Source organism: Thermophilibacter provencensis, assembly GCF_900128445.1.
Classification (GTDB): Bacteria; Actinomycetota; Coriobacteriia; order Coriobacteriales; family Atopobiaceae; genus Thermophilibacter; species Thermophilibacter provencensis.
Window position 1 is genome coordinate 743155 of sequence record NZ_LT671417.1, and the last position, 113953, is coordinate 857107.

The following is a 113953-nucleotide window of genomic DNA, read 5'->3' on the forward strand; positions in this document are numbered from 1 at the left end:
GCGTAGGCTCGCGCGCATCTCAACCTTAGCTTCGAGGAGTTGCTCTTTTGCAGCGGCTCTGGGGGTCTGAGAGACCAGCCTCTTGAGGGCGTTTCCCTGGGCTCCGCGAGGAAGCGCGATGGGCGTCCCTTTCATGCCCCCGATCTTCATCTCCATGAGCGCTGCGAGGACCTGCCTCTTTTTCAGAAAGCCCTGAGATTTGTCCAGGATCCGCTGTTCTTCGATGAGGGCGCTGCGGTCGTCCATGCTGCCGTCGTAGTACATGCGCGTCATGGCGAGCGCCGACAGGGCCTGGAGGCACCCCCCCCTTCGAGGCCTTTTGTCTCCATTCTGGGAATATATCCTGCTCATTTAGGGTTATTCGCGCTGAAAGATTTTGACTAGCTTGGTGTCCTTTATTTCGTAAATAATGTCTGCGACGTTCTCGACCAGCCTCTTATCGTGGGAGACGAACACTATCGTTCCGGCATAGGCGCTCATCATCTGCTCGAGGGCTTCGGCGCTCTTGATGTCCAGGTAATTTCCAGGCTCGTCCATGAGCAAGATGTTGTATCTGCCCAGCAGCATCTTCGCGAGCAGCAGCTTGATGACTTCGCCTCCCGAGAGAACGCCAACGTCCTTTGCCAGGTCACGCGGTCCGATTCCCATAGAGGCGAGGACGCTTCGGATTTCGGTCATGCTGTACTCGCAACCATCCTGCATGAACGAGATCGCAGACTGACGGGCGTCGAACTTGTAGCCTGTTTGCTCGAAGTAACCGATCTCTGCCTTGGGAGAGATGTTGATACCGTCGGCGCGTCGAGCGATTGCCTTCAGCAAGCTGGTCTTTCCTGTACCGTTGCCACCGGTGATGGCCACTTTGGCACCGAGCGGTATCTCGAATTTCGCGTGGTCATAGAGCATGCAGTTGCCGAAGCTCAAGCTGAAATCGTCTGCCGAGATGGGAAATTTACTATGCAGTTCCAGGGCCTTGCTCTGGCGGAACCGCACGGTGCGAATGCTGTCGGGGGCCTCAATCCCTTCGAGCGCTTCGAGGCGCTTCTCCATGTCCTTAGCCGCCTGGTACATCCTCTTCTGTTTGGTGCCGGTTGCTTTCTGATGCCCCAATCGACCTGCATACTCGTTGCTTTTCTTTGCGCCCTTCTGCTTGGCGTCGACCTGCCGTGCTTTTTTCCGTTGTTTTTCGATGGCGGCTTCAAGGCGCTCGCGCTCGCGCATCGCCTCTTCGTATCGAGCCGCCTGAACTTTGCGCTCTTCTTCTTTCTGTCGCAGATAGTCGGTGTAGTCACCCCAGAATTCGGAAATACCGCCGTCTTTGAGCTCCCAGATCTTGTCCACTACCTGATCGAGAAAATAACGGTCATGGCTCACAATGAGAAGGGCTCCATCAAATGCCTTGAGTTGTCCGACGAGAAGGCTGATGCCGTCTTGGTCGAGGTGGCTCGTAGGCTCATCAGCAAAGATCGCGCTTGCATGCTGGGAGAGCGCAGAGGCAATCTTGGCGCGCGTCTCCTCTCCGCCGCTCATCGTCTCCTGCGCCACTCCGGCGACGTTGAGACGGGAGAGCATCTCACCACTGTCCTGAGCCGCATCAAGGTCGAGTTCATCGAGTTGGCCGATGAGGGCAATGCTGCCGAAGCGCCTGACGTCGGCGTCCGCAATGGTAAGATTGCCGCTCAGAATTTTAAGCAGGCTGGTTTTGCCTGCGCCATTGTCTCCCACCAAGCCGATGCGATCGTAGGAGTAGATTTCCAACTCTTCGATATCCAGGATATCGCGGCCGGCATATTCCAAAAAGATGTCTTTAGCTTTGACTATGAGTTCCATAGGTTGAACCGCCTTTTGTGTATTAGCCTTTTACTGGAAGCGCAGCCATGCCAAAAAAGATTGCTCACGTCGATTTTTCGCCTTTGCCCAATTGCCGGCGCGAGCGTTTTGACCTTGCGCAAGCCGGCAAATCCGAAAATGATAGTTGGCGACGAATAAGGAGCGCGATGTGGGATGTCGGTGCAATACCTCGTCGTCGCAAGGGCTTGAAGGCTGACGCGTGAACCGATGGCTGCTGCCTCTTTTTTTCGAATACTTGGGCTATTGAATCCGCCCGGTATCTCTTTTCCCCACGTTTCGGACGCTCGGAGCAAGCAGCATAGCCATCGCAAGCAGTACCATGGTCGCTCCAGAGCCGACGAACCATAACGGAGCTCCAAGCAGATCCGCAAAAACGGAGGGAGCTGCGAGGCCCATGGGCATGGCCCAAGCCATGATGGTTCCGTAGAGGCCGAAAACGCGGCCTAGGTACTCAGGAGGTATCTGCTCCTGCATAAGGGCAGTCTGGGTTCCCGCGTACAACGGGGAGCATGCGCCCATAAGAAAGCTCACCGGCAGGAAAGCAGCGAAGAATGACGGGCCGAGCGATCCGGATACGATTGCGGCAATGCCGAAGCCGGCAATCGCAGCGACCATGGTGAACGACCTATTGCGGAACCCTCCCGTAACCGCCAAGATACCGGACCCAGCCAGCATGCCTGCAGAAAAAAGGATTTCCACCAAAGCGGCATCCCCCGTGCTACCGCCAAAATGCCCCAAGGTCATTATTGGGAACAATGCCGCGAGCGGAGAGAACGCGAAAGCGAAGACGAACCCGCACCAAAGAAGGGCGAACAGCCCCCTGTACCCCCTAATCAGCTTGTAGCCGTCCGAAATCTCAGAGAAGAGCTCTCGAACCTTATTGGAAAAGGACAAGCTGCGGTCGGCTTCGTCGAGGCCCCCTGCGTCTATCTGTGCGGCGAGGACGGCTAAAGAAGCGAAAAGCGCTCCCAGCACGTCGAGGACAATCATAGCGGTAATGCCCGCCACGGGATAAATCACTGCTGCAAGCGCGGCGCCAAGAATGTATCCGCCGGACTGAATCGCCTGAGTCACCCCCGATAGGCGAACGAGATGCTCCGGTGGGGCGAGATGGGGCGTGAGAGATTGGGAGGCTGGCGTGTAGAACGAAGTACCAACTGCACGGAGAAACAAGGCGATGAGAATTAGCCATGCAGGTAAGCTGCCGGCCAACGAGGCAATCACCAAGGCGGCACCCACCGCGGCAATGAAGAGGTCGGCGCCGATGAGGACACGTTTCAAAGGCAGTCTGTCGACAAGGGCGCCCGCAAGGATTCCGAACAAAGCAATCGGCAGAAAGCCTGCCAGCGATGCTAAGGAGAGGAGAGAAGACGACCCTGTCGTGAGGGCGAGATGCCAAATAAGACCCATTTGGAGAATCGAACTCGTCAATGTCGAAACGAGCTCCCCGCCCCATACGAAACAAAGCTTGAATTGCCATGAATGGCACAGCAGAGCAGACCTGCCCCGAGAGGTTTCAAATATCATGGTTATGTCCAATCGTGAAATGGCGTGCAGAAAAACAGCGCGACGCCACAACAGCGCCGCTTTCTAGGCGCTCATCCACGTGCGGAAAAGACCAACCACGACACCCCTCCTTTGTTAATTCGGTCTGGCAAACCATGTAATATTAACGAGGCTTGAGTTTGCCTGTCAAGAATCGACCATCGGAAAGGGCAATCCTCTCTGGCCATTCGATTCCTTTTGTATCTATGGCTGCATTTACGTTATGTGGTTATTTATTTCGTTAGAATTCCCAAGCAAAACGCTTTTATGCACCATGTCTGCGCAAGCGAGAAAAGCCATTTCTAAGCCTCGGTCCACGAAAATGTCAACTTGGCTTTTCATTGAGCCGATACTTCCAACACCGCTGAAAACGAACCAAACGCGTAGCTCTTGCGTGTCCGCAACTCGCACCATCAAAGTATGCAAGCATCCTGATGAGCAGGATAGCCTCTGATCGTCTGTATCTCAATTCGGAACAAAGATCCTGGGAAAAAGGGGATGCGGCGCCGAACGCGAACAATGTGTGTACGCTGTCGAGAAATGAGGCGCGCGCCGAGAAACCGGTGGTCCATACTCCACGCCGCACCCCCAACTGAGCCTCGTAGGATTGGACCTCTTTAAGCAACGGTTCGAGGTCTTTTTCGCGCTCAGCGGCGTCCCTGGCCTTGTCTTCGATGCCGGCGAGTTGCTCGGTAATCCAATCGATTACCTGACCGACGTCGTTGTACCTGCCCTCGATCTCGTTTCTTGCCGCCTGTCGTGCCTCGGCGGGCTTTTGGAGGTAATCGTCATGAAGGGCTGCGTAGGTCCTAGCGATGTCCAGGGCGTTTTTGACCTTCGCCCTCTGGTCGCCGGCGATCATGGAGGCGATCGATTCCAGCTTGGCGTCGATGCACTGGAGGCTGTCGCTGATTTCGGTCATGTACGCCTGACCGACAACCATCGCCGCTGCGGCAAGGCCGACGCTGGCGATCTGTGCGGGGCTGACCCCAGCGGCTTTGAGGGAGACGTCGCCGCTCAGGCGACCTTTCGGGTCTCGGACGAGGGCCCTTACCGCTTCCGGATCCTTCTTCGAGGCGACGAGGTCCTTAAAGCTGTAGCCTTCGGGAACCTCGACTTTGTAGAGCTGTTTTCCTCGACGAGGTCTATGACGTCCGAGGCGAGGCCGAGAATGGCGTCCGCCCGCTCTCCGATGCCGACGTTGTTCTCTTTGCCCGCATCGGCGTTCGCGACGAGCCTGATGTTCTCCAAGTCCTCGACGGGAACGACCTCGACGCTGATTGGCGCAAGTTCTTTGTCGCTCATGCTCTTAGCGCCTATCTCGCCTCATCGGAACGCGCCAGGACGTCCCATTTGTTGTACGAGCCCTCGGCCTGAAGATCCCTGACGAGGGCCTCATAGCGGGTCTCGAGGTCTTTCTCCTCACACGGGAAGAGCAGAATCATCATTGGTCTTTTGAACTTGAAGTCAGCGTAGACGTCGATGTTGCCGAAACCGCAAAGCTGTGTGTATATGCTGAAGCCCATGGATTTGCCGCAACCGACATAGACGTCCTCGTAGGCGGAAGGGTCTTTCTCTCGTGCCGATTTCATCGTGACGACGGCGTAGCAGCCGGCGATCGCCATGTACCCATCGCTGAGGTCGGCTTCGCTGGAGACGTTGTTCTCGAAGTTCTCGAAGAAATCTTTTGCGGAGATCGGCGGAAGCGAGCTTGCCACGGCCTTCTTGCGGGATGCCTCGAGTGACTTTTGCTGCTCCTTCTTGTCTTTGATTGCCCGACCCTTTGAAAGGAATGAGTCCCTGGCTTCTCCCAGGCTATCTGCCGCCTGCTTCCCCCTTTGCTGCCCCCAGTCGATCAGAGCGGGCCCGTATTTGTTCACAGCGGGCTCAACGAAGGGCAGAACGTCTTTTCCGATGTCGATGGCCCTTTTGACGTCTTGCAGCTTAATCTTTCCCAATTGCGTACCTCTATTCATGGACAACCGGAAGCTTATCGAGAAGCAGCCGGCAGCGTCTTGTTTCTATCAAGTGCGTAAATTATCTCACCACATGCAAGACCCCTTGCCGAGATATAGCGGCAAGGGGTCGAAGGGCCATATTCGGTTGTAGTTTCGATCTGCAAGTCCTAGTCTCGGTCGTCGTCGCCGGTTGCGCAGCAGGCGTAGGCCGTGAGCGTGAGGAGCCCCATGAGGGGCCCTATTCCGAAGGGCGCGAATCCCATGTTTCCACCTCCTTCGCGTAGACCACGGTGCGGGAGTTGCTCGTCTGGTAGCTGCACGTCACGAAGGCCCAGGCATGCGCGATGTCCGCCGAATCTTCCAGGACGACCTCGCACTGGGACAATTTGTCCCCGAGGTAGGCGTCGAGCTCCGCAGCGCCGGCGAAGTCGGTCCGCTTGCCCTCTGAGCTCGCGTCGACCACGTCAGCCGCGAAGACCTCGAGCTCGATCGCATTCTCGCGGGTGTAGACCCGGATGGTGCGGTGCCCCTCGGCGAAACCGCGCGACGAGTATTGCGCGAGCGGCGCGAACATAGTGCCGTCGGACATGTGGTGCCCGTAGACGATGACGAGCGGGCTCTCGGCGCCCTGCGCGCACCCGGCGTCGATGTAGGGAGCGCCCCACGCTGATCTTTCGCCGCCGGCGTCGTGCGTGAGGTAGAAGTCGGGCGATTCGGGCCGGCCCTGGACGATCGGGTAGTCGACGGTCGTGCCCGGCACGTGCACCCAAGCGACGACGGAGGCGGGAAGGGCGTCCCAGTCGATGCCGCCTCCCGTCTCTTGAGCCTCCATTGCCGCATCCTTTTCCGCAGCAGGCGCCTCGTGCACCCCGTACGGGTTCCTCTCGGGCAGCGGCAGGACGGCGAGCGCCGCCAGCGCCAGCAACGCCACGGCAATGGCGAGTGCCGTGGCGGCTTTCCCTTTGTTCATGTCCTCCCCCGTTCGCAGGGGAGGCCCCGGGCGGGCGCCCAGGGCCTCCGGTTCGGTATCGATGCGGCGCCGCTACTCTTCCGGCTCTTCGGCAGGCTCTTCGGCTGCCGCGTCCTTGCTTGCGCCGGCCGTCTTGCGCTTGCGGTACGCGAGCACTCCGCCCGCGCCCGCCGCAGCTGCCAGAGCGATGCCTGCGGCCACGGCGTAGCCGGTGGCGTCGGGGGCGTCGGCCCCGGTCTTGGCGTAGGGCTCCTCGGGCACCTCGGGCGTGTCGGGGTTGTCCACGACGACGCTCTGCTCGGCGGAGTCGATGTCCTCGTGGGTCGCAACGACGTTGCCGGCGGAGTCCAGGACCTTCTCGAAGACGACGAGCTCGTCTCCCTCGGCCAGGCCCTCGGTGTCGAACTCGAAGGTCACCTCGACGGTGCCGGAGGGCGCCTCTGGCTCGAAGGGCGTGCGCGCGGTCACCTCGTTGCCGTCCTTGTCGAGGAACGGCTCTCCGGTGCCCTTGTCCATGAGCGTGCCCACGGCGATGTAGGTCTCGCCGGGGACGAGGCCCTTGTAGGCCACCGTGTCGACGACCTTTGCCTTGCCGGCCTCGATGACCTGGTCGCCGTCGGCGGCGTCGGCCGCCTGGGTGCCCACCTCGACGGCGACGTGGACGGTCTGGCCCTCGTCGGAGAGGTCCGCGTGCGACGCCACCTCGGCGCCGTCCTTGCGAAGGCTCTCGAACACGACCAGGTCGCGGCCGCCGAGCAGGCTCGCGTCGAAGGAGATCTCTACGTCCTGGCTGCCCGTCGAGAGCGCGGGCGCGAACTCGGCCTTGGCCCCCACGGGCTTGCCCGAGGCATCGGTCACGGGCTCGCCGGTCGCCTTGTCGACGAGGGTTGCCGAGAGCTCGTACTCCTCGCCGGCCTTCAGCCCCTCGTAGGCCACCGCGTCGACGACCTTGGCCTCGGCGTCGGCCGAGACGTCCTTGTCGCCGTCCGCCCCGTCCTTTGCTGTGGTGGAGATGCGCGGGCCCTCCTGGTCGTCAAGGCCCATCCACACGGCCTTGGCCACCGTCGAGTCGCGCTCGATCCAGAAGCTCCTGGTGATGAGCTCGAGGCCCTCGTTGGCCTCGCAGCGCAGCTCGGTCATGGTGTAGGCGCCGTACGGCAGTGCCGCCAGCGAGTCGTCGACCGGCGCCGAGGAGCCGTCCTCGCCGAGCGAGAACCAGATGCCGGCCTTCGGGTCCATGTCGGCGGCAGCAATCGGGCCCTCATGGCCGAGCAGGGCGTCGTTGGCGTTGGTGTCCCTCGAGTGCCTGTTCCAGCTGCTCGCGGTGGACGCGTCGCCGTTGCGGTCCGTCACCAGCACGTGCGTCTCGCCGGTGGCCGCGTTCTCGATGGCGAACGGGACCATGAGGCCGGCGTTGTCGGTCTCGCTCTTCTTGGAGAGCTCGAGGTCGTTGCGCACCACCTGGTCGCGGAACTCGAGCGCGGCGCCGTCCGCGGAGGCGCTCACGATCTCGCCGCCGGTGCGGACCTCGAAGGTGCGGGGCTCGCCGTCGGTCAGTAGGTAGCTCCCGTTCGTCGCCGTCTCCCGCACGTCGTAGGTTCCGTACGGCAGTGCGTCGGCCGCGGTCTGCGCGGTGTAGGCGCCGGCCTCGTCGTTCCATGCGGTGGTCAGCGTGGCCACGGCTTCGCCCGGCTCGTGCCATTCGCCGTCAACGAGGACCTTGTGCGCCGAGCGGTTCGTGACGGTGAACTCGATCCCGTCGAGGCCGGGGTGCTCGCCAGGCGCCTCCTTGTGGCCGCTGCCCGCGAGCGCCTCGGACGCCTGCAGCTCCTTGTCGGACTTGGTCACCTGCACGCCGCCGCGGAAGACCTCGTCGGTCACGGGGTCGCCCGTGAGGTCGCGCACCTCGCCGGCCTTCACGGTGAACGCGACGGAGGCGTCGCTGGCGTCGTAGCCCTCGGGCGCTCCGGACTCGACGATGCGATAATTGCCTGCGGGAAGTGCGTCGGCGCCGGTCGCGGCGACGTGCGATCCGTTCTCGGGCGCGGTCTTGATCGTGGCGCAGACCTCTCCGTCGGCGTAGTACTTGCCGCCGACCAGCACGTACCGGCCGGTCTCGTTAACGACGGAGAAGCTCGCGCCGTCGAGCGAGGCGTCGCCCTGGGGCTCTGCGCCCGCCTCGGAGTCCTCTTTGGCGACCTTGACGCCGCCTGCGGACCAGCTGAAGCTCACGAGCGTCTGTGAGCCGCCGCCGGTCCTGACGCAGAACGCCTCGAACCCGGCGGAGACCCTGCCGGCGCCCGCCTTCATCTTGGCGAAGGTCCCGCCGATCAGCTCGGATTTCGCCCAGGAGGCGAACTCGGCGCTCGTGCCGTGCGTGGCAGCCGACTCGGACCCAGAGTAGGCGTAGGCGATGAGCACGTGGCTCGCCGCGGCGTACTTCGCGTCGTCCCAGCCGCCGCCGTCGTACCAGCTGCCCGGGAACATCGACGCGTCGAAGCCGGGAGAGCCGAACGAGTACCAGATCGCCGCTGTCACGTCGCCGCTCGGCACGGGGCTCGTCGAGTAGGAGCCCGGCGCGGGCGTCGGGGACGAGGGCTCGGCGCAGTAGGCGATGTTCCCGTCGGCGCTCATCCACGTGGTGGCGAAGCCGCCGTAGGGGATCTTGCCGCCGATGGACACGTCTACCGTGCTCGGCGCGGCGTAGGCGGGCGAGGCCGCCACGGAGGCGAGCAGCGCCCCCGCCGCCAGGATGAGCGCCATGGCGCATCGGAGGAGCTTTTCCTGCAGGGTGCAGTCTTTCGCTGCGTTCATCTTTCCGCCTCCCTATCTCTCGACGCTTCGCTGTGCGCGGGGCGCCTCGTGCTCGGTAGCGCGGCTCGCCTGGCGGGCGTGCTCGGCGCGCTCCGCGAGGTAGCGCGAGCGCCCTGCGTCAACGGCCTCTTTGAGCTGCGCCGGCATGACCTTCACGGTGTCCTTGACCGCGCGTCCGCCCTCGTCGAGCTCGGGCTGGCCGTCCGGGCCCATCACCGTCTTCCTCAGCCACACCTCGCGGTTCGCGAGCAGCGGTATGTCCCGGAAGTCGGCCCCCTTGAAGCGGCTCTCGTTAACGAACATGGGGCTGAACTCGTAGCCTCCCACGTCCATGCCGTCGACGACGGTGCCCTTGGGAAGGGTCGCCGAGTTGAAGGTCCTGGCCTCGCCGGTCGCGCGGTCGGTGTACTCGATGCCCTCGCGCACGAAGCTCTTGTGCAGCGAGAGGTACACGTTCTTCCTCTCTTCCATGTCTTTCCTCCTTTTCGTTTTCAATCGGTCCTTGTCTTCATCCGCCGGGACGCGTGCCCCGGCGCGGCGCCCCTATCTCATGGCGACCGCCCCCTTCCTCGCTTTTCCGCTAGAAGCCGCTCACGATGTCGCGCGCCCAGGAGCCGCTTTTCACGAGGGCCAGGATGAGCAGCACGCACATGGCCAGGTACTGCAGCGCGTAGGTGAGCCCGTTCGCGACCGCGTCGGCCGGGGTGCCCGTCCCGGGGTTCGCCCCGGTGAGCCCGCCGAGCACGAGCGGGAACGATATGAGCAGCACGAGGATGATGACGCCGGCGATGCAGACCGCCCCGAAGCTCTTCAGGTAGCCAAGGCCTATCTGGCGCGTGGCGTCCATGCCGAGGAACGCCAGCGGGATCGGGGCGAACGCGGCCATGATGTAGAGCTGGAGCGCGCGGGCCCAGCAGACCACGAGGGCGACGACGTAGGCCGCCAGCACCACGACCCAGCTGATGAGGCTCACGACGAGCATGGCGATGAGCGACGGGATGTCGTCGTCGGTGGTGACGACTGACACCTCGGGCAGGTCGAGCGCGCCACCGGCGCCGAAGAGCGCCTCGACTCGGTCGATGGCGAGCCCGCAGACCTCGTAGATCGACGCCATCAGGTCGAAGCTGTTCTGTATGAGGAACAGGAACACGGCGAAGAACACGAGGAGGAACACGACCTCCTTGACGCCGGGAAGGCTCTGGCTGCCGTCCATGCGCTGGGATATCTCGATGAGCTTCAGGGTGAAGACCAGGCCGAGCACCCCGCACCCGATCGGCAGGATGGCAACCTGCCATACGCCCCGGGCGACGTCGTGCATGGTCAGGTCGCTCGAGCTCGTGAGCATGTGCGCGAAGTCGGCCGAGAGGATCCCGTTCGCGCCGATCGACCCGAGCACGCCCGTCTGCGCCTTGAACATCCAGTTGCAGCAGTCGCGCAGAAGGCCGCACAGCCAATCGTTGACGTCCCCGGCTATGTCGGCGTATGCCGGCTGCGCGGGGACGAGCAGGAGCGCGCAGAGGGCGAAGGCGGTCGCGGCGGAGACGGCGAAGACCCTTCGGCGTCGCGATTCAAGCGCCCGCACGGCTACATCGCCTCCAGCGAGCCGCTGCGCGAAACCACGGTGACCACCGTCGAGGCGGGGTCGTCGAGCGTGAAGGTCGTCGACGCGACGTTCCAGGCGTAGTCGAGCCACACCTCCTTGTCCCAGGTGGCTCCCGTCGCCTGCGGGGACACCTTCGCCGCCTTCCCGGCGACGGCCTCCTCGATGGCGGCGACGTCCGCGCCCAGCGCCTCGGAGAGGCGGTCGTCGGTGCCGGTCACGGAGAACGCTCCGTCTTGCGCCTTCTGGGGCACGTAGGCCTGCGTCAGGAGGTCGCAGGCCAGGGTGCGGGCGTCCCCGCCGCCCGAGACCTGGATGAGCGACAGGCCTCCCGCCTTGTCGCCGGTTCCCTTGACGTCGATGGGCACGCTGAGCACGCCGCCGGCCTCGGAGGGCTCCTCGGCCGAGAAGAACCAGGCGCGCTCGGTGCCGTCCGCGCTCTCCACCATGGCGCCCTCGACGATCCGCAGCGTGGCGGTCGGGTCGTCGGCGCCCGTCCACGCGGTGTTCCAGAGCGCCTCGGCGCCCGATGTCGCCTTTCCAGTCTCCGAGCCAGTGCCTTCAGGGGCGCCGGCCATCGCGGGCGGCGCCAGCTCCTGGGGGCTTTCCTGCGGGGCGATGGCGCAGCGCGCCGCGCCCGCGCCGAGCGCCACGGTGAGCGCGCCTGCCGCGACGGCGGCCATGACCCTTGACTTTCCCTGCATTGGTTTCTCCTATCTCGCGGTGAGCGCGCAGCTGAAGCTGCCGATGCCGCTCGCTATGCGGCACACGTCGCCCGTTCGCGGCTCGTGTATGTACCTGTCGTCGCCGATGTAGATGGCAACGTGGCCCGAGCGGTAGAGGATGTCGCCGGGCTTCGCCTCCGAGAGCGGTATGCGCCTGAGCTCCTCGTACTGGGAACCCGTGTAGTGGCTTATGCGGATGCCCGCCTGCGCGTAGCAGTACTGCGTGAGCCCGCTGCAGTCGAGCGCCTTGCCGGGGGTCGAGCCTCCCCACACGTAGGGCACGCCGAGCTGGCTGTACGCCGCCTCGACGATCGCGTTCCCGTTCGCGGCCGGGTCCTTCAGGTCCTCGACCGTCATGGAGTCGAGCCTGTAGAGGCCCCATTGCGCCATGATCGACTTCAGGGACTCGACGTAGGACGAGTCGGTCGCCCAGCCGGCGTCCTTGAGCCCCTCGGCCATCCTGTCCGAGTCGTGCCTCTCGATCGCCTCGCGGATGAGGGCGTTGCCCGAGTAGCGCTCCGCCTGCAGGAAGACCCTGCTGCGGAAGCGGATGCACTCGGCGTCGCCGGCGAAGCGGATGAAGCTCGCCGTGATCTGGGTGTGCTCGCCGGGCACGTACTCCTCGCTGGTGGCCCAGTTCGCCTTGCCGGCCACCTCGGGGCAGCCCGCGTAGCCCGACCACCACTTCATGCCGAAGAGGTTGTGGTCGCGCTCTGCGAGCTGGCTCATGCGGTCGCCCTGGCCGGACTCCTGGATGATCTGCGCGATGGTGCAGCCCGCCGGGTGCCCGTACTCCTCCTGGCACTCGAGCGCCGCCTCGACCATCTCGTAGGTGATGTAGGGCGGCAGCCCCTCGAGGCCCTGCTTGGAGGCTGCGTCGTCCCAGAAGCCGAACAGCGCGCTCAGCAGCTGCGCGACGGCGAGCGCGCAGGCGACGAAGGCCACGATACCGGCCACCGCCCCGAGCAGGGCGGGCGCCGCGCCCGAGACCGCGCCCGCGATCGCGGAGGCGGCGCCCTTCGACCCCGCGGCTCGGGCCGCCTCGCCCGACGCCTGCGCGGCCGCCTGGGCCGCCTGGTGCTTGGCCGGGGCGGTCGCGCCGGCTGCCTCGGGGCCGCGCGCGCCTCCCTTTGGGGCGCCGAGGGCGGTCGCCGCCTTGCGGCTGCCTTGGGCGGCTTTCTTCGCCTTCCTCTGCCGCAGCCTTCCCGCGGCCTTCTTGGCCGCATGCCCCGCGTCGTACATGCCCGAGGCGCCCTCGAGCTCCTCCGAGTCGTCGAGCTGGGAGACTGCCTCCCGGGCGATCGCCAGCTTCGCCGCCTCGACGCGCGAGCGCATCGCTGCCGCCGCGCGCCGGTCTCCGGCGGGTTGGGACAATTTGTCCCCGAGCCCGCCTTCCGGCGCGTCGGGCCTGGAAGGGCGCCCCTTCGCCGTTGCGGCGGAGCCTCCCGCCTGGTCGAGCGGGCCGGCTCCCTCCGAGACGTTTCCCAGGGCGTCGCGCTCGGTCTCCGCGACGTCGCCCGCGGTGAGCACGTCGCGGCGCCGCGCCCCGACCACCTCGAGCATCCCGCCGCCCTCGCTCGGGCCGGCCATTCCTATTCCTCCGCCTCTCGCGCCGCCCGGCGCATCTCGCGCTCGGCGACCTCTGCGGGCTTGGTGTTCCACAGGTCGTAGAGCGGGCCTTTCGGGAAGTCGTCGGTGATGGGCACGCGGATCCCGGCGCTGATGAGCAGGCCCTCGCCGGGCTTGACGGCGTCGCCGATGTAGCCGCGCTCCGTGGCGGAGAGCTGGAGCATCTCCGCCCATGCGTCGAGGTCGGCGGTGGACTGCTTGTGCAGCAGGAAGAACTCGGAGTTGAGCACCATGTCGCGGGCCTCGGCGTTGGCCAGCATGTGGCTCGTGTTCTGGCTGATGCCGGTGCAGATGAGGCCGAACTTGCGCCCCTCGCGCCACAGGCGGGCGAAGTACTCGACCACCGTCGGGTGCGCGAAGAGGCTCTGCACCTCGTCGATGTAGAGCCAGGTGTAGTTGGGGCGCGGCGGCGTTACCATCACGCGGTTGCGCACCATCTCGAGCGCCGTGATCATGCCGAACACGCGCATGTTCTGGCCGAGGCCGTGCATGTCGATGTTGGTGATGCGGTTGTCGAGCGCCACGTTGCTCTGGCCGTTGAAGAAGGAGAACGCGCCCTTCACGTAGCGCTCGTAGCGCAGCGCGATGTCGGCGGCCTCGGGCTCGGGCTGAGCGAGCAGCGCCGCGTGGAAGTCGCCGAGCGTGGGCAGGCGGCCGTCCCTCGCGCACTCCCGGTACGCCTCGCCGACGCAGCGGGCGATGATCGAGCGGTCGCGCTCCGGCAGGCCCTCGCGGCCCTCGGCCATGAGCGCGCTCGAGAGCGCGAGCACCGCGTCGGTCTTGTACGCGAGCTTGGCGGCGTCGGCGCGGTCCGCGACGTCGGCGGTGTCGAGGGGGTTGAGCACCGCCGAGCATCCCGGGGCGAGCTCGACGTTCGCGCCGCCGAGCGCGCCGACGAGGTTGCCGTACTCGCCGGCCGGGTCGAAGATCACGACCTCGTCCTCGGGGTGCGCGAGCACGGTGTTGGTTATCTCGCGCTTCACCGAGAAGCTCTTGCCCGATCCGGGCTTGCCGCACACGAAGCCCATGGGGCTCGCCAGGCGCTTGCGGTCGCACAGCACCAGGTTCCCGCTCTCCCTGGACTGCCCGTAGTAGCCTCCGCCCGCCTCGTCGAGGCTCTGGCTGGCGAAGGGCATCTGCATGGCCACCTGCCCCGTGGTGAGGTAGCGGCTCACGGTGACGTGGTTGTCCCCGAGCGGGAGCACCGAGTTGAGAGCCTGGCGCTGCCGGAAGTGGAGCGGCTCGAGGCCGATCGTGCAGCCCTGCGCGACGCTCGTCACCTGCTGGACGCGGCGGTCGAGCTCCTCGAGGCTGTCGGCCCAGGTGTAGACGAGGCCCGTGTAGACGAACAGGCGCTCGGACTTGTTGCGCAGGAAGTCGAGCAGCTCCTCGGCCTCCTCCTTCGAGAAGCGCAGCTCGGGCGGCAGGATCTGGTAGTCGTAGCCCTTCTTCACGGCGCTCATCTGCTCGTCGATGATCTCCTTGTCCATCCAGTCGATCTGGCGCTTCACGAGCGCGAGCGCCTCGCTCTGCGCGATGGGCTGCACGTGCAGCGTCACGTTGAGCGGCAGCGGCAGGTCGATGATGGAGGCGAGGTAGGTCTCCTCGATGACCGACCCGAAGCTGCGCACCGCGAGCACCGCGCCGTAGCGCCCGTCGCTGCGGAAGCAGTCGGACCTGCCCTCGGGCTTGAAGTCGAGCGTGGAGGGCATGACGAAGTCCTTCGTGCGCGCTCCCGACGTCGGGGACAATTTGTCCCAGGAGAACTCGAAGCGCGACCCCGGGCGCAGCTGCCCCTGCAAAAGCTCGAGCCTCTCGACGCCGTCGAGGGCGCGCGACGAGCAGCGTATGCGCGCGAGCGTCTGCTCCACGTCGCCCCGGATGCGCGCGAGCTTGGGCACCGCGGCGTCGACGTCGTCGGCGCCCACGGCGTAGGTCAGGTAGCGGTGGCGCACGAGGTTCGAGACGCCCTCGCGCATCTTGTCGTTGAGGATCCGGTTGTACTCTTCGGCGAGCCCGGCGGTGGCGCGCTCCCCGGGCTCGAAGAAGACCTTGCGGCCGACCTCGTCGGCGGGGATGGGCGCGTTCACTACCTGGAGCTGCACGTGGGAGTCCGCCGGGAAGTAGTTGAACAGCGAGCTCATCACGGTGAAGGCCGTCTCGCGCGCCTCCTTGCGCGCGGACTGGTAGCTGATGTCGGAGAACTCGACCGTCTGGCTGAACACCCCGGGCATCACCTGGGCGATGCCGTCCCTGTACATGGCGTCGTAGCCGACGTAGGCGGCCATCTCGCGCGAGCGGTCGCGCTCCCGGCGGCGCCTCTGCCGCTCGGCCTCCGCGCCCTTCGAGGCGTCCTTGCGCCCGCCCGTGCCGCCGAGGAGCAGCCCGAGGGTGCTCGGGCGCTTCGGCCTATTCTCCTTGTTGCTTCTTGCTCGGCTCATAGAGCTCGGCTCCTTTCTTCCTTGCCCTGCGCCTCGCGCGACGTCCCGGGCGGCCCGGGCGCGGCGAGCCCTCGGGGAGGCTCCCGGCGAGGCAGGGCTCGTACGCGAGCAGCTGCGGGGAGAGCTCGTGTGCCGCCAAAAGCGGCAGCAGCTCCTCGGCGCGCATGCCGAAGGGCCGCCAGAACCCGGCGAGCCAGAACGGCATGCTGCAGAGCATGATCGGGAAGGCCGCGTCCGCGACGTCGGCGTGCAGGCCCAGGTGGACGAAGGCCGCCGCCCCGACCGCGCTGCCGAAGCCGAGCGACACGCATGCGAGCGTGCGCAGGCTCATCTTCCCGACGATCTTCTCCTCGTACTCGCCGATGTCCTTCTGCACCGGTATCCGGAGCGCCATCCGCGACGCCCCCTATGCCGGCAGCCAGGACGTGTCCAGCTGCCCGAAGTAGACCGACGCGGCGATGATGATCGCGCCGCCGGCGATGGTGGAAATGGCGGTCGCGATCTGCGGGCCGCCCTGCTGCTCCCTGATGGCCAGGCCGAGCGAGACCGCTCCCCACACGACCAGGAAGCCGCCGAGGAAGGTCACGCAGCCCGACACGAGCTTGATGACGTTTGCGAGCATGCTGTTCTCCTTTGCTTTCGGTTGACGATGTTCCTTGCTGTTCCTCCCCCGCGGCGGGGGAGGCCCGCGCCGTCGCGGCCCCGTCACGAGGCGCCGTCCTTCCGCCTGCGGTACTCCGCGAAGTCAAACGGGCCGCGGCGCGCGGCCTCCTCGAGCAGGCTCGAGCGCGGGTGGCGCTCGAGCCGGTACTTCCGGTCCATGAGCGGCATGCACCCGTTCACGAGCACGAGCGCGTCCTCGCGCGGCATGCGCGCCACCTCGGCGGGCTGTATGAGGTCGCGCTCGGAGATGCCGCGGTTCACGGTCCGGGTCCAGCCGGCGCCCCGCGAGTCGCTCTGCGTCTCGCTCGCCACCGTCTGCTTGCCGGCCATCTTGCTGATCTCCTCGTTGGTCTCGTTCGCCTTGCCGCCCAGGTAGAGCAGCGTGTCGCAGGCGTTCACGATGGTCTCGGCGTTGTTGTCGCCGTAGGTCTCCTTCAGCTGCGAGAGCGACTGGACGATCATCGAGACGGCGATGTTCCTGCTGCGGGTGACGGCGATGGTCCGCTCGAAGTCTGGTATGCGCCCGATGTTGGCGAACTCGTCGAAGACGAAGTGCACCGTCGTGGGCAGCGAGCCGCCGTGCGCCTCGAGCGCCTCGGCGCAAAGCGCGCTCACGGCTGTGTCCATGAGCAGGGCGAACAGGAAGTCGAAGGTCGAGTCGGTGTCGCTCATAGACGCGAAGAGCGCGACCTTCGCGCCCTCGTCGCCCATGTGGGCGAGGTCGAGCTCGTCTTTGGAGGTGAGGTCGCGCACGGCGCGGATGGAAAGCGGCTTCAGGCGGACGTTGCAGCTCGAGAGCATCGACTTCATGGTGTCGCCGGCGGCCACGCGGAACTCGCGGTAGCTCGCGAGCGCGAAGTCGTCGGGGGGCGCGGGCTCGCGGACCTTGACCCACTCCCACGCGCCGTCCTCCTCGGCGAAGCCGCGCAGCGAACCGCCCTCCGCCGAGGCGCCGCCGCGCCTGACGTAGCGCTCGCCGGTCTCCAGCTCGCGGAACACCATGTCGAGCGGGCTCATGTAGCCCGGGTCGTCGCGGGCGTCGGCGAGCGAGAGCAGCGTGAGCAGCCCGTCGAGGTTCCGGTCGGCGGGCTCGCAGTGCATGACGAGGTAGGCCGTGAGCGCGGTGTAGACCAGGCGCTCGGCCTTCTCCCAGTAGGGGTCGCCCTTGTGGTCGGCCTCGCCCTCGGTGTTGGCGACGATGCCGCGGGCGAAGCGGATGACTCCCGCCTCGTCGCTTATGTAGGCTATGGGGTTGAAGCGCATGGAGCGCGTGAAGTCGATGGTGTCGAACGCGCGGATCTCGTAGCCGAGCTCCGCCAGCGCGCCGCCCATCTCGCGGATGAGCGTGCCCTTCGGGTCGGTCACGAAGAAGCTGGCGTTGGCCTGCAGGAGGTTCGGCTTGACGTAGTAGCGCGTCTTGCCGGTGCCGGGTCCTCCAACCACGAGCACGTTGTCGTTGGTGTCGGTGGAGAGGTCGAACCTGCGGCTCACGAGGCGGATGCGCGCGTTGTCGGTGAGGATGATGTTGTTGTCGGGGTCCTTGGGGTCGCCGAAGGGCGCGATGTCCTTGCGCGTGGCCCACCTGGAGCTACCGTGCTCCTCGCCGTCGCGCCGGGCCCCCTTGGTCCCCAGTGAGCGGGCCCAGGCGAAAAGTGCGCCGCACGCGCAGGCGGTCCCGGCGCACAGGGGAAGCGCCTCCGCGGAGAAGACGTGTCCCGCGCGGAGCGCTGCCGGGATCGCCGCCATGGCGGCCTCCGGGTCGAGGATCGGGTTCGCGCCCGACGCCGCTATTGCCGCGGCCGCTGCGTCTCCCATGGCGAACGCGGCTGCGGCCAGCGCGGCCGCCGCCTGCCACCTCATCTCTCGGGCCCCTCGATCTGGCGCGGGCCGCGGTCCCGGCCGATGTCCTGGCTGTGGGCCCTCGACGCCTCGCGCGCACGCTCCGCGCGCTCCGCCAGCCGCTCGGGCTCCTGGCGCCTCTCGGCGATCTCGGCTAGCCGCTCCCTCGCGCGGTCAGCGGCCTTGCCCGTCTCTTGCTCCAGCTGGCGGAAGGCCTCGTCGACCTCGGGGGCGTCCTCCACCTTGAAGAGCAGCCAGTCGCGGCCCTCGCCGGGGATGATGTGGTGCTCGACCGACGCGGCGCGCAGCTTGTCGGAGACGACCTCCTTGATCGTCGCGTACTCGGGAAGCCCAGAGAGCTCCTCGAGGCTGAGCTTCGCGTAGGTCGGCACGCCGTCGGCCGCGATGGCCTCGGCGCGCCCGCCGGCGATGGTCCCGCGGATTCCCGCGAGGCGCTCGGAGAGCTCCCTCGCGCTGCGCGCCATTGCCTCGGCGCCGGCCTCCTGGCCGATCCTCAGCATCCAGTCGAGCAGCTTGCCGCCCGCCTCGTCCCCGTAGTCGCTCGCCATCCCGCGCCTCCCTTCCAGTCGAGATGAAAAAGGGGCGCCTTCGCGCCCCGGTCGTCCCTATTCGGCCCCGACGGCCCTCTCGCGCGCCATTGGGGCGCGGGCTTCCTGCCCGGCGTGCGCGCGGCTCGCCTCGCGGGCGGACGCGGCGCGCTGCGCCAGCGGCTCGGGAGACTTCTCGTGCAGATGGGCCCACTCGCCGCTGCGGCACTGCTCCGGCGTCGCCTCGCACATGTCGCGCATGGCGCGCTCGAACCGCTCGGGCTCCTGGGCGATGGCGCCGAAGCTCCAGCTCTCGAAGCCGGTCCACGCGTCGCCGTCGCGCTTGAGCGTCCACCACTCGTCGCCGCCGTTCACCTGCTGGATGAACGCGAGGTCGCGGTAGCAGAACCCCTGGCGTATGGCCCAGTTGCCCGAGCCCAGCGCCTCGCGGAGCCTGTCGACGCTGTCCGTGCGGGAGAACTCGTAGGGGTACTCCTCGAGGAACGGGTCGTCCTGCCAGTCGAAGCCGCCGACCTTGAGCCAGCCGTTCTCCTGGCACTTCTCCACGAGCCCGTCGTGCTCGCGGCCGGTTATCCTCTCGAAGCCGTCCATGGGCCCTCCGCCTTTCGTTTGTTGCTTGGCGGGCGGCGTCCTCGCGATGGGGGCACGGTGCGAGTCGGAGCAGACGTGCGTGCTGGCGCGTCGGCGCCGCCCAAGACGTGTATAGCGATTTCAATTGCGTCGGAGGGCGGGGCCGCCCGCGATGGGTCGAGCTGGGTCGAGCCGTCCGCGCCTCCACGGGAAGCGCACAGGTCAGCCGCGCCGGCGCCTGTCCCTTCCGCCCAGGTAGACGGGCCTGCAGGTCTGGGAGATCCTGCTCGCGATGGCCTCTGCCGTGACGCGCTCGCCGCGCCTCGCGAGCCTGTCCGCCAGCGCGCCGGGCGCGTAGTTCGACGTGACGATGGTCGGGCGCATGTCCTCGTAGCGCGCATCGAGCACGCTGAACACGGTGCCGACGGACCATTCGGTCGCGTCCTCCTTGCCGAGGTCGTCGAGCACGAGGACGTCGCACTTGGCGTACCGCGCGACGGCGGCCTCGGTGCCGCCCTCGTCGAACGTCGCCTTCACGCGCTCGAGCATGCCCTTGGCGGTCGTGAAGGCGACCTCGTAGCCCGCCTCGGCGAACAGCCTGGCCATGGCGGAGGCGGCGTGCGTCTTGCCGGCACCGACGCCCCCGTGTATGTAGAGCCCGGCGCCACCGTTGCCCGCGAACGAGGCGATGTACTCGGCGAACTCGGGGCGGTCTGCCTCGGCGGCCCAGTAGCGCCTGGGGATGCCCGCGCGCGCGAGCACCTTCTCCCGGCGGGCCTCCTCCTCCTTGGCGGCGAGGTTGGCGCGCCTTCGCGCCTCGGCCTCCCGCTCGCTGACCGCGCCCTCGCACGGGCAGGGGGCGGCGGAGACCCAGGCGACCCTGCCTGCTAGCGCCGCGCCGAGCGGCTCGAGGGCGGCGCCGCAGTGCGGGCACGCCCTCGGCTCCGGCTCGTCGAAGGAGAGCCCGGCCGCACGGGCCTGCTCCAGGGTGATGAGTCCCGCTCGGTCCATCGGGCGCCCCTTCCTTATCTTCTGAAGTCCTTGTTGTCCCTTTTGCTTATTGGGTGGCATATCGTCAGGGGTTTCCCTGTCATCTCGTCAGGGGTTCGGGCTGCGAACCCTGACGGTTCGTCATCCTTGTTCGCGGTGAACCCTGTCATCTCGTCACCCTTTCGCGCCGGGAACCCTGACGAATCGTCAGGGGTTGCCAGCGCTCCGGGCGGCAGCCTCTCGCGCACGATGCGGTACCGCTTGGTTGCGTGCCCGCGCGCCGGGGCGTGCACGCCGCATTCCTCGATGAGGCCCTGCTCGAGCAGGTCGCGGATGGCGCGGTATGCGCTGCGCTCCTGCACGTTGAGGAACCGGGCCAGGCCGCCCTTGCTCTCGAAGTAGCCGCACCCGGCATCGCAGAAGCCGAAGATGCGCGCGTAGACGAGCAGGGGAAGGCCGGAGAGGCCCAGGTCCGCCATCATGAAGTGCCGTACCGTCGTGAACTCGCGCGGGGAGGGGCCGTCGCGCCCCCTCGGGCCTGCGGCCGCCATCGGCGCTAGCCCCTTCTGGGCGAGCCGACGACGCTGTTGCGCTCGACCCATGCGACGAGCTCGTCGTGCAGCACGATGCCGTCGCGCGTCTTGCCGCCGATGTAGCGGATTGGGAACGGGTCGTCGGGGTCTTTTGCGAGCCGGTACATGGCGTCGCGGCTGATGCGCAGCATCGCGCACGCCTCGTCGGCGCCGAATATCGCGTTGGTCGATGCGATGAGCCTCACCTGGCTCCTGCTAGTGCTCTTGGTCATGGTCGTCCTCGAGCTCCTTTCGTCTCGAGGCTCCCTCGCGTGCCCGGCCGCGGGCGGCTCCCGGGGCGGTCGCCGCCGTCATTTCCTGCCGCTCCTCGATTCGATGTAGGCGTCCACGGACGCCCTCGAAACCAGGAGCTTCCTTCCGAGCCTGTACGAGTCGATCTCTCCCGACCAGATGAGGTCGTACGCCTTGTTTCGGCTTGCCCTCATGTACTCCTGCATCTCGATCACCGTCATCCATTCGTCGCGATCTTGGTTGCCCTCGGGCGCGACGCATTCGGCTGTGTGTGCCATGGTTCCTCCAATCTTCCCGTGCGGCACCGCGCGAGCACACCGCACGGCACCGTGTCCCTTTTCGTCTGCGCGACGATTGAACCGCCTGATGTCGATTGGTGAGCACGGCAGGAGCTGAGACGGGTCGAGGTGGGTCAAGCTGGTCGTGTCTTCACGAAACGGCCATGAGCCGCGTGCCTTAGCTGGCAGCTAAGTCCCCGAAAAGTAAAAGGCGCCCATGCGGGCGCCTGCCTAGTAGCTGGAGTTGTTCGGTTGTGGTCGGAATGCTCGTCTTCCGCGGTGCTGTCGTCCGGGGTCCGGCATCTGTCGTTCGCCTCTTCTGTCGTGTTTGATGTTGCGTGTTCTGCGAGCGACCTTGCGCGGGCCTGCCGGCCCGTTGCCCCAGGTGCACCCGGATAAATGGTACCCATCCGTTGGAACATGGACATCGCGGGAGGGTTGTTTGGGCAAGCTAGGATGGATGAGCGGCGGGGTTCTAAATGCAATAATTCGAGCTAAAGGGCCTTGTACTCTCTTTTGTAAAACGCGAGGGTGCAATAAACTCGACGATCACCCTGAACCTTTTCTGAACGAATCAGCTCTTAGGCGGTATGACGCGACACGCATCGGTAGTGCTCGGACTGGGTTAGTCATCGAGTGGGTATAGAACATACGTTCTCGTTATAGCACCAGGTGGCAGGCGTAGTTTCAATCGAAGCTACGCCTGCTGCTATATATGGGTTGATGGCGGTATCAATGACCGCGATGCTTCTGTTTGCGCTTCAGTTTTCGCTGCTCGAAGCGCGCCTCCGCCTCATCCGCGCGACGCTGGCTTCTTGCTTGGGCCGACTCCCGCTTCATCGCTTCCCGCTGTGCCGCGAGCGCCTGCTGTGCCTTGGTGCTCACTGCGGGCCGCTTAAGGGCCTTCGCCGCCTCGCGGGCGCGCCGCTTGGGGTTCTTCGCGGGTTTGCTCGTCTCGACCAGGTCGTCACCGAAGAACGAGAGCTTCGCCCATTTGCCGACAACGAATCGCAGGATCTCCTCATCGGACGGCTCCGCGCCGAAAACGATGCGGGCGGCGCCGTACCTTCCGTCCTCGACGTGCTCCGCCAGCCCGACCCAGAATTGGCCGTCATGATATACGGTCAGGGCGGACGACACGCTGATCTGCATGGCTGGTTCCTCCTTTATGTAGATGACCACGCAGAGAAGGGACAACCAAGGAGGCAGGTTACTGATGCGGACTCCCGCACGCCCACGACTACCCGACGGGGACTGTGTTTTCATCTCTGGTGCCCGCATTGTAGCACGCGCGGATTCACGATGTTGATTGCCGGCGCCTAGACGGAGATGAAAGCGGTTCGATCTAGGTCAAGCCGGTCGCTCGTTCATGAAGCGGCCGATTCCCTGAAAATAAAAGGCGCCCACGAGGACACCTACAGGCTATCTTCGAACTACTTGGTTTGGGGCAGACGGAGGAAAAAAAATAGGGCAGAATCGCTCTCACGATCCCGCCCCGCAAACCCGAGGGTTTCTAACTGGCTTCATTATTCCGGGCTTCTCAGTTCTGTCATTGACCCAGGTATCACCCGTCTCCTATAGCGAGTGAATATAAAAATAGGGCAGAGTCGCTTGCGCAAGTCCGCCCCTAAAACCGTGAAGGTTTTGCTATCTGCAGGCTATTCTACCAACCCGAGCGATTCTGTCAACCTGCGAAGGAACTCGAGCGCGGAGCGAGCTGCGGCGTCGGGCCCCTTGTCGGGCAGCGCCTCGGTTCCGCCGTCGGCCCTGGCGAACATCTCGGCGAGCTCGGATGCGGCGCGCGAGCGCGAGGAGCCCTCGGGTACCAAGCCGGAGTGCGCCACGAGCACGGTCGCGACCTCCTGCATGGCCGTATTCCCCATCCACTTCCTCCTGGTCGCCTTGGGAATTCCCACGGCGGCGACCCTTCGGGAGACGCCGCTGGACGCCGAGCCCCGGGCGGCGCCCCTCTCGGCGAAGCAGTTGATCAGGCACGAGCCGTGCGCGGCGCAGTTGCGGACGGACTTCACGCGCTTGAGGTCGTAGTGGGAGGCCTCGAGGCGCCTGTCGCCCCATCGCCTGGCGCAGAAGCGCACGAAGTCGATGAGGGTGCTGAACGAGGTGAGCTCAAGGAAGGCCCAGGCAGGCATGTCGCCGGAGTACTTCGCGTAGAGGCTCGAGCTGTAGGGGCTGCGGCCGCTCATCTTGAGCTCGCGCAGGCGGTACTCCCTGTTTGCAGTGGTAAGCGATGCCATGTAGTCGGCCACGATGGCGTAGCCGTCCTCTCCACGGTCCTCCATCTCGCGAAGCAGTGTCACCTTCTGGAAATGCTCGATGTCGAGCGTCATGCCGAGCAGGGCGTGGCGCAGCTCCTGGTCGAGCGCCGCGAGCAGGCGCAGCTGGCCGAAGTCGAGGTCTACGTAGCGGCCGTCGCGCGGGCCTCCCTCGTATTTCGAGAAGAGTTTGCGGTAGGATGCGAGCTTGAAGAAGTTGCACTTGTCGCGCAGGTAGTCCGCGGCCTCTTCCTCGGAACACAGTTCGAAGGCTACGCCCTTCTGCTTGAGGTGCTCTATCTGCTGCTCGATCGTGAGGATCGGCTTCCTATCGTGGGGTTCGGCCATGCTCGGTCTCCTGCCATTGATTTGAGAATCCTATTCTACCAGCATGTTTGCCCTGAATCCTGAAGGCCCGTTCGCCAACTCATAAGCAAGCCACCTGAGACTACTCACTTTGTTCACGAATGACGAAGACCTGCGACCTGGGGTTTTGCAAATGGCGCGCAAGCCACCCGCGTTAATTCACTTGCGATTGCAGCTGGCGGCTTGCGGGCAAAAGGGCGGTTGAGTTTCAAAACGGGCGTTTTCGGCGCCATCGAGCCTCCAAAGGCGACCCGCCGCGCACTTTGGGACAAAAACAAAAACTCAAAGCCCTGAGTTTGAAAAAAGTTTTTGAGGTTGTCCCAGCTTTTGTCCCCGAAGCCGACGAAACGCGACATCGCGTCATTCGGCGGCACGCGTTCCGTGTCGATGCCGAAAATTGGGTGTAACTGGAGTGACGGGACGGCAGGACCGACGCCATCGAGTGGGAATAGAACAGACGTTCGATAAAATCATATAGTATCAGATAGCGGGCACGGTTTCAATCGAATCCGTGCCCGCTGCTGTATGCGTGTCTTTGCACGCCCAATATGTGCCGTAAAAGTCGTCTTCTTCAACGTCAAAGTGAATGCGCTTCATTTTTGCCTCTCAAAATCTTATTTTCACGATTTGCATTTTCATCCCGTTGTCACCGACCCTTGCGAGAAACCGGAAAAAGCCGCTGACAGAAGGGTCTCTCAAATCGTTGTAACCCAGCATATAGCCGCGACTTGTGACCTGCAGACGGCTGTTCCACGTGCCGATTTCCTTGGCGGCATCCGAAACCGCAAAATATGCCCCCACATCCTTGATTTTTGCAGTCTTAAGCCATGTTTTTGCGATCATCTTTACTGCCGTCCGATTGGCAGCATCAAAGACCAGCACACCGCCGGGGAAAGCGTCCGCCATCTCCCGCACCAGTTCCCGGACCTGCTGGGTCAGAAAGTAATAGAACACCCCGGAGGCAAAGAACACCGCCCCGCCGGAGGCATCGATTTTGCCGAACCATGCGGTGTCTTTCAGATCGCAGGGGATATTTTGTTCTCGATCCTCGGCGGGCAGCAGCTGCTGCCGCAAGGCAATCACATCCGGGAAGTCCAGATTGTAGATCTTGCATCTACCGTTGTCGCAGGTTCTGCCGGTGTTGTCCAGCCCACAGCCCAGATTGACCACCGCCGCACTGGGGTGGCCTTTCAGGTAATCCCGCACCTCGAAAGCAAGATCACCCTGCCGCATGGCCACCTCCAGCGCACCAAAGCGCTGCATCAGGCTGCGGGAGTTTTTCTCTGCCTCTGAAAAGTCGTAGTCGATCTGGTCGAGCAGACGAGCCGCTGTTTCATCCTTGTAAAGGTTCGGGTACAGCTCCGTACACAGCTTCCGGGAATACAGCGGGAGGATCAGCGTCTCCTGCACGGTGTTTTTCTCAATTTTGCATTTCATAGGTTTCTTCCTCAGTGAATAAAAATTGTCATGATTGCCGCCAACACAGCCGCTATGGCCGTCATGCCTATCGCCATGTGCAGGATGGATGCGAAAATGCCCGTGCTTGATACCCCTACTTCCGCGCCGTGACGCAGAGCCACCTTTTCTTTTTGCGTATCTGCACCTCGTGAAAACCCGCCTGCTCCAGACACGCCTTTAATTCAATGTCCTTGTAGATGGTCATGCCGCCGATGATCTGCGTCCACCTCTCGTCCTTGTCCGTATCGCCATTGCTCTCGTTGCAGATAAGAATTGTCCCGCCTGGCTTCAGCGTCCGCCGGACCTCACGGAAGCATCGGGGCAAATCAGGCCAGAAATAGACGGTCTCAAAGGCCGTGGCGGCATCGAAGTAGCTATCCTCAAACGCCATATCCGCCACGCTGCCCTGCAGAACGGCGCAACGCTTCTCCTGAATTGCAGTTCGGTTGAGCTTTCTAGCCTTCTCCACGCTGACGGGTGAATAGTCGATGCCCTTGACGACGCCATGCGGGCATTTTTTCAGCAGCCGTTTTATGTTCGCCCCGCCGCCGCAGCCGCAATCCAGCACCTTGGCGTTTGGCGCAAGCCGTAGAAATCGAAGTCCCCACCGCGCCACAGGGCTGTGGCCCAGATTCATCATGGCAACCATAAGTTTTCCGCCGAGGCCCACGGGCTTGCGGGTGTTTTCAAAGAACGACATCTGGCCCCTCCGATTTCGTGCATTCCGCATAGGTCAACGGGAACGAGGCCTTCAGCACCGCGCTTTTCTGCACCGCCCAGCCGTTTTGACGCAGGAAACGCAGGTATTCCTCGCTTGTCCACCTGCTGTGGAGGGGAAATCCCGCCATGCTCATGAAAAAGGCTTTTGCCTTGCCGGAAATCGAGTTCCCCGCGTGGGTGAAGGTTGGCGCGATGAGCACGCCGTCGTCCTTCAGTACCCGCCTTATTTCTTGCAGGGCCTTTTCCGGATGCGGCACTATGTGAAGCGCGTTGGACGCGATCACCACTTCGAAGGACTTCTGTGCATAGGGCAGGCGGAACATATCTTGTACGGAAAAGTGCAGCTTCGCGGATTGATTGCCCCGCTCTGCTTCAAGGATCATCTTTGCAGAAGCGTCCGTAGCCTCGATGTGCGCCGCCGCATTCACGATGCTCTTTGCGATAAGCCCCGTGCCGGTGGCAACCTCCAGTACGGTTTTTGCTTTCACTACCGGCCTGATCAGTCCATACATCTTCTCATACGCCGCCCGGTCGTTTCGCATGAAACGGTCGTATCGACCGGCATTCTTGTCCCAGAAGCCCTTGCGTTCGCGTATGGCTATCGCCCCCAAACAGTTAGAGCCATCTAACTATAACACACGAATCATGCAGTAAGATAAGGCTAACCTTATTTTCTTGGCTAAGACGCATCTCTTCGGTTTTCGCTTATAACGGCGCGAGTCAGATACTAGGCTGGAGCTGAAGATGGAGCTTGGCGGACAGGTAGGTCGATACTGGTTCCCGGAATGGTGATCCAGCCAATTACACCAGTGCTCTAGTCGTGCAGGTAAACCCAATCCATGACGGGAAATAGGTCCTTTTCTCTAGTTCGACGTCTTTCGCGGGCGACGGGTTAATGTGGCTGGCGGGATTCCCTGCACGAAGCCGCTGTCGCCACCGCCTCCAGGCGCGGTTCACTCGGCAAGATGGGCGACTACGAGGCCGTGCTCGGCGAGGTCAGAAGATCCGATATGATGCGGGGCATCTGGTCCTCTTGCGTCTCGGCATCACCCCATGCGGAAGGCGTCGATTTCGAAGAGGCGGTCGATTCGGCCATCGAGCTCGCAAGGCTTTCGGAGCTTGACGATTTGGACTGATGGAGGCGAGAAGTCCCCCCACCGCGCCAATACCAGACGATTGCGCTATAGGCATCTCTCCGACCCTTTGAATCACCCCTTTTCACGCAACCCGCTACGAACCCCGGCGGAAATCAGGGAGTGATTAAAGGAACGACCTGCGGTTTCGCGAATCAATCGAGTCATTCCCGAAATCGCGAATCAGCCCTTAGGCGGTACGACGCGACACACATCGACAACACTCGGACTGGATTAGTCACTGAGTGGGAATAGTAATAGAACATTTGTTCTTGTATTTCATGCGGTTTCGTATGGTTCCGATGGCGACCGATGGGGGCGTTTCGCAACCGCCGCACCTGCAAGCCACATGGTTTCACAATCGGGCAAAAACTCAGAAGGCTCCTCGAGAAAAACGAGGAGCCTTCCTGTTTCCTTCGGCGCGGGCGGATCGGGATCCACTGCCGATCTAGAGGCACTCGGTCAGAATCTGGAACACCTCGCTGCGCTCCAGTTTCTTGGCGCAGCCGCCGGTGAGCACGCAGGTGTCGGCTACCTTGCGGAGCGTCTCGTCGGACGCGTCGGAGCCCATCTCGGCGAAGCTCGTGGGCAGGCCCATCTCGCCGATGAACGTCTGCAGGCGGTCGATGCCCTCAAGCGCCACCGTAAGGTCGTCTTTGTCCTTGGCGTCGACGCCCCACACCTCGCGCGCCCAGCGGGCGAACTGCTCGGGCGCCTCGGGGGCAAGGTGGCGGTAGAGCGCCGGGTGGATGACCGCGAGGCCCATGCCGTGGTTGGTGTGGGTGTATGCGCCGTACTGGTGCTGGATCATGTGCGCCTGGAAGTCCGTGGCCTTGCCGATCTTGAGCACGCCGTTCTCGGCCATGGCGGAGTCGTAGACGAGCTCGCTGCGCGCCTCGAGGCTCTGGTCGTCCTCCGCGACGACCAGCATGTTGCGGATGACGTTCTTCTGAATGGCGAGGTTGATGTCGTCGGTGACGTTGCGCTCGCGCGGGGTGCCGAAGTAGCTCTCCATGCAGTGCGAGAGCGTGTCGAACGCGCCGCTCATGAACTGCGCGTGGGGGACGGTGAGCGTGAGCGCCGGATCGAGCGCCGCCCACGAGGGCAACGCGCCGACGAAGGCTCCCTTCACGTGCGTCTCCTCGTTGGTGATGACGGCGCCGTTGTTCTGCTCGGCGCCCGTGCCGGAGAGCGTCACGATGCAGCCCATGGGGATGAACGAACTCGGCATCTTGCCGTCGACGTGCTCGAATGTCTCGATGTCCTCGTCAAGCATCGCCTGCGCGGAGACCACCTTGCAGCAGTCGAAGACCGACCCGCCGCCGACGGCGAGGATGAAATCGACCTGCTCCTCGCGCGCGAGCGCAGCACCTTCCTGGCACTTCTCGTAGGTCGGGTTGGGCATGATGCCGCCGAAGTCCACCACGCGTTTGCCCGCGCCCGTGAGCTTATCGACCACGTGGCCGTAGACGCCGGTTCGTTTGACCGAGCCTCCGCCGTAGGCGAGCATCACCGTCTTGCCCATGGCACCCATCTCGGCGTCGAGCGCCTGGTCCACCGCGCCCTCGCCGAAGTAATTCTTGACCGGGTAGTCATAAGTAAATGCGTTCATCGTTGTTCCTCCTTGCCAAAGAAAGGGAGCGGGTCTTCTCTGCGCTAGACGTTGCGGGCGAGTCCGCAGATCATCTCGACGGTCTTGGGATCGTGATGGCTAAAGAATGTGCTCTCGTGCTCGTCAAGCGCAGCGATCCGAGCCATCTCGTCATCGCTCAGCACGAAGTCAAAGACGTCGAAGTTCTGCTCCATGCGCTCGCGCCGCACGCTCTTGGGGATGCACACGATTCCGCGCTGCAGCTGCCAGCGCAGCGCCACCTGCGCCACGCTCTTGCCGTGAGCCCCGCCGATGGCGGTGAGCACGGGGTTGTGGAAGAGGTCGTTGTGGCCCTCCGCAAACGGCGCCCAGCTCTCCATGGTTACGTCGCGGCTCTCAAGATAGGTCTGGTCCTCATGACGCTGGAAAAAGACGTTGCACTCGATCTGGTCCACGGCGGGCGTTACGTTGGTGAACGCCATGAGATTGGCCAGGTGGTCGGGGTAGAAGTTCGCCACGCCGATCGCGCGCACCACGCCCTGCTCGTAGAGCTCCTCCATGGCGCGCCACGCGCCAAAGATGTCACCAAAGGGCTGATGGAAGAGGAAGAGGTCCAGATAATCCAAGCCCAAGCGCTTGAGGGTGGCGTCAAAACCGCGCTTGGCGCCCTCGTAGCTCATGTCCGAGACCCAAAGCTTGCTGGTGACGAACACCTCGTCGCGCGGGATGCCGCTCGCGCGGACGGCGGCTCCCACAGCCTCCTCGTTGCCGTAGCTCGCCGCCGTATCGATGAGGCGGTATCCCACATCGAGGGCGTTCTCGACAGCAGCCTGGCATTCGGCTGCGTCCGGAATCTGGTACACGCCAAAGCCCAGTTGCGGCATCCGGGCGCCGTTGTTAAGGGTCACGTACTCCACGTTTGCCTCCTTCTTGGGGAAATCGGACAGCTCCACCCTACGGCTGCGCGCCCGATCGCAGAAGTCTCCCTTGGTGCGAGGCTTATAACGCTGGGGTACACATAGCCTCATAACGCTGAGGTTAGAACCATGTCACCAATGGAGACTTCTGCGAGACCGCCGCGCGGGTCTACGCTCCTTGACAAGGAGGGGTCAGCGTGAGTCGGAGAGAAAGCAGTGCGGCGACAGCCGAGAAAGGCGCCGGTATGGGCGGCATGCTCGCAGCCATCATCGTGGGCACGCTCATGCCGGGCTGCGACACCACGATCGTGGCCATTGGCATCTCGACGCTCATGGAGGCGTTTGGGGTGGACGAGGTCGTCGTCCAGTGGCTCTCCACGGGCTACCTGCTCGCCCTTGCCATCGGCATTCCCGTGGCGGGCTGGCTCGAGCGCCGTCGCGGCGGGCGCTTCTCGTGGATGCTCGGGCTCTGGGTCTTTCTCGCGGGTTCGGTGTGCTGCATCCTCTCGCCCAGCCTGCCCGTCCTCGTGGCCTCGCGCGTGGTCCAGGGCTTTGCCGCGGGCGTGATCATCACGCTCATGACCACGCTGCCCGTGGAGATGGCGCACGCGCGCGGCGTCATCAACGTGGGGTCCATCATGTCGACCATCATGCTGCCGCTCTCGTGCGGCCCGATCTTCGGGCCCGTCATCGGCGGCATCATCCTCAACTTCCTGAGCTGGCACTGGCTCTTCATCATCAACGTTCCCGTGGTCGTTGCGGCCATCGTGCTTGGCGAGAAGTACGTGGAGGGCGCACCGCGCCCCGCCTCTCTGACGCGGCCCTTTGACCCGGTTGGCTTTGTTCTTGTGGCGGCGGGCATCGCCCTTCTGCTCTTCGGCCTGACCGAGGTGAGCCGGGGCGGTGACCTCACGCGTCCGACGGTGGTGGCTCCGCTCGTGGGCGGCGTGGCGGCTCTCGCGCTCTTCGTAGCGTGGCCGCCCACGCGCGACCCGCGCCGCGCCTTCGTTAACGTGACGCTCATGAGGAGGCGCTCGGTTCCAACGGCGTCTGCCGCCATCTTCATGGCGGGCGTGGTGCTCTACTCCGCGCAGTTCCTGCTGCCCCTCTACTACCAGGACCTTTTGGGGGCGGACGCGCTCGGTGCCGCGCTGATGCTGCTGCCCCAGGGCGTGGGCGCGCTGCTCTCGCGCTCGCTTGCCGGCCGTCTGACGGACGCGTACGGGGGGCGCGTCGTCGCGGCGGGCGGCTTTGCGGCCACGGCGCTCACCACGGCGCCCTTCCTCCTGCTGGACCCGCATGCCCCGACCATGCTCATGGGGACCATCCTCTTTGTCCGAGGTCTGGCGGTGGGCATGCTCATCGTTCCCATCACCACCTGCTCCTACACCTCCGTCCCCGATGACGCCATTCCTGACACCGCTGTCATCGTGCGCATGTTCCAGCAGGTGGGAGGCTCGTTCGGCACGGCGGTCGTGGCCGCTACGCTCTCGGCGGCGGGCGGCTTTCCTGTGGCGTTTCTCGTCGTGGTGCTCGCCGCGGCGCTCGGCTCTGCCGCGGCGCTCACGATGCCGCGCAAGCGGGCGAGAAGGTCCTGACGCCAGATGCGGCACAGAACGTGCAGTTTTAGTTACGCAGCTAGGAGGCTTTCATGACTACGACAGACAGTCGCTTCAAGGTTATTCTCGTCAACGCCGGGCCGCACAAGAGCGGGTGCACGGACCGGGCGCTGCGCGAGGTGGCGGGCGCGCTCGAGGAGAACGGCGTCGGCGCCGACGTGTTCTGGGTGGGCACCAAGCCGCTCGCGAGCTGCGTGGCCTGCAAGCGGTGCACCGTGACCGGCAGGTGCGTCTTCGACGACCGCGTGAACGAGTTCACGAGCGTCGCCTGTGACTACGACGGCATCGTTCTCGGATCGCCCGTGCACTTCGGCGCCGCCACGGGAGCGGCCACCGCCTTCTTCGACCGCGCGTTCTACAGCTTGCGCCAGAGGGTGGGCGACGACGCCTTTCGCATGAAGGTCGGTGCGGCCGTGGCGAGCTGCCGACGGGCGGGGAACACGGCGACCATCGACCAGCTCAACCGATACTTCCAGCTGTTGCAGATGCCCATTGCCACCTCGCGCTACTGGAACATCGTGCACGGCGCCACGGCAGAGGAGGTGGAGCAGGACGTCGAGGGCCTGCAGGCCATGCGCTTCCTCGGCGGGAACATGGCGTTTCTCATCAAGGCCATCCGCGCGGCTCAGGATGCGGGCATCGAGCTGCCCGCTCAGGAGCCGACCACCTACACCAACTTCATCCACTGATGTGTCCCAGCAGGGTGGAAGGGTTTTCACATGGCAACCTGGCTCATAACGGGAGCGTCCAGCGGCCTCGGTCGTGGCATAGCCGAGGCGGCGCTGGCGCGCGGGGAGAACGTGGCGCTGGCGGCCCGCGACCTAGGACGCGTTGACGATTTGGTGAGCGACTACCCAAATCAGGCGCTTGCGGTCTACCTCGACCTCGGCGACCTCGCAAGCATAGAGTACGCCGTCATCGCCACGCGCGAGCGCTTTGGCGGCCTTGACGTGCTCGTGAACAACGCCGGGCATGGTTATCGCGCCACGGTGGAGGAGAGCGAGCGGGAGCGCATAGACGAGCTCTTCAACACCAATTTCTTTGCCGTGGGGCGCATCATCCGGCGCGTCCTGCCCACCATGCGCTCCCAGCGCTCCGGGCTCATCGTCAACGTGAGCTCGATTGGCGCGGTGCGCGGCGCGCTGGGCAACGGCTACTACTCAGCGTCCAAGGCGGCGCTTGAGCTGCTGACCGAGGCCTTGGAGAAAGAAGTTGCCCACCTGGGCATCGAGACCATGATCGTGGAGCCAGGGGCCATGCGCACGGGGTTCTTCGGGGACGCCCTCCTCGAGACCCGGCGCCACATCGCTGACTACGACGAGATTGCCGATAGGTATCGCAAGACCGAGGCGACCGACTCCCATGACCAGCCGATCGATCCCAAGGCGGCCGGGCGCGTGGTCGTCGAGGCAATCGTGGGCGGGAACCGTCCCCAGCGGCTCCTTCTGGGATCGGACTGCGTCGCGGCAGCTCGCGCTGCGCTGGAGGCACGTCTGGCGGAGCTGAATGAGTGGGCGGACGTAAGTGTCCGCGCAGATTTCGACAATGATGACGAGAGGTGTGAGTAACGTGGGAGCTATGACGAACGCACGCGTTCTGGGCAAGAGTGGCATCGAGGTGAGCTCGGTTGGCATGGGCTGCATGGGCATCACGCACGCGAGCGGGGACCCGATGCCGGACAACGATGCGGTGCAGGTCATCCGTGCGGCGCACGAGATGGGCTACACCTTCTTCGACACCGCAGAGTGCTACGTCGGCCGGCGCGCCGACGGCACCGAGGCGCACAACGAGGACGTGGTGGGGGAGGCGCTCGCGCCCGTGCGCGACGAGGTGGTCATCGCCACCAAGTTCGGCGTCACCCACGCGCCGGATAAGACCATTCTCGTTGACTCGCGTCCTGAGACCATCCGCGCCTCGGTGGAGGGCAGCCTCCGCCGCCTGCGCACGGACCACATCGACCTCTACTACCAGCACCGCATTGATCCCAAGGTGGAGCCGGAGGTCGTGGCGGGCGTCATGGCCGACCTCATCAAGGAGGGCAAGGTCCGCGCCTGGGGCATCTCCGAGACTACCGAGGACTACCTGCGCCGCGCCGACGCCGTCTGCCCTGTCTCCGCGATTCAGAACCGCTACTCGCTGATGGCGCACTGGAACGAGTCCCTCTTCCCGGTGCTCGAGGAGCTGAACGTGGCCTTCGTGGCCTTCTCGCCCATGGCGAACGGCTTTCTCACGGGCGCCTACAGCCATGCCACGCACTTCGAGGGGGCGCAGGACTACCGCGAGGGCATGCCCCAGTACACCGAGGAGGGCGAGAAGCGCGCCGAGCCGCTCATGAGGTTCCTGCACGAGCTCGCCGGCCTCCACTCCGCGACGCTCGCGCAGGTCTCGCTCGCGTGGATGCTCCGCAAGAAGCCCTACGTCGTCCCCATCCCCGGCAGCCGCAAGCCCGAGCGCCTGCGCGAGAACCTCGGTGCCGCCGAAGTTATGCTCACCGACGACGAGATCGCCAAGATCGACGAGCTTCTCGATGGCCTTGACCTTATGGTCTTCGGCGGACACGCGGTCAGGTAGGGGACGCGCATGAGCGACAAGATCAAGGCGACGGACAGGCCCTACGTCATCTGCCACGTCTTTGCCGGGCTCAACGGGCGCATCGACGGCGCCTACATGTTCGACCCCGCGGCGGCCGAGTCGCGCGCCGAGTACTCGCGCATGCAGCGGGAGCTCGGGGCGGACGCCGTTGCCTACGGCAGCGTCACCACCAGGGGCTTTGTGGGCGGGGGCGTGCCCGCGCTCGATGCGGGCGCGAGCGTGCCCGACGGGGACTTCGTGGCCCCGCATGCAGAGAGGAGCTTCTACGTCTCCATCGACCCTGCCGGCGAGATCACCTGGACGGGAGCCACCTATAGGCGCCCCGGCCGCGCCGACGCGCACGTGATCGAGGTCCTGACCAACGAGGCATCACCGGCGTACCGTGCCCACCTTCGCGAGCAGGGCGTGTCCTACGTCATCGCTGGCAGGCTCGCGCTCGACCTCCCGCTCGCCCTGCGCAAGCTCCGCGGCCTCTTTGGGATCGAGCGGGTGCTCGTGTGCGGCGGGGGCAAGACGGACATGGCGTTTCTCGCCGCGGGCGTGCTCGATGAGCTCAGCCTCGTTCTCTCGCCCACGGTCTCGGGGGAGCCGGGTACGGCCTCGGTCTTCGACGAGACGCCCCCTGTTGCGGAGGGCTCGTTTGCCTTTAGGCTCGCGGACGTGGAGCGTCTGCCCGGAGACGGCCTCCACCTTGTCTATCGGGTCGCGCGATGATGTCGAGACGCGACTTTTTGAGGGCCACGGGGCTTGCCGCAGCCACATGGGGGCTTGTCGGCTGCACACCTGCCGAGAAGGACGACGCGCCTACCGCTAACGATGCCGCGGCGGCGTCCACCGAGGCCACGGCCGACACCCGCATCTTCGACGTCATCGACGACCCGCGTCTTGCCGGCTTTGGCCGTCTCGTCTTTCCCACGGGGTTCGTTGCGCCCACGGAAGACATGACACTTGCCGACATGCCGGACATCCTGCCCTGGTACTCGGAGATCCACGCGGAGACCACCGTCGACGTGGTGAACTACCTGCTCACCCAATGCGCCGCGGGTCAGACGGTCTTCTACGACATCTACACGGACACCGAGAAGGACGCGGACCCCTCGCTCGCAGACACCGGGCTCTTCCGCTTTGCGGCCGAGGGCCTCTCGGAGGGCGAGCGCGCTCCCTTCGCCGTGGTGAGCGCCGGCGGTGGCTTCGCCTACGTCGCCGCCATGCACGACTCGTTCCCGCACTGCCTCCATCTGGCACGCGCGGGGCTCAACGGCTTCGCGGTCATCTACCGCCCGGAAGCGCAGCTCGCCTGCGAGGACCTCGCGCGCGCGGTCTCGTTCATCTTCGAGCATGCCGACGAGCTGGGCGTGGACACGGCAGGCTACTCGCTCTGGGGCGGCTCCGCGGGCGCGCGCATGGCGGCATGGGTCGGCGGCTACGGCCCGGCGGCGTTTGGCGCCCCGGCGGAGACGCCGCAGCCCACGGCGATCGTCATGCAGTACACCGGCATGCGGGAGCTGACGGGGGCGGACCCCGCCACATATGCCTGCGTGGGTGACCGCGACGGCATCGCCAGCTGGCGCACCATGCAGGCACGCCAGGACGCTCTCGCAGACCAAGGCGTGCCCACCGAGTTCCATGTGTACGAGGGCCTGCGCCACGGCTTTGGCCTGGGTGTCGACACGGCGGCAGAGGGCTGGATCGACGACGCGCTCGCGTTCTGGGAGGCGCAGCGATGAGGCTGACGAGAAGGGGCTTCCTGATGGCGGCTGCCGCGGGCGTTGCCGCCGCGGTCACCGGCTGCTCCCGGGGGAGTGATGAACGGCCTCATGACTCCCTGGTGGGCGTCGAGGCGGAGGGCTCTGCTCCCGAGGCCTCGATCGACGACCTCGGGGGCGTTCGCGAGCTGGTGGAGCTTGACGTTGACGAGGAGGGCCTCATGAGGCTGAGCGACGCACATGTGAGCCCCGACCCCGCAACGGCCACGGGCACGGTGCTCACGGCGGGGGTCACCCCGCGCGAGCAGCAGCGCCTCTTCCTCTGGGAGGAGGGCAACGTGCCGGCCGTCACCGAGGACCGGGGGAGCGGGATGGACCCGGTGGGCTTTCGACCCACGATTACGTCCGTTCCCGTGCCGAAGGGGACGGACGTCAAGGGCGCCGTCCTTCTCTGCGCGGGAGGCGCCTTCATCTTCCGCGGGGACGAGGCGGACTGCTATCCCACGGCGGAGGAGCTTGCCGTGCGAGGCTATCAGAGCTTTGTCGTGGACTACCGGCTCCGGCCGTACACACAGGCAGAGGGTGGCGTAGACCTGGCACGCGCCGTCCGCTTCGTGCGGGCCCACGCGGACGAGTTCGGGTTGCCCAGCGAGAGACACATCGCCGTGGGCGGCTACTCCGCGGGTGGGATTCTCTGCGGCGAGACGATCCTCAACTGGAGGGGCCACGTGACGCCTGACGCGCTGGATTCCTCCTACGAGCCCGACGACCTCGACGCGGTCTCGGCGGACGTCGCCGCGGACGCCATGATCTACTCGTTCTACGGGCGGCTCTCGGTGGCCTCCCTCGACGAGGAGGCTCTCGGCTCGGCGAACCTCCCGCCCACGTACTACTGCTACGGCACGCGCGACCCCTTCTACGACCAGTTCGAGGCGCAGGTGGAGCTCATGCGTCGACTGGGCTACACCGTACGTGCCCGTGTGCTCCAGGGCTGGCCGCACGGCTTCGGCGCGCTTGGCGACTGGATTCCCGAGTTCGACGCCTTCATGCAGGACGCGTTCTCGCGGGCCTAGCGCCGCCGCAAGGATAGCTTCTACGCGTACCAGAAGATCATCAAGAGCAACGGCTATGACGTCTGAGTCATAGCTGACGAAGCAACAATGACTTCTGAGTCCGGGGCGTCCTTCTCGGCAACCGACCTTATTCCCAGCGTTGGGTCGAACGTGTCCGCCGGTGCCCAAGTGCTAAAGATCACTCGATAGGAGATGACCGTGCATGTATGACAGGTTATTCGAGCGTGTTCGCATAGGTAACGTCGAGCTCAAGAACCGCATTGTGATGGGGCCGATGGACGAGTCGCTCGGGGATAACTCGGGCAACGTCTCGCCGCGGTGCATGGAGTACTTCTGCGCCCGCGCCGCAGGTGGCACCGGCGCCATCGTGACCTCGTATGTGGCCGCATGTCCGCCGGAGCTCGGGGGCATTGCCATGCCGGGGCAGCTGCGCCTGCTCTCCATCGGCAACCAGCTCTCCTTCGTGCACTTTGCAGAGCGCATCCACGCGTATGGCGCCAAGCTCTTCGTACAGCTCCACCACCCCGGGCGCAAGACCTGCGCCGAGTACAACGACGGCCACGAGCCGGTCTCGGCAAGCTCGATCACGCCGGGTCTTGCCGCGCGCGGGGAGGCACCGGTGCACGAGCTTACCGTGGACGAGATTCACAAGATCGAGGACTACTTCGCCCGTGCCGCCCAGTTCGCCGTGTGGGCGGGCGTCGACGGCATCCAGCTGCACTGCGCGCACGGCTACCTGCTCAACCAGTTCATCAACCCCGCCAAGAACGCGCGCACCGACGAGTACGGCGGCAGCCTCGAGAACCGCTGCCGCATCGTTGTCGAGATCATCGAGAAGATCCGCGAGGTCGCGGGTCCGCGCTTCCCGATCACGGTGCGCCTGAACGCCTTCGAGGGGGAGGGACTGCCCGGTGAGGCGGGCGCAGAGGAGATGCGGAGCGTTGGGGCCTATCTGGCGGCGCGCGGCGTGAACGGCTTCCACCTCACGCTCATGAGCATCGACCGCGTGGGCACGCCGGACATGAAAGCCGGCTGGCGCACGCAGATCTACGCGGACTTCAAGGCCGCCATGCCGGAGGGCGTGTTCGTCTACGGCCCCAACGAGATCAAGACGCCCGACGAGGCGGAGGCAGTGCTCGAGAGCGGCTGCCAGGACCTCATTACGCTCGCGCGCCAGCAGATTGCCGACCCGGCGTGGGCCAACAAGGCGCGCTCCGGCCATGCCGACGACATTCGCCCGTGCATCTCGTGCAACGCCTGCATGCAGCAGATCACGGTGGATCACCAGCCGCTGCGCTGCAGCGTGAACCCACTCGCAGGGCGCGAGCTGGACAACCTGGCCCTGCCGGCGGGCGAGGGGACGGTCGTGGTTATCGGCGGCGGCCCCGGTGGCATGCAGGCCGCGCTCACGGCGGCTGCGCGCGGCTTCGACGTCGTCCTCTACGAGGCGGCGGAGCGCCTGGGCGGCGCTCTCCAGCTGGCGAACAAAGCTCCCAACAAGTTCCGCATCGACAACCTCATTCGCTACTTCGAGCGTCAGATTCAGAAGAGCCCGCGCGTGAGGGTGTGCCTGAACGCGCCCGTCACCGCCGGGACGCTCGATGACATTGCTGCCCTCGACCCCGTGGCCGTCATCGATGCCACGGGCGGAAAGCAGGTCGTTCCGCGCATCCCCGGTGTCGAGCGTGCCGTCATGGCAAACGACGTTCTCTCGGGTGCGGTCGACCTCGCGGGAAAGAAGGTAGCCGTGGTGGGCGGCGGCATGACGGGCCTCGAGACCGCCGAGCTTCTCGCCTCCCGCGGCGCCGCCGCCGTCACAGTGCTCGAGATGCTGCCCGCCCCTGGGCGCGGAATCTTCTCGTTTAACGTCACCAAGACGGTGGGCGCGCTCGAACGGGCGGGTGTCTCGATCCGCTGCGGCGCTCGTGTGGATGTCCTCGAGGAGGGCGCCGTGGCCATCACGGATGTGGCGAGCGGCACAGCCGAGCGCATCCCGTGTGACGCTGCCGTGCTCGCGATCGGCGTGTATACGGACCATTCGATGCGCGACCTGCTTGAGGCGCGCTTCGACCGGGTGATCGAGGTCGGCGACGCCAACCATGCCGGCAAGATCATGACAGCCGTGCGCGACGGCTGGGATCGCGTGAAGACGATCTAGGCTCTGGAAGGGGAGTGCGGTGAAAGACTTCAGGTTAGGAAAGGAGCGGGTCATATGATTCTCTTCATCAACGGTAGCCCTAACAAGGACGGCAACACGGCGCGCCTGGCTCGCGAGCTCATCGGCGAGCGACCTTACGAGCAGCTAAACCTTGCCGAGCGCAAGGTCTACGGCTACGGCCAGAGATACGATGACGACGACTTCGATGACGTGCTCGGCCGCATCCAGGCGGCGGACACGCTGGTCGTGGGCTCTCCTGTCTACTGGCACAACCTCTCCGGCATGCTGCGCAACCTGCTCGACCGCTTCTACGGCCCGGTGCCTGCGGGCAGCATGTCTGGCAAGACGCTCTACTTCGTCTTCCAGGGCGGCGCACCCACCAAGGAGATGCTTGAGTGGGGAGAGTACACCATGAAGCGCTTTGCGGCGTTCTACGGCATGAGCTACGGCGGCATGGTCAACAACTTGTCTGATGCGGAGAGGCTGTCTGCACGGCTCTAGGGCGAGCAAACCGCTGGCCCTCGCCGGCGCGTCAGACGCGCCAGCACGGCACCAAGAAGGGCGCAGAGCGCCATGACTGAGAAGTGCTCGAGCAGGTAGAGGGGGAGCGGCACCTCCGCTGGGAGCACGAAGGGCATGCGAAGCGTCACGTAGTCCCAGACGTGCAGCGTCACGAACTCATAGACGCCCAGGCACGCGAGGGCGACCCAGGCTCCTAGGCCGAGAATCGCCGCGGGCCTGGGAGCCCTCGCCCCCTTTGCTCCGATGGCTGCGTCAAGGACGGGCGTAAGGTGGGTCCCCGCATGGAGGGGGAGGACGAGTAGGGCGAGGTACGAGGAGCTGAGGTGCGCCGCGCGGGCGGCCTCGTCAAGGGGGCGCAGCGCATCAACGAGCCCAGAGAGCACGAGGCCGCTCAGGGCGAGCGAGAGCATGAGCAGGAGGGAGGCGCCCGCCGCCACCGTCATGAGCGCTCGTGCGGCTCCCCAGCGGCCGCGCCCCATCGTGCGGACCCAGCCGGCGTTGAGCGCGAGGTGTGCCGTCGCGGCAAGGGTCATCCCAAGACCCAGGGCTGCGTGCAGGTCCTCGGGAAGGAGCTGATAGCCCATCTGCAGGAGCAACAGTGCGGCGAGCGCCATGTCGAGCGCTCGCCGCACCTGCTTGCGGGCCACTGCTTTCCGTGCGTGCGTCATCTGAACAGCCACCCCATAATCTGCTCGTCGTGCGCGAAGAGGTAGCCGCCCGCGCCGTGCTGGCTCGTGTCGGCGGCAAAGCCCCGGTCGGTGAAGTAGCTCGTGGGCTTCACGTCGAGCACGACGAGCTCGTCGATTCGGTCCTCGGAGAGCCCCCGCGCGCGGTACGCGTCGCAGATGCGGGCGTACGCCTCGCGGGCGGGCTCGGGCCCGTAGTAGTCGTCCTTCTCGCCAATGGCCATGTAGACGGGGACCTCTGCCTGCACGAGCGCCTCGACGTCGCCGTCCCAGCGCGAGATGGTGTGCAGCGCGCGCCGGTAGAGCTCGGGGCGCGTTCCTAAGACGATGGAGATGGTCTCGCCGCCGCCCGAGCATCCGCTCAGGTACACGTGGTCCGCATCGATGCTGTAGGCGCTGAGCAGCCATTCGGTGAGCTCCACCACGTCTGACGCCGATTGCTCGCCCCAGTCGTCGAGCTGGGGCGAGGCCACGACCATGTCGGCGATGTAGTCGTTCGCCACGAAGGGGTAGTCCTCCTGAAGATTCGCCCCCACGCCCTGGAAGTAGAGCCCCTCCCAGCCGGGGCAGGCCACGTAGAGCGCATAGGGCACGGACCCGTCGTAGGAGTCCGGCACATGGAGCGAGAAGTGCAGCGTTCTGCCTGATGGCGTCTGCAGGGCGTCGTCAACGACGAAGCCGCGGTCTGTCTGCGACCCCTCCGTGAGGACGTAGCCGTCAAGCTCACGGACATCCGCGGCCTCCCCGGGGCCTGAATCGCCACCTCTCGACGCCACCGAATCCTCCACTGCAGAGCATCCGGTAAGAGCAGGGGGCGCAGAGGTGGCGAGTGCAAGGAAAGTCCTTCTCGTGACATTCACGCCCCAACCTCCACGAGCCGGTAGGCGCGGCTGCCCAGCCCGATCTTCTCGGCGTGCTCGAGCACGTGCTCGCCGCCCAGGCTTTCGATGCGCTCGATGAGGTCGGCCGAGTCGTCGTCCGAGCTGTAGACGAGGTCCACGCACGCCTGGTCGAGCGCCACCGGGTCGGCGCTCGCCAGAATCCCGATGTCGGCCATCTTGGCGGGCGCCGGGTGAGAGTCGCAGTCGCAGTCAACGGAGAGGTGGTTCATCACGTTGACAAAGAGCATGTTGCCGCCCACGGCGTCCACCACGGACTTCGCCGCCTCGGCCATGCACTCCTGGAAGGCGCTGGTGTCGCCGCCCCAGGGGCTGTCGTGGCTCCGGCCGTCCGTGTGGATGAGGCACTTGCCCTCGCGCGACGCCATGCCGATGGAGATGTTCTTGAGCGCCCCGCCAAAGCCCGCCATCGCGTGCCCCTTGAAGTGCGAGAGGACGAGAAACCCGTCGTATTCGGGGAAGTGCGCGCCCACGAGGTTCTCCGTGAGGTGCTCGCCTCCCTCGACGGGGATGGAGGCGGAGCCGTCCTCGTCCATGATCTGGACCTCGGCGATGCCGGTGTAGCCGTGCTCGGCCGCCACCTCGTAGTGGCGCTGCGTCTCTCCGCGCTCGCCGCCATAGGCCGTGTTGCACTCCACGATGGTCCCGTCCACGGCGCGCACGAGGCCGGAGATGAGCTCCGGGTCGAGCGGGTTGCTCCCGGGCTCGCCCGTGGAGAGCTTCACGCCGATGCGCGGGCCGGTGAGGCTCCGTCCGATGGCGGCGTAGACCGCCTGGATGGCCTGCGCGTCGATGGCGCTCGTGAAGTACACGGCGGGAACCGCGGGTGCGCTCCCCGTCGAAGCCTCTTCGGACGTAGCGTGGTCCTCGTGCGCCGTGTCATCGACCGTGCCCTGCGGCATTGCGCCGCCCGCGCAGCCGACCAGGCCTCCCCCGAGTACCAGCCCGCCCGCAGCGAGCGCGGCAGCCTCGATAAAGGACCTGCGTGAAAGATGACTCACGTGCATAGTTCCTCCTTCTAAATGAAATCAAGTCGAAGCCGCAGGCTTTCGGCATAGCGAGAAGCGCATCAGCATCCGCCGTTGGCCTCTTGCAGCTCGGCAAGGGTCACGCGCTCGTTGCGGAAGCGCGGTGCCTCCGGGTTCTTGTCGCCCGCCGCGCAGGCGATGGCGCGCGCGGGGCAGGCGTGCATGCAGGCGAGGCAGGCGTTGCAGCCGAAGCCCGCCTGCGCGCTGCGGACGGCCTTGCCGCCCTCGAGCGCGACGCACCCGGCCGGGCACACCTTGGCGCATATCCTGCAGCCGATGCATCTCTCGGGGTCGATGGTGAGAAAGTCCCCCAGCGCCGAGGGCTCGAAGCGCAAGCCGAGGCTCATGAACTGCTCGTGGGCCGCGCGGTCCTCGTCGGTCACCGGCTCGATCCACTGGCGGCGCGCCGCAACGTCCGCGCGGATGCACGCAAGGTTCTCGCCGATCTTCTTCTCGGGGATGCGGGCGCGCTGCTCGTCCATGTCGAAGTTGGGCAGCCAGTTGTCAACCATGAGGAGCGTGGTCACGTAGGCGGGGTTGAGCCCCGCCGCCCGCGCGTTCTCCAGGCACAGCTCGGCGGCGTTGGCGTGCCGGTTTCCGTAGGTGCAGACGAAGTAGAGGTAGGGCGCGTCGAACGACGCACGGTTGATGAACTCCCGCACCATGTCGGGCATCATGTGACCGTAGGCGGGGTAGACGATGCCGATCGCGTCATCCGCGTAGACGAGCTCGCCCCCGCGGCGCATCTCCTGCGGGATGCTCAGGACCTTCTCGCCCTCTGCGGCCAGCTTACGCGCCGCGTAGAGGCAGTTGCCCGTCCCGGTGAAGTATAGAATCATTCGAAACTTCCTGATTATCAGCGGACTGTCGTTTCCGATGGCCTATGCCAGGCCGAGACCGGAGACCCAATCACGAATCTCGGACTCGTCCGCACTGGACGAGAAGCGCTGGCCCTCCTGCCAGTTCCCGCCGCCCGCGGCCTCGGCAAGCAGCTCGCCGCTCTGCCCCAGGCCAGAGGACGATGACGTGCAGAACGGGATGACCGTCTTGCCGTTCCAGTCGTTGCCGGAGATGAAGTTGTCGATCGGCCAGGCCGCGATGCCCCACCAGATGGGGTAGCCCACCAGCACGGTGTCGTAGTCCTCCCAGCCATCCGGTGTGACCTGCTCGAGCTCGACGTCGCGCAGGCTCTCATCCTCGTGCTCCTGGGTCACGCGGCTGTTGTCGTCGGTCCAGTTGAGGTCGTCGTCGGAGTAGGGCTCCGCGGGCGTCACCTCAAAGAGGTCGGCGCCCAGCTCGTCGGCGATGGTCTGCGCCACGGCCTCGGTGTGGCCCTGCGCCGAGTAGTAGGCCACGAGAACGTTGCCGCCTGCCGGAGCGGCGTCTGCGGCGGAGGAGTCGTCGGTTGCGGTCTCGGCCTGCTCGGGGGCGGCCTGCGCGGGGGCGGCCTCCTCCTCGTCATTGCTGCAGCCGGCGAGAAGGAGGCTCAGCGGTGCAATGGCGGCCGCGCCCATGAGGAAGCTGCGGCGTGACAGGGTTCGTGCGGTGTTCATGAGATTCTCCAATCCACGGCGGTTGCGGGGTGGGGCGCTTTTCGCGAGTTACTCCTGGGCGTCGAAGTCGGGTCTGATCTTGAGGTAGCTCGCGAGTGCCTCCTCGGTCTGCTGGTAGTAGGTCTTGGTGTTGTCGAGCTCGGCGATGCGGGCCATCTCGGCTTCGGTTAGGCGGAAGTCGAAGATGTCCGCGTTGTCGGCGATGTGCACGGGGTTCTTGGAGCCCGGGATGATAGAGGTGCCCATCTGCACATGCCAGCGCAGGATGATCTGGACGGGGCTCTTGTCGTACTTCTCGCCCAGCTCCTCGAACACGGGCTCGGCAAGGAGGCTCGCGTCGCCGTGGCCGAGCGGGTACCATGCCTCGATGATGGTGCCGTAGGGCCCGAGGTAGGCGCGCAGGTCGCGCTGCTGGTGGTAGGGGTGGCACTCCACGGTCACGAGCTGAGGCTTGACCTCTGACGCGGAGCTCATGACCTCGGCGATCTTGTTCTGGGGGAAGTTGGAGAGCCCGAGCGCGCGCACCTTGCCGGCGCTGTAGGCCTCCTCCATCGTGTGCCATGCGGTCAGGTAGTCGCCCACCGGCTGGTGCAGGATGAGCATGTCCACGTAGTCGAGGCCCAGGCGCGCGAGTGTGGCGTCGATTGCCGGCATGCCCGCGTCGTAGACGCTCGGCCAGAGCTTGGTGGAGACGAAGACCTTCTCGCGAGCGACGCCGCTTTTGGCGATGGCGCGGCCTACGGCGCGCTCGTTCATGTAGGCATTGGCGGTGTCGATGTGCTCGTAGCCGGTTGCGAGCGCCGCCGTCGCGGCCGCCTCGGCCTCTGCCGGGCTCATGAGGAAGGTGCCCAGTCCCATGGTGGGCATGCGGACGCCGTTGTTGAGCTTCAGATACTCCATGGTCTCCTCCTTAATGGCGACTTTTCGAATACAACGCTACGGCGTTTACTGACGTGCGAGAAGTTCACGTTGGAATGATGGATATAACCATGGGGTATATACGGCACATAATGCGTGACAGGAGGATCGATGTACAACCCACAGCTCGACACCTTCATCCGCGTGGCGGAGGCGGGAAGCTTCTCCAAGGCGGCACAAGAGTCCTTCATCACGCCGACGGCCGTCATCAAGCAGATGAACCTCTTGGAGTTGCGCCTGGGGCTCACCCTCTTCCATCGATCCCGTCAGGGGCTCTCGCTCACCAAGGCGGGCGAGAGCCTGCTCGCCGACGCGCGCCACGTCGTGCGGTACTCCCAGGAGTCCGTCGCCCGCGCACGCATGGCGGAGCACGCCGAGAAGCGCATCGTGCGCGTGGGCGTCTCGCTCATGACGCCGTCGACGTTCATCGCCCGGCTCTGGCCCAAGGTCAAGGAGCGCTGCCCGGGCATGAGCATGCAGGTGGTGACCTTCGAGAACGGGCCGGCGGCTGTGCGCGGGCTCGCGGACCTCGGGCGCGACATGGACGTCGTGGTGGGCGTCTTTGACGACAACTTTCTCGCGGAGCACGAGTGCGCGGGGCTCGAGCTTGCGCGCGAGCCCTTGTGGTGCGCGGTTCCCGAGGGCGACTTGCTTGCCGCGTGCGAGGTGGTGACGTTCGACGCTCTGCGCGGGCGCTCGCTCATGCTCATCCGGCGCGGATGGAACTCGGACATCGACGTGCTGCGAGACCGCATCCGCACCGACTATCCCGACGTGACGGTCGTCGACTTCCCGCAGTACCGCGCAGAGGTCTTTAACCAAGCGGCGAACGAGGAGCTCGCCCTGGCCACGCTGCCGGTCTGGCGCGATGTGCACCCGCTTCTGTACACGCTCCCCACGGACTGGGGCTGCGCGGTCTCGTATGGTCTGCTGCACGCGCCCGACCCTGCCGAGTACGTTGCGGATTTCCTGAAGGCGGTGCGCGAGGTGATTCAGGATGACGATTGGTCGGGGGCCGCCCAACCGATCAATCCCCACGGGCAGCCCCCTGTCAGCTAATCATACCGTGATAGCTTTGAGTTCACTACATCCAGCGGAGTACGGCGCGGACGAGCCAGCGTACCGCCCTAAGCAAGATCCTCATAGTCCTCCTCCCCGAGCGCCTCGGCGGCGAGCGCCGCGGCGTCCCTCATCTCGGGCGTCACCCCCATGGCGGCGCACCGCTCCTCCGGGGGCGCGGACGGGTTCGCCCGCTCGAGGAGCGCGTCGACCTTGAGGACCGACCGACCGGTTGTTTCGGGCGAGCTTCGCCGGCACCGCTCTGAGCGGGGCCGGCCGAGCCCGAGAGGAGCCGGAAGAGCATCGTGGCCCTTGCGGGGAAAGCGGGCCCCGTGACAGGCTGCGCGCACGAGGAATAACCGACATCCGCCGGCTTCGGCTCGTCGTTATTGGGTTGTCTCTGGTTTTTGTCTTATCGGATAGGCACCCGGCCGAGGGGAAGTCGGGCCCTGTTCTGACCACTCGGATTTACTCTTACCCGGGTTAGCCGCTTCATGTGGCGGCATGTCATGCGTCTGAGCTGCTGTTTTCATGCGGCGGGTAGCCGGGTTGCTGCTGGGCTACTCGGAACTACTCGGACTTACTCTTTCCCGCTCGGCCCTGCAGGGCCCTGGAATCTCGCCGGGCCCTGCAGGCGCCCAATTTCTCGGAAATCAGAACGGCGATTCATAGGGAATCCGAGGACATCGCCTCGGCTCCCGAGCGCATGACTTCGCTCAGCATCTTGATCCCCTGGCTTAGCTCCACCTGCTTCTTAAAGTAGTCGGCATGCTCAAGGAAGCGCTCGCGCAGAGCGCGCAGGCCTGCCGCCTTTTCTGACCTTGCGTCCGCATCGCTGACGATTCTATCGAAGCAGAGCACGAGTGCGGTGAAGTCGTGGATGACGGGGAAGCGCTTCGTAAGGGCGACGAGCTCCTGGTCGATTCCGAGCTCCTCCCGCGCTGCCGTCGCGATGGAACCGACGGGCTTCTGTAGGCGCTGACCGATCGTGTTCAGAACGTTGCCGTTATGAGCGGCCGCGTTGCGCAGGGCCTTCACGGGGAACAGGAGCTGCTTGACGGATTCGGCCTCCTTGCTGCGGCCTCCTCTGAGGTCGTAAAAGTAGAACTTGTAAAGCGCGATGATTCCTCCGAAGGAGACGAGCTCGAGGTAGTTCCAGACGTACATGTCCTCGCGTCTGCCGTACTTACTCGCGAGGCCCCGGGTGTAGTTCGAGTCTCCTAGGTACGAGACGCTGCGCTCGAGGTGCTCAGGGTCTATTCCCAAAGTCTGGTCCTCGGCGATGTGGAGCATCTCGAGGAAGAGCGTCGCCCGCTCGTTGCCGCCCACCCCATCTAGTCGGTCGGCGATGGCCTTCATCCTCTCGACGGCGGCTTCTGACCCGCTTGGATCGAACCGCTCCTCCAGCATCCTCTCCTTACGCACCCTCTCGTGGGCGAAGAGGAGGTCGAGAACCTCCTTCCCGTCGGCGCCGTCGTCCATCATCGTCCGGTTGAGATGGACCTTCATGTAATGCTCGATGTCGAGCGTCATCGAAAGGATGTGCTCGCGGAGGTGGTGGTCGAGTCTGGTGAGCTCGGCGAGGTAGGCGAAGTCTAGGTTGACGTAGCGTCCGTAGCCCTCCGACGCAGGGCTACGATACGTTGAGAAGCACTTCGCAAACGCCTTGACCTTTTAAGAAGAAGTTCTTGTCGCGGAGGGACGCGACCGCGGCCTCGGGGCTCACTATGTCGAAGCGGACGCCCCGCTCTGCGAGGTGGGCGACCTGTTGCTCTGCCGGGATGAGCGGGCGCTCCTTCATGATCGTGCCTACAGAACGAAAAATGCGGCTGTAGGTACAGGTACCCGCAGCCGCTAAAAGCCCGAAGGCTTTTCACACTGCGGACAGTATACCCCGCTTTGCCGAAGGGACAAAGGGTGCGGGGAATGCCCGCGCATCTGCGACACTTGCTGGCCCTGCGGGGCAGCGGGACATCCTCTCAATGCGTAGAAGCTTGGGTGATGCGGATTACCTCCACGACATGCCGAATATGAGGGCACTCTCGCGCTCGACGTCAGAGGGCTCCTCCTCGCCGCGCATGGCGGAGAACTCCCGCGCGAGGAAGTCGACGGTCCAGGCGAGCCCCTCGTCGACCTCGTCGGCGGAACGGATGTGCCTAAGCTCCCGGTACACGCGCGCCATCTCGTCGCGGAGCATCTTGTAGATGCGGGCCCTCTGCTAACTGCGCGACAATTATGGTATGAACAGCTCTATTGAGAAAAAATGCCGCATACGGCAAAAATGCTCAATCTTACGTGCGCTGGGTAAACGCGTATTACGAAGACGGCGCGTTTTACATCATCACGCATGCGCACTCAAATAAGGTGAGACAGGCGGAGCGTGGCCCTGTCGTCGGAATAGCCGGCGAGTGGTTCACGGCGCATGGAAGGGGCGTCAATCTGGGCTATTTCGGGAAGGAGGGCAATCGTCGAATTGCCGAGAGGCTGCGGAGAGCGTTTTCCGAGTGGATCGACAACGGCCACAATGACTTTGATGATGAAAACACGATAATCCTATGCGTGGAGCTGACAGACGGCGTGCTGTTATCGCATGGAACGAGGCATGAGTTCCAGCTCTCGGCATGATGGCATTGTCGAGTAAGAAATAATCAAAGTAGCTTGCTAGCGCCGGAGCCGCGGGTGTCTCGCGGCTCCGGTTTTGTAGAGAGAGGCATCGGCAAGCCGCGTGCTACGATTCCCTAAACCCTGCTCGACCAAGGAGTCCCCATGAAAGCGCTGGTGCATGACGGCTGCGGAAACATCGCCCTTCTCGACAGGCCGCGTCCGCGTCTTTTGGAGCCCGCGGACGCCATCGTTCGGGTGACGCGCTCAACCATCTGCACGAGCGATCTGCACATCATGCGCGGCGCCGTGCCGCGCGCAAAGCCGGACACGGTGCTCGGTCACGAGTTTGTGGGCGTGGTCGAGGAGGTGGGTGCGGGCGTGCGCTCCTTCTCGCCCGGCGACCGCGTGGCGGTGAACTGCGAGACCTTCTGCGGAGAGTGCTTCTTCTGCAAGCACGGCTGGGTCAACAACTGCGAGCGCGGCGGCTGGCTTCTGGGCTGCACCATCGATGGTTGCCAGGCGGAGTATGCGCGCGTGCCGTACGCGGACAATGCCCTTACGGGCATCCCGGACGATGTCTCGGACGAGGGAGCGCTGTTCCTGGGCGACATTCTGGCAACGGGCTGGTGGGGAGCGCGTCTGGCGGAGATGGGGCCCGGTTCAACCGTCGCGGTGATCGGGGCGGGGCCGGTTGGGCTCACCACCATGATGTGCGCACGGCTGGCCAATCCGGCGCAGGTCATTGCCCTCGACGTGGATGAGTCGCGCCTTGAGCTCGCGCGCGGGCATGGCCTTGCGGATGTCGTCATCAACCCTGCCGAGAAGAGCCTCAGCGACGTCGAGTCCCTCGTGCGCGCCGCGACGCACGGCCGCGGAGCAGATGCCGTGATTGAGGCGGCGGGCGGTGACGACACCTTCGAGATGGCCTGGCGCATCGCCCGTCCCAACGCCGTCGTGGTGATCTCTGCAATGTACGAGCGTGACCAGGTGCTGCCGCTGCCGAACATGTACGGCAAGAACCTCACGTTCAAGACCGGCGGAGTGGACGCGTGCGGACTCGACGAGGTGATGGCGCTCATCGCGGCCGGCAGGCTGGACACGAGCCTCCTCATCTCGCGTCGCTACCCGCTGAACGACATCCTGGAAGCATACCGAGCCTTTGAGCGGCGCGAGGACGGTTGCCTCAAGGTCGTTATCACTCCGTGGGAGGTGCGCGACTGACGTCCTTCTCGCCGTGCCCTGCGCGGCACCTGCGCCATGGAGGGGCCGGGTCGCCAGGAGAGAAGGGCGAGCGCCCTATGCCACGATGAACTTGCGCCGCAGCTCTTCGCGCGCGTCGTCGTCGACGCGGAGCGCTTCGGTGAGATATGCGTCGAGCGAGCCGTACGCCTCGTTGACCGCATCGAGCGCCGCGTGGAGATAGCGCGCGTCGACGCCGCCGACATCGAACATGTTCTGCGCGGAGCCCTTCGCCTCGATCAGCTCGTTCGTGGCGAGATAGTCCTTCTCGACAAGGTCCCAGGGGACGCCAAGCGCCGTCTCCACCAGCGCGGAGGCCATCCCGCAGCGGTCCTTGCCGGCGGAGCAGTGCCAGAGCACGGCGCCCTCCTCGAGGGAGAGGAGCTCCCGGAAGAGGCCGCGGTAGGCGGCAAGACCGTCCTCGCCGAGCACGAAGCGCGGGTAAAGGCCGGAGAACAGGTCGGCGATGTCCAGCTCGCCGCTCATGAGCTTCTCGCCCAGCGCCCTTATCGCCTCCTGTGCGTCCCCGCCGCTCGGCGCCCGGAACACGGGCAGGTGGACGAGGCGCGCCTCCGGCAGGGCCTCCATGGGGTCGGGCCAGCGCGCCGCCTCCTCGTCAGTTCGCAGGTCAACGACAAGGCGCACGTCGTAGGTGTCGCGCAGCGTCGCCAGGTCCCCGGCGGTCGCCGGGGCGAGCATCCCAGAGCGCAGGAGGCGTCGGGGCCTGACGTGCCCTCTGCCCGCGGGAAGCCCTCCCAGGTCGCGGGTGTTGTGCAGGCCCTCGAGGGCAATCTTTCCGTGGTTGATGGGGCTCGGCTCGATCGTGTCCGTCATGCGGCGCTCCCTGTCAGCGGCGTGCGTTGCCAAGGCTACTTATTCCCAAAAGTCGCGCCCCCCACGCGGTTCGGCTATGCTAGGTGGCTCTTGCACGCAACCGTTTGGAGTCATAGACACATGGACCTTATCGCCACGCTCGCAAGCGAGCTCGGCCTCAGGCCTGAGGCCGTCGACGCGGCAGTCAAGCTCATCGACGAGGGGAACACCATCCCCTTCATCGCGCGCTACCGCAAAGAGGCCACGGGCGGCATGGACGACGTTGCCCTGCGCGCCCTCGACGAGCGCCTTTCCTACCTCCGCAACCTCGAGAAGCGCAAGGAGGACGTCATTCTCCTCATTGACGCCCAGGGCAAGCTCACGCCCGAGCTCGAGGCGGAGATCCGGGCCGCCACGCAGCTCCAGCGCGTGGAGGACCTCTACAAGCCCTACCGCAAGAAGCGCATGACGCGCGCGCAGAAGGCGCGCGAGGCGGGCCTGGAGCCGCTTGCCAACATGATCTTCATGCAGGTGGCAACAAAGGGCTCCGCGATCGACGAGGCGGCGCGCTTTGTGACGCCGGAGGCCGCCGAGGCGGGCTTTGACACGCCGGAGAGGGCGCTCGCGGGCGCTGCCGACATTGTGGCGGAGGTGGTGGCGGAGGACGCCGAGAACGTCGCCGACCTACGCGCCTTCACCGAGGCCACGGCAGACATCGTCTCCGTGGCGGTGAACGCAAGCGAGAAGACCCCCTACGAGCCCTACTACGACTACGCCGAGCCCGCCGCCAAGATCCCCAACCACCGCGTGCTGGCCATCGACCGCGGAGAGCGAGAGGAGAAGCTCCGCGTGCGCGTCCGCGTGGACGAGGCGGCCGCGGTGGCGCGGCTCGGGGGGCGCTGGCCGCGCCGCCAGGGGGTCTTTGCCCCCGTCTTTGAGGCCGCCGTCGCGGATGGCTACAAGCGCCTGATGGCCCCCTCGCTCGAGCGCGAGATCCGCGCGCGCCTCACGGTGCGGGCCCAGACGGATGCCATCAAGGTCTTTGCCAAGAACCTCGAGGGCCTGCTCTCGGCCCGTCCCGTGCGCGGCGCCCGCATCATTTCGCTCGACCCGGGCTACCGCACCGGCTGCAAGGTCGCGGTGCTGGACGAGACGGGCAAGCTGCTCGACCACGGCGTGGTCTATCCCACCAAGCCGCGCCACGACGTCGCGGGCACCAAGCGCGAGCTCAAGCGCCTGGCCGACAAGTACGCGATCAATACCATCGTCATCGGCAACGGCACGGCAAGTCGAGAGACCGAGGAGGTCGTCTCCGAGTTCATCGCTGAGTCCGCGCCCGACCTTCGCTATACGATCGTCAACGAGGCGGGCGCCTCGGTCTACTCGGCATCCGAGCTCGCGAGCCAGGAGTACCCGGACCTCGACGTCACCACGCGTGGGGCCATGAGCCTGGGTCGGCGCCTGCAGGATCCGCTCGCCGAGCTCGTGAAGATCCCGCCCCAGTCCATCGGCGTGGGGCAGTACCAGCACGACCTCGACCAGGCGGAGCTCGCGCGCACGCTGGGCTACGTGGTGGAAGACGTGGTCAACCGCGTGGGCGTGGATGTGAACACTGCAAGCGCGAGCCTTTTGGGCTACGTCTCTGGCATCACCTCCGCCGTGGCCAAGAACATCGTGGCCTATCGAGAGGAGCACGGCGCCTTCACCGATCGCCGCGAGCTCAAGAAGGTCCCCCAGCTTGGGCCCAAGGCGTTCCAGAACGCAGCCGGCTTCCTGCGCATCGCGGGCGGCAAGAACCCGCTCGACGCCACGGCCGTGCACCCGGAGAGCTACGACGTGGCCACGGCGCTGCTCGAGCGCGCGGGCGTGGGCGCCGACGAGCTCACGCGCGGCGGCGTGCCGGACATCGAGGGGCGCGCGGGCAGCGTGGGCGCGCTCGCGGCCGAGCTGGACTGCGGCGTGCTCACGCTGATCGACATCGTGGCCGAGCTCAAGAAGCCGGGGCGCGACCCGCGCGACGACGCGCCCGAGGTCGTCTTCAGCCGCGCTGCGCTCTCGATTGACGACCTGCAGCCCGGCATGGAGCTCACGGGCACCGTGCGCAACGTCGTGGACTTTGGCGCCTTCGTCGACGTGGGCGTTCACCAGGACGGCCTTGTGCACATCTCCAAGCTGGCCAACCGCTTCGTCAAGCATCCGAGCGATGTCGTGACTGTGGGCGACACGGTGAGGGTCTGGGTTGAGCGTGTTGATCGTGACCGGGGCAAGATTTCGCTTACCATGGTGCCGGGCAAGAAGTAGGTGGCGCCCCAGCGTCGGGACGCTGGATTTCTTGGTACAATGCGCAGGCACAGGGGTATCGTCCAATGGTTAGGACAGTGGTTTTTGGTGCCATCAATGTGGGTTCGAATCCTACTACCCCTGCCAGACCACATGCGGCCCCGTCTCCCCATGGGAGGCGGGGCCGTCTCGTTGCGGGGGCGATTCCATGCGGGCGCGCCTCATGGCGAGTGACTGGTTTTGGACAGACGAGTACCTTCCGACGGCCTCATCCGTCCAAAACAAGTCACTCTCCGGGGGAGGATGCTGACAGATGACCCTGTCACCTTTGTCAGGTCAGGAGAGCTCCAGCCCGTCGAGGGCGGCGCAGATGGCGTCGAGGAGGATGACGGCGAAGGTCTGGGCGTCCCCGACGGTAAAGGCGGCGGTGCCCACGGGAAGCTCGATGCGCGTTGTGGGGGGCGTCGCGTGCGAGCTCTGGACTGCGGTGCGAAGGCGCGGCGGGAGGGTGTCGAAGTCGTCGAGCATGACGTTGCCGACGCCCGACGCTACGTTTTCGGGCAGCGCGGAGGCGGAGAGGACAAGAAGCGCCTGAATGTCGGGGCTCGCGCCCTCGGGTGAATCGAGGAGCTCGATTCCGCACGAGTCGATCGTGGCGTGCGCGAGGTTCCAGATGCGCCCGGCGACGTTGCGGGAGATCGGGTCCTCGGCGGTGATGGCGATGTGGACGTTCTCGAGCACGCTTGCCGCGCGCGCGAAGCCCATGCCGCCCATCGGATGGGGGCCGTCGGCGGGCTTTCCTGCCCAGACGTGCCGGAGCCGCTCGATGGCATCGAAGGTGTCGGGGAAGGCCATGCCGTCTGCGAGTACGCCGATGCTCTCTTGGAAGAGCTTCACCGCGGCCTCGGTGTGGACGCCGTAGGTCCCGTCCGGCTCGCCGCAGGAGAACCCGAGGATGTTGAGACGCTCCTGGAGCTGGCGGACGTCGTTGCCGTGAAAGTTGGGGAGGCGCAGGTAGAGGGTGCGGTCCCCGAGCTGGTAGCATTCGTCGACGAGCAGGGACCACGTCGCGGTGTCCACCTCGTCTCCGAGCGAGAGCCCGTGCTCGATGCGAAAGCGAGCGATGGCCGCGGAGGTCGAGGGCCCAAACGAGCTGTGCTCTCGCTCGACGGCGTCGATCACGTAGCCGAGCGACTCGAGCCGCTCCTGAATGTCCTCGACGGCGACACCCGCCGCACCTTGCCTAATAGCGTCCATCGCCTCTCCTCAAGCAAACACGGGATGGCGCGCGCCTAGCTCGCGCGCTCCACGAAAAAGTCTGACATAGAAAGTAGCAGGTCTCGAGCCTCAACCGTGATGTGACCCGCATCGGCGAGCCCTGTTGCGCCCTCCTTGGCACGCTCCGCCATCTGCCCTGCGAGCGTGCGGCAGTGCTCGATGCCGCCGCCCTGGCCAATGAGCTCAACGGCTCGGGCAAGCTCTGTGGGATCGGTGGCCGAGCTGCCGAGAAGCGCCACGAGCTCCTCTCGGCTTGCGGCGTCGAGATGCTCGAGCGCCCACACCACGGCGAGCGTCCGCTTGCCCTCGGTGATGTCCGAGCGGAAGTCCTTCCCCTGGGCCCTGGCGTCTCCCACGAGGTTGAGCAGGTCGTCGGCCAGCTGGAAGGCAACACCGGCGGTGAGCCCCACCTCGAGCAGGCCCTGCGCCGCCTCCTCCGATCCTCCGCCCACGAGCGCGCCCACGTAGAGCGGGATGGCCGCCGAGTACCAGGCCGTCTTGCTCGTGACCATGTAGAGGTAGTCCTCCGAGGTCACGTCCCAGCGGCCGTCGCGCACCCAGCCGAGGTCGAGCGCCTGGCCCTCGAGCGTGTGACGCTCCATGCGCACCAGCTCGGAGAGCGCCCGAAGCCTTCGGTCCGCGGGGAGCGTCTCGTCGCGCAGGATCACCTCGAAGACCTGGGTGAGCGCCAGGTCGCCGGCGTTTATCGCAAGGCCCTCGCCCTCCACGCGGTGGAGGCACGGCTCGCCGCGGCGCAGCTCTCCCTCGTCGGCGATGTCGTCGTGAATGAGGGCGGCGCTCTGGAAGAGCTCGACGGCAGCCGCGCATGAGAGCGCGTCCTCTGCCCGCCCGCCTACGGACTCGGCGCCGAGAAGCGCGAGCACGGGCCGCACGCGCTTGCCGCCGCTTGCGGTGAAGCGGCGGAGCGGCGCGTAGAGATAGCGCACGAGGTCATCGGAGACGGCCCCGTCTGCGAGGGGCTCGTCCGCGGCGTCCGCGAGCGCGCGCTCAATGAGGGGCAGGCGCTCCTTCAGGTAGGTGACGAAGAGCTCTTCCATGGTTCTTCTCGTCCTTCTCGCCTGCGCGCTAGCCCTCGTAGCCGTTGGGGTTGTGGGACTGCCAGTTCCAGGAGTCGCGGCACATGTCCTCGATGTTGAATTTGGCCTCCCAGCCCATGAGGTCTCGGGCCTTGGAGCAGTCGGCGTAGTTGGCCGTGACGTCGCCGGGGCGGCGCGGGTCAACAACGTAGGGGACCTCGTGACCGCAGGCCTTGGAGAACGCCTTGATGATCTCGAGGACCGAGGTGCCAGTGCCCGTGCCGAGGTTGAAGACCTCGACGCCGGTGCGGCCGTTCATCCAGGCGAGCGCCGCCGCGTGGCCGGAGGCGAGGTCGCAGACGTGGATGTAGTCGCGCACGCCGGTGCCGTCGGGCGTGTCGTAGTCATCGCCGAAGACGTGGACGGCGTCGCGCTTGCCGATGGCGGTTTGCGCGACGTAGGGCACGAGGTTGTTGGGGATGCCCTTGGGGTCCTCGCCCATGAGGCCCGAGGGGTGCGCGCCGATGGGGTTGAAGTAGCGCAGCAGCACGACGTTCCACTCGGGGTCGGCCGTGTGGAGGTCCGTGAGGATCTGCTCGATCATCCACTTGGTCCAGCCGTAGGGGTTGGTCGCGGGCTTCTTGGGGCTCTCCTCGGTGAGCGGCAGGCTGTCCGGGTCGCCGTAGACGGTGGCGGAGCTGGAGAAGATGATGGACTTGCAGCCGTGCTCGCGCATGACGTCGACGAGCGTGAGCGTGTTGCCGATGTTGTTGGCGTAGTACTCGATGGGCTTGGAGACGGACTCGCCCACGGCCTTGTAGCCGGCGAAGTGGATCACGCGGCTCGGGCGGTGCTCGTCGAAGACCTTGGCGAGTGCGGCGCGGTCGTTGACGTCCGCCTCGTAGAAGGTGAGGTTGGCGGCGGCGGGCTCGCCGACGATGGTCTTGATGCGGTCCACGACCTTGGCGGACGCGTTGGAGAGGTCGTCGACGATGACGACCTGGTAGCCGCCTTGGAGCAGCTCGACGACCGTGTGGCTGCCGATGAACCCGGCTCCGCCGGTGACGAGCACGCAGGTGTCGGCGGGTGCGATCTTCTCGCTCATGGGAGTCCTTTCGACGGAGCCCAGGTGTGTTGGGCTGCGTATTATCCAGATGACAGTATACGACCAGCGGGTGGACGCCGTGTGAGTCGTCCCGGCGGGCGGGGTGGCGGGGCGCCATGTTGTGGTGTGGCGTTGCGGCAAGACGTTGGGCGCTCCACGGGCTTCTCGCGTGTGGCACCGCGGTCTGCGGCTTTCTTGTCGAAAGCGGCGCGTGCCGGGCCTCTTGGCGCAAGGGCCCCTCCCTGCTGGTAGGCAGCGCCAGAAAAGGCGCAGTTGTGTGACTGTGTCTGCTTGTGCGCTGGCGCGTGTGTCTCTCATGTCAGCTTTTGTCGATTGTGTGGCAAATATTTTATGCTCTGATCCAGCAAAGAGGCTGGTTTTAGCTTAGTTTAGCTATTTTGGCTTGTTTCTTGATGTTGTGTGGTTGGCTTTAGACCGCTCACCCCTCTGTGCATCAAACATTTGTCACACAATCGCCCATCCTTGCCACGTGCCGTTAGATTGCGCGCACTCGTACGGTTCCAATGCGCCGCGGCAGAAAAAGTTTTCGGCGCGTGAATGGAATCGGCCGTCCCAAACGTATTAGAGGTAAGGAGCAAAACCGGATGATTGGAGGGGTCATGCTGGCCGGAAGGATGGTTGCTTGTCTGGCTGGGGCGGCGCTTGCGGCGTGCCTGGTGGTGGTGCTGATCCTTGCGGGCGGGTCCGATGAGGCGGGGGGCTGGTGTTGGCGCCGATGCTGGGCACGAGGGGCACCGCGGCGGACACTGATAGACTGAGGCAGATTGCGGCATCTGCTTGGGAGGCCTCGTGGGCGAGAATGACGACATACGCGGACGGCTGCTTGCGTCGCTCGCCGCGCGCGGGCTTCTCGCCGATGACGGCGTGACCACGGTGCACGGTGAGCCCGCCTGGCGAGAAGTGCCCGCGGGCCACGAGTCGCAGGCGCTCATGGACGCGAACGCGCTGCAGCGTCGCGTGGTGGAGTGTGCGCATGTGACGCCCGCGACCTACGCCGACCAGTGCGCCACCTGGGTGGAGAACGTCCTCGCAAGCGCGGGGGTTCCTTACGTGGTTGGCAGCGCTCGAGAGCTCTACGAGGACTTTTGCCGCAGTATCGACGCACGGGAGCTGCTTGTGGGGATGATCGTTGCCGTGGGGCGCCACCCCTACGACGCCGGCGGCTGGGCGCACGGGCACGTGGGCCTCTACGTGGGCGATCGTCGCGTGATGGACAGCGCCGACGGTCGCGTGCGCACGGTACCGCTGGAGCTGTGGGCCTCCGCATATGGCGTGATGTCCGAACCCCGCTGGGGCTGGCTCGGCGCCGTCGCGTTGGGGTAGGGATGGGAGTCCTATCGGGAGCGGCCGGTCGACCTCATGACGGCATGGCGGAATTCGTCAAAGCTCGTGGCTCGAGAAAGAAGGTCGGTTGCCTCTCCTTCCGAGAGAAGCCCGATCATCGCCTCATAGAGCGTCCGGAAGGCACCTTTATCAACGTCGCTGATGGCAAACAGGAGCACGAGCCTGACGGCCGCGCTGCCCCACGTTATCCCCTCTGTGCTCGTTGCAACTGAGATGCATGTCTTGTTTGCGCTCATTGAGGCGGCGTGTGGAATGGCAATGGCTCCAAATGCCGTGTTGCTGGCATGCTCGCGCTGAAGGACGTCCTTGTCAAAGAACTCGTCCACATATCCCAGCTCTTGCAGGCGGCTGCAGAGCAGCTTGATGATCTCCTCCCTCGACATACCCTCAACCTGCGGGAAGAAGAGAGTCTCAGAAAAGTAGTCGTCGAAGCGCGCCTCGAGCGCCTGAAGCTCCTTATCCTGTCGAACGGAGAGGATGGCATCCGAGATATCAGGGAAGCCGCCCCTGGAGAAGGGCGGGATGTTCACCACGCGAGGGTGGGAGGCCTCGTTGACGGGAACGGTTGTGATGAGCAGGTCATATGCCACCCCTGTCAGCCCGTTCTCGTCTGGGACGCACGCCACGATGTCAAGCGTGGCGGAGTGCGCTAGTTCAAGTTGCTCAAGGAGCGCTCGTGCCATTCCGTGATAGTCCGGGCACAGAAGAGCACCTTTGACCTTTGTGTCGTCCAAGCGCTGCCTTTCAAGTTCAGCGCCCACATGCAGGGCTACAAAGGCAATCTCGTCCTCGGAGAGGGTGAGGCCGTACTTGTTTGCTAACCTGATGGAGAGGCTGGTTCCGATGTCATAGGTGAGGGGGCACTCCTCGCGCACGGTTTTGGCGAGCGAGTTTCTCGCAAAGACTCCCTTTTGGTTGCGTTCGATTAGATTCTTGAGGTGCAGACAGAAAGGCATCAGGAAGCTCTGGGTTGCGAGGTTGACGTCGTACTGCTCGGAAATCGCTTCGGCAAGATCACGGGCATCTTGGACAAGCTCTTTTCCAACGATGCGCTCGAGCTGCGCATAGTCCGGGCTGGCAACGGCGTTCGTGTAGGCCATGAGGAGCATCTGAATGCCAAGGAGCTCGTCTAGGCCGAATTCGATTGAAAAGTCGCTCGAGAGCCGGCGACAGAGCTCTTCGGCAACGGGGTCCTTCTCGGCAAGGCGTTCGGGTGACTCAGAATCGTGCGGGAGCACGTCTCCGTTGCGCACGCGGTCAACGAGGATGAGCAGGTGCATGATGAGGTTGTTGCGTGATATTTCGTTGATGCGTCGGTTGCTGAGGCGCATCGTCTCGTCGAGGGCGTTCGTAACGGAGTCCACATCGAGTGCGGAATAGCTCTCCTTGAGGGCGGCTATACCGATTGCCCCCGTTCCGGCCTCTTCGAGGAGGCACTGTCCGATGAGGCGTCGCTTGCTCTTTTCCGGCCCCGCCATGCTCAGGCGATTGTTCTGGGTCTTGAAGGAGATTCCGAGCCGCTCGTAGGAGAGGTTCATCCTGCGAATGTCAGATCGAAGGGTGGAGAAGCTGACGTAGAGCTCCTCACAAAGGTCGAAGAGGTCGAGCGACTCCTCGTGGTCCACTATGAAGCGCTTGACAATGTAGCTTGACCTCTCGGAGGCGCTTTGGGGAACGGGCGAACCCTCCTGCTGGTCCAGCAGGGTGAGTGCGATCTTGCGGTTGAGGAGATAGCCGTCCTTGGACGAGAAGATGACAAGGTCTCCGGCGGACTCGTTTATCTGCTTGACATACGACTTGATGCTTCTGGGGGAGCGTCCAATTTCCTTTGCGAGGTCGGTGGACCTGGTTGCCGAGTCATGGCGTAGGAGTGCCCTCAGGAGCTCCTCGTGTCCCTGCTTCATGGGTATTCCTCCGGTCGACCATTTCCTTGTGGGCGGGCGTGCTCCGTATGAACAGTATTGTTGTTCGCGTAAGAGGCGCAAGGGGCGGGGGAGGTAGGAAATTGCACCCCCGAGGGCAAGCCGCTGCGTTTGCCCCTTGCACCGTGCGGTGAAGTGGTTGCGTGGAACGTCCCGCCTTCGAGCGACAGAATCCATGGCGTCGGAAAAAGCAGTGCAAGACATGCGAAGGGAGCACGTCATGTCCAAGGACCAGATCGGAATCTACCTGTGCTGCGGAGGGGGCCTCTCGTCTGGCTTTCTTGCGCAGCAGGGTCGCAAGGCCGCAAAGAAGCGTCAAATCAACGCACTCGTGGAGGCAAAGAGCGAGTCGGAGGTGACCCAGTATCTCCCGAAGATGGACGTGCTCTGCATTGGCCCCCACTACGCTTTCAGGCTCGACGCGTTTCGCAGGATGGCCGAGCCGTACAACGTTCCCGTGGTGGTGATTCCCGAGGATACCTACTCCATGCTCGATGGCAATGCCCTCATTGACCTTGCCCTGAGCACCATCGAGAAGAATGTGGGTTAGGCCGCTTCTCTGAGTCAGCACAGTCATCAACTGGGAAAGGAGTGCATCATGGATAAAGTGATGAGCTGGTTTACCGATAGCCTGGCCCCCGGAATGCAGAGGGTGTTTGGTAATCCTTGGGTCTCCGCGGTGGCCTCTGCCATGCAGAAGATTCTCCCTTTCATCCTCGTGGGTTCGGTCGTCTCGATCTATAACGTCTTCGTCAGGTACATTCCCTCGCTTCCCGACCTCAGCTTCGTCAACACGTTCTCGTTTGGAATGATGTCGCTGATCGTTGCGTTCATGGTTCCGTACTTTGGCATGACCGAGCTTGATCACCCCAAGTACGAGGTGACCGCGGGCCTTACGTCAGTTACCGTCTTCCTCATGGCTCTGTGTCCCACGGTTGCCTCGCTTGCCAAGAACGCCGAAAGCGGGCTTACCGAGTACCTCGTGACGGACATCAACTACCTTGGCGGATCGGGGCTGTTCGTGGCCATCGTCATGGCGCTTCTCGTCATGCTCATCTTCCACCTCTACTCGAAGTTGCACGTGCTCGAGGGGTCTGACGCGGTTCCCGACTTCGTCATCGAGTGGATTAACAACATCATCCCGATGACCTTTATCTACCTGCTGGTGGGTGCTGCCGTGTTTGTCCTTAGCGTCGATATCGTTGGCATCATCGATGTGATTTTCCAGCCGCTTAACGCAATCGGCCAGTCTCTGCCGGGTTTCCTCATCATTAACTTCCTCTACGTTCTCCTCTATTCTGTGGGCGTTTCCGCTTGGTCGCTTAACGCCATCGTCAAGCCCATCCTCGTCGCCGGTATCTCTGCAAACGCTGCGGCGGTTGCCGCGGGCGGCGCGCCCCTCTACATTGTGACCACCGAGACCATCTTCACCACGGCGCTTATCGCCATGGGTGGCCTGGGAGGCACGCTTCCCCTCAACGTGCTCATGTTCCGCTGCAAGTCGAAGAAGCTGCGCACCATGGGCAAGATCTGCATCGGCCCGTCCATCTTCAACATCAACGAGCCTCTGGTTTACGGTGCTCCAATCGTGTTCAACCCGCTGCTCATGATCCCCATGTGGATCAACTCCATCGTTGGCCCCCTCATCGTCTGGTTTGCCATGAGCTTTGGGATGCTCAACATTCCCGCGGGCGTCAACAACGTGTCCCGCATTCCCGCGCCCATCTGCACTTGGCTGACGACCGACGACTGGCGTGCCTTCATCTGGTTTGCTGTGCTGTTTGTGGTGTACCTGCTCATCTGGCTGCCCTTCGTCAAGAAGTACGACGCCCAGCTTGTTGAGCAGGAGGCCAAGCGAGAGGCGGAGCAGACGGCAGCGGAGGCCTCGCCGGCAACCGTGTAGAACGCACGATGACTAAAAGAAAGCGGTGAGAAAAAATGGATGAGATGAACCCGCTTGTTCCTGTTGCAATGCAGATTATCGTCCATGCGGGAGAGGCTCGCACCCGAGCGAACGAGGCGCTTGACGCGCTTTCCGAGAAGGACTTTGAGACTGCAAAGGCAAAGATGGAAGAGGCGCATCGAGAGATAACCCTCGCCCACCAGTCGCAGACGGAGGTCATTCAGCGAGAGGCGGCTGGAGAGAAGATCGACGGCGGTGTGCTCTTCTCGCACGCACAGGACACACTGATGACCGTTATGTCCGAGGTGAACTTGTCCGACCGTCTAGTTCAGCTGTTCGAGGCGTTCTTCGGCCAGGTCTAGGCAGCCTGGCGTACGAGACGGTGAGCTTTCGCGGCCGGGATCAAAGACGATCTCGGCCGCCCGATTGCAGAGGAGAACTAGAGATGGCGAATCTGCTCGACATCGAGAAGAGCCGTGCGCACGACGGCTTCCCCGAGGGCTTTCTTTGGGGAGCGGCGGTAAGCGCTAAGCAGGCGGAGGGGCAAGAGGGTAGAGGCCTTACTGTTGCCGATTTGCAGAACTTTGACCCCAACGACAAGACGAAGGTTAAGGGTGACTACTCCGCCCAAGAGATTGCCGATCGACTCGAGCATCCCGAGAAGTACTGGTTCCCCAAGAAGATGGGAATCGAGTTCTACCGGAGGTACCCCGAGGACATTGAGCTTCTGAGCGGTATGGGGCTGCGCTGTTTCAGGTTCTCGATAGCGTGGAGCCGCATCTTCCCCAACGGAGATGACGGGATGCCGAGCGAGGAGGGGCTGGCATACTACGATGCCCTGCTCGACTGCCTCGAGGCGCATGGCATGGTGCCGATAGTCACTCTGTACCACGACGACATGCCCGTTTCGCTTGCGACCAAGTACAACGGATTCCTCTCGAAGCACGTGCGCGAGGCCTATGTTCGCTATGCGGAAACCGTGATGCGGCGCTATGCTGGCAGGATTCGCTACTGGATCCCTGTCAACCAAATCAACCTGACAAGGGTCGGGCTGTCCTCGCTTGGCATCGTGCGAGATACCGTGGATGACCTTGACGCAAAGAAGCTGCAGGCGGTTCACAACAAGTTCGTTGTCTGCGCGCGCGTTGCGAGCCTGGGACACAAGATCGACCCCGAGGCTAAGTTTGGCGCGATGCTTGCCGACTTCCTGGTCAACCCGATGACCTGCAAGCCGGAGGACGTTATCTTGTCGACGCAGAAGAACCAGATGACCATGTACTTCTACGCGGACGTTCAGCTTCGGGGCCGCTATCCGGGATATGCCCTGCGATCTTTCGCCGATAATGGGGTGAAGATTGAGGTTGAGTCCGGTGAGCTCGAGCTCATAGCCAACAATACGATGGATTTTCTCGCCATCAGCTACTACAACTCAAATGTGGTCTCCGCCGAAAAGAACTCCATGGCAATCGGTGATTCCGTCGTCAATCCGTACCTCGAGGCGAATCCTTGGGGATGGACCGTCAACCCCACGGGACTTCTCGACGGGTTCCTGAGGTACTGGGACCGTTACGGCGTTCCCCTCATGATTGCTGAGAACGGGTTTGGCCAGGTGGAGGAGCTGGGATCTGACAATACCGTGCATGATGACTATCGCATCGCTTACCTCAGGGAGCACATAGCGGCGATTGGGGAGGCCATCAGGCAGGGAGTGGACGTCTTTGCCTATTGCGCGTGGTCTCCCATCGACATGGTTTCTTCGGGGACGAGTGAGATGCGCAAGCGCTATGGGCTGATTTACAACGACCAAGACGACTTTGGCAACGGTACGCACACGCGCTATCCCAAGGACTCCTACCGCTGGTACAAGCAGGTTATCGAGACTAACGGTCGCGAGCTTTAGGTTGCTGGGGTAGGGGCGCGGCTTCGGGTCCTTCTCGCAAGTGTATTCGGGCGGTTGGTGGAAGTGCGTTAAGTGCGTTCTGACGGCGAGAACAACGCGTTGAGTGCGTTGTGGGGGAATGCACTTGCGGGCGTGGAATGCACTTGCGGCTGGCGGCCCGCGCGCGGAGGACACTTGAGGTCAGCCGCAGCGCGTCGTCCTTCTCGCCGCACGAGCGCCAAACATCGAAAAAGACGCGCATTTGCCCGGCGACGTGGCTAGACTGGTGCTTGTCGTGAGTTCTGGCCGGCGGTGGCCGGCCCGTGAGATGGGAGTGAACCATGGCCGAGGACGCCAAGCAGTACGCGTTGGACAAGCACGAGGAGTGGGGCGGCAAGATCGAGGTGATCAGCCGTGCGCCAATCACCACGCCCGAGGAGCTGGCCGTGGCCTACACGCCGGGCGTCGCCGAGCCGTGCCTCAAGATCCGCGACAACGTGGAGGACTCCTACAAGTACACGCGCCGCGGCAACCTGGTGGCCGTGGTTACGGACGGCAGCGCGGTGCTGGGCCTGGGCAACATCGGCCCCGAGGCGGGCATGCCGGTCATGGAGGGCAAGTGCGCCCTGTTCAAGACTTTTGCGGACGTGGACGCCTTCCCTCTGTGCATCCGCTCCAACGACGTGGACGAGATCGTGCGCACCGTGGAGCTGCTGGCCGGCAGCTTTGGCGGCGTCAACCTCGAGGACATCTCCGCGCCGCGCTGCTTTGAGATCGAGCGCCGCCTCAAGGAGTCCTGCGACATCCCCGTCTTCCACGACGACCAGCACGGCACCGCCGTCGTGACCTGCGCCGCGCTCATCAACGCGTGCCGCCTCACCGGGCGCGAGCTCGCCGACGTACGCGTGGTCTTCTCCGGCGCGGGCGCCGCGGGCATCTCCATCGCCAAGCTCATGCAGCGCATGGGCGTGCGCGACGTCATCATCTGCGACCGCACGGGTGCCATCTACGAGGGTCGCGAGGGCCTCAACCCCGAGAAGGCCGAGATCGCCACGTGGACCAACCGCGAGGGCGTGAAGGGCACCCTGGCCGACGCCGTGGCCGGCGCCGACGTCTTTGTGGGTGTGTCCGCGCCGGGCGTGCTCACGCAGGACATGGTGCGCACGATGGCCGCCGACCCGATCATCTTTGCCTGCGCCAACCCCGTGCCGGAGATCATGCCGGACGAGGCGCTGGCCGCCGGCGCCGCCGTGGCCGCCACGGGCCGCTCCGACTTCCCCAACCAGATCAACAACGTGCTGGCCTTCCCGGGCATCTTCCGCGGTGCCCTGGACGTGCACGCCTCCGACATCAACGACGAGATGATGGAGGCCGCCGCCTACGCCATCGCCGGCCTGGTTGACGACGAGCACCGCTGCGCCGAGTACATCATCCCGGGCGCCTTTGACGAGCGCGTGGCGCCGGCCGTGGCCGCCGCCGTGGCCGATGCCGCCCGCAAGTCCGGAGTCGCCCGCCTCTAGGTGCAAAGGGTGCAAAAGGGACAGGCACTTTTGCACGCTCGGCGGCCCGTCGCAGGTGACGGGCCGCTTTTTTCTGCCTAATTATTGTCCGGTCATAGGCGTACATCTGTTCTATCGAGAGGTCCGGTGGAACGGAGGCGCGTATGAGCACGGAGAAGGGCATCGTCCTGTTTGAGTCGGCAGACGGAGAGGTTACACTACCGGTAAGGGTTGATCCCGAGGGCGAGGAGATTTGGCTTAACCGCAGCCAGCTGGCGGCACTCTACGGGCGTGACGTCAAGACGATTGGCAAGCACGTTGCCAACGCGCTGCGGGAGGAACTTGCGGGAAGCGAGAATCGAACTGTCGCAAAATTTGCGACAGTTCGACTCGAGGGCGACCGTGAGGTTGTTCGGCAGGTCGAACACTACAGCCTCGACATGATTCTTTCCGTCGGCTATCGCGTGAAGTCGCGGCGCGGCGTGGAGTTTCGCCGTTGGGCCACGGACGTGCTGCGCCGCTACGTCGTGGCCGGACATGTGGAAAACGAGCGCCGGCTCGAGCAGCTGGGCAAGGTCGCCAAGGTGATGGCGCGCATCCCGGACGATTTGGGTACGCGCCAGGTGCTCGACATCGTGCAGAGCTACACCGCCGCGCTCGACCTTCTCGACGACTACGACCACATGCGCGTCACGGCGCCCGAGGGCGTGCCGTCTGCGTACGTGCTCACCTACGGGGAGTGTCGCGATGTGATTGACTCCCTGCGCTTTGGTCAGGAGAGCTCTCTTTTTGGCGTCGAGAAGGACGAGTCATTCAAGGGCGCCATCGGCAATGTGTTCCAGAGCTTTGGCGGGCGCGACCTCTACCCCACGCTCGAGGAGAAGGCGGCCCACCTGCTCTACTTCATCGTGAAGGACCACAGCTTCCTAGACGGCAACAAGCGCATTGCGGCAACGATCTTCCTGTATTTCCTTGACCGCTGCGGCGCCCTCTTCATCCCGGCAGGCGAGAAGGCCATTGATGACAGCACGCTCGTTGCCGTTACCCTGCTCATCGCGGAGTCAAACCCTGAGGAGAAGGACGTGATGGTGGCTCTCATACGTCACTTCATTCAGCGCCCGTAGGAGACAAAGGGACAGTCCCGTCGTATCATTCGGCGGCCCGCCACAGGGGGCGGGCCGCCCCCCGGGCGCGTGGCCTACCCGTCCAGCTCCGTAACGAGGTAGAGGCTCGGCGGGTTGTCCATGAGCTCCTGGACCTACGCGCTCGTGTCGGTGCCCTCGACCTCGCGCTGGATCTCGAGGTCGGTAATCTGGCCGAGGTGGGCCGCGTAGCGTTCCCTCGCGTCCTCCACGGGGTCAAAGCGATAGCGCCGCGTCTGCGCGCTCCCGTCCGCGAGGCTCGCAGAGAGCGTGAGCTCAACGCCGGCCATCCGCTGCGCAAACTCCTCGGCGGCGCAGACCGTGACGAGGTCGAAGGCCCGCCAGATTTGCTCGTTGACCGCGCCCTGATCCGAGGGTGCCGCATAGGCGTCGTAGAGCGCGTCAAGCGCCTCTCGGAGCGCCCCCTCGGCCTGCAGCCTCATGGCCACGTTGTAGCCGACGCGCTCGAGGGGAACGGTGCAGTCAACCGTGAAGGCGCTCGTTGAGCCGCCTACGGCATCGCCGACCTCAATGTTGTCGCGGTCGAGCGCAAACCACTCAAAGCGGACGTCGCCGTCGGTCGCCCCGGTGCTGGCCAGCTCGTAAGTGATCGAGTCGACCCCCTCGCCCATGCAGCTGACGTCGAAGGACGTTCTCACGTCGAAGAGCCCGTCGTCCCCCTCGCTCCAGCTGTAGATGCCGCCAAAGCAGTCGTCTGCCGCAAGGAGGGGGCCGTCGTCCTGCTCGACGCCCTCGGCATAGGCGCGCAGGGCAAACCAGCAGTTCCCGGTTGCCTCCGCGGGGTCGCCCTCGGACGGCCTCGTCACGATCGAGGCGACGAGAAGCGCTGCGGCTGTGCCAACCGCCCCCAGCCCCACGCCCACCACGGCCCGTCTGGTGACGGAGCGCCTCTGCGGCGCGCGGTTCTTCTCGGCGCTCATTTCGGAAAGGAAGTTGTCGCGCACGTTGTCGGGGAGTCGGACGCCCCGCGCCCGTTCTCTAAACTGGTCGAACGTCTGCTTGTTCATGGTGTCCCTCCTCGTCCTCGAGGTCTGGTTCAAGGACCTGCCTCATCTGCTTGCGCGCCCGGTGCAGGCGCGTGCGCACCGTCGCGGGCGCGCAGGTGCTCGTCGCTGGTGAAGGAGGTCGCGTCGGTAAGCAGTCTGCAGAACACGTCCTGCGCAACGTCCTGCGCGTTGTGCTCCGAACGGGTCTGCGCGAGCGCCACGAGATACACCGAGCTGCCGTGCGCGCCCATCGCGTACCGCATGAACTTCTCGTCGCGTGTCCCGGCTTTGTCCACGCTCATCACCTCCTTGCCTATAAGATGCGCGAGGAGGGCGAATTGTTTCCCTCGTTCTGGCGTATCCTGAGGCGTGGCGTGCAAAAGGGACTGTCCCTTTTGCACGGGGAGGTGATGGGCGATGAGGGCGCGGCCAAGGGCCGGCGAGGACCCGGCGGAGTTCAGGGCGTGCGGGCGCAAGAGGCGCTACGAGACGCGCGTGGAGGCGGCGAAGGCTGCCGAGAAGAGCTCGCGCCGCAAGGACGCGCCGAAGATCTTTGTCTACGAGTGCCCGTACTGCGGCGGCTGGCACCTCACGCACCGACGGCCAAAGGGCTAGCCGATCGACCCGACCACTCCCATGAAGATGGGCGTCATGGTCTGCTGGTCCACGATCAGGTAGACGAACGGCCGGTCGAGGATGACCTCGTTGACCACGGGATTGTCAGGGGTGCCGGAGGCGCCGTCCATCCCGACCGAGGTGACCGCCGCGGCGCGCGTGCCCTCCTCGTTCACGTCGACGTAGGTCTTGTGAATCACCTGGCTCACGTAGGGCGGGCCGTCCTCCGACTCGCCCATGGGCGAGAAGTCCGCGGTCCGCTCCTCGAAGGCGTCCGTCACGCCGAGCGCGCGCAGGATGTCGGTGAGCTCGGCCTGGTAGGTGCTCGTGAACATGGGCAGCCCCGCGTCCACCGAGGCGTACTCGACGGGTGTGAGCAGCTCGCGCAGCGCCGTCCCGTCGAGGGACTCCAGAAGCTCGCCTACCGTGGCCCCCTCGTTGGGAAGGATCCCCACGAAGGCGTAGTTGTAGTTCTCGTACGGCTTGACAAAGCCCGTGGCCAGGTCGTTCTCCAGGTAGCCCTGCTCGCGCGAGCGCATCATCCGCACGTCCTGCTCGACGCCCTCCTCCGTGGTGAAGACGTCGGGCTCGATGCTGCCCTCCTCGTCGTAGGGCTCCTCCCAGGCCCCCTCGAAGGCGAGCGCGTTGATGAGGCAGAGCTGAGCGCTCGCGGGAATCTGGCTCAGCATTTCCGGGATCATCCCGTGCGTGCGGTCGCTCACCCATGCGTTGACGTCGTCGACCGTGGACTGGTCAAAGGCGGCGCGGTATGCCTGAGCGCCGAGCCGCTCCCCGCACGCCGCGAGGAACTCGTCGCCCACGACAAGGCCCTCGGAGTCGCGCAGCCAGACGGAGTTTGCCAGGGAGAGCTCGAGGGCGTCCCCGCTCACGCCCGCGTCGAGGGGGTCCTCTCCTCCCGCGCGGCGGGCGTAGGCGTTGAGATAGTCCGTGAGCTGCCCCATGCTCATCCCTGTGGCCGCCTCGAGCTGCGCGAGCGTCTGTCCCGCGGCGCCGTTCTCCGCGAGCGCGAGCGCGTAGAGCACCGAGAGCGGGGAGACGAACACGTTGTCTCCCGAGTCCTGCCGCACGCACTCCCGGAAGAGCCGCGCGGAGAAGTCGTAGACGGCGGCCTCCGCCGCGGGGTCGGCGAGCGTGTCGCAGATAGGGGAGTCGTCCGTCGCAAGGTCCCCGCGCGCGGTGAGCTCCGTCGCCGTGAGGCTGAGCGAGGATGGCGCGCACCCGGCGAGCGCGACGCACAGGGCGAGAAGAACCACGCGCGCGAGGGTCTTGGCGAGTCGTCCCATGGCTGCTCCCTCCGTTGCCGACGCCCCTATCGTAGGCGGGCCGGCGCTGGGGCCCGCGGGGTGTTCGGCAACGGGCGTCTCGGGGCAGCTGGGCGGACCGTCAGCGGTTTTGAGAGGGGGCCTAGGCGCTATCTCCTAAGTGCCCTTTTTTGAGCTTCGGCTTTGCGGGCCTGTTCGAGGAGCTGCTCGGACGACCGGGAAAAGCATTGACAGCCAAAGTCATGCCTCGCGGCGGGCGTTTCCGGCGGTCGCCTCGGGCCGGTTCACCACCACGATGCCCAGGCTCACCAGGGCGAGCGCGGCAACGGCGACCATCGGGCTCACCACGTTCGTCTCACCGAGAAGGACCGCGGAGAGCAGCACGCCGAAGACCGGGTTCATGAAGCCGAAGACCGCCACGCGCGAGACCGGGTTCGCGGCCAGCGCGAGCGACCACAGCGAGTAGGCGCCCGCGGAGATGAAGCCCAGGTAGGCGAGGAGCGCGAGCGCCGGAAGCGGATTTGCGGCGTCCGCCGGCGCCACGTGCCCGCCGAGCGCGAGCCCTGCCACGAGCAGCACCGCCCCTCCGATGACGAACTGCCAGCCGGAGAGAAGCACGGGGTCGTGCTCGCGCGAGAAGCGCTTGGCGAGGTTGCTCGATGTGGCGGCGGCGACGGTGGAAAGCAGCACCATCCCCTCGCCGGTGAGGGTGAAGCTGAGCCCGCCCGACTCTCCGGCGACGTTCACCAGCACCACGCCCGCAAAGCCCACAAGGCAGCCGAGTACCTTGCGGCCCGTGAGCCGCTCAGAGCGAAAGACGAGCGCCGCGAGAAGGACGCAGAGAAAGGAGTTGCTTGCCTCGAGGATGGAGCTCGTCACGCCCGCGCAGTTGGCGAGGCCGACGTAGAAGAGGATGTACTGCAGCACGGTCTGGAAGAGCGAGAGCACGCCTATCGCGGGGAGGTCGCGCCGCTCGGGAACGAAGGCGCGGCGGGCTGCCAGGCTCACGCCGGCCACCACCATGAGGCCCGCAATCACGAAGCGCGTTCCCGCAAATGCCAGGATCGACGGCACGTCCGAGGAGTCGACCCCGAACAGCTCGTAGCCGATCTTCACGCACGGGAATGCGGATCCCCACAGAAAGCACGCCGCCAGGCAGGTGAGGACCACGCCCGGCGTGGTGGCGAGAAACGGCTTCTTTGCAGGTGTGTTTTCCTCTTCAGCAATCACGTCTAGACCCTCCAGCGGCGTGTTGTGGCTCGACAGGTATTGGTGCAGCAAGAGGCCGCCCGCCCTTCTCGCCCAGCGACTTTTGGGCGAAGCCCAATGAGCTGGGGAGAAGGGCGGGCGGCCGGTCGTGCGCGCGAACCTACTCCGTGAAGTACGCGACCCCGCCCTCAATGAGCGGCTGGTACGCGTTGCCCGGCACGTTCTTGTAGAGCCCGGCGCCGGAGCGCTCGGTGTGGCCCATCTTGCCGAGGACGCGGCCGTCCGGCGAGGTGATGCCCTCGATGGCGAGGACGGAGCCGTTGGGGTTGACGTCGAGCGACATGCCCGGGACGCCGCCCTCGTCCACGTACTGCGTGGCCACCTGGCCGGCTGCCACGAGCTTCTCGAGGAGCTCGGGCGAGGCCACGAAGCGGCCCTCGCCGTGGGAGATCGCGATGTTGTGGACGTCACCAACCTCGCACTTGGAGAGCCACGGGGAGAGCGTCGAGGCAACGCGCGTGCGCACGAGGCGGCTCTGGTGGCGGCCGATGGTGTTGAAGGTGAGGGTGGGGCAGGCGTCGTCCATCGGGCGGATGTCGCCGTAGGGCACGAGACCCAGCTTCACGAGCGCCTGGAAGCCGTTGCAGATGCCGAGCATGAGGCCGTCGCGCTTCTGCAGCAGCTCGCGCACCGCCTCGGTGACCTCGGGCGCGCGGAAGAACGCCGTGATGAACTTGGCGGAGCCGTCGGGCTCGTCGCCGCCGGAGAAGCCGCCGGGGATCATGACGATCTGCGACTCGCGGATGCGGCGCGCGAGCTCGTGGCTGCTCTCGGCCACGGCGCCGGGCGTGAGGTTGTTGACCACGAAGACGTCGGCCACGGCGCCGGCGCGCTCGAAGGCGCGGGCGGTGTCGTACTCGCAGTTGGTGCCCGGGAAGACGGGAATGACCACGCGCGGGCGCGCGATCTTCTCGCCCGCGTAGACGTGGGGGGCACCGCAGGAGAAGGACACGGGCTCCACGGCGGGCAGGGACGCGGCCTCGTCGGCGGGCGTGCGATAGGGGAAGACGGACTCGATGCCGCCCTCCCAGGCCTCCTGGAGCGCGGAGAGGTCAATCTGCTCGCTGGCCGTCTCCAGGACGTAGCCCTCGACGGTGGTGCCGAGCGGCTCGACCACCACGTCGTCGGCCGCCTGCGCGAGGACGGCGTCGGCCTCCTCGGAGAGCTCAACGACGAAGCTGCCGTACATGGGCTCGAAGAGGGAGTCCACGTCGACGTCGTCCGCGAGCTCGAGTCCGATCTGGTTGCCCACGCACATCTTGAAGAGCGCCTCGGCGGTGCCGCCGTAGCCGGGCGTGTCGCACGCGAGCGCGGCGCCCGCGGCGGTGAGCGCCTCGACGAGCCCGAGGGCGTGCGTGAGCGGGGCGAGCGCGGGGCGGTGGTCGTCGCCGTAGGCGGCGGGCGCGATGCGGACGACGCGGTGGCCGGCCGCCTTGAACTCGGGCGAGGTCACGCGGTCGACCGAGCCCGTGGCCACGGCGAAGGAGACGAGGGTGGGCGGCACGTCGAGGTCCTCGAAGGAGCCCGACATGGAGTCCTTGCCGCCGATGGCGCCGATGCCGAGGTCGGCCTGGGCCATGAGGGCGCCGAGGACCGCGGCGAGCGGCTTGCCCCAGCGCTCCGGGACGTCGCGCAGGCGCTCGAAGTACTCCTGGAAGCTGAGGTAGGCGCGCTCGTGCTCGAAGCCGGTGGCCACGAGGCGGGAGACGCTCTCCACGACGGAGAGGTAGGCGCCCGCGAACTGGTCCGCGCTCATGAGGTAGGGGTTGAAGCCCCAGGCCATGCCGGAGACCGTGGTGGTCTCGCCCGCGACGGGGAACTTGGCGACCATGGCCTGCGCGGGCGTGAGCTGCGTCCTGCCGCCGAAGGGCATGAGCACGGTGCCGGCGCCGATGGTGGAGTCGAAGCGCTCGGAGAGGCCCTTGTTCGAGCAGACGTTGAGGTCGGTCAGGAGGGCGCGCAGGCGCTCCTCGAGGGTGGCGCCGCCCCAGGACGGCTGCCAGACGCTCGGCGTCTCGACATGCGCGGACTGGTGCTTGGGCGCGCCGTTGCTGGCGAGGAACTCGCGGGAGAGGTCAACGATGACGTCGCCCATCCAGGCCATGCGCACGCGCTTCTCGTGCGTGACCTCGGCGATGACGGTGGCCTCGAGGTTCTCCTCGCGGGCGTAGCCCATGAACTCGTCGACGTCGTCCTCCGCCACGGCCACGGCCATGCGCTCCTGGGACTCGGAGATGGCGAGCTCGGTGCCGTCGAGGCCCTCGTACTTCTTGGTGACCTGGTCGAGATCGATGTAGAGGCCGTCGGCCAGCTCGCCCACGGCCACGCTCACGCCGCCCGCGCCGAAGTCGTTGCAGCGCTTGATGAGGCGGCACGCGTCCCCGCGGCGGAAGAGGCGCTGAAGCTTGCGCTCCATGGGCGCGTTGCCCTTCTGGACCTCCGCCCCGTCCTTCTCGATGGACTCCACGTTGTGGGCCTTGGAGCTGCCGGTGGCACCGCCGATGCCGTCACGGCCGGTGCGCCCGCCCAGCAGGATGATCTTGTCTCCGGGCTGGGGCTCCTCGCGGCGCACGTGGGAGGCGGGGGTGGCGCCCACGACGGCGCCGACCTCCATGCGCTTGGCCACGTAGCCGGGGTGGTAGAGCTCGCTGACCTGCCCCGTGGCAAGGCCGATCTGGTTGCCGTAGGAGGAGTAGCCGGCGGCCGCGGTGGTGACGAGCTTGCGCTGCGGGAGCTTGCCCTCCATGGTCTGGGATACGGGGACCGTGGGGTCGGCGGCCCCCGTCACGCGCATGGCCTGGTAGACGTAGCTGCGTCCCGAGAGCGGGTCGCGGATGGCGCCGCCGATGCAGGTGGCCGCGCCGCCGAAGGGCTCAATCTCGGTGGGGTGGTTGTGAGTCTCGTTCTTGAAGAGGAAGAGCCAGTCCTGGTCCTCGCCGTCAACGTCCACGGTGACCTTGACGGTGCAGGCGTTGATCTCCTCGGACTCGTCGAGACCGGTGAGCTGGCCCGTGTGCGTGAGCCACTTGGCTCCAATCGTGCCCATGTCCATGAGGGTCACGGGACGCTCGTCGCGACCGAGCTCGTGGCGCATCGCCAGATAGCGGTCAAAGGCCTCCTGCACCGTGGCGTCGTCGATCGTGACGTCGGTGAGCACGGTGCCGAAGGTGGTGTGACGGCAGTGGTCGGACCAGTAGGTGTCGATGACGCGGATCTCCGTGATGGAGGGGTCGCGGCCCTCGCCGCGGAAGTACTCCTGGCAGAAGGCGATGTCCGCCGCGTCCATGGCCAGGCCCCGCTCGGCGATGAAGGCCGCGAGGCCCGCCTCGTCGAGCTCGCGGAAGCCGTCGAGCACCTCCACGGGCGCGGGCTCGGGAATCTCGGCGGCGAGCGTCGCGGGCTTGTCGAGAGAGGCGAGGCGGGCCTCGACGGGGTTCACCACGTAGCGCTTCACGGCGTCCACGTCCGCCTCGGAGAGCGCGCCCTCGAGGACGTAGACGGTCGCCGAGCGCACGAGCGGGCGCTCGCCCTGGCTGATGAGCTGGACGCACTCGCTCGCGGAGTCGGCGCGCTGGTCAAACTGGCCGGGGAGGAACTCCACGGCAAAAACTGAGGCGCCCTCCGCCACCTCGGGCATCTCCTCGGTGGCGACGTCGGTCTGGGGCTCCGAGAAGACCGTGGGCACGCAGGACGCAAAGAGCTCGGGCGTGATGCCCTCGACGTCGTAGCGGTTGATGAGCCTGAGGCCGGTGAGGGACTCGATGCCGAGAAGCGTCCTGAGCTCGCGCTCGAGCGACTTGGCCTCCCCGTCAAATCCCGGCTTCTTCTCCACGTAGATGCGAGAGACCATGCGCTGCTACCTCCTGCTGTCGAGGGCCCGTTCCCTAACGTCCCATTCTACGGCAAAGCGGCGTGGCAGTCGGGGCTGGGACGGGCGCGCGGGCCGTCCTTCTCGCCCTCGTGCGCGGGGGTGGATAGGCGCTAGGCGAGAAGGGCGAGCGCGGCGAGAAGCGCGGCGGTCAGCAGCGCGGCGGCGAGCTCCCCGCGGCTGAGGCGCTGCTCGTGGAGGTGCGTGCGGCCCTCGCCGCCCTCGTAGCAGCGGGCGTCGAGGGCGCGGGAGAGCCCGTCGGCATGGCGCAGGCCGCTCGCAAGCAGAGCCACGACCACGGGCACGATGGAGCGCACGCGCCGGATGGGCCCGCCCTCGTCGAAGGCGCCGCCGCGCAGCGACTGGGCATCGATGATGGCAGAGGCCTCGTCGGCGAGGGTGGGCACGAAGCGCATCATGAGCGAGAAGACCATGGCGATCTCGTGCCCGGGCAGGCCGACGCGCGAGAGCGGGGAGAGCATGCGGTCGAAGGCGTCGGAGAGCTGGGTGGGGGTCGTCGTGAGCATGACGAGCGAGCCCGTCACGAGCGCGAGCGCGAAGCGAGCGGTGTAGAGCGCTGCGGCGACGACGCCTCCCGAGGTGAGCGAGACGGGGCCGAGCGTGGCCACGACGTCGCCCGTCCTCACGAAGAACAGGTTGAAGAGCGAGAGGACGGCAAGAAACACCAGAAGGGGGCGCACCGAGGCGAGGACCCTGCCGACAGGCACGTGCGAGAGCGCCAGGGCCGCCGCGACAAAGGCTGCGGAGATGCCGAGCTGGGCTGCGTTCGACACGCAGAAGATGGCCACGAGAGCCGCGAGCGTGCAGACGAGCTTGACCCGCGCGTCGAGGGCATGGATGGGGGAGCGCGCGGCATAGTACTGCCCGATCGCTATCCTCAGCATCTTCCCTCCCGTGCAAAGGGGACAGTCACTTTTGCACGCTCCGCGCGGGCTCGAATCGCGGCGACGAGCTCGTCGGTGGTGAGGGGGTCGCCGAGCGGGGGCCAGCCGCGGTCCTCAAGCTCGCGGGCGACGCGCAGGGAGCGCGGGATGCCGAGGCCGCCCTCGCGGAGGCGGCGCTCGTTGTCGCGCGAGAAGACCTCGCGGGGGGTGCCGATGGCGACGAGGCGCGACTGGTCGAGCGCGATTACGCGCTCCGAGCGCGCCGCATCCTCCATTGAGTGCGTGACCTGCACGAGGGTGATGCCCTGCTCGGACAGGCGGGCGAGCACACGGCGCAGCATGGCGCGGCCGCGCGGGTCGAGCCCCGCTGTGGGCTCGTCAAGCACGAGGATGCGCGGCTCCATGGCGAGGATGCCGGCGAGCGCGCAAAGCCGCCGCTGCCCTCCGGAGAGCGTGAAGGGCGAGTCGTTGCGGCGTGCGGTGAGCCCTACGGTCTCGATGGCGCGCGAGACGCGTCGCTCGACCTCGGCCGCCGGGAGCTTGAGGTTTCGGGGCCCAAACGCCACGTCCTTCTCGACCGTCTCAGCGAAGAGCTGGCGCTCGGGGTGCTGCATCACGTAGCCGACGGCCCGCCGCGCCGCCTTGCTGCCGCGCCGGGAGGACGTGTCATGGCCGTCGACGACGACGCGCCCCTCGTCGGGGCGCTCCAGCCCGCAGAGCAGCCGGAGCAGCGTGGACTTGCCCGACCCGGTCTGTCCGATGATGGCGGTCGAGGAGCCTGCGGAGACCTCGAACGAGACGTCGTCAAGCGCCCGCTCCCCGCGTCCATACGAGAAGGTCACGTGCTCGACCTGCGAATTGGGGACAGTCCCCAATTTGCACACATGTTTGATATCCGGGTGCTCTTCCATCAAAGTTTTGTGCGAATTGGGGACTGTCCCCAATTCGCAGAGGAGCTGGCGCTCGTCGCAGGTCCAGGGGAGGTCGAGGCGCTCGGAGAGGCGGGCGGCGAACGGCACCTCGAGACCGAGCCCGGAGAGCTCGGGCCCGTGCGAGAAGACCTCGTCCGGCGTTCCCTCGAGCAGGATGCGGCCATGGCCCATGACCAGCACGCGGTCCGCATCGAGTGCCTCCTCCATGAAGTGCGTCACGTGGATGAGCGTGGTTCCCGCCGCGGCGAGGCGCCCCATCACGCGCATGATCGCCGCGCGCCCGCGGACGTCGAGGAGCGACCCGGGCTCGTCGAGGACAAGCACGGCCGGCTCCATCGCGAGCGCGCCTGCGATGCAGACGCGCTGTCGCTGACCGCCCGAGAGGCGGGACGGATCGGCCCCGGCATAGCCTTCCATTGCAACGCGGCGCAGCTCGCGGGCCACGCGCGCGGCAATCTCGTCACGCGGCAGGCCGAGGTTCTCGGGCCCGAATGCCACGTCGTCCTCGACGACGCTCGTGACGATCTGGTCGTCCGGGTTCTGGAAGACGAGCCCGAGGGAGCGCCGCGCGCGGCGATACGCCTCGAGGTCGGGTCTGCCGTCGGCGCAGACGCGCTCCCCCGCGAGCTCGACCGTCCCCCCGTCGGGGGCGAGCAGCCCGCAGACCACGGAGGCGAGCGTCGACTTTCCCGAGCCGTTGGCGCCGAGCACGCAGACCCGCTCGCCGCGCGACACCTCGAGGGAGACGTCGTCGAGCGCGCGCACGCCCCCGTCGTAGACGAGGGTCACGTGCGAGAGCCTCACGGGCGGATGCTCGGCGGGCGCCACGTCCTTCTCGCCGGCCTATCTGGAGACGATCTGCGAGATGGGCTTCTGGATGAGCGCCGTCACCACGCAGTTGATGACGATCTTGAGCGCGTTGAACGGCAGCAGGATCGGCACGATCATCGCGATGACGTCTGCCGTGGAGACCGCTGTGTAGAGCGGCGTCACGACGATGTTGCCCCCGATGCACGCGGCGAGCGCTATGACGGCGCCCACGACCATGCCGGCGATAAGCCCGCGCGTGCCGCCGACGCGGCGGGCGATGATCGCCGCGGGCACGCAGAGGGCCACACCGGCGACGATTGCCATGATGTGGCCCCACACGTTGAACGAGAAGAGCGTCTTGAGCACCCACGGGAGGATGACGACGATCGCGCCGGTGCTCGGCCCGAAGGCGAGCGCGGCGACAAACGCCACGATGCCCGAGGGGTCGTACATGAGCCATGGGGCAGGCGGGAAGATGGGGATCTCTACGAAGGTGAGAACGAACGCCAGCGCGCAGAAGAGCGCCGTCGTGGCAATGCGCCTCGTGGACCAGGCGCCGCCTGAGGTGGTGGAGTGGTTGTCGCTGGACACGTGCGTGGAAGCAGCCATGATGGCCTCCGTTTCTTCCATCCGGACTGTAACCGTTGGTCCCGGACTCTCACCGGGTCAGCCGCCTTTTTAGCGGGTCGCGGACTTCGGGGGCCGTGCCGCCCGTTACCGCCAGTGGGGAGTTTCGCCCCGCCCTGAAACTGTCAGCGGGAGTGTAGCACTTCTCGGCGTTTCGTGTGCCGTCTTGCGCGCTGCTATACTCAAGAAGTTGCATAATCCCCCCGCCGTCTTCACTGAAGGGAAGCGTGTGGTAGAGCATGTCTGAGAGCGATCAGCCCCTCGCATGGAGGCTCCGTTCCATCGTCGGCGAGGAGAACGTCTTCGCTGACGAGCCCATGAGCGAGCACACCACGTTCAAGGTTGGCGGCCCGGCCGACCTCTTCGTCACGCCCGAGGACCCCGACGAGGTGCGCGAGGTCCTTCTCGCCTGCGACGAGGCGGGTGTCTCGCGCTTTGTCATGGGTCGCGGCTCCGACCTTCTGGTCTCCGATGACGGCTATCGCGGCGTGATCGTTTCTCTGGTCGAGTGCCTCGTGGGCGTCTCCATGGATGGCACCGAGATGACCTGCCAGGCGGGCGTGGACCTGCGCGAGGCCTCGGAGATGGCCTGCGAGCTGGGGCTCTCCGGGCTTGAGTTTGCCTGCGGGATCCCCGGGTCCATCGGCGGAGCCTGCTTCATGAACGCGGGCGCCTATGGCGGGTGCGTGGCCGACGTGCTCAAGAGCGTGCGCGTCCTCTTACCGGATGGCTCACAGGAGACGATTGGCGTCGACGACCTGAACCTGGGCTACCGCCGCAGCCGCGTGGCGTCGGACGGCCTCGTGGTGCTCTCGGCGACGTTCGCCCTTGAGAAGGGCGATCCTGAGAAGATTCGCGCCACGATGGACGACCTCATGCGGCAACGCGAGGAGAAGCAGCCGCTGGAGATGGCGAGCGCGGGAAGCACGTTCAAGCGCCCCGAGGGCTACTTTGCCGGCAAGCTGATTATGGATGCCGGGCTGCAGGGCTATCGCGTGGGCGGTGCCGAGGTCTCTCGCAAGCACGCCGGCTTCGTGGTGAACGCCGGAGGCGCCACCGCGGCGGATGTCCACGCGGTGATCGAGCACGTGCAGGATGAGGTCGAGCGCCAGTTTGGCGTGCGCCTGGAGCCGGAGGTTCGCTTCCTGGGATAGGTCTGGGCTGCGCCGCGCGCCGCGCCGGGCCCTCTCGGTAATCTCGCACCTAGTCCGTCTTCTTATATTTACCTTTACGTAGATAAAACAATAAGATAATATCTTTTCAAGAAGAAAGACTAGGTGCGAGGTTTGGGCAGGGAGAGCCATGCATGCTTTTGTGAGCCACTGGTCCGCATCTGACGTACTGCGCCTGGTTGGCGAGGCTCCCCGCTGGCCGGAGAGCGCACGCCTACTGCCGCCTGCCAAGGATTGCGTGTCGGGGCAGCGGGACTTCAGGAAGTGCCGCATTGGCGAGCGCCTGGACTCGCTTGGGCTTGCCGCGCGTCCCGTTGACCTTATCGTTCCGGCCAAGAGCGCGCGCAGCAGCGGCGGCCTTGTTCGCGCCCACCTCTGGAGCGGAATCGTTCCGCAGCGCTCCATGCTTGATTTGGGCGGCGGGCTGCTGTCCTGTGGCGCGGAGCTCATCGTAATCCAGCTCTGCTCTGCTCAGAGCAAGCTCGATGCGTTGCTGGACGCCCACGCGAGCGCCGTTCGCGCCGAGGCCGAGCTTGCGGCGGGGCTGGGTCTTGAGGAGGGACCTACCATCGACCATCCCCTCAAGTGGGAGCGCATCCGCCGGCTCATCGCGGCTGCGGTGGTCGCATGTGAGTTTGCGGGCACATATCGGCTTCCTGCGGACGAGAAGAACGTCAGCTACCGGGCTTCGCGCCTCATGAGCTCGGCAAGCCTGGCATCGGCGATAGCCGAGATGGGGGAGACGTCGGGCACGAGGCGTGCAGCGCGCGTCTGCGATCTCACGCTTGAGGGCTCCGCCTCCCCTATGGAGACTGTCCTCGGCCTCATGCTTACGCTTCCGGTTGAGTACGGCGGCTTTGGGATTGAGAGACCGCAGCTCAACTGCCCGGTTGACGTGTCCTCGTGCCGAGAGGAGGGGTTGGCCGACCGCGATGTGGTGACGCCGGACTTTCTCTGGCCGGAGCAGCGCGTCGCCATCGAGTACGACAGCGACGAGTTCCATGCGGCTCGCGGGGCGGGCCAGTCCGCGCGCGACGCCACCAGGGCAAACATCCTGACGACGCTGGGGTATCGGGTGTTCCGCGCAACGTCGCGGACGGTGCGGGCGCCTGAGGGCGTGGCGCTTCTCGCCCGTCAGGTTTCCCATGCGCTGGGCATCAGCTTAGAGCCGACGACGCCCCTGCAGGAGCTCCGGAGAAGAAAGCTCTATCTGGAACTGATGCCTCGAACCAAGGCGTAGGGCTGTCTCGAGGTCCTTCTCGCCATCGGCAATCTCGTACCTAGTATATCTTATATAAAATATAAGATTGCTAACATAACGGTATAGAAACGAAAGAGAGACTAGGTGCGAGGTTTTGGGCGAGAAGGACCGCGCGGCAAGCAGGGTCGCGCGGTCCCGCCCGCTAGTTCTTGAGGCTGTTGAGCGGTGCCGGGAAGCGGCCCCCGCGGTGCGCGAAGACGCTGCCGGCAAAGCGGTTGACCGGCATGACCGGCGCGGAGCCGAAGAGGCCGCCAAACTCCAGCATGTCGCCCTCCTTGCGGCCGATGGCGGGAATGAGGCGCACCGCCGTGGTCTTGGTGTTGATGACGCCGATGGCCATCTCGTCGGCGATGATGCCGGCGATGGTCTCCACGGAGGTGTCTCCAGGCACGGCGATCATGTCAAGGCCCACGGAGCACACGCAGGTCATGGCCTCGAGTTTCTCCAGGCTGAGGGCGCCGTCCACGGCCGCGCGAATCATGCCCGCGTCCTCGGAGACGGGGATGAAGGCACCGGACAGGCCGCCCACGGAGGAGGATGCCATGACGCCGCCCTTCTTGACGGCGTCGTTGAGCAGCGCGAGCGCGCAGGTGGTGCCGGGGCCGCCGCACTCGCCTACGCCGATCGTCTCCAGAATCTGGGCAACGGAATCGCCGACGGCCGGTGTCGGCGCAAGGGACAGGTCCACGATACCCTTCTCCACGCCCAGGCGACGGCTCGCCTCGCGGCTCATGAGCTCGCCCGCGCGCGTGATCTTGAAGGCGGTCTGCTTGATTTTCTCCGCAACGTCCATGAGGCTCGCGGTCTCGGGAAGCTCTGCCAGGGCCGCGGCCATGACGCCGGGGCCGGAAACGCCCACGTTGATGACGGCGTCGGCCTCGCCGGAGCCGTGGACGGCGCCCGCCATGAAGGGGGAGTCCTCGACCATGTTGGCAAAGACGACAAACTTGGCCGCTCCGTAGCAGTCGATGTCGACGGTGCGGCGGGCGCACTCGAGGATCGTCTCGGCGGAGAGCAGTACGGCGTCCATGTTGATGCCGGCGCGCGTGGAGGCGATGTTGAGCGAGGAGCACACGCGCTCGGTGGTGGCCAGCGCCTCGGGGATACTCGCGATGAGGCGGCGGTCCGTCGCGCCCATGCCCTTCTGCACGAGCGCCGAGAAGCCGCCCATGAAGTCGATTCCCAGGGCCTCGGCCGCGCGGTCCATGGCGTGCGCGAGCGGGGAGAGGTCCTCGTCCGGGCAGCCGGCCGCGACCTGGGCGATCGGCGTCACCGAGACACGCTTGTTGGCGATGGGGATGCCGTACTCGTTCTGCAGGTCGTCGGCGGTCTCCACGAGGCGCTCGGCCGTGCGCGTGATGCGGTCGTAGACCTTGTCGCACATGCGGCTCATGTCCTCGTCGGCGCAGCCCGCAAGCGAGATGCCCATCGTGATGGTGCGAAGGTCGAGGTTCTGCTCGGAGACCATCGAGAGGGTCTCGGCAACTTCCTGCGGTGTGATGTCCATGGGCGCCTTTCTCGCGCGGGCTACTGCAAGGTTCGATTATATGTGAGCGAGCTGACCCTGCGGCCCCAACGTTGAGTGACTCGTTTCGGCCAGATGGGGCCTCCGAGAGGCTCTCATCCGTCCGGAACGAGTCACTCAGCAGAGGAGGGTCGAGGGTCGGACAGCGACCTGACAGTGGTGACGGGGTCGTTTGTCATGAAAAACATGACAAACGACCCCGTCACCACTGTCAGGTCGCCTTGGTCACACCTGCGGGCCGGCGAGAAGGACGTTGAGGTAGAACACCCCGTCCTGGATGCCGGCGTGGAGAGAGCCGCCGTAGCGCTCGGCGATCTGGCGCATGGAGCGCACTCCGAAGCCGTGGTTCATGCCGTCAGCCTTGGTGGTGAGGGGAAGGCCATCCGCCGAGAACCTGGGCTGCTCGGGACAGTAGTTCTCCACGCTCACGCCCACCATGGCGCCGCGGCGCTGGACGGAGAGCGTGATGGCGCGCCGCTCGGGGTCGGGGAGGTCGCGTACCGCCTCGATGGAGTTGTCGAGCGCGTTGCCAAAGAGGGAGTAGATGTCCGCCGGCGCCATGAAGTCGAGCGCGGCGCCCTCCGCCATCACGGTGAGCACGATTCCGCGGCTGGAGCACGCGAGGCTCTTCTCCGTGAGGATGGTGTCCAGGGCCTCGTTGCCCGTTTCCACCACCGAGTCGTAGACGTCGACCTCGCGGGCAATGTCGGCGAGCACGGCGCCGTCCACCACGGCGCCGCTGTCCGCGAGATGGCGGATCTGATGCTTGATGTCGTGGCACTTGATGTTGATGGCCTCGATGTTCTCGCGGCTGAGGCGGTACTGGCGCTCGCGCTCGGCGAGCAGCCTTTCGGTCTCGGCCCGCTCGATGTCCGCGCGCTTGGCGTAGAGCAGCTCGTACTCCGCCACGAGCACGAAGACGCAGACCATGGGATGCACAAAGCGCAGCATCACAAGAAGGCTGAAGAGCGCGCCCTTGAGCGCGAGCGCCTTGATGATGACGTCAAAGCCAATGACCACGATGACCACCACCGCGAGCATCGAGAGCATCATCCGGTTCTCCACCTCGATGAGCCCCTTGACGTTGACCCTCCTGACCAGGAGGTAGTAGCCCGCGGCGTAGACCACGGCGGGCACGCCAAGCGTGACCAGGACGTCGGGGAGCCCCTCCAAGGAAGCGTTGGCGTGGTGCGTGACGAGCATCTGGATCAAGATCTGCAGGCCGCTCGCAATGTTCTGCAGCGTGTAGCCCGCCGTGGCGCAGAACAGCGCGGTCCATGGTCGCACGTCAAAGACAAAGAGGATGAGCAGCACAAAGACGGCGAGCACAACGCTGAAGACCGTGAACGCCTGGGACGTGTCGAGCCCGGTCACGGCCCCCGTCGCCAGCGGCACGACCGCAATGGCGAGAAGAACGGCGAGCACGAGGGCGCCCCTGAGCACGTGGTGCGGACGGCGGGGGAGCCGGCAGCACAGCAGCGTCACGGGAACGAGCAGCTGGACGAGGGGCTCGAGGGACCACCAGGTGTCGAGGAACTCCCTCACCGGTGGCCGCCCAGGTAGTCCGTCACCGCGTCCATGACCTCACGCTTGCGCGTGCGCGAGACGTGCAGCTGCTCGCCGGTGACCATCTGGAGTGCCGAAGGGCGGATGAACGAGATCTTGTCCATGTTGGCGAGGCAGCTCTTTGCCACGCGGATCACCGGCGCGCCCGAGAGGTCCTCCTCGACCTGCCCGAGCGTTCCGCGCGTCTCAAGCTGCTCGCCGCTCTCCAGGTGGTAGGTGAGCTTGTGGCCGTTGACCTCTATGTAGACGATTGACGAGAAGGGCACCACGCGCACGCCCTCCTCGGTGGGCACCATGACGGAGCGCCCGGAGTTCTGCTTGATGACGCGCAGGGCACGGTCTAGGTTCATGGAGAGGTTGCCCCAGGTGACGGGCTTCACGATGAAGCCCATGGCGCCGACCTCGTAGCCCTTCACGGCGTACTTGGCGAGGTTGGTCACAAAGATGATGGGCGTGGTCTCGTCGTAGACGCGCATGAGCTGCGCCGCCTCCATGCCGCTGATGCCCGGAAGATCAATGTCCAGGAGAATGAGGTCGTAGCGGCCCTTGTCGGAGAGCATCTCCATGGCCGACTTGATCCACGTGATATGAAACGCCTCGCCATGGGCGTCCCCATAGCGCCGCAGATAGTCAGACAGGCGCTGAGCCTCGCTCGGCTCGTCTTCCACAACGAGTGCGCGATACATCTGTTTTCCCTCCCTGGGCCTGGTCGGAGCCAAACCCATCCCCGGTAAAAGGGTACAGCATGACGTTTACCGGCGGAACGGAACCGCTTACCGGCGTTAAATGCCTGACCGTGTCACCGTTTGGCGGATTTGCGTGACGGATGTGCCACGAAAAACGCACCTCAGGCCAAAACTGACGCTCGCGAGCAGCGCGGCGTTTGAATGGAGCCAACGCAACGGAAGGACCCTGCGAGGCCTGAGGAGTCCGGCGCGGGGAAGGGAAAGAGGAGGAACCCATGAAGAAGCAGCTTGTTCTTGCCGCGGCGTGCGCGCTCGCGATCTCGATGCCGCTCGTCGGCTGCGGCGGCAACGGTGGTGGCACCGCCAGCACCGGCGACGACGCCGCCCAGTCCCAGTCCGGCGGCGACTTCGATGCCGTCGAGGCCTACTACGGCCAGTGGCACGGCTACGTTGAGATTACCGGCGAGACCGTTTATGGCACTTCGGGCGGTGTTGAGGCAATGCTCGATGTCTATCTCGAGCAGGACGGCTCCTGCTCCGTGGAGCCCACCGAGGCTCACTCCGACCTGCTGACCGACGAGGGCACCTGGGAGGCCACTGAGGGCGAGATTACCCTGCACCTCACCGACGGAGACATCGTGATGACGGTCACGAGCGATGAGAAGGCTGAGGCCAATGCGGCCGACTTTGGTATTGCCGACTTCGACACCATCCTGTTCGACTTCTACGGCTAATCCGTAACGCATTGCTTTAGGGCGGCGGGGCCGGGACAGCCCGGCACCGCCGAGGGAAGAGATGGCTCCGACAAAAGGAGACAAGCATGAAGAGCATTTCGCGTAGAGGGTTCTTTGCCGGCACCGCGGTGACGGCCGGCCTGCTCGGCCTGGCGGCGTGCGAGGGCACGTCCCAGACCACCGAGGAGCAGCCCGCCTCCGGCAGCGGCTATACCGAGACGGAGACTGAGTTCGGCTACACGCTCGTCGACAACGGCGACGGCAAGCAGCTCGGTTACTCCAAGGACTCCGGTCTCAAGCTCATCGAGCAGGACGGCTACGCCTTCAAGGATTTCGAGGGCACGGGTGAGCTCGTCCCGTACGAGGACTGGCGCCTCTCTGCCGAGGAGCGCGCGGACGACCTTGCCAATCGCATGCCGCTTGACCGGATTTACGGCCTCATGTGCTTCTCCGCCCACCAGAGCTCTCTCGAGGAGGACAACTCTGTCACCGACGAGCAGAAGGAGTTCCTGGACGGCGGCGTCCGTGCTGTCCTGAACGCGGCGGCAAGCTATCCGGCGTTCCGTCAGGCGGAGTGGGCAAACGGCATGCAAGCCTACGCCGAGGGCTCCGAGAACAAGATTCCCATCAACTTCTCGTCCGACCCGCGCTGCGGCCGCAACTGCGCCGACTGGCCCGGCAACCTCGCGCTTGCCGCTACGTTCGATCCCGAGGTCGCCAAGCAGGCCGGCGCGGGTATCGCATCCGACCTGCGCAAGATGGGCATCGCGATGTTCCTCGGCCCGCAGTGCGACGTTGCCTCCGACCCGCGCTGGAGCCGCTTCAACGGAACCTTCGGCGAGGACCCCGCGCTCTCGCGTGACGTCACCCGTGCGTTCTGCGACGGCCTCCAGTCCACGGTGGACGAGAATGGCGAGGACCTGGGCTGGGGCACCGGCTCGCTCGTGGCAATGGTCAAGCACTGGCCGGCCGAGGGCGCGGGCGAGGGCGGCCGTGAGGCGCACATGGCGGGCGGCAAGTTCGCCGTCTACCCCGGCGACAACTTCAACGCGCTCATGATCCCGTTCGTCGACGGCGGCTTCAAGCTCGACGGCAAGACCGGCCAGGCCGGTGCCATCATGACGTCCTACACCGTGGCCTACGACGAGGACGAGAAGTACGGCGAGCTCGTGGGCTCCGGCTTCTCCAAGTACAAGGTCCAGGAGCTCCTGCGCGACAAGTACGGCTTCAAGGGCTCCGCATGCACCGACTGGGGCGTCCTCAACGATCCGCCCAACGGCAAGTGCTGGGGCCTCGAGGACACTGCCGAGTGGAACGTCGCCAAGCGCCTCTCGAAGGCCGTTGAGGTCGGCGTTGACCAGATGGGCGGCTGGAACGATCCCTCCTCCGTCCAGGAGGCCTATGACGACATGGTCGCCAGCCTCGGCGAGGAGCAGGCCGAGGCCAACTTCCGTGCGTCCGCCAAGCGCCTGCTGCTCGGCTACTTCAACACCGGCCTCTTCGAGAACCCGTACGTCGACGTTGACGTGGCACGCAAGGAGGTCGACGGAGCTCCCGACGACGTGACTGAGGCGGCGCTCGACGCTCAGGTCAAGGGCATCGTCATGCTCAAGAACCACGATGGTGTCATCAAGGCCGCCGAGGGCGACGCCAAGCCCAAGGTCTACGTGCCGATGCGCTTCACCCCGATCTCCAAGTCCGCCTCCGGCCAGGGTTCGGTGACCTGGAGGGAGTCCCCGGCCACCTGCGAGCTCCCGCTCCCGCTCGGCACGCTCGAGAAGTACTTCGAGGTCGTGACCGACATGCTGGCCGAGACCCTGACCGGTCCCGCCGACGAGGACGGCAACCCCACGCCCGCCGAGGCCGACCTCACCCGCCTCACTGCGGCCGATATCGCCGACTGCGACTACGTTGTCGTCTGCGCCGAGGCGCCGATTAACGGTAACCCGCGCGACGGCCGCGACGAGAACAACGAGTACATCCCGCTGTCCATCCAGTATCGCCCCTATACCGCGGATAACGAGTACGTCCGCCAGGTGTCCCTGGCCGGCGACACCCTGCCCGACGGCACCAAGGAGAACCGCTCCTACTACGGCAAGACCTCTGTTGTCACCAACGAGGCCCAGCTCGACCAGATTCTCAACGCCGCTGCGGTGGCGCACGAGGCGGGCAAGCCCTGCATCGTGATCCTCGACATCACGCAGCCGATGTGCGTCCACGAGTTCGAGTCCGAGGTCGACGCCATCCTCGTCTCCATGTCCGGCTCCACCGAGGCGGCCTGCCGCATCATCTGCGGCACCGACGAGCCCTCCGGCCTGCTGCCCATGCAGATGCCCAAGGACATGCTCGACGTCGAGAAGCAGCTCGAGGACGTCCCGAGGGACATGGAGTGCTACACCGACGCCGACGGCAACAAGTACGACTTCGGCTTCGGCCTCAACTACTCCGGCCCCATCAGCGACGACCGTACCGAGAAGTACTGCGTCGAGCCGCTGACCGAGCCCGAGGCGTAGACACGCGCTGAAGGACCCAAAGGGGCGCGCCGCTGCCATCCTCCCTGGCGCGGCGCGCCCTTTCTCTCCCGAGGTTCTTCTCACCACGTTTTTCTCGCCCGCCGCTCGAATGCGCGACGTGCGGTTTGCGCTGTCAAAACGACAGGTTGCGGGAAAGGCGAAACACGGCGTGGCCAAACCCGTTGAATGAAGATATCTGCAACAGAAGGGAAGGGGAGTACCCATGGCTGATGCCAAGAAGCCCAGGAAGAAGATGACCCGTCGCGGGTTCATCGCAAGCGGCGCCACGGCCGCCGGCCTTGTTGGCGTTACGGTTGCTGCCAACGTGGGCACCAACATGTTCAAGTCCGCCATCGACCACTACATCGGCGGCGGCGAGACCACCATCACCAACGCCCCCGGCTCCGAGGACTGGGACACCGCGTACTACGACCAGCAGTACCGCGGCCGCGGCCGTGCCACGGAGGAGGCCAAGAACATCGTCATCGAGATCGAGGGCGAGGGCATCGTCCTTCTCAAGAACGACAACAACGCGCTGCCGCTGGCCTCCGGCGAGTCCGTCTCGCTCATCGGCCGCTATGCCGCCGACCCCGTCTACGGCGGCGCCGGCTCCGGCACCGTCGACCCCAACGACTGCGTCACGCTCTATGACGGCATCGTCAACGCGGGCCTCGCGGTCAACGACACCGCCTACAACTGGATCGCCGAGAACTACGCCAACTATCCCAAGGCCAACATCACGATGGACAACCCGTCCACCGCAAGCTACTACATCGGCGAGATTCCCTGGTCCGCCTACAGCGACGAGGCCAAGAGCTCCATCGCCGGCACCACTGCCGTCGTGGTCATTGGCCGCGGCGGCGGCGAGGGCGGCGACCTCTCGCGCGACCTCGTCGGCGACGTGAACTCCGGCGTCTCCGAGAACTTCACCCCCAACGACGAGACCGCCAACTACGTGGAGGGCCAGCACGAGCTTGAGCTCTCCAAGGAGGAGATCGACCTCCTCACGGCGGTCAAGGAGTCCTGCGACAAGGTCATCGTGCTCTACAACGGCTCCACCCCGATGGAGCTCGGCCCGCTCATGGAGGGCGACCTCGCGGTTGACGCGATCCTCTCCATCGGCTCGCTCGGCGCCTCGGGCGCCGCGGCCGTGGGCCAGGTGCTCACCGGTGCGGTGAACCCGTCCGGCAAGACCACCGACATCTGGGCCGCGGACTTCACCGCCGACCCGACGTTCGGCAACTTCGGCGGCAAGCAGTACACCGACGTCTCCAACTACTACCCGACCAACTACACGGGCACCGTCTCCAACGCAACGGCGTACTTCGTCGAGTACCGCGAGGGCATCTACTATGGCTACCGCTTCTACGAGACGGCAGCCGCAGAGGCCGAGGCGGGCAACTACGACTTTGACTACGATTCCGCCGTCGTGTTCCCGTTTGGCTACGGCCTCTCCTACACCACGTTCGAGCAGACGCTCGACTCCTGCGCCGTGAACGGCGACAACGTCGAGGTCTCCGTCACGGTCACCAACACGGGTTCCGTGGCGGGCAAGAGCGTCGTCGAGATCTACTACAGCGCCCCGTATACCGCGGGCGGCATCGAGAAGAGCGCCGTCGTGCTTGGCGCCTTCGGCAAGACCGCTCTGCTCGACCCCGGCGCGTCCGAGACCGTCGACCTCAGCTTCCCGGTGCGCCAGATGGCGTCTTGGAGCTCCGAGGAGGGCGGCTATGTCCTCGACGCGGGCGACTACGTGATCTCGCTGCGCTCCGACTCCCACACCGTCATCGCCGAGCAGGGCGTCACCCTCGAGGCCGAGGCCTACAAGACCGACGACGCCACCGGCAACGAGCTTGCCAACCGCTTCGACGACATGACGACGTACATGAACGACAACTGCGGCGGCACCATGTCCCGCGCGGACTTTGCCGGCACCTGGCCCGAGGCCGCGGCCGACAAGACCGCTGCCGAGTGCGGCATCACGCTCGAGGAGTACGACTACACGCAGCACCTGGGTGACGAGGCGATGCCCACCACCGGCGCCAACAACGGCGTCTCCCTCATCGACCTGCGCGGCAAGGCGTATGACGACGAGATGTGGGACCAGCTGCTCGACCAGCTCACCGTGGACGACATGACCACGATGCTCAACGACTGCGCCTACAACACGCCCGCCATCGCGCACATCGGCAAGCCCGCCACCTCCGAGCCCGACGGCCCGGCCGGCTTCACCTCGCTCACCGGCTCCACCGGCAACTGCGCGTACTGCTCCGAGTTCGTCATGGCTCAGACCTGGAACACCGAGCTCATGTACCGCACCGGCCAGATGGTGGGCCAGGAGGCCCTGGCGTCCGGCTACAACGGCTGGTATGCGCCGGCCATGAACACGCACCGCTCGCCGTTCGCCGGCCGCAACTTCGAGTACTACTCCGAGGATCCGCTGCTCGCCGGCAAGATGGGCGCCGCGGTGGTCTCTGGCGCCGCGAGCAACGGCGTCTACGCCATGATCAAGCACTACGCCCTCAACGACCAGGAGTCCTACCGCGTCCAGCACCTCTGCACGTGGGCCACGGAGCAGACCGCGCGCGAGATCTACCTGCGCCCGTTCGAGCTCACCATCAAGGAGTCCTCGGCCGAGATGAAGTACATCGCCGACGACCAGGGCACCGTCGAGACCGTCGAGATGCCGGGCTGCACGGCCATGATGAGCTCCTTCAACTACGTGGGCACCCAGTGGGCCGGCGGCTCTCACGCCCTCTGCACCGAGATCCCGCGCGGCGAGTGGGGCTTCACGGGCTGCATCATCACGGACTTCAACCTCTACGGCTACATGGACAAGAACTGGGGTCTCGACGGCGGCACCGACATGCACCTGACCTACGCCGCCATGACGCCCGCGTTCCAGGGCACGGGCGAGGCCTCCGTCGTGGCGCGCCTGCGCGAGGCATCCCATCGCGTGCTCTACACCGTCGTGAACTCCAACGCGATGCAGGGCATGGCCCCCGGCTCCACCATCACCACCTCGCCCTCGCCGTGGCAGTACGGCGTCTGGGGCGGCTCCGCGGTACTGCTCGCCGGCGCTGCCGCGCTCGGCGTGCGCTGCTACCTCGGCGCCAAGCGCAACAAGGAGATCGAGGCCGAAGAGGCCGCCGAGAAGAAGTAGTTCTCGGCTGACCGACTGAGCCCTTCCCTCCCCGACGGGGCCGACCTTTCTCCTTGGTCGGCCCCGTCATCTTGTGCGGATGGGAAAACGGAGCGTCGCCTTGCTCCCGCAGGGTGCCTGTGCGGGGCTCCGGCGACATTTTCCCGCGACGGAGCGTCGCGAACCGCCCGCACAGCCCCTCTGCGGGGGCAAGGCGACGCTCCGTCTGGGCGAGGTGCGGCATGCGCGGGCTCTTCTCGCTATCATGGGCCGCGCGCGAAGGAGGGAATCCATGAAAGGGCGGGCGTTCAACCCCTATCTCCCCGAGTGGGAGTACGTGCCGGACGGCGAGCCGCACGTCTTTGGCGACCGCGTCTATGTGTACGGCTCGCACGACCGCTTTGGCGCCCCGATGTTCTGCGTGGGCGACTACGTCTGCTGGTCGGCGCCGGTGGACGACCTCTCAGACTGGCGCCGCGAGGGCGTGATCTACCGTCGCTCACAAGATCCGAGGAACCGCCTTGGCCTGCGCCTCCTCTTTGCGCCCGACGTCGCCCGCGGCCCGGACGGGCGCTACTACCTCTTTTACGCCTTCGACTTCATGAGCGTGATCGGGGTGGCCGTCTGCGACGAGCCCGCGGGTCGCTACGAGTTCTACGGCCACGTGAGCTGGCCGGACGGCACGCTATATGGGCGACGCAGAGGTGATGGGATGGCGTTTGACCCGGGAGTGCTCGTGGATGATGACGGGCGCGTGTGGCTGTACTCGGGCTTTCGCACCCATGTCCCCGCCATCGTGACGGGCGGCGTCCAGACGCGCAATGACGGCGGCTACCTTGTGGAGCTGGAGCCCGACATGCTGACGGTGCGCGGCGATCAGCGGCTGGTTTTTCCCACGGAGGGGTCGGGGTCCTTCGCGGGGCACGGCTTCTTTGAGGCGAGCTCAATCCGCAAGTACGAGGGACGCTACGTCTTCGTCTACAGCTCCGTGCACAACCACGAGCTCTGCTATGCGTCGAGCGACCGTCCGGACGGGGGCTTCTCCTTCGGCGGCACGCTCGTTTCGCTGGGCGATGTCGGGCTTCCGGGCCATCCGGACGAGGGGCATGCCACGAACTACCTCGGCAACACGCACGGCGGGCTGCTGCGCGCTGGGGACGCCTACTACGTCTTCTACCACCGGCAGACCAATCGCAGCTCCTACGCGCGCCAGGCGTGTGCCGAGCGACTGCGCGGCAACCCGCGTGACGGCTTTGCCCAGGCGGAGGTGACGAGCTGCGGCCTCAATGGCGGTCCGCTTGCGGGTCGAGGGGCCTATCCGGCAAGAATCGCGTGCAACCTGCGCTCCGCCTCTGGCGTGGGGCGCGTGGACGGTCGCGGGGCGCGTCGCCGCCTTGCGAGACACCCGTACTTCACTCAGGAGGGCTCCGGTCGAGTGGCGCGGCAGTACGTGGCCAACCTGCGCGAGGGGGCGGTCGTGGGGTTCAAGTACTTTGATCTTGAGAAGACCGCACGGCTCTCTGTGACGGCGCGCGGCCGTGGGGAGGGGCGCCTCGTCGTGGCGACGGACGAGGGCGGTGCTGACGTCATCGGCCTGGTTGGCCTGCAGGGCCTCGGTTGCTCGTGGGGAAGCTTCTCGGGTGCGCTCGCGTCGCGCGGGGAGCGGGAGGCCCTCTTCCTCATCGTGGAGGGTGACGTGCGGGTTGACCTGCTGGGGATAGAGCTCGCGTAGGACGCCCTTCGTGGCGGACGTGCCGACAAGAGCCTCGATATGGCCGTCGCCGCCTGTGATGACGCTCGGCCGGACTCATGTGCCCGGCCGAGCGTCCCGTTACGTCAATGCGGATGAGGGGCCTGTTTGTGGCTGGCTTGCCCCAAGTGAGCCGCTCTTGGGGACGCGCCCCGCTATCCCGCGAGCCCTGTGAGCACCGAGCTCAGCGCAATCACCACGCCCACGATGGACTCGCCGCCGAGCACCCCGGACGCCACGACCACGCCCTTCTCCTCGGAGTCGGCAACGCCGCGCGCCGCGCAGACGCGCTCGTAGACCCATCGCACGCCTGCGCCGAGCGCAGCGGTGAGGGACATGTAGAACGGCAGGTAGACGCCGAGGCCGAACATCATGGCCGGCAGGCCTACCCAGTAGAGGGCCACGCCGCCGAGAAGGCCGATAACAAACCCCGGTACGCTCGGGATGCCCGAGACCATCGTCGCAACCACGCTTGCCTGAGCGGAGACGAACATCTGCCCGGAGCCAAAGGCGCCCGGGCCGTACGCGGAGAACAGCGTGACCAGCACGGCCACGGCAACCACGGTGCCCAGAAGCGCGCCGATAGCCTGGCCGACCCACATGGCGCGCGGGCTCGTGCCGATGATGGCGCCGGTCTTGAAGTCGCTCATGACGTCGCCGGCAAGGCCACACGCCACGGCCACCACGCCGGCCACGTAGAAGAGCTGGACCTGGCTTGCGCTGGAGAACGCCGCCACGGCGAGAAGCACGATGAGGCCGAAGATCTCCATCGGGTCGATGCCCGTCTGTCCCACGGACTGCGCGCTCATGATTGTGGTCACGAAGGCCAGGAACACCACGACCACCGCCACGACCGGCCCCAGCCCGAGGCCGATGCACACGAGCAGCGCCGCGGCGGCCACCATGAGGGCGAGCGTCCCGCGCTCGAGGCGGCTCCAGCCGGAGGCTGCAGCCGCCGCCCCGTCCTTGTCTCCGTCCTTGTCGCCCGCCACGCGGCGCCCGCGCAGCACGCGTGCCGCGTGGGGCAGGATGTCCTTGAGCACCACGCCCGCGCCAGACCCCATCATGAGGCCCATGCCCAGGCTCGAGACGATGCCCTGGGCCGTCGTCACGTCCCAGAGGCCGGCGGCGCTTCCGCCCACGATGATGCCGAAGTTGCCCACGAGTGCGCCGAGGAGCCAGAACGCCACGGTAAAGCCGCCTACGAGAAAGCCCACGGAGAGCATCTGCGGGGAGTTGTAGATTGCAAAGCTCACGCCGGGGATGGGAAGCTGCGCCACGAGCGTGGGCATCCAGCCCAGGGCGTCACGCGCCACGCACCACAGGCCCGCGAGGCCCATCGAGCCAAAGAGCCGCTTGCCGGTGACGCCGCCCGTCTTGGTTGCCATGAGGGTCTCGGCCGCGGCGGTGCCGATGGGGTACTCGAGGTCGGACTCATCCACAAAGCGCCGGCGGATCGCGGCCGTGCACACGAGGCCAAGCAGCGTGCCGGAGAGCGCCACGACGAGCATCTCCACCCAGCTCACCTCGTCGGCAAGGCCGAGCATCCAGATGCCGGGAATGGTGAAGGCAAGGCCGCCGGCCACCATCGAGCCGGCCGACATCACGATCTGCGTGACGTTTGCCTCGTTGAGGCTGCGACGCCCGAAGGCACGCAGCAAGAACAGCGCGACTATGGAGGTGAAGATGGTGGGCCACGGCAGCGCGCCCATCTTGAGGGCGGTGTAGACCGAGGACGCCGTGATGATGACGCAGCCGACGCACCCGATGGCAATGCCAACCGGGCTCAGCTGCTCGCGCCACGAGGCGCGCGAGCCACTCTTGCTCATATGTGCTCCTTCGAATATCCGCTCCCCCTCATGGGGAGTCGGGTTTCTGGGACTGCTCGATTATGGCAGAACCCGGTGCGCGGCGGTGTCCGGCCAATGAAGTAAAATTGGGAGAGTTGACGGCAGGGGTCTTGCTCGCCGGGTCGCACCTCTGAGGGGGGTGAGCCCCATGGGGCTCTTGACTGAAGCCCTTAAGCCGGTCGGCGCGCTCGTCGGCCCGGTTGATGGGGCCCTGACGTTCCCGTCCAAAGCGAGCGGGTCCGGCGACGAACACGAGAGGGGCCGCTAGCCCGATGAGCTAACGGCCCTCCCGCCCTCATTCGGCGCGGCCCAGCTCTCGCGGCGGGCCGTGCCGTCAATCACGGTGTACCCAACCACGCTCTCGTGTGCGGGGTGACGGCGATTTTGGAGGACGCATGGCGCAGGGCAAGAGGGGCGCGGCCGAGAAGAACGTGCTTGCCGTTGACGTGGGCAACACCCGCACACGCCTCGGGCTCTTTGCGAACGGGGGGCTCCTCGGCACCTGCGAGCTCACCACGTGCGAGCGGCTCACTGTGGACGAGGCGCGCATGAAGCTTGCCCAGGCGGCCGCGCTGATGGGGGAGGGTCTGCCGGACGAGGCCATCCTCGCCTGCGTGGTCCCCACGCTCACCGATGTCTGGCGCCGTGCCCTCGCCGCGGCCTGCGGCTGCCGACCGCTCGTGGTGGGGCCTGGCCTCAAGACGGGGCTCAAGATGCGCTACGACGATCCGTCCGAGGTGGGGGCGGACCGCGTGGCCGACGTCGTGGCGGCGCGCGCCGAGTATGGGGCGCCTGCGGTCGTGGTGGACCTGGGAACGACGACGAACTTCGAGGTCCTGGACGCAGACGGTGCCTTCGCGGGCGGCATCATCGCCCCGGGTCTTGCCCTGGGCGCCCGTTCGCTCTCCGAGGCGGCGGCCCGCCTGCCCATGATTGAGCTGCGCGCGCCGGCCTCCGTCATCGGCCGCAACACGCGTGCGGCCATGCAGTCCGGCGTGGTTCTCGGCGAGGTGGCGCGCATCGACGGCCTGCTTGACGCCGTGATGGGGGAGCTCGGCACGGACGCCCCCGTCATCATGACCGGAGACGGCGCCGAGGCGATGGCTGCGCTTCTGAGGCACGAGGCCACGGTGGATGACACGCTCACGCTTCGCGGGCTCTGGCATCTCTGGCGCGCCAACCGGCGCGGCTGATCGGGCGGTCGGGGCGGGGCCGCGACCGCGCGTGGCCCCGGTTTTCCGAAATCCTGGCTTGCGCATGGCGAGAAGGACGCGTGGCCTCGGTTTTCTTGCCAGATGCCCGACAGTCCCAAGCTGCGCGTACGACGGCTGCATGCTCTTCACGCGTAAGCCGGGACGCCGGGAATCCGGGGCTGCGCATGACGCACGGGGACGCGGCGTCTCGTCGTAAGGGGGCCGGGCATGCGAGCCTGCGACGCTGACGTGTTGAGCCAGACTCCCGCCGCGGCGGCACGGGACCTAGAGCAGTGACGCCTCGGAGCCGCCGCACATGGTGCCGTGCGCCATGTTGAGGGCATCGATGAGCGGCAGGAGCCCGTCGAGGTAGGCGCTCATGTCGGTCATGACCACCATCACGTATGGCCCACAGTCCGAGAACACGACGCCGGCGTCGTTGGTGGACGTGAGGTCGTTCTCGTCGGCGGGGTACCAGCCCGGCTTGCTCCACACCTCGAAGCCAGCGCTTCCGCGCAGGAGGTTGCCCATCGGCGTGTAGTTTGTCTGCGCGAGGTATCCGGCAAGCTCGGAGCCGCCTGCCTCGCCGGAGGTTCCAAAGCGGTAGATCTCCTGCCACACTGAGCAGAGCTCGCTCGCGGATATCTCGGGATAGTAATAGTAGTAGCCGTCCCCGCTCGCGCCCTCGGCGCCGTGGGCGGCCAGCCAGTCACCAAACGCGCGGAGCCCAAAGGTGTCGAGCAGCGTGTGATAGGCGTCATTCGACGAGTTGACAAGGCAGTCGCGCATCGTGGCGCCCATGCCAGCCGACCCGCCGTTGTTCTCGCAGACCATCGCGCAGTACGCCGCCTTGATGCTGCTTGCGGGGTAGAGGCGCTCGTCCGAGTTGCACCAGATGCCGTTGCCGGTGCCGAGGTCGAGCATGACGGCGGAGACCGTCAGCCCCTGGTTGCGCAGATTGAAGACCTCGGCCTCAAGGCGCTGGTAGGCTTCCGTGGCAAGAAAGCCGTCGGGGGCGGTGATTGTGATGCCGGACTCCGTCGTCGTGGTGGTGACGGGCGCGCTGAGGTCGAGTGAGTGCTCTGGCTCCGGTTCGGGCTCTGGCTCCGGTTCCGACTCGGGTTCGGGCTCCGGTTCCGGCTCGGGGGCCGCCTCGTCGAGCACGATCTCAGCCGCAGGCGCCTCTTCGCGGTCCTCGTTCGCCGCCGCCCCGCTCTTCTCGCCTCCTGCGCATCCGGCGAGAAGAGCGATCGCGAGTAGCGCTGCAGCGCCACCTCGAGCAACCGAGCCCGTCATGTCCGCCCCTCTCCGTCGTGCAGCCCCATGCGGGCCCGCTGCCGCAACCCGCGCCTCCATCGATTATCGCGCAGAATCTGAAGCAGCTTTTATGATCTCAGGCCAGTTTTTCGCGCAGATGCGATTCTGCGAGAAAAACAGCGATCTTCTCGCCGGCGGGCGCTAGTAGCCCGGGATCGCCACGGTCTCGTCGTAGAGCAGCTCGGTGCTGCCTCCGCACAGCGCCCCGTGCGCCGCGTTGAGGGCGTCGACCAGCGGCAGCAGGCCGTACAGGTCGGAGTTCATGCTGGTCATCACCACGATTACGTACGGCCCGCAGTCGGAGAAGACCACGCCGGCGTCGTTGGTCGAGGTGAGGTCGTACTCGTCGGTGGGGTACCAGCCGGGCTTGGCCCAGACCTCGAACTCGTCGCGCAGGAGTCCGCCGAGTGCTGTGTAGTTGGTCGCCGAGAGCGCGCCCACAAGCTCGTCGGACCCATCCTCGCCCGACGTGCCGTAGCGAAAGATCTCCTCCCAGACCTCGGCCAGCTCGCCCGCCGAGATGTCAGGGTATCCGTACTCGCGCGCCTGCTCCGAGGCCTCCGTCGCCCCCACGTCCTCGAGCCAGTCCCCAAACACGTCGAGCCCGTAGGTGTCTCTCAGCAGCTCGTATGCCTCGTTCGAAGAGTTGATCAGGCACTCCTCGAGCGCCCACGAGAGCTCGCCCGCCCCGCCGTACTTCTCGCAGACCATCGCGCAGTACGCGGCCTTGACCGAGCTCGCGGGATAGAGCCGCTCTTCGGCGTTGTACTCGATCGAGTAGCCCGTGTCCAGGTCGAGCACCACGATTCCGAGGTCAACATCCTGCTCCTCGAGCTCCGCCACCTGCTCCTCGAGGTAGGCGAGCTCCTCCGATCCTACGAACTCCTCCGGCCCCGTTACGACGAGCCCGCCCGAGGTGACGGTCTCGGTCTCCTTGTTGGTCTGATCGGGGGAGGCCTCCTCAACGATGTCGCTTGCGGCGAGGCCCGCGCCGTCCCCCGGCTCGGGGTCTGGCGACGCCCCGGCCCACATCCACGCGCATGCGGCGGCAAGGGCAAGTGCCGCCGCGCATACGGGCACGACGAGCCCGTGCCCCCTCCCTTGGCTTCTCCGCGACCGTCTTAGCACGGCGTTCCTCTCGCTATGGTGGAGCTTCGATTATCAGGCCGGAGGGGCCCAGGTCCGATAAGGGTTCTTTCAGAAATTACATTACGAATCGCTTGCCTATAACTCTGCAAGCGGCCTGAACTCCGCTCGGCCCGTGCGCCGCGCGGGCCCTCGGACGGGGAAGCCCTGACGGCCCGTTTCCGGGGCCCTCAGGCCGCACCTTGCCGCCGCCAGTGCTCCGTGAAGAACTTGTGCCGGTCTCATCCGCGTCAAGTTTCTGCACAGGTTGTGCAATACTACGCAAGCTGTGAAATAACGGCGATACGGCCTGCTTGATACCGTGTCGCGCCACCCACGTCGAAGGGACCGCATGCAGGAGTGCGTCCTCAGCACCGACCGCAGGAGCGTCCGCACGCGGCGGGCCCTGCGCCAGGCGCTCGCCAAGGAGATCTCCGCCACGGGCGACCTCTCGCGCGTCACGGTCACGGCGGTGACCGAGCGCGCCGGCGTCACGCGCCGCACGTTCTACTCCCACTTCCGAGACATCCCCGACCTCGTCAACCAGATCGAGGAGGAGACGCTCTCTGAGTTCCGCGCGCCGCTCGCCCGCATCGCCGCCTGCCGCCTCAATGACCTGCGCGTGGCGCTCGACCGCGGCGAGCCCGCGCCCGGCGCGGAGGAGCTGCTCGCATGCGTGCGCGAGCGAGGCGACTACCTGCGCCCGCTTCTTGGCAACGGTGGAGACCCGGCCTTCGCCGAGCGCATCAAGGCGCTTGTGTACGAGGTCATCGGCGAGCGCGCCAGGGACGGGCTCGACCTGCGCGCCCTCGGCCCGCTCTTCGACTACTACCTCACGTTCTGCATCTCAGCCGAGGTCGGCGTGCTGCTGCGCTGGCTTGAGGGCGGCATGCGCGAGGGCGTGCCCACGATGGCGCGCCTCATGACCGCCCTCATGTTCGTGCGCCCCGGAGACCTCTACGACAACCCCATAGACCTCGACATCCCGAGCTTCGCCCTGGCCGTCATGTGCTCCAAGGAGGACAACTAATGAGTAAGACCGCCGCTTCCATCCAGGCCGAGAAGGCCGCCCGCCGCCCGCTCGCCCTCAAGCAGGACGGCGCCGAGCTCTCTCCGGCCACTCACGCCGACTTCTCCCACGCGCACCTGCGTCTGGGCATCGACGTGGGTTCCACCACGGTGAAGCTCGCCGTCATCGACGACAACGACAACCTCGTCTATGCCAACTACGAGCGTCACCACACGGACATCCGCGCCACGGCCAAGGAGCTCTTCGCCCGCGCGCGCAAGGTGATTGGCGCCGCCCCCATGCGCGTCTCCATCACCGGCTCCGGCGGCATGCTGCTTGCCAGCTGGCTTGACCTCGAGTTCGTGCAGGAGGTCATCGCCTCCAAGCGCGCCGTGGAGACGCTCATTCCGCAGACGGACTGTGCCATCGAGCTCGGCGGCGAGGACGCGAAGATCATCTACTTCGACAACGGCATCGAGCAGCGCATGAACGGAACCTGCGCGGGAGGAACGGGCGCCTTCATCGACCAGATGGCGAGCCTGCTCCACACCGACGCCGCGGGCCTCAACGAGCTCGCCAAGGATGCCACGCAGATCCACCCCATCGCCTCCCGCTGCGGCGTCTTCGCCAAGTCTGACGTCCAGCCGCTGCTCAACGAGGGCGCCAAGCCCGCCGACATCGCGGCCTCCATCTTCCAGGCCGTGGCCAACCAGACGGTCTCCGGCCTCGCGTGCGGCCATCCCATCCGCGGCCACGTGGCGTTTCTCGGCGGTCCGCTCCAGTACCTCTCTGAGCTCCGCAAGCGCTTCTACATCACGCTCAACCTCGACGAAGAGCACATCATCGTGCCCGAGAACGCGCACCTCTTTGTGGCCACGGGCGCGGCGCTCGCTGGGGAGTCCGAGAAGTACGTGACCTTCGACGAGGTCATCCAGCTGCTCGAGAACCTCAAGGACACCCAGGGCTCCGAGGTCGCGCGCCTCGAGCCGCTCTTCGAGAGCGAGAAGGACTACGAGGAGTTCAAGGAGCGTCACGACAAGCAGGTGGTTCCCAAGGGCGACCTGGCCACCTATCAGGGCCGCGTGTTCATCGGCATCGACGCCGGCTCCACCACGATGAAGTGCGCCGTGGTGGGCGAGGGCGGAGAGCTCCTCTATACCTGGTACGGCAACAACAACGGCGACGTCCTCGGCACCGCCCGCCACATCATGGACGGTATCTACGACCTGCTTCCCGAGGGATGCACCATCGGCCACGTGACCACCACCGGCTACGGCGAGCAGATCCTCATCGAGGCCCTTCGCGCCGACTCCGGCGAGATCGAGACCGTCGCGCACCTGCGAGGCGCCAAGGCCTTCGTCCCGGACGTCCAGTTCATTCTGGACATCGGCGGTCAGGACATGAAGTGCCTGCAGGTCAAGGACGGCGTCATCGAGCACATCATGCTCAACGAGGCCTGCTCTTCGGGCTGCGGCTCCTTCATCGAGAGCTTTGCCGTCTCCATGAACATGACCGTGCAGGAGTTCGCGCAGGCCGCCGTGGGCGCCAAGAGCCCGGTGGACCTCGGCAGCCGCTGCACCGTCTTCATGAACTCCCGCGTCAAGCAGGCGCAGAAAGAGGGAGCGACCATCGGCGACGTGGCGGCGGGCCTCTCCTACTCCGTCATCAAGAACGCCCTCTTCAAGGTCATCAAGCTGCGCGACTTCGATGAGATCGGCCAGTGGTGCGTGGTCCAGGGCGGCACCTTCATGTCCGACGCCACCCTGCGCGCCTTCGAGCTTCTGACCGGGCGCGACGTCATCCGCCCGGACATCGCGGGCTGCATGGGCGCCTACGGCGCCGCCCTTCTCGCCCGCGATCGCGCCGGAGCCATGGGCACCTCTACGATCCTCTCGCGCGAGGACATCGACAACCTCAAGGTCAAGCACACCAACGTGCACTGCGGCCGCTGCTCCAACAACTGCCTGCTCACGATCAACGACTTCGGCGGCGGTCGTCGCTTCATCACGGGCAACCGCTGCGAGAAGGGCGCGGGCGGCTCCAAGGCCAAGAAGAACGAGGCGCCCAACCTCTTCGACTTCAAGAACAAGCTGCTCTTCGACCGTCCCGTGCTGGACCCCGAGGAGGCCCCGCGCGGCACGGTGGGCATCCCGCGCGCGCTCAACATGTACGAGAACTACCCGTTCTGGCACGCGTTCTTCACCAGGCTGGGCTTCTCGGTGGTGCTCTCCGACCAGACCTCGGCCAAGACCTACGACGCCGGCATCGAGTCCATGCCGTCCGAGAGCGTGTGCTACCCGGCCAAGCTCTCCCACGGTCACATCATGAACCTCATCCAGAAGGACCCGGACTTCATCTGGATGCCCTGCATCCGCTGGGAGCGCCAGGAGGACGACGGGGCCACCAACCACTACAACTGCCCGATCGTCATGAGCTACCCGCAGGCCCTCGGCCTGAACGTCGACGAGCTCGGCCAGGGCTCCAAGATCGAGTACCTCTCGCCGTTCATTCCGTACGACAAGAAGAAGGAGCTCAAGCGCCGCCTCTACGAGCTTGTCTCAGAGCAGCGCGAGAAGGACGCGGCGGAGGGCCGCGGCCGTGTGCGCGGCGAGCACATCACGCGCGCCGAGATCGACGAGGCCGTGAACTACGCCTGGGAGGCGGACCTCGAGTTCAAGGACGCCATGCACCGCGCCGGCGACGAGGCCATGCGCTGGATCGAGGAGCACGACGCGCATGGCATCGTGCTCGCCGGCCGTCCCTACCACAACGACCCCGAGATCAACCACGCCATCCCCGAGCTCGTGCACTCCTTTGGCTTTGCCGTGCTCACCGAGGACTCCGTCGCCCACAAGATGACGCCCGAGCGCCCCATCCGCGTGATCGACCAGTGGATGTTCCACAGCCGCCTCTACCGCGCGGCGCGCTTCGTGGCGTCCAGGAACGACCTCGACCTCATCCAGCTCTTCTCGTTTGGCTGCGGCCTTGACGCCCTGACCACCGACCAGGTGCAGGAGATTCTGGAGGCCTCCGGCAAGATCTACACCGTCCTCAAGATCGACCAGGTGTCCAACCTCGGCGCCGCCCGCATCCGCATCCGCTCCCTCATGGCCGCCCTCACCGAGCAGCGCGATGAGCTGCGCCGCGCCGCAAGCCAGGGCAGGGTCCGCGAGGTGGAGCCCGTGGGCGTCCGCCGTGCCGACGGCTCGCTCGAGCGTGCGCGCAAGACGCAGGAGGGCCGCGTGCCGGTTTACCGCGAGGCCGCGAGTGCCGCGTTCGAGAAGGTCCGCTACACCGAGGACATGCAGAAGAAGGGCTACACCATCCTCGTCCCGCAGATGGCGCCGATTCACTTTGACCTGATCGAGGCGCTCTTCAAGAGCTCGGGCTACAACGTGGTGCTGCTGCCCTCAGTTGACCAGGGTGCCGTTGAGGCGGGCCTCAAGTACGTCAACAACGACATCTGCTATCCCTCGATCCTGGTCACGGGCCAGATCATGGAGGCGGTGCTCTCCGGCAAGTACGACCTCTCGCGCCTGGCGGTGATCATCACCCAGACCGGCGGCGGCTGCCGAGCCACCAACTACATCGCCCTCATCCGCAAGGCCCTCAAGGACTCCGGCCACCCGGAGATCCCGGTGATCAGCCTCACCGCCGCCTCCGGGCTGGACGAGAAGAACCCTGGGTTTGACGTTCTCAGGAAGCCCGGCCTGCTCATGAAGGCCGTGAACGCCCTGCTCTATGGCGACCTCATCATGCAGCTGCTCTACCGCGTGCGCCCCTACGAGGCCAAGCCCGGCGCGGCCGATGCGCTCTATGACCGCATGATGGCCGAGGCCAAGGGCGTCATCGTGGCGGGCGGCTCCAAGCGCTTCTACGACCTCTGCCAGCGCACCGTCGACGCCTTCGAGGCGCTGCCGCTGGTGAACGACCGCTCCAAGCCGCGCGTGGGCGTGGTCGGCGAGATTCTGGTCAAGTTCCACCCCACGGCCAACAACCAGGTGGTCAAGGTCATCGAGCAGGAGGGCTGCGAGGCCAACGTGCCCGGCCTCGTGGACTTCTTCCTCTTTGGCATGACCAACGCCATCAACACCAACGCCGAGCTTGGCACCAAGGCCACGAGCCGCATGTCGCACATGGCGGGCATCAAGCTCATCGAGGGGCTGCGCGAGCCCATCAACAAGATGCTCAGGAAGACCGCGCGCTTCCAGGAGTACCCGGACATCTTCGAGCTCGCTGCCAAGGCGGAGCAGGTGCTGTCCCTGTGCAACACGATGGGCGAGGGCTGGCTGCTCACGGCGGAGATGTGCGACCTCATCGAGACCGGCACGCCCAACATCGTGTGCTGCTCGCCGTTCGCGTGCCTGCCCAACCACGTGGTGGGCAAGTCCGTCATCAAGCGCCTGCGCCAGATGCACCCCGAGAGCAACATCGTGGCCGTTGACTACGACCCCGGCGCCTCCGAGGTCAACCAGCTCAACCGCATCAAGCTCATGATCAGCGTGGCCAAGGAGAACTATCGAACCAATCGCGAGGGCGGCTTCCGTCTGGAGAACCCGGCCGACCCGGTGACCAACGACGCCGTGGCGCCCTACACGGGCAGCACGCGCTTCGACGACTCCGTGGCGACGGGCGGCGGCTCGGCCTGCGGCGTGCACGGTCACGGCGGCGGCATCGAGCTCACGCCCGAGCAGCTCGCCCAGATCGAGGAGGCCAAGCGAAGGGCTGGCGTCAGCAAGTAGGGGAGGGGCATCGGCCCGTCCGGTCTCGCCCGCGTCCCGGCATCGCCCGGGACGCGGGCGTCGCTCGTTCGGGCCCCGGGCCGCGCGCCCGTCCCGGGCACGCGTGCGGGTTATGGACGCCTTCCGGCCCGAAACCGACTGCAACCCGCACCAACCCGAAACGCGTGCGTGCCGCGGACGCCTTCCGGCCCGAAACCGTCCATAACCCGCACGCGCTATCATGGGAGCCTGGAAGGGGGGGCGCTGTGGTCAGACTGGTCTTCATCGACATGGACGACACGTTCGTGGGCCCCGACAAGACCATCCCGCGAGACAACCTCCGCATCCTCGACGTCGCCGCCGAGCGCGGGGTCCAGTTCGTCCCCTGCACCGGCCGCAGCCTGCGGGGCGTCCCCCGCGAGCTCGTCACCCATCCGTCCGTGCGCTACGCTGTCTGCGGCGGGGGAGCGCTCGTCTACGACGTCCGCTCGGGCGAGATCATCCGCGAGGTCCCCATTGCCAAGGAGCTCGTCCGCTCGCTCTACGAGGACGTCCGCGACCAGCGGGTCACCTTCGACCTCTTCACGCCCGAGGGGGTCTTCGCCTCGCGCGAGCACCTGTCGCTCTACAACCAGATTGAGATGACCGAGGCAACACGTCGCATGGTGGTCTCCCAGCGCACCTTCGTCGACTGCGACACCGAGGAGCTCATCGAGCGCATCCCCACGATCTGCCGCGTCAACGTCCTGTTTGGGGACGAGCGCGGCCGCAGGGTGACGTGGGACGCCGTCGAGGCGCGCCCCGAGCTCTTCTGCGCCTCGTCGATCCCGATGAACGTCGAGGTCACGAGTGTGGAGGCGACCAAGGGGACGGCGCTCGTGTGGCTCTGCGAGCGCCTGGGCGTCGACGTTGCCGACACCGTCGCCTTTGGCGACTCGGGAAACGACGTCGCCATGCTCGACGTCGCGGGCGACGCGGTTGCCATGGAGAACGCGTCGCCTGAGGTCAAGGCGCACGCCCGTCACGTGGCGCCGCGCTGCGAGCTGGCCGGCGTGGCACGCTACCTCGAGCCGCTTCTCGTCTGAGGCCGCCTGCAGGCCAGCCTACAGCATCACCCAGGGCAGCCGCGACTCGGGCACGATGATGCCGAGAAGGACGATGAGCGTGACGGCGATGATCGCGCCGAGCACGAACTGCATGATGGTGTTGCCGGTGTTGCGGCCCGCCTTGCGCTTGAGGACGAAGGCGGTCTGCGAGCCGTCGGCGGCCTCGAGCGCGTCGCGGAACGCCTTGGCTCGCAGCGCGCGCGGGCTGCGGCGCTGCCAGACGAGGGCGAGCAGCCCGACGACGAGGATGGCCTCGGTGACGCGCACGGCGATCTCGAGCCCGCCGGGGTCGGTGTGGGAAAGGGCGACGAGCACGAGCGCGCATGCCGCGGTGACCACCGAGATGACGCCCATGACGGCCGTCTCGTAGGTGTCCGTGCCCTCGATGACCTTGACCATGAGCTCCTCGTCCCCCTCGATGAGGCGGCCGATCTTCACCTTGAGGGCCATGGCGAGCGCGAGGAGCTGCTCCTGGGCGGGGAACTCCCTGCCGCTCTCCCACGCGGCGACGCTCTCCTGGCTTACGCCGGCCCTCTCGGCCAGCTTGGCTTGCGACCAGCCGCGTCCCTCGCGCAACTTGGCGAGCGTGGACCCAAACTCCATGTCTGCTCCTGTCGTAGGCGCTCCCGATGGCGGCATTCTCGCGCAAAAATATGGAGAAAACAAGGAGAATTGTTTCGCTAAAGCTAATAATATGCAAGATAACTGAAAAAATATCCAATTCAAAATGGAGAAGAACAACAGGAGGGTGCGCGGTGCCCTTGTATGGGCCCTCCCCACCCATCATACCAAAGATTGTAATCAACATAAATAATCTGCTGGTAACAGGCCTGAAAATGCGCTGCATTCTGAGCGAATTAACGAAAGAGGCAGCTTCTGAGGTTCTTCTCCGCGGTATTTCAGGCGATGAGCCCATATGCAAAAAATGTGTAGAACAGCTCAGTTTTGAAAGAAGAATATGCAGATATAGAATCAGGGCGACGTAAGCGGACAGAGGAGGCAGGCATGAGCGAGCTCGTTCTTCCCAAGGTGACCGTCATCCTTCGCGGCTACGAGACCAAGCAGGTCCTGAGCGTCGTGGAGCAGCTGGTGGGCACGAGGGTCAACTCCATTGAGGTGGCAAGCAACTCCCCGCACGCGATGGAGTCCATCGCCGCGGCGCGCAAGGAGTTCGGCACGGAGGTCCACGTGGGCGCCGGAACGGTGAAGAACGCCGAGATCGCCCGTCGCGCCATCGACGCGGGCGCCGAGTTCATGCTCTCGCCGATCATGTTCACCCCCGAGATCTTCTCGCTCGCCCGCGAGGCGGGCGTCATCACCGTTCCCGCCGCCTTCAGCCCCACCGAGATCCAGCAGATGATCGACATGGGCGCCGACATCGTGAAGGTCTTCCCCGCCGGCCAGCTCGGCCCCGACTACATCAAGGCCGTCCAGGCCCCGCTCGGGAAGCTCCCCCTCATGGTCGTGGGCGGCGTGAACGTCGACAACGTCCAGTCCTACTTCGACAAGGGCGCCACCTATGCCGGCATCGGCTCGGGCATCTTCGACCCGGCTGACATCGAGGCATGCGACGCGGCCAACCTCGCCGCCTCCGTCAGGAGGCTCGAGGAGAGCGTCGTCTGGTAGGCGGCCGCACCCGCGGTCGCGCAGCAAGCAAGAGAAGGAGAGAAGAGCATGGCAGATCTGAGCTTCGACAGCTCGCTCGTCGTCCGCATCGACGAGGAAGGCCTTTCCTGCGAGGACGTCGAGCGCCGCCTGGCGGCCGTCCTCGAGGGCCAGGGCTACGTGAAGGACACCTACGCCCAGGCCATCGTGGACCGCGAGGCGAACTTTCCCACCGCGCTCGACATGGGCGGCCTGAACGTGGCCATCCCGCACTGCGACGTCGTGAACGTGAACAAGGCCGCCATGTGCATGGGCGTCCTCGCTCACCCCGTCGACTGGCACAAGATGGACGAGCCCGACGAGACGTGCAAGGTCTCCGTCGTGTGCATGCTCGCCCTCACCGAGGCTCACGCCCACCTCGAGATGCTCCAGAAGGTGATCGCCTTCGTCCAGGACCAGGAGCTCGTCGGCAAGGTCATCGCGGCCAAGGGCGCCGACGAGGTCTTCTCGCTCGCCGGGGCGCTGCTCGTCTAGCCACCCCTCCCACCATGGTCAGCGGCGCGCCGCAGGGGCGCGCTGAGAGCTCCTTAGAGAGGAAGGAACAAAAATGGCAAAGCGTGTTCTCGTGGCCTGTGGAAACGGCGTCGCCACCTCCACCGTCGTGGCTGCCAAGATCAAGGACTACTGCGCCGATCACGGCGTGGCCATCCAGGTCACCCAGTGCAAGATGCTCGAGCTCCACGACAAGGCCAACGACTACGACCTCGTGGTCACCTCCGGCAAGTTCAAGGACGCCGACGTCAAGACCCCGATCATCATGGCGATCGCGCTCCTGACCGGCATCAACGAGCAGGCGACGCTCGATAAGATCGTCGAGGCGCTCAAGGACTAGCGGCTCCGCGGGCCGTCCGCCGGCGCGCCGCGGGCCTCGCGGCGCGTCTCTCGACCGTACCAAGTAAGAAAGGAAAGGCATGGACGCATTCCTCGAGACAGTCAGCACTGTCTTCCAGGCGCTCATCAACGCGGGCGCCTACGTCATGCTGCCGATTATCATCACGATCATCGGCCTCGTGTTCCGCATGAACATCGGCAAGGCGTTCAAGAGCGGCATCACCATCACCTGCGGCTTCGTGGGCATCAACCTGCTCGTGAACCTGCTCAAGTCCGCGGTCTCCCCGGCCGCGAGCGCCATGGTCGCCAACTTCGGCCTCAACCTCGACGTCACCGACGTGGGCTGGGGCGCCATCTCGTCGGTCACCTGGGCCTCCCCGATCGTCGCCTTCCTGGTCTTTGAGATCCTCGGCATCAACATCCTCATGCTGGTCCTCAAGCTCACCAAGACGATGGACGTCGACATCTGGAACTACCACCACATGATGATCGCCGGCATCCTGGTCTTCTTCGTGACCAACAACATCGTCTGGGCCCTCGTCGCCACGGCCTTCACCGCCGTCATGACGCTCAAGTTCGCCGACTGGACGTCTCCTTTGATCGAGCACTTCTTCGGCATCCCTGACGTCACGCTCCCGACGATCTCCTATACGTCCTCGATCATCATCGCCGCCCCGCTCAACTGGGTGATCGACCGCATCCCCGGCCTCAACAAGGTCAACGTCTCGATCAAGGGCGTCCAGAAGTACCTCGGCATCTTCGGTGACCCGATGATGCTCGGTCTGATCCTGGGCTGCGCCATGGGTGCGCTCGCCCTCATGCCCATCGACCAGATCTTCCTCACGGGCGTCAACGTCGCCGCCGTCATGGTCCTCATGCCCAAGATGACCGCCATGTTCGTCGAGGGCCTCATGCCCATCTCCGACGGCGCCCAGAAGTTCACGACCAAGCACTTCGGCGGCCAGTCGCTCTCCATCGGCCTCGACGCCGCGGTCGTCGTGGGCAACCCCGAGGTCATCACCACGGCCCTCATCATGATCCCGGTCACGATCCTGCTCGCCTTCGTCCTGCCGGGCAACCGCATGATGCCGCTCGCGGACCTCTCCGTCGTCACCTTCCGCGTGGCCCTCGTCGTGGCCCTGTGCCGCGGCAACGTGTTCCGCTCGATCCTCATCTCCATCCCCGTGATGGCCGCAATCCTGTACGCCGGCACCTTCGCCGCCCCGTACCTCACGGACCTGGCCACCTCCACCGGCCTGACCTTCGACGGCCAGATCGCCTCCATGGCCGGCCCGTCGCTCACGCAGACCGCGATCGTCTTCTGGACCTGCGTCTCCGAGAACGCGATCATCCTCGTTCCGGTTGCCGTCGTCATCTTCGTCGCCGTCTGGTTCCTCGTCGAGAAGAAGATCGGCATGGAGAAGATCGAGGCCTACGCCGCAGAGTACGAGGAGATGGAGTAGTCGCCCATCTCGTTTGAGGTGGCGGGTGCCGTCGACCGGCGGCGCCCGCCACATACCCAGAGGGGGGAAACCATGGAACGTGCAATCGACAAGCTGGAGCCCTTCCAGCGCGCTATCTCAAAGGCCCACCTCGCGGCCGCCGGCGTTGCCGTGGACTCGCTCGAGAACCCCGACAAGCCCCTCATCGCCATCGCCAACAGCTGGAACGAGGTCTGCCCGGGCCACGAGCCGCTCAAGAAGCTGGCCGAGGAGGTCAAGAAGGGCGTGCTTGAGGCCGGCGGAGAGCCGATCGAGTTCAACACCATCGGCATGTGCGACGGCATCGCGCAGGGCCACGCGGGCATGCGCTACTGCCTGCCGCACCGCGAGATCATCGCGGACTCCTGCGAGGCTATGATCGTGGGCGAGGGCTGCTTCGACGGCGTGGTCTACCTCGGCAGCTGCGACAAGATTATCCCCGCCATGCTCATGGCGGCGGCTCGCATCGACCTGCCCTCGGCGCTCGTGACCTGCGGCCCGTGCTACGACGAGATCAAGCCGTCCGAGTCCAAGGCCCTGCGCGCCCGCTTCCTGGCCGGCGAGGCCACCGAGCGCGACGTCATCGAGGGCACCCTGCGCTACTACACCGGCCCCGGCGTCTGCCCCTTCCTGGGCACCGCCAACACCATGGGCTGCCTGACCGAGGGCCTCGGCATGATGCTGCCCAACGGCGCGCTGTGGCCGTCGTCCACGAGCCAGCGGCGCTTCTCGGCCCGCCAGACCGGCGCGGCCGTTGTCGACCTCGTCCGTCGCGGCATCAAGCCGTCCGACATCATGACGCAGGCGGCGATCGACAACACCGTCAAGCTGCTCGCCTCCATCGGCGGCTCGCTCAACGCCCTCATCCACCTTCCGGCGCTCGCCGCCGAGCTGGGGCTCGAGTGCACGTGGGCGCAGGTCGCGGAGATCACGTCAAAGACGCCCGTCATCTGCAACGTGGTGCCCAACGGCGACATCTCCTGCGTGAACCTGTACAAGGCCGGCGGCATCCCCGCCGTCCTTCAGACCATCTCGGGCGACCTGGACACCTCGGTCATGACGGTCACGGGCAAGACGCTCGCCGAGAACCTCGAGACCTCGGTGCTGCGCTGCGACCGCTCGGTCATCCGCACCCAGGACGACCCCGCGTCGGTGGCCAACGGCATCCAGGTGCTCTACGGCAACCTGGCCCCCGAGGGCGCGCTCGTCAAGACGAGCGCCGTCCCCGCCGAGCAGCACGTCTGGAGCGGCACCGCGATGGTCTTCGACTCCGAGGAGGAGGCCTTCGAGGCCTACAACGCCCACGCCATCAAGCCGGGTACGGGCGTGATCATCCGCTACGAGGGCCCCAAGGGCGGCCCCGGCATGAAGGAGCTCCACCGCGTCACGGAGATCATGAAGGGCATCCCCGACTCCGCCGTCATCACCGACGGGCGCTTCTCCGGCGCCTCCGGCGGCCTCTCGGTGGGCTACCTCTGCCCCGAGGCCTTCGACGGCGCGCCGATCGCGCTCGTCGAGAACGGCGACAAGATCAACATCGACCTCACCCGCAACCTCATCGAGGTCGAGGTCTCCGACGAGGAGTTCGCTCGCCGCAAGCAGGGCTGGAAGCCCGTCATCCACGAGAACGGCGGCCACCTGCTGGCCCGCTACGCCAAGCAGGTCAGCTCCGCTAAGACGGGCGCCGTTATCGAGTAGGCCGGACAGCCGGCCCTTGCCCAGGCCGGGCGGCGTCTTGGGAGATGGCGTCGCCCGGCTCTGTGCATCCCGTCGAAACGCCTGCCCGCGGGAAATGTTCCGCGACCGGGGGGTAAAATACCCTCCAGTCACTACACATTTTGGAAGGGGGCACGACGTGGCGGACGCGTTCGTGGTTGCGTCGTGCGCTGCGACGTTTGGCATCTTCGACACCAGCGCGCTCGCGCGGCTCGAGGCCGCGGGGTGCACGGTGCGCGTCAACCCGTACGGCCGCCCGCTCACCGGCGACGAGATCGTCGACTACGCCTACGACTGCGACGCCATCGTCCTGGGCAACGACCACCTGGACGCCGCCACCATCGACCGGCTGCCCAACCTCAAGCTCATCGCCCGCCACGGCGCGGGCTTCGACGGCATCGACTTTGCCGAGGCCGTGCGCCGCGGCATCACGATCACCAACACGCCCGGGGCAAACCGGGAGGAGACCGCGGACCTCACCTTCGCCCTCATCCTGGACCTGGCGCGCATGATCACGCAGACCGTCACGCAGCTCAAGTCCGGCGTGTGGAACAAGATCCCCGGCCGGAGCCTCTACGGCAAGACCATCGGCATCATCGGCGTGGGAGCGATCGGGATGTCCGTCGCCGCGCGTGCCATGGGCTTTGGGATGGACATCCTCGGCTACGACATCGTCCGCCGCGACGAGGCCTCCCACTACGGGCTGCTCTACACGAGCCTCGACGAACTGCTCGAGAAGTCGGACGTGGTCACCATCCACGCCCCGCTGACCTCCGCCACGCGCAACCTCCTCGGCGCGCGCGAGTTCCGCCGCATGAAGGAGGGGGCGCTGCTCATCAACACGGCGCGCGCGGGCATCGTGCGCGAGTCCGCCCTCGAGCGCGCGCTGACCACGGGCCACCTGGGCGGCTACGCGGTGGACGTGTACGAGCACGAGCCGCCGACGCTGCCCAAGTTCTTCGAGATGCCCAACGTCCTCACGACCCCGCACATCGGCTCGGCGACGCTCGAGGCCAACCGGCGCATGGGCGACGTGGTGGCCGACAACATCATCGCCTTCAAGGACGGCAAGGAGCCGCCCAACCGCGTGACGTTTGCGGACCGGGTGCGCTTCTCGTGACCCAGGGGGCGAGCGACCTAAGGAGACGCAGTGGTTAAGCTCGTGTTCGTCGACATGGACGGGACCTTCCTCGACTCCGAGAAGGCCATCTCGCCCGAGAACGCGTCCGCGCTCGACGCGGCGGCCTCCCTGGGGGTCATGTTCGTCCCCTGCACCGGGCGCAACCTCGCGGGCCTGCCGGCCGAGCTGCTCCGCCATCCCAGCGTGCGCTACGCCGTCTGCGCAAACGGCGCCGTCGTGGCCGACGTCGCCACCGGGAGGACCCTGCGCGAGGTGACCATCGAGAAGGACCTGGTGCTCGACCTCTACCGGAGGCTGCGCGACCGCCCGATCACCTTCGACCTCTTCGCCGACGGGACCGTCTACACGCAGCGCGAGCGCTACCCGCTGATCGACCGCCTCGAGCTCAGCGACGCCACCAAGGAGTTCGTCCGCGGGGTGCGGACCGTGTACGACGGGAGCCTCGAGGACCAGCTCGCGCGCATCGGGGACGTGTGCCGGCTGAACGTCTTCTACTGGCGCGACGAGGACCGCGACGCGGTCTGCGAGCTCGTCGACTCCGAGCCCGCCCTCAGGCGCGCCTCGTCGCTGCCCTGCAACATCGAGATCACCGACCGCTCCGCGCACAAGGGCGCGGGGCTGCGCTGGCTCTGCGACCACCTGGGAGTCTCGGCGGGGGAGTGCATCGCCTTCGGTGACGGCGACAACGACCGCACGATGCTCGAGGCCGCGGGGGACGGCGTGGCCATGGGCAACGCGACCCCCGAGGTCAAGGCCGTCGCCGACCACCTGACCTCCTCCTGCGACGAGTCGGGCGTGGGGCGCTACCTCGCGCCGGTCTTCGCCGCGATCGCCGGTCAGGCAGCCTCGGGGCCGCGCTAGCCGCTCGCCGCGAGGGAGGTGACGAGGCCCCTGACCTCGTCCGCGCCGGCGGGGGAGTCGGTCGCCACGAACACGGTGTCGCTGCCGGCGACCGTGCCGAGCACGTGCGCGAGGCGCGCCTCGTCGACGGCGCGCGCCACGCTCGGGGCGGTGTCGGGCTGGGTGAGCACCACCACGAGGCTCTGCCCCGGGGCGCTTCTCGCCTCCACCACGAACTCCGAGAGCACGAGCTGCAGGTTGAGGTCCTCCTCGAGGACGTAGAGCCCGCCCGCGAGCTTCCGGAGGTGCATCTCGGAGACGTCGCGCGAGACGGTCGACTGCGTGCAGGCGAACCCCCGCTCGGCGAGCGCCTCCACGAGCTCCCCCTGCGTGCGGACCGACTGCCCGCGCACGATCGAGCGAATCGCCTCCTGCCGTTCGTTGCTGCGCCTCATGCTCGCCTCCCGTCGCCCTGCACAGAAGCATACGCAAAACGGCCGCCGCCCGGGGCGGGGTCGGCGTGAAGTTACGGCGCGCTGACGCGGCGCGGGCGCCCCTGCGCTAGACTAGCAGGCGTGAAAAGCCGCGACCCCCTGGGAGAACCCATGTCAGACGTCCTCGAGCGCTTCATGCGCTACGTCCAGGTTGACTCTTCGTCCGACCCCGGCAACGACGGGGTCACGCCCTCGACGCCCTGCCAGCACGACATGGCGCGCGTGCTCGCGGACGACCTCGCCGCCATCGGGTGCCGGGACGTGACGGCGGACGAGCACGCCTACGTCACGGGCGTCCTGGACGCCTCCGCCGGAGCCGAGGGGCTCCCCGCGCTCGTGCTCTGCGCCCACATCGACTCGTCGCCCGACGCGCCAGCCCATGGGGTCCGCCCGCACGTGGTCCGCTACGAGGGCGGCCCGCTCGTCGCGGGCGTCGTTGACGGAGAGCCGGTCCAGACCACGCCCGATCAGGTGCCTGACCTCGAGCGCTTCGTTGGCCAGGACATCGTCTGCTCTGACGGCACCACGCTCCTCTCGGCGGACGACAAGGCGGGCGTCGCGGAGATCATGGCGCTTCTTGCCCGCCTGGCGAGCAACCCCGAGCTCCCGCACCCCGCCATCAAGGCCGCCTTCGTGCCGGACGAGGAGATCGGCCACGGCGCCGAGCTGCTCGACCTCGAGGCGCTTGGCGCCCGCTGGGGCTACACCGTCGATGGCGAGGCCCTCGGCGAGCTCAACTTCGAGTGCTTCTCCGCGAGCGAGGCCACCGTCCGCATACGCGGCGTGATGGTCCATCCGGGTAGCGCCAAGAACGTCATGGTGAACGCCATCACCGTGGCGGCCGAGTACCAGCGGATGATTCCGGCGGCGGAGCGCCCCGAGCATACCGAGGGCCGCGAGGGCTACTACCACCCCACGGACATCGAGGGCACCGCCTCGGAGGTCACGCTCACCTACATCCTGCGCGACTTCGACGCCGAGGGCTTCGCACGGCGCGAGAAGACCATGCATGACGTGGCGGGCTTCCTCAACGCCCGCTACGGCGAGGGCACCGTCTCCGTGAGCATCTGCGAGCAGTACCGCAACATGGCCGAGAAGTTCGGCCCCGAGGACCGCTGCCTCGTCGACTACGCCCTCGAGGCCAACCGCGAGGTCGGGATCGAGCCCGTCCTGGTGCCCGCCCGCGGCGGCACCGACGGGGCGCAGCTCACCTTCCGCGGGCTGCCCTGCCCCAACATCGCGACGGGGGGCTACAACGCGCACTCGGTGCGGGAGTTCATCCCCGTGAGCAGCCTCGAGGTGACGGTGGACCTGCTCGAGCGGCTCGTGGCCAAGTTCGCGACGGGCCCCGAGGCGGTGGCGTAGCGGATGTGGCCCGGCGTCCTCGTGACGGTGGCCGTGGCGCTGCCGCTCGCCTCGATCGCGCTCATGCAGCTCGGCAGCGTGCGCATGACGGAGCGCCATCACAGCCGGCACGACACCTACGTCGTTCCCGTGGCCTTCACGAGGTCGCTCGTGCTCACGATGCTCTTCATGGGGGCGATGGGGCTCTTCCTGGGCTGGCTCTGCAGCTCAAGCGTGTTTGTCGCCGACCCGCCCGAGGTCCTCGCGTTCTTTGACGCGTTCATCGTGACGACCTTCACCCTCTGGCTCGTCCTCACCCGCTACAAGGTCTCGACCTTCGAGGGGCACATGATCGTCACCCCCTTCGTTGGGCACGACGTCGTGGTTCGCTACGACCAGATCGAGCGCATGGAGTGGGCGGGGTTCCGCAAGGGCTCCGGCTATCGCGACCTTGACGTCTGGGTTGGCGGCTCCCACGCCGTACGGCTGAGCGCGCTCGTCGACCTTGAGCAGATCCTCATGAGCATCGACCGCTTCGACGTCCTGCCGAGCAGTTCCTAGGAGGTAATCGCGTGATCAAGCTCGTTCTTTCGGACATGGACAACACGCTCGTCCCCCTGGGGGCGCGCCACGTGAGCGCCCGCACCGCGGCGGCCATCCACGAGCTGATGGAGACCGGCGTCCGCTTTGGCCCGGCGACCGGTCGCGACTACGTGGAGCTGATGCGCTTCTTCAACATGGACGAGTCGTGCTTCATGTCCGGCATCTTCTCCAACGGCAAGCGCGTCCGCGTGGACGGCGAGTACGTCCGCACCGTGACCTTCGACCACGACGTCCTCGTGCGCATCGACGAGG

Annotated in this window: 101 protein-coding genes, 1 tRNA gene, 1 pseudogene and 1 riboswitch (2 of these 104 running past the window's edge); of the genes and pseudogenes, 43 read left to right on the top strand and 60 right to left on the bottom strand. The window is 65.9% G+C overall.

Features of this window, described 5'->3' with window-relative positions; all coding sequences use genetic code 11:
* From BQ7391_RS03360 to BQ7391_RS03495, 28 genes are all read right to left on the bottom strand, one after another.
* Nucleotides 1-273, bottom strand: the 5' portion of a protein-coding gene (locus BQ7391_RS03360) for a hypothetical protein (RefSeq protein ID WP_199408239.1). 138 nt of this gene lie to the left of the window's left edge; the window shows 273 of its 411 coding nt (coding positions 1-273); the start codon lies at nucleotides 271-273; the stop codon falls past the left edge of the window.
* Nucleotides 274-357: 84 nt separating this feature from the next.
* Nucleotides 358-1827: a ribosomal protection-like ABC-F family protein gene (abc-f, locus tag BQ7391_RS03365; protein ID WP_075279303.1), complete on the bottom strand. Its 1470-nt coding sequence runs from the start codon at nucleotides 1825-1827 to the stop codon at nucleotides 358-360.
* A gap of 261 nt (nucleotides 1828-2088) precedes the next feature.
* Entirely contained in the window at nucleotides 2089-3375 is a 1287-nt protein-coding gene (locus BQ7391_RS03370) for an MFS transporter (protein WP_075279304.1), read from the bottom strand.
* Nucleotides 3376-3718: 343 nt separating this feature from the next.
* A complete protein-coding gene (locus tag BQ7391_RS12460) occupies nucleotides 3719-4315 on the bottom strand; it encodes a hypothetical protein (protein WP_199408227.1) in 597 nt (198 codons plus the stop codon).
* 128 nt (nucleotides 4316-4443) lie between these two features.
* The gene (locus BQ7391_RS12465; RefSeq protein WP_197736875.1) at nucleotides 4444-4698 is read right to left on the bottom strand and encodes a hypothetical protein; all 255 of its coding nucleotides are present in this window, start codon (nucleotides 4696-4698) and stop codon (nucleotides 4444-4446) included.
* A gap of 11 nt (nucleotides 4699-4709) precedes the next feature.
* Complete coding sequence (locus BQ7391_RS03380; RefSeq protein ID WP_199408229.1) at nucleotides 4710-5351, bottom strand: hypothetical protein; 642 nt, start codon at nucleotides 5349-5351, stop codon at nucleotides 4710-4712.
* Nucleotides 5352-5589: 238 nt separating this feature from the next.
* On the bottom strand, nucleotides 5590-6321 hold the full coding sequence (locus BQ7391_RS03385; RefSeq protein ID WP_075279305.1) for a class B sortase: 732 nt from the start codon (nucleotides 6319-6321) through the stop codon (nucleotides 5590-5592).
* A gap of 72 nt (nucleotides 6322-6393) precedes the next feature.
* Nucleotides 6394-9135, bottom strand: coding sequence for a VaFE repeat-containing surface-anchored protein (locus BQ7391_RS03390; protein WP_075279306.1), 2742 nt, complete (start codon nucleotides 9133-9135; stop codon nucleotides 6394-6396).
* Between the two features lie 12 nt (nucleotides 9136-9147).
* Complete coding sequence (locus tag BQ7391_RS03395; RefSeq protein ID WP_075279307.1) at nucleotides 9148-9606, bottom strand: DNA gyrase; 459 nt, start codon at nucleotides 9604-9606, stop codon at nucleotides 9148-9150.
* 109 nt (nucleotides 9607-9715) lie between these two features.
* Complete coding sequence (locus BQ7391_RS03400; protein WP_075279308.1) at nucleotides 9716-10717, bottom strand: VirB6/TrbL-like conjugal transfer protein, CD1112 family; 1002 nt, start codon at nucleotides 10715-10717, stop codon at nucleotides 9716-9718.
* A gap of 2 nt (nucleotides 10718-10719) precedes the next feature.
* The gene (locus BQ7391_RS12470; protein ID WP_200799570.1) at nucleotides 10720-11439 is read right to left on the bottom strand and encodes a hypothetical protein; all 720 of its coding nucleotides are present in this window, start codon (nucleotides 11437-11439) and stop codon (nucleotides 10720-10722) included.
* Nucleotides 11440-11448: 9 nt separating this feature from the next.
* Nucleotides 11449-13050 carry a glucosaminidase domain-containing protein gene (locus BQ7391_RS03410; protein ID WP_075279309.1) on the bottom strand — a complete coding sequence of 534 codons (1602 nt, stop codon included), beginning with the start codon at nucleotides 13048-13050 and terminating at the stop codon, nucleotides 11449-11451.
* Between the two features lie 2 nt (nucleotides 13051-13052).
* On the bottom strand, nucleotides 13053-15530 hold the full coding sequence (locus BQ7391_RS03415) for a VirB4-like conjugal transfer ATPase, CD1110 family (RefSeq protein ID WP_073293312.1): 2478 nt from the start codon (nucleotides 15528-15530) through the stop codon (nucleotides 13053-13055).
* Nucleotides 15499-15924 (bottom strand): PrgI family protein, encoded by a 426-nt coding sequence (locus tag BQ7391_RS03420; RefSeq protein WP_073293314.1) that lies wholly within the window; start codon nucleotides 15922-15924, stop codon nucleotides 15499-15501. The genes BQ7391_RS03415 and BQ7391_RS03420 overlap by 32 nt, the downstream gene beginning before the upstream one ends.
* 12 nt (nucleotides 15925-15936) lie before the next feature.
* Nucleotides 15937-16152 carry a hypothetical protein gene (locus BQ7391_RS03425; RefSeq protein ID WP_006234636.1) on the bottom strand — a complete coding sequence of 72 codons (216 nt, stop codon included), beginning with the start codon at nucleotides 16150-16152 and terminating at the stop codon, nucleotides 15937-15939.
* Between the two features lie 83 nt (nucleotides 16153-16235).
* Nucleotides 16236-18053, bottom strand: coding sequence for a VirD4-like conjugal transfer protein, CD1115 family (locus BQ7391_RS03430; RefSeq protein ID WP_075279310.1), 1818 nt, complete (start codon nucleotides 18051-18053; stop codon nucleotides 16236-16238).
* Nucleotides 18050-18601 (bottom strand): hypothetical protein, encoded by a 552-nt coding sequence (locus BQ7391_RS03435; protein WP_075279311.1) that lies wholly within the window; start codon nucleotides 18599-18601, stop codon nucleotides 18050-18052. The genes BQ7391_RS03430 and BQ7391_RS03435 overlap by 4 nt, the downstream gene beginning before the upstream one ends.
* 57 nt (nucleotides 18602-18658) lie before the next feature.
* Nucleotides 18659-19192 carry a hypothetical protein gene (locus BQ7391_RS03440; protein ID WP_006234633.1) on the bottom strand — a complete coding sequence of 178 codons (534 nt, stop codon included), beginning with the start codon at nucleotides 19190-19192 and terminating at the stop codon, nucleotides 18659-18661.
* Between the two features lie 201 nt (nucleotides 19193-19393).
* The gene (locus BQ7391_RS03445) at nucleotides 19394-20182 is read right to left on the bottom strand and encodes an ATP-binding protein (protein WP_075279312.1); all 789 of its coding nucleotides are present in this window, start codon (nucleotides 20180-20182) and stop codon (nucleotides 19394-19396) included.
* A gap of 14 nt (nucleotides 20183-20196) precedes the next feature.
* Nucleotides 20197-20712 carry a hypothetical protein gene (locus tag BQ7391_RS03450; protein ID WP_075279313.1) on the bottom strand — a complete coding sequence of 172 codons (516 nt, stop codon included), beginning with the start codon at nucleotides 20710-20712 and terminating at the stop codon, nucleotides 20197-20199.
* Nucleotides 20713-20717: 5 nt separating this feature from the next.
* Complete coding sequence (locus tag BQ7391_RS03455; protein WP_071129839.1) at nucleotides 20718-20966, bottom strand: helix-turn-helix transcriptional regulator; 249 nt, start codon at nucleotides 20964-20966, stop codon at nucleotides 20718-20720.
* Between the two features lie 78 nt (nucleotides 20967-21044).
* Nucleotides 21045-21263, bottom strand: coding sequence for a helix-turn-helix domain-containing protein (locus tag BQ7391_RS03465; RefSeq protein ID WP_075279314.1), 219 nt, complete (start codon nucleotides 21261-21263; stop codon nucleotides 21045-21047).
* 732 nt (nucleotides 21264-21995) lie between these two features.
* The gene (locus tag BQ7391_RS03470; protein ID WP_075279315.1) at nucleotides 21996-22415 is read right to left on the bottom strand and encodes a YjdF family protein; all 420 of its coding nucleotides are present in this window, start codon (nucleotides 22413-22415) and stop codon (nucleotides 21996-21998) included.
* A gap of 506 nt (nucleotides 22416-22921) precedes the next feature.
* A complete protein-coding gene (locus BQ7391_RS03480) occupies nucleotides 22922-23884 on the bottom strand; it encodes an Abi family protein (protein WP_075279316.1) in 963 nt (320 codons plus the stop codon).
* Between the two features lie 113 nt (nucleotides 23885-23997).
* A complete protein-coding gene (locus tag BQ7391_RS12110) occupies nucleotides 23998-24276 on the bottom strand; it encodes a hypothetical protein (protein ID WP_129583900.1) in 279 nt (92 codons plus the stop codon).
* A gap of 232 nt (nucleotides 24277-24508) precedes the next feature.
* Nucleotides 24509-25339, bottom strand: a complete 831-nt coding sequence (locus BQ7391_RS03485) for a class I SAM-dependent methyltransferase (protein ID WP_075279317.1) — start codon at nucleotides 25337-25339, stop codon at nucleotides 24509-24511.
* 115 nt (nucleotides 25340-25454) lie between these two features.
* Entirely contained in the window at nucleotides 25455-26060 is a 606-nt protein-coding gene (locus BQ7391_RS03490; RefSeq protein WP_075279318.1) for a class I SAM-dependent methyltransferase, read from the bottom strand.
* Nucleotides 26047-26691, bottom strand: coding sequence for a class I SAM-dependent methyltransferase (locus BQ7391_RS03495; RefSeq protein ID WP_200799572.1), 645 nt, complete (start codon nucleotides 26689-26691; stop codon nucleotides 26047-26049). The genes BQ7391_RS03490 and BQ7391_RS03495 overlap by 14 nt, the downstream gene beginning before the upstream one ends.
* Nucleotides 26692-27045: 354 nt before the next feature.
* Between BQ7391_RS03495 and BQ7391_RS12475 the strand changes: the two genes are divergently transcribed.
* Nucleotides 27046-27216 carry a hypothetical protein gene (locus tag BQ7391_RS12475; protein WP_200799573.1) on the top strand — a complete coding sequence of 57 codons (171 nt, stop codon included), beginning with the start codon at nucleotides 27046-27048 and terminating at the stop codon, nucleotides 27214-27216.
* A gap of 445 nt (nucleotides 27217-27661) precedes the next feature.
* Here the strand turns inward: BQ7391_RS12475 and BQ7391_RS03500 are convergent, their stop codons facing one another.
* Both BQ7391_RS03500 and BQ7391_RS03505 read right to left on the bottom strand, forming a co-directional pair.
* Nucleotides 27662-28825 carry an iron-containing alcohol dehydrogenase gene (locus BQ7391_RS03500; RefSeq protein ID WP_075279319.1) on the bottom strand — a complete coding sequence of 388 codons (1164 nt, stop codon included), beginning with the start codon at nucleotides 28823-28825 and terminating at the stop codon, nucleotides 27662-27664.
* 44 nt (nucleotides 28826-28869) lie between these two features.
* Nucleotides 28870-29721 carry an aldo/keto reductase gene (locus tag BQ7391_RS03505; protein WP_075280856.1) on the bottom strand — a complete coding sequence of 284 codons (852 nt, stop codon included), beginning with the start codon at nucleotides 29719-29721 and terminating at the stop codon, nucleotides 28870-28872.
* A 245-nt stretch (nucleotides 29722-29966) separates the two neighbouring features.
* Here BQ7391_RS03505 and BQ7391_RS03510 point away from each other — a divergent pair, with 245 nt between their 5' ends.
* From BQ7391_RS03510 to BQ7391_RS03550, 9 genes are all read left to right on the top strand, one after another.
* The gene (locus tag BQ7391_RS03510) at nucleotides 29967-31319 is read left to right on the top strand and encodes a DHA2 family efflux MFS transporter permease subunit (protein ID WP_075279320.1); all 1353 of its coding nucleotides are present in this window, start codon (nucleotides 29967-29969) and stop codon (nucleotides 31317-31319) included.
* 53 nt (nucleotides 31320-31372) lie between these two features.
* Nucleotides 31373-32029, top strand: a complete 657-nt coding sequence (locus BQ7391_RS03515) for a flavodoxin family protein (protein WP_075279321.1) — start codon at nucleotides 31373-31375, stop codon at nucleotides 32027-32029.
* A gap of 30 nt (nucleotides 32030-32059) precedes the next feature.
* A complete protein-coding gene (locus BQ7391_RS03520) occupies nucleotides 32060-32908 on the top strand; it encodes an SDR family NAD(P)-dependent oxidoreductase (protein ID WP_075279322.1) in 849 nt (282 codons plus the stop codon).
* 10 nt (nucleotides 32909-32918) lie between these two features.
* Nucleotides 32919-33911 (top strand): aldo/keto reductase, encoded by a 993-nt coding sequence (locus tag BQ7391_RS03525; protein ID WP_075279323.1) that lies wholly within the window; start codon nucleotides 32919-32921, stop codon nucleotides 33909-33911.
* A 9-nt stretch (nucleotides 33912-33920) separates the two neighbouring features.
* Nucleotides 33921-34646, top strand: coding sequence for a RibD family protein (locus BQ7391_RS03530; RefSeq protein WP_075279324.1), 726 nt, complete (start codon nucleotides 33921-33923; stop codon nucleotides 34644-34646).
* The gene (locus BQ7391_RS03535) at nucleotides 34643-35659 is read left to right on the top strand and encodes an alpha/beta hydrolase (protein ID WP_129583901.1); all 1017 of its coding nucleotides are present in this window, start codon (nucleotides 34643-34645) and stop codon (nucleotides 35657-35659) included. The genes BQ7391_RS03530 and BQ7391_RS03535 overlap by 4 nt, the downstream gene beginning before the upstream one ends.
* Nucleotides 35656-36711, top strand: a complete 1056-nt coding sequence (locus tag BQ7391_RS03540) for an alpha/beta hydrolase (protein ID WP_083662070.1) — start codon at nucleotides 35656-35658, stop codon at nucleotides 36709-36711. Before BQ7391_RS03535 ends, BQ7391_RS03540 begins: the two co-directional genes overlap by 4 nt.
* A gap of 202 nt (nucleotides 36712-36913) precedes the next feature.
* Nucleotides 36914-38869, top strand: coding sequence for an oxidoreductase (locus BQ7391_RS03545; RefSeq protein WP_075279326.1), 1956 nt, complete (start codon nucleotides 36914-36916; stop codon nucleotides 38867-38869).
* A 54-nt stretch (nucleotides 38870-38923) separates the two neighbouring features.
* Entirely contained in the window at nucleotides 38924-39370 is a 447-nt protein-coding gene (locus BQ7391_RS03550; protein ID WP_075279327.1) for a flavodoxin family protein, read from the top strand.
* On the opposite strand, the gene BQ7391_RS03555 is transcribed toward BQ7391_RS03550, so the two are convergent.
* From BQ7391_RS03555 to BQ7391_RS03580, 6 genes are all read right to left on the bottom strand, one after another.
* Entirely contained in the window at nucleotides 39367-40038 is a 672-nt protein-coding gene (locus BQ7391_RS03555; protein WP_129583902.1) for a hypothetical protein, read from the bottom strand. The two genes, BQ7391_RS03550 and BQ7391_RS03555, sit on opposite strands and share 4 nt — an antisense overlap.
* Nucleotides 40039-40055: 17 nt before the next feature.
* Nucleotides 40056-40853, bottom strand: coding sequence for a prolyl oligopeptidase family serine peptidase (locus BQ7391_RS03560; RefSeq protein ID WP_200799574.1), 798 nt, complete (start codon nucleotides 40851-40853; stop codon nucleotides 40056-40058).
* A gap of 80 nt (nucleotides 40854-40933) precedes the next feature.
* Nucleotides 40934-41977, bottom strand: coding sequence for a DUF362 domain-containing protein (locus BQ7391_RS03565; RefSeq protein ID WP_235858610.1), 1044 nt, complete (start codon nucleotides 41975-41977; stop codon nucleotides 40934-40936).
* Between the two features lie 68 nt (nucleotides 41978-42045).
* Nucleotides 42046-42843 (bottom strand): EFR1 family ferrodoxin, encoded by a 798-nt coding sequence (locus BQ7391_RS03570; protein WP_075279330.1) that lies wholly within the window; start codon nucleotides 42841-42843, stop codon nucleotides 42046-42048.
* Nucleotides 42844-42885: 42 nt separating this feature from the next.
* Nucleotides 42886-43557, bottom strand: coding sequence for a flavodoxin (locus BQ7391_RS03575; RefSeq protein ID WP_083662071.1), 672 nt, complete (start codon nucleotides 43555-43557; stop codon nucleotides 42886-42888).
* Between the two features lie 48 nt (nucleotides 43558-43605).
* Nucleotides 43606-44457 (bottom strand): aldo/keto reductase, encoded by an 852-nt coding sequence (locus BQ7391_RS03580; RefSeq protein WP_075279331.1) that lies wholly within the window; start codon nucleotides 44455-44457, stop codon nucleotides 43606-43608.
* A gap of 129 nt (nucleotides 44458-44586) precedes the next feature.
* Here BQ7391_RS03580 and BQ7391_RS03585 point away from each other — a divergent pair, with 129 nt between their 5' ends.
* Nucleotides 44587-45534, top strand: a complete 948-nt coding sequence (locus BQ7391_RS03585; protein WP_075279332.1) for a LysR family transcriptional regulator — start codon at nucleotides 44587-44589, stop codon at nucleotides 45532-45534.
* 666 nt (nucleotides 45535-46200) lie between these two features.
* Here the strand turns inward: BQ7391_RS03585 and BQ7391_RS03590 are convergent.
* The 3 genes and pseudogenes from BQ7391_RS03590 to BQ7391_RS03595 all read right to left on the bottom strand — a co-directional run.
* Nucleotides 46201-47121: pseudogene (locus BQ7391_RS03590) on the bottom strand (Abi family protein); the annotation flags it as partial.
* 46 nt (nucleotides 47122-47167) lie between these two features.
* Nucleotides 47168-47335 carry a hypothetical protein gene (locus BQ7391_RS12570; RefSeq protein ID WP_235858611.1) on the bottom strand — a complete coding sequence of 56 codons (168 nt, stop codon included), beginning with the start codon at nucleotides 47333-47335 and terminating at the stop codon, nucleotides 47168-47170.
* 207 nt (nucleotides 47336-47542) lie between these two features.
* Nucleotides 47543-47731 carry a hypothetical protein gene (locus BQ7391_RS03595; protein WP_075279333.1) on the bottom strand — a complete coding sequence of 63 codons (189 nt, stop codon included), beginning with the start codon at nucleotides 47729-47731 and terminating at the stop codon, nucleotides 47543-47545.
* A 569-nt stretch (nucleotides 47732-48300) separates the two neighbouring features.
* Between BQ7391_RS03595 and BQ7391_RS03605 the strand changes: the two genes are divergently transcribed.
* The gene (locus BQ7391_RS03605) at nucleotides 48301-49359 is read left to right on the top strand and encodes an alcohol dehydrogenase (protein WP_075279335.1); all 1059 of its coding nucleotides are present in this window, start codon (nucleotides 48301-48303) and stop codon (nucleotides 49357-49359) included.
* A gap of 75 nt (nucleotides 49360-49434) precedes the next feature.
* Here the strand turns inward: BQ7391_RS03605 and BQ7391_RS03610 are convergent, their stop codons facing one another.
* A complete protein-coding gene (locus BQ7391_RS03610; protein WP_075279336.1) occupies nucleotides 49435-50211 on the bottom strand; it encodes a tyrosine-protein phosphatase in 777 nt (258 codons plus the stop codon).
* A gap of 120 nt (nucleotides 50212-50331) precedes the next feature.
* Between BQ7391_RS03610 and BQ7391_RS03615 the strand changes: the two genes are divergently transcribed.
* The gene (locus BQ7391_RS03615) at nucleotides 50332-52491 is read left to right on the top strand and encodes a Tex family protein (RefSeq protein ID WP_075279337.1); all 2160 of its coding nucleotides are present in this window, start codon (nucleotides 50332-50334) and stop codon (nucleotides 52489-52491) included.
* A 51-nt stretch (nucleotides 52492-52542) separates the two neighbouring features.
* Nucleotides 52543-52617, top strand: a tRNA-Gln gene (locus BQ7391_RS03620).
* Between the two features lie 189 nt (nucleotides 52618-52806).
* Here the strand turns inward: BQ7391_RS03620 and BQ7391_RS03625 are convergent.
* The 3 genes from BQ7391_RS03625 to galE are packed head-to-tail and all read right to left on the bottom strand — an operon-like array spanning nucleotide 52807 to nucleotide 55890.
* Nucleotides 52807-53727 (bottom strand): peptidoglycan-binding domain-containing protein, encoded by a 921-nt coding sequence (locus tag BQ7391_RS03625; RefSeq protein ID WP_075279338.1) that lies wholly within the window; start codon nucleotides 53725-53727, stop codon nucleotides 52807-52809.
* A 35-nt stretch (nucleotides 53728-53762) separates the two neighbouring features.
* Nucleotides 53763-54806, bottom strand: a complete 1044-nt coding sequence (locus BQ7391_RS03630) for a polyprenyl synthetase family protein (protein WP_075279339.1) — start codon at nucleotides 54804-54806, stop codon at nucleotides 53763-53765.
* A gap of 28 nt (nucleotides 54807-54834) precedes the next feature.
* Nucleotides 54835-55890 carry a UDP-glucose 4-epimerase GalE gene (galE, locus tag BQ7391_RS03635; protein ID WP_075279340.1) on the bottom strand — a complete coding sequence of 352 codons (1056 nt, stop codon included), beginning with the start codon at nucleotides 55888-55890 and terminating at the stop codon, nucleotides 54835-54837.
* An 810-nt stretch (nucleotides 55891-56700) separates the two neighbouring features.
* Between galE and BQ7391_RS03640 the strand changes: the two genes are divergently transcribed.
* Nucleotides 56701-57234 carry a hypothetical protein gene (locus BQ7391_RS03640; protein ID WP_075279341.1) on the top strand — a complete coding sequence of 178 codons (534 nt, stop codon included), beginning with the start codon at nucleotides 56701-56703 and terminating at the stop codon, nucleotides 57232-57234.
* 11 nt (nucleotides 57235-57245) lie between these two features.
* On the opposite strand, the gene BQ7391_RS03645 is transcribed toward BQ7391_RS03640, so the two are convergent.
* Nucleotides 57246-59159: a BglG family transcription antiterminator gene (locus tag BQ7391_RS03645; protein WP_075279342.1), complete on the bottom strand. Its 1914-nt coding sequence runs from the start codon at nucleotides 59157-59159 to the stop codon at nucleotides 57246-57248.
* Nucleotides 59160-59397: 238 nt separating this feature from the next.
* Between BQ7391_RS03645 and BQ7391_RS03650 the strand changes: the two genes are divergently transcribed.
* The 6 genes from BQ7391_RS03650 (at nucleotide 59398) to rhuM (ending at nucleotide 65582) form a co-directional block, all read left to right on the top strand.
* On the top strand, nucleotides 59398-59727 hold the full coding sequence (locus tag BQ7391_RS03650; RefSeq protein ID WP_075279343.1) for a PTS sugar transporter subunit IIB: 330 nt from the start codon (nucleotides 59398-59400) through the stop codon (nucleotides 59725-59727).
* 48 nt (nucleotides 59728-59775) lie between these two features.
* The gene (locus BQ7391_RS03655) at nucleotides 59776-61080 is read left to right on the top strand and encodes a PTS sugar transporter subunit IIC (protein ID WP_075279344.1); all 1305 of its coding nucleotides are present in this window, start codon (nucleotides 59776-59778) and stop codon (nucleotides 61078-61080) included.
* 35 nt (nucleotides 61081-61115) lie between these two features.
* Nucleotides 61116-61442 (top strand): PTS sugar transporter subunit IIA, encoded by a 327-nt coding sequence (locus BQ7391_RS03660; protein ID WP_075279345.1) that lies wholly within the window; start codon nucleotides 61116-61118, stop codon nucleotides 61440-61442.
* 83 nt (nucleotides 61443-61525) lie between these two features.
* Nucleotides 61526-62980: a glycoside hydrolase family 1 protein gene (locus tag BQ7391_RS03665; RefSeq protein WP_075279346.1), complete on the top strand. Its 1455-nt coding sequence runs from the start codon at nucleotides 61526-61528 to the stop codon at nucleotides 62978-62980.
* Between the two features lie 320 nt (nucleotides 62981-63300).
* On the top strand, nucleotides 63301-64479 hold the full coding sequence (locus BQ7391_RS03670; protein WP_075279347.1) for an NAD(P)-dependent malic enzyme: 1179 nt from the start codon (nucleotides 63301-63303) through the stop codon (nucleotides 64477-64479).
* A gap of 143 nt (nucleotides 64480-64622) precedes the next feature.
* Nucleotides 64623-65582 (top strand): virulence RhuM family protein/type II toxin-antitoxin system death-on-curing family toxin, encoded by a 960-nt coding sequence (gene rhuM, locus BQ7391_RS03675; RefSeq protein ID WP_075279348.1) that lies wholly within the window; start codon nucleotides 64623-64625, stop codon nucleotides 65580-65582.
* A gap of 134 nt (nucleotides 65583-65716) precedes the next feature.
* Here the strand turns inward: rhuM and BQ7391_RS03680 are convergent, their stop codons facing one another.
* Together BQ7391_RS03680 and BQ7391_RS03685 are read right to left on the bottom strand one after the other, a co-directional pair.
* Nucleotides 65717-66628, bottom strand: a complete 912-nt coding sequence (locus BQ7391_RS03680) for a hypothetical protein (RefSeq protein WP_075279349.1) — start codon at nucleotides 66626-66628, stop codon at nucleotides 65717-65719.
* Between the two features lie 29 nt (nucleotides 66629-66657).
* Entirely contained in the window at nucleotides 66658-66909 is a 252-nt protein-coding gene (locus BQ7391_RS03685) for an RNA polymerase sigma factor (protein WP_075279350.1), read from the bottom strand.
* 115 nt (nucleotides 66910-67024) lie between these two features.
* Between BQ7391_RS03685 and BQ7391_RS03690 the strand changes: the two genes are divergently transcribed.
* Complete coding sequence (locus tag BQ7391_RS03690; protein WP_075279351.1) at nucleotides 67025-67222, top strand: hypothetical protein; 198 nt, start codon at nucleotides 67025-67027, stop codon at nucleotides 67220-67222.
* Here BQ7391_RS03690 and BQ7391_RS03695 read toward each other — a convergent pair.
* The 6 genes from BQ7391_RS03695 to BQ7391_RS03720 all read right to left on the bottom strand — a co-directional run bounded on the left by BQ7391_RS03695 (nucleotide 67219) and on the right by BQ7391_RS03720 (nucleotide 76898).
* Nucleotides 67219-68526, bottom strand: coding sequence for a serpin family protein (locus BQ7391_RS03695; RefSeq protein ID WP_075279352.1), 1308 nt, complete (start codon nucleotides 68524-68526; stop codon nucleotides 67219-67221). The two genes, BQ7391_RS03690 and BQ7391_RS03695, sit on opposite strands and share 4 nt — an antisense overlap.
* 219 nt (nucleotides 68527-68745) lie before the next feature.
* Nucleotides 68746-69735, bottom strand: a complete 990-nt coding sequence (locus BQ7391_RS03700; protein ID WP_235858612.1) for a DMT family transporter — start codon at nucleotides 69733-69735, stop codon at nucleotides 68746-68748.
* Between the two features lie 139 nt (nucleotides 69736-69874).
* Nucleotides 69875-73624, bottom strand: a complete 3750-nt coding sequence (locus tag BQ7391_RS03705; RefSeq protein WP_075279353.1) for a phosphoribosylformylglycinamidine synthase — start codon at nucleotides 73622-73624, stop codon at nucleotides 69875-69877.
* A gap of 131 nt (nucleotides 73625-73755) precedes the next feature.
* Nucleotides 73756-74547 carry an energy-coupling factor transporter transmembrane component T family protein gene (locus BQ7391_RS03710; protein ID WP_075279354.1) on the bottom strand — a complete coding sequence of 264 codons (792 nt, stop codon included), beginning with the start codon at nucleotides 74545-74547 and terminating at the stop codon, nucleotides 73756-73758.
* Nucleotides 74541-76307, bottom strand: a complete 1767-nt coding sequence (locus BQ7391_RS03715) for an ABC transporter ATP-binding protein (RefSeq protein WP_083662073.1) — start codon at nucleotides 76305-76307, stop codon at nucleotides 74541-74543. Before BQ7391_RS03715 ends, BQ7391_RS03710 begins: the two co-directional genes overlap by 7 nt.
* Before the next feature lie 15 nt (nucleotides 76308-76322).
* Nucleotides 76323-76898, bottom strand: a complete 576-nt coding sequence (locus BQ7391_RS03720) for an ECF transporter S component (protein WP_075279355.1) — start codon at nucleotides 76896-76898, stop codon at nucleotides 76323-76325.
* A 5-nt stretch (nucleotides 76899-76903) separates the two neighbouring features.
* A riboswitch (FMN riboswitch) is annotated at nucleotides 76904-77044 on the bottom strand.
* 111 nt (nucleotides 77045-77155) lie between these two features.
* Here BQ7391_RS03720 and murB point away from each other — a divergent pair.
* Together murB and BQ7391_RS03730 are read left to right on the top strand one after the other, a co-directional pair.
* Complete coding sequence (gene murB / locus BQ7391_RS03725; protein ID WP_075279356.1) at nucleotides 77156-78070, top strand: UDP-N-acetylmuramate dehydrogenase; 915 nt, start codon at nucleotides 77156-77158, stop codon at nucleotides 78068-78070.
* A gap of 256 nt (nucleotides 78071-78326) precedes the next feature.
* Nucleotides 78327-79328 carry a PDDEXK family nuclease gene (locus tag BQ7391_RS03730; RefSeq protein WP_129583903.1) on the top strand — a complete coding sequence of 334 codons (1002 nt, stop codon included), beginning with the start codon at nucleotides 78327-78329 and terminating at the stop codon, nucleotides 79326-79328.
* 163 nt (nucleotides 79329-79491) lie between these two features.
* Here the strand turns inward: BQ7391_RS03730 and BQ7391_RS03735 are convergent, their stop codons facing one another.
* From BQ7391_RS03735 to BQ7391_RS03745, 3 genes are all read right to left on the bottom strand, one after another.
* Nucleotides 79492-80856 (bottom strand): PFL family protein, encoded by a 1365-nt coding sequence (locus BQ7391_RS03735; RefSeq protein WP_075279358.1) that lies wholly within the window; start codon nucleotides 80854-80856, stop codon nucleotides 79492-79494.
* A gap of 243 nt (nucleotides 80857-81099) precedes the next feature.
* On the bottom strand, nucleotides 81100-82419 hold the full coding sequence (locus tag BQ7391_RS03740) for an ATP-binding protein (RefSeq protein WP_075279359.1): 1320 nt from the start codon (nucleotides 82417-82419) through the stop codon (nucleotides 81100-81102).
* Nucleotides 82416-83126 carry a LytR/AlgR family response regulator transcription factor gene (locus BQ7391_RS03745; protein WP_075279360.1) on the bottom strand — a complete coding sequence of 237 codons (711 nt, stop codon included), beginning with the start codon at nucleotides 83124-83126 and terminating at the stop codon, nucleotides 82416-82418. The genes BQ7391_RS03740 and BQ7391_RS03745 overlap by 4 nt, the downstream gene beginning before the upstream one ends.
* A gap of 275 nt (nucleotides 83127-83401) precedes the next feature.
* Between BQ7391_RS03745 and BQ7391_RS03750 the strand changes: the two genes are divergently transcribed.
* From BQ7391_RS03750 to BQ7391_RS03765, 4 genes are all read left to right on the top strand, one after another.
* On the top strand, nucleotides 83402-83860 hold the full coding sequence (locus BQ7391_RS03750; RefSeq protein ID WP_075279361.1) for a hypothetical protein: 459 nt from the start codon (nucleotides 83402-83404) through the stop codon (nucleotides 83858-83860).
* Between the two features lie 86 nt (nucleotides 83861-83946).
* On the top strand, nucleotides 83947-86373 hold the full coding sequence (locus BQ7391_RS03755; RefSeq protein ID WP_083662075.1) for a glycoside hydrolase family 3 protein: 2427 nt from the start codon (nucleotides 83947-83949) through the stop codon (nucleotides 86371-86373).
* Nucleotides 86374-86596: 223 nt separating this feature from the next.
* Nucleotides 86597-89536, top strand: a complete 2940-nt coding sequence (locus tag BQ7391_RS03760; RefSeq protein ID WP_075279362.1) for a glycoside hydrolase family 3 protein — start codon at nucleotides 86597-86599, stop codon at nucleotides 89534-89536.
* A gap of 271 nt (nucleotides 89537-89807) precedes the next feature.
* Nucleotides 89808-91247, top strand: coding sequence for a family 43 glycosylhydrolase (locus tag BQ7391_RS03765; protein ID WP_075279363.1), 1440 nt, complete (start codon nucleotides 89808-89810; stop codon nucleotides 91245-91247).
* Between the two features lie 173 nt (nucleotides 91248-91420).
* Here the strand turns inward: BQ7391_RS03765 and BQ7391_RS03770 are convergent, their stop codons facing one another.
* Complete coding sequence (locus tag BQ7391_RS03770) at nucleotides 91421-93094, bottom strand: OPT/YSL family transporter (RefSeq protein ID WP_075279364.1); 1674 nt, start codon at nucleotides 93092-93094, stop codon at nucleotides 91421-91423.
* Nucleotides 93095-93510: 416 nt separating this feature from the next.
* Here BQ7391_RS03770 and BQ7391_RS03775 point away from each other — a divergent pair, with 416 nt between their 5' ends.
* Nucleotides 93511-94308: a type III pantothenate kinase gene (locus BQ7391_RS03775; RefSeq protein WP_075279365.1), complete on the top strand. Its 798-nt coding sequence runs from the start codon at nucleotides 93511-93513 to the stop codon at nucleotides 94306-94308.
* A 285-nt stretch (nucleotides 94309-94593) separates the two neighbouring features.
* Here the strand turns inward: BQ7391_RS03775 and BQ7391_RS12480 are convergent, their stop codons facing one another.
* Both BQ7391_RS12480 and BQ7391_RS03790 read right to left on the bottom strand, forming a co-directional pair.
* The gene (locus tag BQ7391_RS12480) at nucleotides 94594-95604 is read right to left on the bottom strand and encodes a serine hydrolase (RefSeq protein ID WP_083662076.1); all 1011 of its coding nucleotides are present in this window, start codon (nucleotides 95602-95604) and stop codon (nucleotides 94594-94596) included.
* Nucleotides 95605-95766: 162 nt separating this feature from the next.
* Nucleotides 95767-96753 carry a serine hydrolase gene (locus BQ7391_RS03790; protein ID WP_129583904.1) on the bottom strand — a complete coding sequence of 329 codons (987 nt, stop codon included), beginning with the start codon at nucleotides 96751-96753 and terminating at the stop codon, nucleotides 95767-95769.
* A gap of 349 nt (nucleotides 96754-97102) precedes the next feature.
* Here BQ7391_RS03790 and BQ7391_RS03795 point away from each other — a divergent pair, with 349 nt between their 5' ends.
* The 3 genes from BQ7391_RS03795 (at nucleotide 97103) to BQ7391_RS03805 (ending at nucleotide 103565) form a co-directional block, all read left to right on the top strand.
* Nucleotides 97103-97780, top strand: a complete 678-nt coding sequence (locus BQ7391_RS03795) for a TetR/AcrR family transcriptional regulator (protein WP_075279368.1) — start codon at nucleotides 97103-97105, stop codon at nucleotides 97778-97780.
* A complete protein-coding gene (locus tag BQ7391_RS03800; RefSeq protein WP_075279369.1) occupies nucleotides 97780-102501 on the top strand; it encodes a 2-hydroxyacyl-CoA dehydratase in 4722 nt (1573 codons plus the stop codon). The genes BQ7391_RS03795 and BQ7391_RS03800 overlap by 1 nt, the downstream gene beginning before the upstream one ends.
* Before the next feature lie 245 nt (nucleotides 102502-102746).
* Nucleotides 102747-103565, top strand: a complete 819-nt coding sequence (locus BQ7391_RS03805; protein WP_075279370.1) for an HAD family hydrolase — start codon at nucleotides 102747-102749, stop codon at nucleotides 103563-103565.
* An 18-nt stretch (nucleotides 103566-103583) separates the two neighbouring features.
* Here BQ7391_RS03805 and BQ7391_RS03810 read toward each other — a convergent pair whose 3' ends face one another.
* On the bottom strand, nucleotides 103584-104189 hold the full coding sequence (locus tag BQ7391_RS03810; protein WP_072374514.1) for a helix-turn-helix domain-containing protein: 606 nt from the start codon (nucleotides 104187-104189) through the stop codon (nucleotides 103584-103586).
* 26 nt (nucleotides 104190-104215) lie between these two features.
* Here BQ7391_RS03810 and BQ7391_RS12130 point away from each other — a divergent pair, with 26 nt between their 5' ends.
* From BQ7391_RS12130 to BQ7391_RS03845, 8 genes are all read left to right on the top strand, one after another.
* Nucleotides 104216-104572 (top strand): hypothetical protein, encoded by a 357-nt coding sequence (locus tag BQ7391_RS12130; protein WP_129583905.1) that lies wholly within the window; start codon nucleotides 104216-104218, stop codon nucleotides 104570-104572.
* 19 nt (nucleotides 104573-104591) lie between these two features.
* Nucleotides 104592-105212 carry a bifunctional 4-hydroxy-2-oxoglutarate aldolase/2-dehydro-3-deoxy-phosphogluconate aldolase gene (locus BQ7391_RS03815; protein ID WP_075279371.1) on the top strand — a complete coding sequence of 207 codons (621 nt, stop codon included), beginning with the start codon at nucleotides 104592-104594 and terminating at the stop codon, nucleotides 105210-105212.
* 48 nt (nucleotides 105213-105260) lie between these two features.
* Complete coding sequence (locus tag BQ7391_RS03820; RefSeq protein ID WP_075279372.1) at nucleotides 105261-105725, top strand: PTS sugar transporter subunit IIA; 465 nt, start codon at nucleotides 105261-105263, stop codon at nucleotides 105723-105725.
* Nucleotides 105726-105798: 73 nt separating this feature from the next.
* Nucleotides 105799-106083 carry a PTS sugar transporter subunit IIB gene (locus BQ7391_RS03825; RefSeq protein ID WP_072374520.1) on the top strand — a complete coding sequence of 95 codons (285 nt, stop codon included), beginning with the start codon at nucleotides 105799-105801 and terminating at the stop codon, nucleotides 106081-106083.
* Nucleotides 106084-106162: 79 nt separating this feature from the next.
* Nucleotides 106163-107545 carry a PTS galactitol transporter subunit IIC gene (locus BQ7391_RS03830; protein WP_075279373.1) on the top strand — a complete coding sequence of 461 codons (1383 nt, stop codon included), beginning with the start codon at nucleotides 106163-106165 and terminating at the stop codon, nucleotides 107543-107545.
* Between the two features lie 72 nt (nucleotides 107546-107617).
* Nucleotides 107618-109261: a dihydroxy-acid dehydratase gene (gene ilvD / locus BQ7391_RS03835; protein WP_075279374.1), complete on the top strand. Its 1644-nt coding sequence runs from the start codon at nucleotides 107618-107620 to the stop codon at nucleotides 109259-109261.
* 157 nt (nucleotides 109262-109418) lie between these two features.
* Nucleotides 109419-110399, top strand: a complete 981-nt coding sequence (locus BQ7391_RS03840) for a phosphoglycerate dehydrogenase (protein ID WP_083662077.1) — start codon at nucleotides 109419-109421, stop codon at nucleotides 110397-110399.
* A 30-nt stretch (nucleotides 110400-110429) separates the two neighbouring features.
* Complete coding sequence (locus BQ7391_RS03845) at nucleotides 110430-111281, top strand: Cof-type HAD-IIB family hydrolase (RefSeq protein ID WP_083662078.1); 852 nt, start codon at nucleotides 110430-110432, stop codon at nucleotides 111279-111281.
* Here BQ7391_RS03845 and BQ7391_RS03850 read toward each other — a convergent pair.
* On the bottom strand, nucleotides 111278-111715 hold the full coding sequence (locus BQ7391_RS03850; RefSeq protein ID WP_075279375.1) for an arginine repressor: 438 nt from the start codon (nucleotides 111713-111715) through the stop codon (nucleotides 111278-111280). The two genes, BQ7391_RS03845 and BQ7391_RS03850, sit on opposite strands and share 4 nt — an antisense overlap.
* Nucleotides 111716-111865: 150 nt before the next feature.
* Between BQ7391_RS03850 and pepT the strand changes: the two genes are divergently transcribed.
* The 3 genes in view from pepT to BQ7391_RS03865 are tightly spaced (at most 11 nt apart) and all read left to right on the top strand, a layout consistent with a single transcriptional unit that may run on beyond the window.
* Entirely contained in the window at nucleotides 111866-113119 is a 1254-nt protein-coding gene (gene pepT, locus BQ7391_RS03855; protein WP_075279376.1) for a peptidase T, read from the top strand.
* 3 nt (nucleotides 113120-113122) lie between these two features.
* Entirely contained in the window at nucleotides 113123-113659 is a 537-nt protein-coding gene (locus BQ7391_RS03860) for a hypothetical protein (RefSeq protein WP_075279377.1), read from the top strand.
* An 11-nt stretch (nucleotides 113660-113670) separates the two neighbouring features.
* Nucleotides 113671-113953 carry the start of an HAD family hydrolase gene (locus BQ7391_RS03865; protein ID WP_075279378.1) on the top strand. The gene runs 560 nt beyond the window's last position, so 283 of the gene's 843 nt are visible here — the first part of the coding sequence; its start codon is at nucleotides 113671-113673; its stop codon lies beyond the right edge, outside the window.

Coding starts and splice junctions, on each gene's coding strand:
- abc-f (WP_075279303.1), bottom strand. CDS start 1,827: ATGGAACTCATAGTCAAAGCTAAAGACATCTTTTTGGAATATGCCGGC.
- BQ7391_RS03370 (WP_075279304.1), bottom strand. CDS start 3,375: ATGATATTTGAAACCTCTCGGGGCAGGTCTGCTCTGCTGTGCCATTCA.
- BQ7391_RS12460 (WP_199408227.1), bottom strand. CDS start 4,315: ATGACCGAAATCAGCGACAGCCTCCAGTGCATCGACGCCAAGCTGGAA.
- BQ7391_RS12465 (WP_197736875.1), bottom strand. CDS start 4,698: ATGAGCGACAAAGAACTTGCGCCAATCAGCGTCGAGGTCGTTCCCGTC.
- BQ7391_RS03385 (WP_075279305.1), bottom strand. CDS start 6,321: ATGAACAAAGGGAAAGCCGCCACGGCACTCGCCATTGCCGTGGCGTTG.
- BQ7391_RS03390 (WP_075279306.1), bottom strand. CDS start 9,135: ATGAACGCAGCGAAAGACTGCACCCTGCAGGAAAAGCTCCTCCGATGC.
- BQ7391_RS03395 (WP_075279307.1), bottom strand. CDS start 9,606: ATGGAAGAGAGGAAGAACGTGTACCTCTCGCTGCACAAGAGCTTCGTG.
- BQ7391_RS12470 (WP_200799570.1), bottom strand. CDS start 11,439: ATGCAGGGAAAGTCAAGGGTCATGGCCGCCGTCGCGGCAGGCGCGCTC.
- BQ7391_RS03410 (WP_075279309.1), bottom strand. CDS start 13,050: ATGGCCGGCCCGAGCGAGGGCGGCGGGATGCTCGAGGTGGTCGGGGCG.
- BQ7391_RS03415 (WP_073293312.1), bottom strand. CDS start 15,530: ATGAGCCGAGCAAGAAGCAACAAGGAGAATAGGCCGAAGCGCCCGAGC.
- BQ7391_RS03420 (WP_073293314.1), bottom strand. CDS start 15,924: ATGGCGCTCCGGATACCGGTGCAGAAGGACATCGGCGAGTACGAGGAG.
- BQ7391_RS03425 (WP_006234636.1), bottom strand. CDS start 16,152: ATGCTCGCAAACGTCATCAAGCTCGTGTCGGGCTGCGTGACCTTCCTC.
- BQ7391_RS03430 (WP_075279310.1), bottom strand. CDS start 18,053: ATGAGGTGGCAGGCGGCGGCCGCGCTGGCCGCAGCCGCGTTCGCCATG.
- BQ7391_RS03435 (WP_075279311.1), bottom strand. CDS start 18,601: ATGGCGAGCGACTACGGGGACGAGGCGGGCGGCAAGCTGCTCGACTGG.
- BQ7391_RS03440 (WP_006234633.1), bottom strand. CDS start 19,192: ATGGACGGCTTCGAGAGGATAACCGGCCGCGAGCACGACGGGCTCGTG.
- BQ7391_RS03445 (WP_075279312.1), bottom strand. CDS start 20,182: ATGGACCGAGCGGGACTCATCACCCTGGAGCAGGCCCGTGCGGCCGGG.
- BQ7391_RS03450 (WP_075279313.1), bottom strand. CDS start 20,712: ATGGCGGCCGCAGGCCCGAGGGGGCGCGACGGCCCCTCCCCGCGCGAG.
- BQ7391_RS03455 (WP_071129839.1), bottom strand. CDS start 20,966: ATGACCAAGAGCACTAGCAGGAGCCAGGTGAGGCTCATCGCATCGACC.
- BQ7391_RS03465 (WP_075279314.1), bottom strand. CDS start 21,263: ATGGCACACACAGCCGAATGCGTCGCGCCCGAGGGCAACCAAGATCGC.
- BQ7391_RS03470 (WP_075279315.1), bottom strand. CDS start 22,415: ATGCAGATCAGCGTGTCGTCCGCCCTGACCGTATATCATGACGGCCAA.
- BQ7391_RS03480 (WP_075279316.1), bottom strand. CDS start 23,884: ATGGCCGAACCCCACGATAGGAAGCCGATCCTCACGATCGAGCAGCAG.
- BQ7391_RS03485 (WP_075279317.1), bottom strand. CDS start 25,339: ATGAAATGCAAAATTGAGAAAAACACCGTGCAGGAGACGCTGATCCTC.
- BQ7391_RS03490 (WP_075279318.1), bottom strand. CDS start 26,060: ATGTCGTTCTTTGAAAACACCCGCAAGCCCGTGGGCCTCGGCGGAAAA.
- BQ7391_RS12475 (WP_200799573.1), top strand. CDS start 27,046: ATGGGCGACTACGAGGCCGTGCTCGGCGAGGTCAGAAGATCCGATATG.
- BQ7391_RS03500 (WP_075279319.1), bottom strand. CDS start 28,825: ATGAACGCATTTACTTATGACTACCCGGTCAAGAATTACTTCGGCGAG.
- BQ7391_RS03510 (WP_075279320.1), top strand. CDS start 29,967: ATGGGCGGCATGCTCGCAGCCATCATCGTGGGCACGCTCATGCCGGGC.
- BQ7391_RS03515 (WP_075279321.1), top strand. CDS start 31,373: ATGACTACGACAGACAGTCGCTTCAAGGTTATTCTCGTCAACGCCGGG.
- BQ7391_RS03520 (WP_075279322.1), top strand. CDS start 32,060: ATGGCAACCTGGCTCATAACGGGAGCGTCCAGCGGCCTCGGTCGTGGC.
- BQ7391_RS03525 (WP_075279323.1), top strand. CDS start 32,919: ATGACGAACGCACGCGTTCTGGGCAAGAGTGGCATCGAGGTGAGCTCG.
- BQ7391_RS03530 (WP_075279324.1), top strand. CDS start 33,921: ATGAGCGACAAGATCAAGGCGACGGACAGGCCCTACGTCATCTGCCAC.
- BQ7391_RS03535 (WP_129583901.1), top strand. CDS start 34,643: ATGATGTCGAGACGCGACTTTTTGAGGGCCACGGGGCTTGCCGCAGCC.
- BQ7391_RS03540 (WP_083662070.1), top strand. CDS start 35,656: ATGAGGCTGACGAGAAGGGGCTTCCTGATGGCGGCTGCCGCGGGCGTT.
- BQ7391_RS03545 (WP_075279326.1), top strand. CDS start 36,914: ATGTATGACAGGTTATTCGAGCGTGTTCGCATAGGTAACGTCGAGCTC.
- BQ7391_RS03550 (WP_075279327.1), top strand. CDS start 38,924: ATGATTCTCTTCATCAACGGTAGCCCTAACAAGGACGGCAACACGGCG.
- BQ7391_RS03570 (WP_075279330.1), bottom strand. CDS start 42,843: ATGATTCTATACTTCACCGGGACGGGCAACTGCCTCTACGCGGCGCGT.
- BQ7391_RS03575 (WP_083662071.1), bottom strand. CDS start 43,557: ATGAACACCGCACGAACCCTGTCACGCCGCAGCTTCCTCATGGGCGCG.
- BQ7391_RS03580 (WP_075279331.1), bottom strand. CDS start 44,457: ATGGAGTATCTGAAGCTCAACAACGGCGTCCGCATGCCCACCATGGGA.
- BQ7391_RS03585 (WP_075279332.1), top strand. CDS start 44,587: ATGTACAACCCACAGCTCGACACCTTCATCCGCGTGGCGGAGGCGGGA.
- BQ7391_RS12570 (WP_235858611.1), bottom strand. CDS start 47,335: ATGAAGGAGCGCCCGCTCATCCCGGCAGAGCAACAGGTCGCCCACCTC.
- BQ7391_RS03595 (WP_075279333.1), bottom strand. CDS start 47,731: ATGCTCCGCGACGAGATGGCGCGCGTGTACCGGGAGCTTAGGCACATC.
- BQ7391_RS03605 (WP_075279335.1), top strand. CDS start 48,301: ATGAAAGCGCTGGTGCATGACGGCTGCGGAAACATCGCCCTTCTCGAC.
- BQ7391_RS03610 (WP_075279336.1), bottom strand. CDS start 50,211: ATGACGGACACGATCGAGCCGAGCCCCATCAACCACGGAAAGATTGCC.
- BQ7391_RS03615 (WP_075279337.1), top strand. CDS start 50,332: ATGGACCTTATCGCCACGCTCGCAAGCGAGCTCGGCCTCAGGCCTGAG.
- BQ7391_RS03625 (WP_075279338.1), bottom strand. CDS start 53,727: ATGGACGCTATTAGGCAAGGTGCGGCGGGTGTCGCCGTCGAGGACATT.
- BQ7391_RS03630 (WP_075279339.1), bottom strand. CDS start 54,806: ATGGAAGAGCTCTTCGTCACCTACCTGAAGGAGCGCCTGCCCCTCATT.
- galE (WP_075279340.1), bottom strand. CDS start 55,890: ATGAGCGAGAAGATCGCACCCGCCGACACCTGCGTGCTCGTCACCGGC.
- BQ7391_RS03645 (WP_075279342.1), bottom strand. CDS start 59,159: ATGAAGCAGGGACACGAGGAGCTCCTGAGGGCACTCCTACGCCATGAC.
- BQ7391_RS03650 (WP_075279343.1), top strand. CDS start 59,398: ATGTCCAAGGACCAGATCGGAATCTACCTGTGCTGCGGAGGGGGCCTC.
- BQ7391_RS03655 (WP_075279344.1), top strand. CDS start 59,776: ATGGATAAAGTGATGAGCTGGTTTACCGATAGCCTGGCCCCCGGAATG.
- BQ7391_RS03660 (WP_075279345.1), top strand. CDS start 61,116: ATGGATGAGATGAACCCGCTTGTTCCTGTTGCAATGCAGATTATCGTC.
- BQ7391_RS03665 (WP_075279346.1), top strand. CDS start 61,526: ATGGCGAATCTGCTCGACATCGAGAAGAGCCGTGCGCACGACGGCTTC.
- BQ7391_RS03670 (WP_075279347.1), top strand. CDS start 63,301: ATGGCCGAGGACGCCAAGCAGTACGCGTTGGACAAGCACGAGGAGTGG.
- rhuM (WP_075279348.1), top strand. CDS start 64,623: ATGAGCACGGAGAAGGGCATCGTCCTGTTTGAGTCGGCAGACGGAGAG.
- BQ7391_RS03680 (WP_075279349.1), bottom strand. CDS start 66,628: ATGAACAAGCAGACGTTCGACCAGTTTAGAGAACGGGCGCGGGGCGTC.
- BQ7391_RS03685 (WP_075279350.1), bottom strand. CDS start 66,909: ATGAGCGTGGACAAAGCCGGGACACGCGACGAGAAGTTCATGCGGTAC.
- BQ7391_RS03690 (WP_075279351.1), top strand. CDS start 67,025: ATGAGGGCGCGGCCAAGGGCCGGCGAGGACCCGGCGGAGTTCAGGGCG.
- BQ7391_RS03695 (WP_075279352.1), bottom strand. CDS start 68,526: ATGGGACGACTCGCCAAGACCCTCGCGCGCGTGGTTCTTCTCGCCCTG.
- BQ7391_RS03705 (WP_075279353.1), bottom strand. CDS start 73,624: ATGGTCTCTCGCATCTACGTGGAGAAGAAGCCGGGATTTGACGGGGAG.
- BQ7391_RS03710 (WP_075279354.1), bottom strand. CDS start 74,547: ATGCTGAGGATAGCGATCGGGCAGTACTATGCCGCGCGCTCCCCCATC.
- BQ7391_RS03720 (WP_075279355.1), bottom strand. CDS start 76,898: ATGGCTGCTTCCACGCACGTGTCCAGCGACAACCACTCCACCACCTCA.
- murB (WP_075279356.1), top strand. CDS start 77,156: ATGTCTGAGAGCGATCAGCCCCTCGCATGGAGGCTCCGTTCCATCGTC.
- BQ7391_RS03735 (WP_075279358.1), bottom strand. CDS start 80,856: ATGGACATCACACCGCAGGAAGTTGCCGAGACCCTCTCGATGGTCTCC.
- BQ7391_RS03745 (WP_075279360.1), bottom strand. CDS start 83,126: ATGTATCGCGCACTCGTTGTGGAAGACGAGCCGAGCGAGGCTCAGCGC.
- BQ7391_RS03750 (WP_075279361.1), top strand. CDS start 83,402: ATGAAGAAGCAGCTTGTTCTTGCCGCGGCGTGCGCGCTCGCGATCTCG.
- BQ7391_RS03755 (WP_083662075.1), top strand. CDS start 83,947: ATGAAGAGCATTTCGCGTAGAGGGTTCTTTGCCGGCACCGCGGTGACG.
- BQ7391_RS03760 (WP_075279362.1), top strand. CDS start 86,597: ATGGCTGATGCCAAGAAGCCCAGGAAGAAGATGACCCGTCGCGGGTTC.
- BQ7391_RS03765 (WP_075279363.1), top strand. CDS start 89,808: ATGAAAGGGCGGGCGTTCAACCCCTATCTCCCCGAGTGGGAGTACGTG.
- BQ7391_RS03770 (WP_075279364.1), bottom strand. CDS start 93,094: ATGAGCAAGAGTGGCTCGCGCGCCTCGTGGCGCGAGCAGCTGAGCCCG.
- BQ7391_RS03775 (WP_075279365.1), top strand. CDS start 93,511: ATGGCGCAGGGCAAGAGGGGCGCGGCCGAGAAGAACGTGCTTGCCGTT.
- BQ7391_RS12480 (WP_083662076.1), bottom strand. CDS start 95,604: ATGACGGGCTCGGTTGCTCGAGGTGGCGCTGCAGCGCTACTCGCGATC.
- BQ7391_RS03795 (WP_075279368.1), top strand. CDS start 97,103: ATGCAGGAGTGCGTCCTCAGCACCGACCGCAGGAGCGTCCGCACGCGG.
- BQ7391_RS03800 (WP_075279369.1), top strand. CDS start 97,780: ATGAGTAAGACCGCCGCTTCCATCCAGGCCGAGAAGGCCGCCCGCCGC.
- BQ7391_RS03810 (WP_072374514.1), bottom strand. CDS start 104,189: ATGGAGTTTGGGTCCACGCTCGCCAAGTTGCGCGAGGGACGCGGCTGG.
- BQ7391_RS12130 (WP_129583905.1), top strand. CDS start 104,216: ATGGCGGCATTCTCGCGCAAAAATATGGAGAAAACAAGGAGAATTGTT.
- BQ7391_RS03815 (WP_075279371.1), top strand. CDS start 104,592: ATGAGCGAGCTCGTTCTTCCCAAGGTGACCGTCATCCTTCGCGGCTAC.
- BQ7391_RS03820 (WP_075279372.1), top strand. CDS start 105,261: ATGGCAGATCTGAGCTTCGACAGCTCGCTCGTCGTCCGCATCGACGAG.
- BQ7391_RS03825 (WP_072374520.1), top strand. CDS start 105,799: ATGGCAAAGCGTGTTCTCGTGGCCTGTGGAAACGGCGTCGCCACCTCC.
- BQ7391_RS03830 (WP_075279373.1), top strand. CDS start 106,163: ATGGACGCATTCCTCGAGACAGTCAGCACTGTCTTCCAGGCGCTCATC.
- ilvD (WP_075279374.1), top strand. CDS start 107,618: ATGGAACGTGCAATCGACAAGCTGGAGCCCTTCCAGCGCGCTATCTCA.
- BQ7391_RS03850 (WP_075279375.1), bottom strand. CDS start 111,715: ATGAGGCGCAGCAACGAACGGCAGGAGGCGATTCGCTCGATCGTGCGC.
- pepT (WP_075279376.1), top strand. CDS start 111,866: ATGTCAGACGTCCTCGAGCGCTTCATGCGCTACGTCCAGGTTGACTCT.
- BQ7391_RS03860 (WP_075279377.1), top strand. CDS start 113,123: ATGTGGCCCGGCGTCCTCGTGACGGTGGCCGTGGCGCTGCCGCTCGCC.